The sequence below is a fragment of the Pseudomonas sediminis genome, from assembly GCF_039555755.1.
Taxonomy (GTDB): Bacteria; Pseudomonadota; Gammaproteobacteria; order Pseudomonadales; family Pseudomonadaceae; genus Aquipseudomonas; species Aquipseudomonas mendocina_D.
Window position 1 is genome coordinate 4,301,238 of sequence record NZ_CP154631.1, and the last position, 114,329, is coordinate 4,415,566.

Annotated in this window: 94 protein-coding genes, 4 tRNA genes, 3 rRNA genes and 5 pseudogenes (1 of these 106 only partly in view); 40 read left to right on the top strand and 66 right to left on the bottom strand. The window is 61.6% G+C overall.

What is annotated here, in order from left to right:
* Positions 1 to 80 precede the first annotated feature (80 nt).
* A complete protein-coding gene (locus tag AAEQ75_RS20280; RefSeq protein ID WP_013715799.1) occupies positions 81 to 359 on the top strand; it encodes a peptidylprolyl isomerase in 279 nt (92 codons plus the stop codon).
* 77 nt (positions 360 to 436) lie between these two features.
* Here AAEQ75_RS20280 and AAEQ75_RS20285 read toward each other — a convergent pair whose 3' ends face one another.
* Positions 437 to 1,366, bottom strand: a complete 930-nt coding sequence (locus tag AAEQ75_RS20285; RefSeq protein WP_343350264.1) for a LysR family transcriptional regulator — start codon at positions 1,364 to 1,366, stop codon at positions 437 to 439.
* A gap of 139 nt (positions 1,367 to 1,505) precedes the next feature.
* On the opposite strand from AAEQ75_RS20285, the gene AAEQ75_RS20290 reads away from it, so the two are divergent.
* Positions 1,506 to 1,901: a RidA family protein gene (locus AAEQ75_RS20290; RefSeq protein ID WP_343350265.1), complete on the top strand. Its 396-nt coding sequence runs from the start codon at positions 1,506 to 1,508 to the stop codon at positions 1,899 to 1,901.
* A 42-nt stretch (positions 1,902 to 1,943) separates the two neighbouring features.
* Here AAEQ75_RS20290 and nfsB read toward each other — a convergent pair whose 3' ends face one another.
* Positions 1,944 to 2,594, bottom strand: a complete 651-nt coding sequence (gene nfsB, locus AAEQ75_RS20295; RefSeq protein ID WP_343350266.1) for an oxygen-insensitive NAD(P)H nitroreductase — start codon at positions 2,592 to 2,594, stop codon at positions 1,944 to 1,946.
* 385 nt (positions 2,595 to 2,979) lie between these two features.
* A complete protein-coding gene (pdxY, locus tag AAEQ75_RS20300; RefSeq protein ID WP_343350268.1) occupies positions 2,980 to 3,858 on the bottom strand; it encodes a pyridoxal kinase PdxY in 879 nt (292 codons plus the stop codon).
* Positions 3,859 to 4,040: 182 nt separating this feature from the next.
* Here pdxY and AAEQ75_RS20305 point away from each other — a divergent pair, with 182 nt between their 5' ends.
* Together AAEQ75_RS20305 and AAEQ75_RS20310 are read left to right on the top strand one after the other, a co-directional pair.
* Positions 4,041 to 4,796 (top strand): hypothetical protein, encoded by a 756-nt coding sequence (locus AAEQ75_RS20305; protein WP_343350269.1) that lies wholly within the window; start codon positions 4,041 to 4,043, stop codon positions 4,794 to 4,796.
* Positions 4,797 to 4,989: 193 nt separating this feature from the next.
* Positions 4,990 to 5,502, top strand: a complete 513-nt coding sequence (locus tag AAEQ75_RS20310) for a hypothetical protein (protein WP_343350270.1) — start codon at positions 4,990 to 4,992, stop codon at positions 5,500 to 5,502.
* Between the two features lie 73 nt (positions 5,503 to 5,575).
* Here the strand turns inward: AAEQ75_RS20310 and AAEQ75_RS20315 are convergent, their stop codons facing one another.
* From AAEQ75_RS20315 to AAEQ75_RS20340, 6 genes and pseudogenes are all read right to left on the bottom strand, one after another.
* Entirely contained in the window at positions 5,576 to 6,997 is a 1,422-nt protein-coding gene (locus AAEQ75_RS20315; protein WP_343352446.1) for an IS1182 family transposase, read from the bottom strand.
* A gap of 112 nt (positions 6,998 to 7,109) precedes the next feature.
* The gene (locus AAEQ75_RS20320) at positions 7,110 to 8,126 is read right to left on the bottom strand and encodes an ABC transporter substrate-binding protein (protein ID WP_343350271.1); all 1,017 of its coding nucleotides are present in this window, start codon (positions 8,124 to 8,126) and stop codon (positions 7,110 to 7,112) included.
* 97 nt (positions 8,127 to 8,223) lie between these two features.
* A complete protein-coding gene (locus AAEQ75_RS20325) occupies positions 8,224 to 9,090 on the bottom strand; it encodes an ABC transporter permease (protein ID WP_343350272.1) in 867 nt (288 codons plus the stop codon).
* Between the two features lie 12 nt (positions 9,091 to 9,102).
* A pseudogene (locus tag AAEQ75_RS20330) lies at positions 9,103 to 9,979 on the bottom strand (ABC transporter ATP-binding protein).
* 5 nt (positions 9,980 to 9,984) lie between these two features.
* Positions 9,985 to 11,028 carry an ABC transporter substrate-binding protein gene (locus tag AAEQ75_RS20335; protein ID WP_280065187.1) on the bottom strand — a complete coding sequence of 348 codons (1,044 nt, stop codon included), beginning with the start codon at positions 11,026 to 11,028 and terminating at the stop codon, positions 9,985 to 9,987.
* A gap of 53 nt (positions 11,029 to 11,081) precedes the next feature.
* Complete coding sequence (locus tag AAEQ75_RS20340) at positions 11,082 to 11,972, bottom strand: TauD/TfdA dioxygenase family protein (protein ID WP_343350274.1); 891 nt, start codon at positions 11,970 to 11,972, stop codon at positions 11,082 to 11,084.
* 409 nt (positions 11,973 to 12,381) lie between these two features.
* Between AAEQ75_RS20340 and AAEQ75_RS20345 the strand changes: the two genes are divergently transcribed.
* Positions 12,382 to 13,812: an IS1182 family transposase gene (locus tag AAEQ75_RS20345; protein WP_058147395.1), complete on the top strand. Its 1,431-nt coding sequence runs from the start codon at positions 12,382 to 12,384 to the stop codon at positions 13,810 to 13,812.
* 194 nt (positions 13,813 to 14,006) lie between these two features.
* Here the strand turns inward: AAEQ75_RS20345 and AAEQ75_RS20350 are convergent, their stop codons facing one another.
* The 3 genes from AAEQ75_RS20350 to AAEQ75_RS20360 form a co-directional block, all read right to left on the bottom strand.
* Positions 14,007 to 14,768: a hypothetical protein gene (locus tag AAEQ75_RS20350; protein WP_343350276.1), complete on the bottom strand. Its 762-nt coding sequence runs from the start codon at positions 14,766 to 14,768 to the stop codon at positions 14,007 to 14,009.
* 147 nt (positions 14,769 to 14,915) lie between these two features.
* Positions 14,916 to 16,073: a GGDEF domain-containing protein gene (locus AAEQ75_RS20355; protein WP_280065191.1), complete on the bottom strand. Its 1,158-nt coding sequence runs from the start codon at positions 16,071 to 16,073 to the stop codon at positions 14,916 to 14,918.
* 313 nt (positions 16,074 to 16,386) lie between these two features.
* Complete coding sequence (locus AAEQ75_RS20360) at positions 16,387 to 17,169, bottom strand: MetQ/NlpA family ABC transporter substrate-binding protein (RefSeq protein ID WP_343350277.1); 783 nt, start codon at positions 17,167 to 17,169, stop codon at positions 16,387 to 16,389.
* 223 nt (positions 17,170 to 17,392) lie between these two features.
* On the opposite strand from AAEQ75_RS20360, the gene AAEQ75_RS22075 reads away from it, so the two are divergent.
* The 7 genes from AAEQ75_RS22075 to AAEQ75_RS20395 all read left to right on the top strand — a co-directional run bounded on the left by AAEQ75_RS22075 (position 17,393) and on the right by AAEQ75_RS20395 (position 24,624).
* Positions 17,393 to 17,671: a hypothetical protein gene (locus tag AAEQ75_RS22075; RefSeq protein WP_430523430.1), complete on the top strand. Its 279-nt coding sequence runs from the start codon at positions 17,393 to 17,395 to the stop codon at positions 17,669 to 17,671.
* A 137-nt stretch (positions 17,672 to 17,808) separates the two neighbouring features.
* On the top strand, positions 17,809 to 18,750 hold the full coding sequence (tauA, locus tag AAEQ75_RS20370) for a taurine ABC transporter substrate-binding protein (RefSeq protein WP_343350278.1): 942 nt from the start codon (positions 17,809 to 17,811) through the stop codon (positions 18,748 to 18,750).
* Positions 18,751 to 18,809: 59 nt separating this feature from the next.
* The gene (tauA, locus tag AAEQ75_RS20375) at positions 18,810 to 19,781 is read left to right on the top strand and encodes a taurine ABC transporter substrate-binding protein (RefSeq protein ID WP_343350279.1); all 972 of its coding nucleotides are present in this window, start codon (positions 18,810 to 18,812) and stop codon (positions 19,779 to 19,781) included.
* Positions 19,782 to 19,811: 30 nt separating this feature from the next.
* On the top strand, positions 19,812 to 20,594 hold the full coding sequence (tauB, locus tag AAEQ75_RS20380) for a taurine ABC transporter ATP-binding subunit (protein WP_343350280.1): 783 nt from the start codon (positions 19,812 to 19,814) through the stop codon (positions 20,592 to 20,594).
* Positions 20,591 to 21,424, top strand: a complete 834-nt coding sequence (gene tauC / locus AAEQ75_RS20385; RefSeq protein WP_343350281.1) for a taurine ABC transporter permease TauC — start codon at positions 20,591 to 20,593, stop codon at positions 21,422 to 21,424. Before tauB ends, tauC begins: the two co-directional genes overlap by 4 nt.
* A 14-nt stretch (positions 21,425 to 21,438) precedes the next feature.
* Positions 21,439 to 22,272, top strand: coding sequence for a taurine dioxygenase (gene tauD, locus AAEQ75_RS20390; RefSeq protein WP_343350282.1), 834 nt, complete (start codon positions 21,439 to 21,441; stop codon positions 22,270 to 22,272).
* A 765-nt stretch (positions 22,273 to 23,037) separates the two neighbouring features.
* Complete coding sequence (locus AAEQ75_RS20395; protein WP_343350283.1) at positions 23,038 to 24,624, top strand: ABC-F family ATPase; 1,587 nt, start codon at positions 23,038 to 23,040, stop codon at positions 24,622 to 24,624.
* A gap of 60 nt (positions 24,625 to 24,684) precedes the next feature.
* On the opposite strand, the pseudogene AAEQ75_RS20400 reads toward AAEQ75_RS20395, so the two are convergent.
* A pseudogene (locus AAEQ75_RS20400) lies at positions 24,685 to 25,288 on the bottom strand (FMN-dependent NADH-azoreductase).
* Between the two features lie 119 nt (positions 25,289 to 25,407).
* Between AAEQ75_RS20400 and AAEQ75_RS20405 the strand changes: the two are divergent.
* Positions 25,408 to 26,310: a LysR substrate-binding domain-containing protein gene (locus tag AAEQ75_RS20405; RefSeq protein WP_343350284.1), complete on the top strand. Its 903-nt coding sequence runs from the start codon at positions 25,408 to 25,410 to the stop codon at positions 26,308 to 26,310.
* Between the two features lies 1 nt (position 26,311).
* On the opposite strand, the gene AAEQ75_RS20410 is transcribed toward AAEQ75_RS20405, so the two are convergent.
* Both AAEQ75_RS20410 and AAEQ75_RS20415 read right to left on the bottom strand, forming a co-directional pair.
* Complete coding sequence (locus tag AAEQ75_RS20410) at positions 26,312 to 27,994, bottom strand: methyl-accepting chemotaxis protein (RefSeq protein ID WP_343350285.1); 1,683 nt, start codon at positions 27,992 to 27,994, stop codon at positions 26,312 to 26,314.
* A 115-nt stretch (positions 27,995 to 28,109) separates the two neighbouring features.
* Positions 28,110 to 29,429, bottom strand: a complete 1,320-nt coding sequence (locus tag AAEQ75_RS20415; protein WP_143503961.1) for a Na+/H+ antiporter family protein — start codon at positions 29,427 to 29,429, stop codon at positions 28,110 to 28,112.
* A gap of 404 nt (positions 29,430 to 29,833) precedes the next feature.
* On the opposite strand from AAEQ75_RS20415, the pseudogene AAEQ75_RS22080 reads away from it, so the two are divergent.
* From AAEQ75_RS22080 to AAEQ75_RS20425, 3 genes and pseudogenes are all read left to right on the top strand, one after another.
* A pseudogene (locus AAEQ75_RS22080) lies at positions 29,834 to 30,853 on the top strand (chemotaxis protein); the annotation flags it as partial.
* A gap of 393 nt (positions 30,854 to 31,246) precedes the next feature.
* Positions 31,247 to 31,759: pseudogene (locus AAEQ75_RS22085) on the top strand (methyl-accepting chemotaxis protein); the annotation flags it as partial.
* A gap of 145 nt (positions 31,760 to 31,904) precedes the next feature.
* Positions 31,905 to 32,501, top strand: coding sequence for an NADPH-dependent FMN reductase (locus AAEQ75_RS20425; RefSeq protein WP_143503964.1), 597 nt, complete (start codon positions 31,905 to 31,907; stop codon positions 32,499 to 32,501).
* 98 nt (positions 32,502 to 32,599) lie between these two features.
* On the opposite strand, the gene AAEQ75_RS20430 is transcribed toward AAEQ75_RS20425, so the two are convergent.
* Genes AAEQ75_RS20430 through AAEQ75_RS20445 form a run of 4 tightly spaced genes read right to left on the bottom strand, consistent with a single transcriptional unit; the run spans position 32,600 to position 35,203 of the window.
* Entirely contained in the window at positions 32,600 to 33,916 is a 1,317-nt protein-coding gene (locus AAEQ75_RS20430; protein WP_179576750.1) for an ATP-binding protein, read from the bottom strand.
* The gene (locus tag AAEQ75_RS20435; protein WP_143497008.1) at positions 33,913 to 34,581 is read right to left on the bottom strand and encodes a response regulator transcription factor; all 669 of its coding nucleotides are present in this window, start codon (positions 34,579 to 34,581) and stop codon (positions 33,913 to 33,915) included. The genes AAEQ75_RS20430 and AAEQ75_RS20435 overlap by 4 nt, the downstream gene beginning before the upstream one ends.
* Complete coding sequence (locus AAEQ75_RS20440; RefSeq protein ID WP_179576752.1) at positions 34,581 to 34,895, bottom strand: PepSY domain-containing protein; 315 nt, start codon at positions 34,893 to 34,895, stop codon at positions 34,581 to 34,583. Before AAEQ75_RS20440 ends, AAEQ75_RS20435 begins: the two co-directional genes overlap by 1 nt.
* Positions 34,895 to 35,203: a PepSY domain-containing protein gene (locus AAEQ75_RS20445; protein ID WP_179576753.1), complete on the bottom strand. Its 309-nt coding sequence runs from the start codon at positions 35,201 to 35,203 to the stop codon at positions 34,895 to 34,897. The genes AAEQ75_RS20440 and AAEQ75_RS20445 overlap by 1 nt, the downstream gene beginning before the upstream one ends.
* A 146-nt stretch (positions 35,204 to 35,349) precedes the next feature.
* Here AAEQ75_RS20445 and AAEQ75_RS20450 point away from each other — a divergent pair, with 146 nt between their 5' ends.
* The gene (locus AAEQ75_RS20450) at positions 35,350 to 36,429 is read left to right on the top strand and encodes a patatin-like phospholipase family protein (RefSeq protein ID WP_179576754.1); all 1,080 of its coding nucleotides are present in this window, start codon (positions 35,350 to 35,352) and stop codon (positions 36,427 to 36,429) included.
* A gap of 126 nt (positions 36,430 to 36,555) precedes the next feature.
* Positions 36,556 to 36,912, top strand: coding sequence for a 6-carboxytetrahydropterin synthase QueD (gene queD, locus AAEQ75_RS20455; RefSeq protein WP_003461315.1), 357 nt, complete (start codon positions 36,556 to 36,558; stop codon positions 36,910 to 36,912).
* A 198-nt stretch (positions 36,913 to 37,110) separates the two neighbouring features.
* Here the strand turns inward: queD and rrf are convergent.
* The 9 genes from rrf to AAEQ75_RS20500 all read right to left on the bottom strand — a co-directional run bounded on the left by rrf (position 37,111) and on the right by AAEQ75_RS20500 (position 52,451).
* Positions 37,111 to 37,226 (bottom strand): 5S ribosomal RNA (rrf, locus tag AAEQ75_RS20460).
* A 139-nt stretch (positions 37,227 to 37,365) separates the two neighbouring features.
* Positions 37,366 to 40,258: ribosomal RNA gene (locus AAEQ75_RS20465) — 23S ribosomal RNA — on the bottom strand.
* 261 nt (positions 40,259 to 40,519) lie between these two features.
* Positions 40,520 to 40,595, bottom strand: a tRNA-Ala gene (locus AAEQ75_RS20470).
* Positions 40,596 to 40,617: 22 nt separating this feature from the next.
* Positions 40,618 to 40,694: transfer RNA gene (locus tag AAEQ75_RS20475), tRNA-Ile, on the bottom strand.
* A gap of 85 nt (positions 40,695 to 40,779) precedes the next feature.
* A 16S ribosomal RNA gene (locus AAEQ75_RS20480) occupies positions 40,780 to 42,316 on the bottom strand.
* The 16S, 23S and 5S rRNA genes sit together here with 2 tRNA genes alongside, the layout of an rRNA operon.
* A 585-nt stretch (positions 42,317 to 42,901) precedes the next feature.
* Positions 42,902 to 44,932 (bottom strand): exodeoxyribonuclease V subunit alpha, encoded by a 2,031-nt coding sequence (recD, locus tag AAEQ75_RS20485; protein ID WP_343350290.1) that lies wholly within the window; start codon positions 44,930 to 44,932, stop codon positions 42,902 to 42,904.
* Positions 44,929 to 48,558, bottom strand: a complete 3,630-nt coding sequence (recB, locus tag AAEQ75_RS20490; RefSeq protein ID WP_343350292.1) for an exodeoxyribonuclease V subunit beta — start codon at positions 48,556 to 48,558, stop codon at positions 44,929 to 44,931. Before recB ends, recD begins: the two co-directional genes overlap by 4 nt.
* Positions 48,555 to 51,968, bottom strand: coding sequence for an exodeoxyribonuclease V subunit gamma (gene recC / locus AAEQ75_RS20495; protein WP_343350293.1), 3,414 nt, complete (start codon positions 51,966 to 51,968; stop codon positions 48,555 to 48,557). The genes recB and recC overlap by 4 nt, the downstream gene beginning before the upstream one ends.
* 159 nt (positions 51,969 to 52,127) lie before the next feature.
* Positions 52,128 to 52,451: a ComEA family DNA-binding protein gene (locus AAEQ75_RS20500; protein WP_343350294.1), complete on the bottom strand. Its 324-nt coding sequence runs from the start codon at positions 52,449 to 52,451 to the stop codon at positions 52,128 to 52,130.
* A 367-nt stretch (positions 52,452 to 52,818) separates the two neighbouring features.
* On the opposite strand from AAEQ75_RS20500, the gene AAEQ75_RS20505 reads away from it, so the two are divergent.
* From AAEQ75_RS20505 to istB, 4 genes and pseudogenes are all read left to right on the top strand, one after another.
* The gene (locus AAEQ75_RS20505; protein ID WP_343350295.1) at positions 52,819 to 53,334 is read left to right on the top strand and encodes an SRPBCC domain-containing protein; all 516 of its coding nucleotides are present in this window, start codon (positions 52,819 to 52,821) and stop codon (positions 53,332 to 53,334) included.
* A pseudogene (locus AAEQ75_RS20510) lies at positions 53,331 to 53,603 on the top strand (alcohol dehydrogenase catalytic domain-containing protein); the annotation flags it as partial. The gene AAEQ75_RS20505 and the pseudogene AAEQ75_RS20510, both read left to right, overlap by 4 nt.
* Before the next feature lie 117 nt (positions 53,604 to 53,720).
* The gene (gene istA, locus AAEQ75_RS20515) at positions 53,721 to 55,220 is read left to right on the top strand and encodes an IS21-like element ISPst3 family transposase (protein WP_153605164.1); all 1,500 of its coding nucleotides are present in this window, start codon (positions 53,721 to 53,723) and stop codon (positions 55,218 to 55,220) included.
* Positions 55,213 to 55,989 carry an IS21-like element ISPst3 family helper ATPase IstB gene (gene istB, locus AAEQ75_RS20520; protein WP_198757821.1) on the top strand — a complete coding sequence of 259 codons (777 nt, stop codon included), beginning with the start codon at positions 55,213 to 55,215 and terminating at the stop codon, positions 55,987 to 55,989. Before istA ends, istB begins: the two co-directional genes overlap by 8 nt.
* 209 nt (positions 55,990 to 56,198) lie before the next feature.
* On the opposite strand, the gene AAEQ75_RS20525 is transcribed toward istB, so the two are convergent.
* Positions 56,199 to 56,771 carry an OB-fold protein gene (locus AAEQ75_RS20525; protein WP_343350296.1) on the bottom strand — a complete coding sequence of 191 codons (573 nt, stop codon included), beginning with the start codon at positions 56,769 to 56,771 and terminating at the stop codon, positions 56,199 to 56,201.
* 137 nt (positions 56,772 to 56,908) lie between these two features.
* On the opposite strand from AAEQ75_RS20525, the gene AAEQ75_RS20530 reads away from it, so the two are divergent.
* Together AAEQ75_RS20530 and AAEQ75_RS20535 are read left to right on the top strand one after the other, a co-directional pair.
* On the top strand, positions 56,909 to 57,784 hold the full coding sequence (locus AAEQ75_RS20530) for a helix-turn-helix transcriptional regulator (protein WP_343350297.1): 876 nt from the start codon (positions 56,909 to 56,911) through the stop codon (positions 57,782 to 57,784).
* A gap of 14 nt (positions 57,785 to 57,798) precedes the next feature.
* On the top strand, positions 57,799 to 58,380 hold the full coding sequence (locus AAEQ75_RS20535; RefSeq protein ID WP_343350298.1) for a plasmid pRiA4b ORF-3 family protein: 582 nt from the start codon (positions 57,799 to 57,801) through the stop codon (positions 58,378 to 58,380).
* A gap of 365 nt (positions 58,381 to 58,745) precedes the next feature.
* On the opposite strand, the gene AAEQ75_RS20540 is transcribed toward AAEQ75_RS20535, so the two are convergent.
* The 12 genes from AAEQ75_RS20540 to AAEQ75_RS20595 form a co-directional block, all read right to left on the bottom strand.
* The gene (locus tag AAEQ75_RS20540) at positions 58,746 to 59,702 is read right to left on the bottom strand and encodes an inovirus-type Gp2 protein (RefSeq protein ID WP_074859101.1); all 957 of its coding nucleotides are present in this window, start codon (positions 59,700 to 59,702) and stop codon (positions 58,746 to 58,748) included.
* Between the two features lie 359 nt (positions 59,703 to 60,061).
* Positions 60,062 to 60,277, bottom strand: a complete 216-nt coding sequence (locus tag AAEQ75_RS20545; protein WP_024915821.1) for an AlpA family transcriptional regulator — start codon at positions 60,275 to 60,277, stop codon at positions 60,062 to 60,064.
* 228 nt (positions 60,278 to 60,505) lie between these two features.
* Positions 60,506 to 60,582 (bottom strand) — tRNA-Pro (locus AAEQ75_RS20550).
* A gap of 75 nt (positions 60,583 to 60,657) precedes the next feature.
* Entirely contained in the window at positions 60,658 to 61,014 is a 357-nt protein-coding gene (locus tag AAEQ75_RS20555; RefSeq protein WP_343350299.1) for a MerR family transcriptional regulator, read from the bottom strand.
* Complete coding sequence (ihfA, locus tag AAEQ75_RS20560; protein WP_003243414.1) at positions 60,995 to 61,297, bottom strand: integration host factor subunit alpha; 303 nt, start codon at positions 61,295 to 61,297, stop codon at positions 60,995 to 60,997. The genes AAEQ75_RS20555 and ihfA overlap by 20 nt, the downstream gene beginning before the upstream one ends.
* 3 nt (positions 61,298 to 61,300) lie before the next feature.
* Positions 61,301 to 63,679: a phenylalanine--tRNA ligase subunit beta gene (gene pheT, locus AAEQ75_RS20565; RefSeq protein WP_343350300.1), complete on the bottom strand. Its 2,379-nt coding sequence runs from the start codon at positions 63,677 to 63,679 to the stop codon at positions 61,301 to 61,303.
* A gap of 44 nt (positions 63,680 to 63,723) precedes the next feature.
* Entirely contained in the window at positions 63,724 to 64,740 is a 1,017-nt protein-coding gene (gene pheS, locus AAEQ75_RS20570; RefSeq protein ID WP_343350301.1) for a phenylalanine--tRNA ligase subunit alpha, read from the bottom strand.
* A 96-nt stretch (positions 64,741 to 64,836) separates the two neighbouring features.
* A complete protein-coding gene (gene rplT, locus AAEQ75_RS20575; protein WP_003461224.1) occupies positions 64,837 to 65,193 on the bottom strand; it encodes a 50S ribosomal protein L20 in 357 nt (118 codons plus the stop codon).
* Positions 65,194 to 65,223: 30 nt separating this feature from the next.
* Complete coding sequence (gene rpmI / locus AAEQ75_RS20580) at positions 65,224 to 65,418, bottom strand: 50S ribosomal protein L35 (protein ID WP_003461222.1); 195 nt, start codon at positions 65,416 to 65,418, stop codon at positions 65,224 to 65,226.
* Between the two features lie 60 nt (positions 65,419 to 65,478).
* Complete coding sequence (gene infC / locus AAEQ75_RS20585; protein WP_177345355.1) at positions 65,479 to 66,030, bottom strand: translation initiation factor IF-3; 552 nt, start codon at positions 66,028 to 66,030, stop codon at positions 65,479 to 65,481.
* Positions 66,030 to 67,952, bottom strand: coding sequence for a threonine--tRNA ligase (gene thrS / locus AAEQ75_RS20590; protein WP_343350302.1), 1,923 nt, complete (start codon positions 67,950 to 67,952; stop codon positions 66,030 to 66,032). Before thrS ends, infC begins: the two co-directional genes overlap by 1 nt.
* Before the next feature lie 264 nt (positions 67,953 to 68,216).
* Positions 68,217 to 68,293 (bottom strand) — tRNA-Val (locus AAEQ75_RS20595).
* A 183-nt stretch (positions 68,294 to 68,476) separates the two neighbouring features.
* On the opposite strand from AAEQ75_RS20595, the gene AAEQ75_RS20600 reads away from it, so the two are divergent.
* Together AAEQ75_RS20600 and AAEQ75_RS20605 are read left to right on the top strand one after the other, a co-directional pair.
* Positions 68,477 to 69,760, top strand: coding sequence for an NAD(P)/FAD-dependent oxidoreductase (locus tag AAEQ75_RS20600; protein WP_343350303.1), 1,284 nt, complete (start codon positions 68,477 to 68,479; stop codon positions 69,758 to 69,760).
* 108 nt (positions 69,761 to 69,868) lie between these two features.
* Positions 69,869 to 71,293: an IS1182 family transposase gene (locus AAEQ75_RS20605; protein WP_343350304.1), complete on the top strand. Its 1,425-nt coding sequence runs from the start codon at positions 69,869 to 69,871 to the stop codon at positions 71,291 to 71,293.
* A 127-nt stretch (positions 71,294 to 71,420) separates the two neighbouring features.
* Here AAEQ75_RS20605 and AAEQ75_RS20610 read toward each other — a convergent pair whose 3' ends face one another.
* The 12 genes from AAEQ75_RS20610 to AAEQ75_RS20665 all read right to left on the bottom strand — a co-directional run bounded on the left by AAEQ75_RS20610 (position 71,421) and on the right by AAEQ75_RS20665 (position 85,024).
* Positions 71,421 to 72,374 (bottom strand): PA2778 family cysteine peptidase, encoded by a 954-nt coding sequence (locus AAEQ75_RS20610; RefSeq protein WP_430523431.1) that lies wholly within the window; start codon positions 72,372 to 72,374, stop codon positions 71,421 to 71,423.
* Complete coding sequence (locus AAEQ75_RS20615) at positions 72,359 to 72,766, bottom strand: PA2779 family protein (RefSeq protein WP_143507104.1); 408 nt, start codon at positions 72,764 to 72,766, stop codon at positions 72,359 to 72,361. Before AAEQ75_RS20615 ends, AAEQ75_RS20610 begins: the two co-directional genes overlap by 16 nt.
* Before the next feature lie 80 nt (positions 72,767 to 72,846).
* Positions 72,847 to 74,571 (bottom strand): hybrid sensor histidine kinase/response regulator, encoded by a 1,725-nt coding sequence (locus tag AAEQ75_RS20620; protein WP_343350306.1) that lies wholly within the window; start codon positions 74,569 to 74,571, stop codon positions 72,847 to 72,849.
* Positions 74,555 to 75,718: an alcohol dehydrogenase-like regulatory protein ErcA gene (gene ercA, locus AAEQ75_RS20625; RefSeq protein WP_343350307.1), complete on the bottom strand. Its 1,164-nt coding sequence runs from the start codon at positions 75,716 to 75,718 to the stop codon at positions 74,555 to 74,557. The genes AAEQ75_RS20620 and ercA overlap by 17 nt, the downstream gene beginning before the upstream one ends.
* 77 nt (positions 75,719 to 75,795) lie before the next feature.
* Positions 75,796 to 77,703: a S9 family peptidase gene (locus AAEQ75_RS20630; RefSeq protein ID WP_343350308.1), complete on the bottom strand. Its 1,908-nt coding sequence runs from the start codon at positions 77,701 to 77,703 to the stop codon at positions 75,796 to 75,798.
* Entirely contained in the window at positions 77,691 to 78,845 is a 1,155-nt protein-coding gene (gene pqqE / locus AAEQ75_RS20635) for a pyrroloquinoline quinone biosynthesis protein PqqE (protein ID WP_343350310.1), read from the bottom strand. Before pqqE ends, AAEQ75_RS20630 begins: the two co-directional genes overlap by 13 nt.
* Complete coding sequence (gene pqqD / locus AAEQ75_RS20640; RefSeq protein ID WP_179576787.1) at positions 78,817 to 79,098, bottom strand: pyrroloquinoline quinone biosynthesis peptide chaperone PqqD; 282 nt, start codon at positions 79,096 to 79,098, stop codon at positions 78,817 to 78,819. Before pqqD ends, pqqE begins: the two co-directional genes overlap by 29 nt.
* Positions 79,099 to 79,198: 100 nt before the next feature.
* A complete protein-coding gene (gene pqqC, locus AAEQ75_RS20645; protein ID WP_343350311.1) occupies positions 79,199 to 79,951 on the bottom strand; it encodes a pyrroloquinoline-quinone synthase PqqC in 753 nt (250 codons plus the stop codon).
* Positions 79,952 to 80,038: 87 nt separating this feature from the next.
* Positions 80,039 to 80,953 carry a pyrroloquinoline quinone biosynthesis protein PqqB gene (gene pqqB, locus AAEQ75_RS20650; RefSeq protein ID WP_343350312.1) on the bottom strand — a complete coding sequence of 305 codons (915 nt, stop codon included), beginning with the start codon at positions 80,951 to 80,953 and terminating at the stop codon, positions 80,039 to 80,041.
* A 47-nt stretch (positions 80,954 to 81,000) separates the two neighbouring features.
* Entirely contained in the window at positions 81,001 to 81,072 is a 72-nt protein-coding gene (gene pqqA / locus AAEQ75_RS20655) for a pyrroloquinoline quinone precursor peptide PqqA (protein ID WP_003243383.1), read from the bottom strand.
* Positions 81,073 to 81,399: 327 nt separating this feature from the next.
* Positions 81,400 to 82,920 (bottom strand): acetaldehyde dehydrogenase ExaC, encoded by a 1,521-nt coding sequence (gene exaC, locus AAEQ75_RS20660; RefSeq protein ID WP_343350313.1) that lies wholly within the window; start codon positions 82,918 to 82,920, stop codon positions 81,400 to 81,402.
* A gap of 328 nt (positions 82,921 to 83,248) precedes the next feature.
* The gene (locus AAEQ75_RS20665) at positions 83,249 to 85,024 is read right to left on the bottom strand and encodes a methanol/ethanol family PQQ-dependent dehydrogenase (protein WP_343350314.1); all 1,776 of its coding nucleotides are present in this window, start codon (positions 85,022 to 85,024) and stop codon (positions 83,249 to 83,251) included.
* A 248-nt stretch (positions 85,025 to 85,272) separates the two neighbouring features.
* Between AAEQ75_RS20665 and AAEQ75_RS20670 the strand changes: the two genes are divergently transcribed.
* Positions 85,273 to 86,505: an ABC transporter substrate-binding protein gene (locus AAEQ75_RS20670; protein ID WP_343350316.1), complete on the top strand. Its 1,233-nt coding sequence runs from the start codon at positions 85,273 to 85,275 to the stop codon at positions 86,503 to 86,505.
* A 99-nt stretch (positions 86,506 to 86,604) separates the two neighbouring features.
* Complete coding sequence (locus AAEQ75_RS20675; protein ID WP_279921193.1) at positions 86,605 to 86,991, top strand: hypothetical protein; 387 nt, start codon at positions 86,605 to 86,607, stop codon at positions 86,989 to 86,991.
* A 157-nt stretch (positions 86,992 to 87,148) separates the two neighbouring features.
* Here the strand turns inward: AAEQ75_RS20675 and AAEQ75_RS20680 are convergent, their stop codons facing one another.
* From AAEQ75_RS20680 to pedF, 4 genes are all read right to left on the bottom strand, one after another.
* Positions 87,149 to 88,078, bottom strand: coding sequence for a quinoprotein relay system zinc metallohydrolase 1 (locus AAEQ75_RS20680; protein WP_343350318.1), 930 nt, complete (start codon positions 88,076 to 88,078; stop codon positions 87,149 to 87,151).
* Between the two features lie 119 nt (positions 88,079 to 88,197).
* Positions 88,198 to 88,947 carry a quinoprotein dehydrogenase-associated SoxYZ-like carrier gene (locus AAEQ75_RS20685; protein WP_256837236.1) on the bottom strand — a complete coding sequence of 250 codons (750 nt, stop codon included), beginning with the start codon at positions 88,945 to 88,947 and terminating at the stop codon, positions 88,198 to 88,200.
* A gap of 21 nt (positions 88,948 to 88,968) precedes the next feature.
* Positions 88,969 to 89,841 (bottom strand): substrate-binding periplasmic protein, encoded by an 873-nt coding sequence (locus AAEQ75_RS20690; RefSeq protein WP_256837242.1) that lies wholly within the window; start codon positions 89,839 to 89,841, stop codon positions 88,969 to 88,971.
* A 148-nt stretch (positions 89,842 to 89,989) separates the two neighbouring features.
* A complete protein-coding gene (gene pedF, locus AAEQ75_RS20695; RefSeq protein ID WP_143507084.1) occupies positions 89,990 to 90,409 on the bottom strand; it encodes a cytochrome c-550 PedF in 420 nt (139 codons plus the stop codon).
* Between the two features lie 329 nt (positions 90,410 to 90,738).
* Here pedF and exaA point away from each other — a divergent pair, with 329 nt between their 5' ends.
* Complete coding sequence (gene exaA / locus AAEQ75_RS20700) at positions 90,739 to 92,601, top strand: quinoprotein ethanol dehydrogenase (RefSeq protein ID WP_430523432.1); 1,863 nt, start codon at positions 90,739 to 90,741, stop codon at positions 92,599 to 92,601.
* 99 nt (positions 92,602 to 92,700) lie between these two features.
* Entirely contained in the window at positions 92,701 to 93,360 is a 660-nt protein-coding gene (locus AAEQ75_RS20705; RefSeq protein WP_343350319.1) for a pentapeptide repeat-containing protein, read from the top strand.
* Positions 93,361 to 93,626: 266 nt separating this feature from the next.
* On the opposite strand, the gene AAEQ75_RS20710 is transcribed toward AAEQ75_RS20705, so the two are convergent.
* From AAEQ75_RS20710 to AAEQ75_RS20720, 3 genes are read right to left on the bottom strand one after another with little or no spacing between them, the layout of a single operon-like run.
* The gene (locus AAEQ75_RS20710) at positions 93,627 to 94,277 is read right to left on the bottom strand and encodes a response regulator transcription factor (protein WP_084341927.1); all 651 of its coding nucleotides are present in this window, start codon (positions 94,275 to 94,277) and stop codon (positions 93,627 to 93,629) included.
* Positions 94,274 to 95,539 carry a HAMP domain-containing sensor histidine kinase gene (locus AAEQ75_RS20715; protein ID WP_343350320.1) on the bottom strand — a complete coding sequence of 422 codons (1,266 nt, stop codon included), beginning with the start codon at positions 95,537 to 95,539 and terminating at the stop codon, positions 94,274 to 94,276. The genes AAEQ75_RS20710 and AAEQ75_RS20715 overlap by 4 nt, the downstream gene beginning before the upstream one ends.
* A 13-nt stretch (positions 95,540 to 95,552) precedes the next feature.
* Entirely contained in the window at positions 95,553 to 95,990 is a 438-nt protein-coding gene (locus AAEQ75_RS20720; protein WP_099523017.1) for a copper-binding protein, read from the bottom strand.
* A gap of 249 nt (positions 95,991 to 96,239) precedes the next feature.
* Between AAEQ75_RS20720 and AAEQ75_RS20725 the strand changes: the two genes are divergently transcribed.
* The 8 genes from AAEQ75_RS20725 (at position 96,240) to AAEQ75_RS20760 (ending at position 103,342) form a co-directional block, all read left to right on the top strand.
* Positions 96,240 to 97,199 carry a tetratricopeptide repeat protein gene (locus tag AAEQ75_RS20725; protein ID WP_343350321.1) on the top strand — a complete coding sequence of 320 codons (960 nt, stop codon included), beginning with the start codon at positions 96,240 to 96,242 and terminating at the stop codon, positions 97,197 to 97,199.
* A gap of 121 nt (positions 97,200 to 97,320) precedes the next feature.
* Entirely contained in the window at positions 97,321 to 98,499 is a 1,179-nt protein-coding gene (locus AAEQ75_RS20730; protein ID WP_343350322.1) for an ABC transporter substrate-binding protein, read from the top strand.
* A gap of 201 nt (positions 98,500 to 98,700) precedes the next feature.
* Positions 98,701 to 99,666, top strand: a complete 966-nt coding sequence (locus AAEQ75_RS20735) for a YVTN family beta-propeller repeat protein (RefSeq protein WP_343350323.1) — start codon at positions 98,701 to 98,703, stop codon at positions 99,664 to 99,666.
* Positions 99,663 to 100,478: an ABC transporter ATP-binding protein gene (locus AAEQ75_RS20740; protein WP_343350324.1), complete on the top strand. Its 816-nt coding sequence runs from the start codon at positions 99,663 to 99,665 to the stop codon at positions 100,476 to 100,478. The genes AAEQ75_RS20735 and AAEQ75_RS20740 overlap by 4 nt, the downstream gene beginning before the upstream one ends.
* Positions 100,475 to 101,266, top strand: a complete 792-nt coding sequence (locus AAEQ75_RS20745; RefSeq protein ID WP_343350325.1) for an ABC transporter permease — start codon at positions 100,475 to 100,477, stop codon at positions 101,264 to 101,266. Before AAEQ75_RS20740 ends, AAEQ75_RS20745 begins: the two co-directional genes overlap by 4 nt.
* 237 nt (positions 101,267 to 101,503) lie before the next feature.
* Positions 101,504 to 102,079 (top strand): PQQ-dependent catabolism-associated CXXCW motif protein, encoded by a 576-nt coding sequence (locus AAEQ75_RS20750; protein WP_343350326.1) that lies wholly within the window; start codon positions 101,504 to 101,506, stop codon positions 102,077 to 102,079.
* A gap of 23 nt (positions 102,080 to 102,102) precedes the next feature.
* Positions 102,103 to 102,768, top strand: a complete 666-nt coding sequence (locus tag AAEQ75_RS20755) for a response regulator transcription factor (RefSeq protein ID WP_115291335.1) — start codon at positions 102,103 to 102,105, stop codon at positions 102,766 to 102,768.
* Positions 102,769 to 102,922: 154 nt separating this feature from the next.
* Positions 102,923 to 103,342 carry a GNAT family acetyltransferase gene (locus AAEQ75_RS20760; RefSeq protein WP_143507065.1) on the top strand — a complete coding sequence of 140 codons (420 nt, stop codon included), beginning with the start codon at positions 102,923 to 102,925 and terminating at the stop codon, positions 103,340 to 103,342.
* Positions 103,343 to 103,471: 129 nt separating this feature from the next.
* Here the strand turns inward: AAEQ75_RS20760 and nahK are convergent, their stop codons facing one another.
* The 5 genes from nahK to pqqF form a co-directional block, all read right to left on the bottom strand.
* Positions 103,472 to 106,114 carry a hybrid sensor histidine kinase/response regulator NahK/ErcS' gene (nahK, locus tag AAEQ75_RS20765; protein ID WP_343350327.1) on the bottom strand — a complete coding sequence of 881 codons (2,643 nt, stop codon included), beginning with the start codon at positions 106,112 to 106,114 and terminating at the stop codon, positions 103,472 to 103,474.
* Positions 106,044 to 107,207 (bottom strand): nitric oxide-sensing protein NosP, encoded by a 1,164-nt coding sequence (nosP, locus tag AAEQ75_RS20770; RefSeq protein WP_343350328.1) that lies wholly within the window; start codon positions 107,205 to 107,207, stop codon positions 106,044 to 106,046. The genes nahK and nosP overlap by 71 nt, the downstream gene beginning before the upstream one ends.
* A gap of 247 nt (positions 107,208 to 107,454) precedes the next feature.
* Positions 107,455 to 107,847: a hypothetical protein gene (locus AAEQ75_RS20775; RefSeq protein WP_143507059.1), complete on the bottom strand. Its 393-nt coding sequence runs from the start codon at positions 107,845 to 107,847 to the stop codon at positions 107,455 to 107,457.
* A gap of 72 nt (positions 107,848 to 107,919) precedes the next feature.
* Positions 107,920 to 109,104 (bottom strand): porin, encoded by a 1,185-nt coding sequence (locus AAEQ75_RS20780; protein WP_343350329.1) that lies wholly within the window; start codon positions 109,102 to 109,104, stop codon positions 107,920 to 107,922.
* Positions 109,105 to 109,529: 425 nt separating this feature from the next.
* Entirely contained in the window at positions 109,530 to 111,911 is a 2,382-nt protein-coding gene (gene pqqF / locus AAEQ75_RS20785) for a pyrroloquinoline quinone biosynthesis protein PqqF (protein WP_343350330.1), read from the bottom strand.
* Positions 111,912 to 112,095: 184 nt separating this feature from the next.
* Between pqqF and dusA the strand changes: the two genes are divergently transcribed.
* Positions 112,096 to 113,088, top strand: coding sequence for a tRNA dihydrouridine(20/20a) synthase DusA (dusA, locus tag AAEQ75_RS20790; protein ID WP_343350331.1), 993 nt, complete (start codon positions 112,096 to 112,098; stop codon positions 113,086 to 113,088).
* Here the strand turns inward: dusA and AAEQ75_RS20795 are convergent.
* Complete coding sequence (locus tag AAEQ75_RS20795; RefSeq protein ID WP_099523037.1) at positions 113,082 to 113,384, bottom strand: transcriptional repressor; 303 nt, start codon at positions 113,382 to 113,384, stop codon at positions 113,082 to 113,084. The two genes, dusA and AAEQ75_RS20795, sit on opposite strands and share 7 nt — an antisense overlap.
* Positions 113,385 to 113,579: 195 nt before the next feature.
* On the opposite strand from AAEQ75_RS20795, the gene tal reads away from it, so the two are divergent.
* On the top strand, positions 113,580 to 114,329 hold the 5' portion of the coding sequence (gene tal, locus AAEQ75_RS20800) for a transaldolase (RefSeq protein ID WP_343350332.1). 177 nt of this gene lie beyond the right edge of the window; only the first 750 of its 927 coding nucleotides appear in the window; the start codon lies at positions 113,580 to 113,582; the stop codon falls past the right edge of the window.

Sequence of the window (114,329 nt, forward strand, 5' to 3'; positions counted from 1 at the left end):
AACCCATAAAATTGACGCCATTCTGCTGGCGCAATGAATACTGGCACAATAGCGCCCTGACAGATTTGAGGAACCCATCAATGGCAAAGGCAATGGCCCGCCACATCCTGGTCAAGACCGAAGCGGAAGCCGCCGCGCTGAAAAAGCGCATCGCTGCCGGCGAGGCCTTCGATGTGCTGGCGCGCAAGCATTCCACCTGCCCTTCCGGCAAGAAAGGCGGCGATCTTGGTGAAGTGCGTCCCGGGCAGATGGTGCGGGCGGTCGATCAGGTGATCTTCAAGAAGCCGCTGCGTGAAGTGCACGGCCCGGTGAAGACCCAGTTCGGCTACCACCTGATCCAGGTGTTCTATCGCGACTGAGGTTCGCTCAGGCGCTCGACGCGCCGACGGTGCGCCGTTGCCCTGTGCAAAGGCGGCATGAGCACTACCGCCGCGCCTTATAGCCTGTGCGGGTAGCCTGGCACAGGCGCGTGCTCGGCCATCAGCGCCACCACCCAATCGATGAACACCCGCAGCTTGGCGCTGACATGTCGGTTCGGCGGGAAGGCCAGATACATTGGCATCGGCTTCATCTGCCAGTCCTCGAACAGGCGCACCAGCTCGCCGCTGGCCAGGTGTGGTTTGGCCATATAGTGCGGTAGCCAGAGCATCCCCAAACCTGCCAGCCCCGCGGCCAGGTAGGCATTACCATCGTCTACGATCAACAGCGGACGGCCCTGGGCTTCGATTAGCTCCTCGTCGCGCCACATGGCATAGGGCAAAGCCTTGCCAGTGCGAGACCAGAGAAAGCCCACCGTATGATGACCAGCCGCCTCCAGCTCGCGCGGATGTGTCGGCGTGCCGGCGCGTTGCAAGTAGCCCGGCGTGGCATAGATACCGAGCTGCAGATCGCCGACATGCCGCGCGATCAGCGACTGATCGGTGATCTCGCCACCGCGCACCACGCAGTCGACGTTCTCGCCGATGATGTCGATAATTCGGTCGCTCACACCCAGAGTCAGCTGGATTTCCGGATAACGCGCATAGAACGCCGGCAAGGCCGGAATCAGCAGCATGCGCGCGAAGGGGCTGGGCACGTCCACGCGCAGGCGACCGCGCGGCACCATCGAAGCACTGGACAAGCTGGTTTCGGCGTCGTCGACATCGGCCAGCAGACGCACCACACGCTCGTAGTAGGCCGCTCCGTCAGCGGTGACGTTGACCTTGCGCGTGGTGCGGTTGAGCAGGCGTACGCGCAGCCGCGCCTCCAGTTGCTGCACGAGTTGGGTCACGCTGGCCTTGCTCATGTGTAGGGTGGCTGCTGCCTTGGTGAAACTGCCGGTTTCCACCACCCGGGCGAAGGCCTGCATCGCATCGAAACGATCCATCACACGTATCTCTCAGCCATTGATTGTTTGGATTTTACAAACAGTCATGATCAGAGTTGCACGTTTAAACAGCGCGGCGTCACTCCTAAAGTGCGGCTATCGATAACAGCGGGCCGCACTGGCCCCAATGGAGTCAACCATGAGTAGCAAACGTGATGTGGTTTTCCCGGCCGACCGCCATGACCTGTACGAACTTCATCGCTATTCGCCAGCGATTCGTTCCAACGGTTTTCTGTTCTTATCCGGCCAGGTCGGCAGCCGCAAGGACGGCTCGCCCGAGCCTGATCTGAAGGAACAGGTGCGCCTGGCCTTCGCCAACCTCAATGCGATCCTCGCGGAGGCTGGCAGCAGCTTCGAAGACGTGGTCGACACCACTATTCTCATGGTCAACCCGCACGCCGAATTCGAAACCATCTGGGAAGTGGCAGCCGATTACTGGGGCGAAGCACCCTACCCGACAGTGACCGCTATCGGTGTCACCTGGCTGTCCGGCTTCGACTTCGAGATCAAGGTGATCGCCAAGCTGCCGAAATGAGCGGAGGTTGCGCCCCTGCAGACGAGGGGCGCGGCATGAGGTTCAGAGGTGAGTAAAGACGCGCTCGGCTGGCAGACGCGACTTCGGCAGCGCGGCATTGAAATCGCTGTCGCTGTGATACCCCAGCGCCACTGCGACCATACTGCTCAGCCCCTGAGCGGCCAGCCCCAGCTCCTCATCCAGCGCCTCGCGGTCGATGCCCTCCATCGGCGTGGCATCCACACCTTTGGCAGCAGCGCCCAGGAGCAAGGTGCCGAGCGCCAGATAAGCCTGTTTCTCCGCCCAGTGCGGGATATCGCCCAGGCCGCGGTGCAGTTCGACGTAGCTGCTGCGGGTGTTGTGCTGAGTAGTGCGCGCCGCGTCATCGCGGAAGCGGCCATCATCAGCTTCCTGCAGCAGCACATCAGCCAGATAGGCATCGTCGAGGTCGCGGCGGGCGCAAATCAGGATCACATGCGAGGCGTTGAGGATCTTCGGCTGGTTGTAGGCGAAGCCGCCCTGAGCGCCCTTGGCCAGGCGCGCCTTGCCTTCGGCAGTGCTCGCCACAACGAAATGCCAGGGCTGCGAATTGACCGAAGACGGCGACAGACGCAACAACTCCAGCAGCTCGTCGACAATCGCCTGATCCAACTGGCGGCTCGCATCGTAAGCCTTGGTGGTGTAACGCTGACGCGCGAAGGAAACGGGGCTCATGAACACACTCCTGACTCAATGGATGACGCAAAATGGACGCCAGTCTGCAGCATGCGTGCGCATGAAAAAAGCAGGCAAAGCCGCTATGAGTTTCAAATAAGAAATGAAAAGCTGGTAGGTGCCGGCGTTCGACCTGCCGGAAGGCAGCTCCCTGCTGACTTCGCCCTCGCTTTGCTACCGCCAGGCCTTCTGTGCTGGGCCAAGCCAGTGAACTGGCCACCCCAAGCATCGCCCTAGCCCCCAACGTCAGGACACCGAACGTTACGCATAGGCGCTTGAGCAAGCGGGCTCCTTACTATCCGGTGACTGGCTGGCCGGGCTTAAGCGTTGAAGCTAATAGTTCCAACCATACTTCAATCCCTGCCTCGCCTATATTTGAGGACTGTTAGCCCATGAAAAGCTGGCTGGCTCCAAAGCGCTTACCCGGCGCCACGATCTGCTCCTGAGCGGTCACCAGCGGCAGATCGCGCGCGCCTTCGGCGGTCTGCTCGACCAGCGCGTAGAGCGTTGCCGTGGCCAGTTCCAGTGCCTGCGGCAGCGCCTGTCCGGCCAACAGCCGGCCCAGCAGCGTGGCCGAGAACACATCGCCCATACCGTTGGGCAATGGATGCAACGCCAGGCGTGGGGTGGTCACCAGCCAGGCACCCTCTCCGTTCACCGCCAGCGTACCCAGCTCGCTGTCAGGAATATCCGGCGTGGCCAGGCTAGTGACGATCACCACATCCGGGCCACGACCACGCAACTGCCGGGCGACCTTCACCGCCTCCTGTAGATTGGCCGGTTTAGAGCCGGTGAGCAGCTCGAACTCAAACTGGTTAGGCGTGATGATGTTGGCAAAAGGAATCGCCTGGTCGCGAAGAAAATCGGGAATCGCCGGATTGACGAACACGCCGCGCCCGACGTCGCCCATCACCGGATCGCACAGGTAGCGAACCGCCGGGTTGTGTTGGCGGATCTCGCCCACCGCCTCGAGAATCACCCGCCCGGTATCGGCATCACCGAGATAACCAGAAAGCACCGCCGACAACCGCGGCAGCACACCGCGCTCACGCAGCCCGAGCAGCACCTCGCGTACATGCTCGGCGCCGAACACTTGGCCACGAAACTGGCCGTAGCCGGTGTGATTAGAGAACTGCACGGTGTGGATCGGCAGCACCTCGAAGCCCAGCCGCTGCAGCGGGAAAACCGCAGCAGCATTGCCGACATGGCCCCAGGCAACGTGCGACTGAATGGACAGAACGAGGGACGGTAGCTTAGCGCTCATGAAGGTCTCGGGTGGTTGGGTACGGCGAAACGGAGATTATTCGTCAAGCCACGCGGCCCTGTCACGCCTGGGCCGCCACGACACAACCCGCTACCGTACTTGCTCGCAATACTGGCATATAGCCGTACGACCCGCGTTATCATGCCCGCGCCAGCGTTCGGCATGAGCACAAGGAGCAGCAGATGAGCGATTCGCGCCAGGCGGCGTTTGCCCGGGAATGCGACCTGATCATGAAAGGCGGCATCACCAGTGGCATCGTCTACCCGCTGGCCATCACCGAAATCGCCAAGGCGTTTCGCCTGCGCAGCATCGGCGGCACCAGCGCTGGTGCCATCGCCGCGGCTGCAGCGGCCGCTGCCGAACTGGGCCGCCAGCGCTATCAGCAAGGTGAGTTGAGCAGCGACCCAGCCGGCTTCGCGACAATCGAACGACTGCCCCAACACCTCTGCGTGCCCGCCGCCAATGGCCATGGCACCAAGCTGCTGGCGCTGTTCAAGCCGGCCCCGGCAGTACGCCCCCTGTTCGATACCTTCATCGCCATTCTGGAGGCCAAGGGAAAAGGCCCCTGGGCGCGGTTGTTCGCGCCATTGAAAGTCATGCTCCTGCGCCACAAGCTCGCCGCCCTGGTCGGCGCGATGCTGGCAGGCGGGCCGCTGTGGTGGAGCGCCATCAATAGCGCCAGCGCCCTGGTCTGGCTCTGGGTGCTGCTGTTTGCCGCACTGGGTGGCGTCGCGGCCGTGCTCGGACGCATGGCTATGGTGGCATTGCGCGAATTCCCGGCGAGCGGTTTCGGCCTGTGCAGCAGCATGCCAACGGCCGATGACGACGCCCCGGATGAAGCCCTGACCACCTGGCTGGCCCAGTACTTCGACCAGCTCAGCGGCCAACACGACTACTGCGCCGGCCAGGTCGACGCTATCAAATGCGAGCGCCCCTGACCTTCGGCGATCTGCGCCGCCATGGCATCGACCTGCAGGTGATGACCACCTGCCTGCCCTGCGCGGCTTCCTCGCCCTGCTCAGCAACGTTGCCAAGGACTGGAACCACGAAACCCTGTCGCTGATGCCCGGCTTTCGCGACCGTATCGGCCTGATCCAGCTGACCCGCTAAGAAGGCGGCCTCAACCTGACCATGCCCACCGAGCGCATCGAACGGCTGACCCGTTACGGACGTGAAGCCGGCCAGCAGTTCGTCCTGCGCTTCGGCGACCCGCAGCACTGGCAGCCCGGCGCCCAGGCATCGCCGATGAACTGGGAGAACCACCAGATCATCCGCCTGCGCCTGCAACTGGCCAGCGTCGCTGAACAACTACAGAGCTTGGAAAGAGCCTGCCGCGAACTGCACGGCACCGAGCAGGACTACCAGCGCTTCTTCAGCGCCGATGCCAGGCGCTACAGCTACCCTTTCAAAGGCCTGCATGACCTGGAGCAAGACCCGGATACCGGCCTGTATCGCACCCAGGCCGGCCTGGCGCAGGCCATGTTAGGCAAACTGCGGGAGATCGCCCAGATGATCGAACAGCACCCGGACAGTCACCCGGCGATCGACGCCCCAAACCCACGCCTGAACTCAAGCTGCGGCCGCGTCTGTAGGGCGCCAGCAAACGACAAGCCTCCCAAATCAGAGCGTGTGAAAACGCACTGACGCCAGAAAAATCCAACGCCCCGACTGGTTCGGGGCGTTGGTGTTTTTGATGCTTGGAAATGGAAAGCGGGATTTACCCCAACAGCTCGATCAACCGACGGGCACCCATCACATTGATGGCACGCTTCAGGTTGTAGGCGTTGACCGCCAGGGCCATTTCCGTCCGAGCGCCCTGCAGTTGTCGGAGCAGGAAGCGACCATTACCCAAAATCCATTGCTTCAGGTTGCCGAAGGGATGTTCGACGATGGAGCGGCGCCTGACCATCATCTCTGGATGCACCTGCATCCGCTGATGCATGCGCTCGAATGCGGCCTCATGGACATGCCGAGTCACGTGTCGGCGCTTGGCCTTGGTGCAGCGTGATTTCAATGGACAAGCCGTGCAGTCGCCGCGTAGAGCATAAATGCGCTGTAGGCCGTTTACCTGCTTGAGCGGTAACCATTGGCCTGCAGGGCATTGGTACTGGTCGTTTTCTACGTCGTAGCTGAAGGCGCTGCGATCGAATAGCGGCGTGTCGTCGCCCTTGTTATTTATGCCCCGATTCTCCGGCACATAGGCCGTAATCCCAGCATCATCACACGCTTGAAACTGCTCACCATTGGAGTAGCCCGCATCGGCTGTAACCGTCAGCTCTTCCTGCGCCAGGATCGCCTGGGCAGCCTTGGCCATAGGTTCCAGTTGTTGGTTATCGCTGCCGTCCTGAGTGACAGCATGATGCACGATCAGCCCATGCTCGCCATCCACCGCGCTTTGCACGTTATAAGCCACGCGAGCCCCCTGGTGGGTACGCATCATGCGGGCCTCGCTCTCACCCACTACGAACTGCTCCAGCCCCTGTACCTCCATCAACGCCTGGGCTGTCAGGTTATCGGCATGTCGGCTCTCCAGCTGCTGCAGCGCAGCCTTGACCGCACTGCGATCAACCACTTCAGCGGCCTCACTGCGGTCAGCCTCGTCCAGTTCGGCCAGATAACGGGCGATCTGCGCCTCCAGCTTGCCTTGTTGACGCTTGAGCTTCGTCAGGCTCAGATGCTTGCGTTGCGACGCTACCGCCTGAAACTTGCTGCCATCGATGGCCACGAGTTGCCCGCTGATCAGTCCCACCTGGCGACAGAACTGGACGAAGGTGCGGCAGGTCGCCTGAAAAGCAGCGCTGTTGTCCTTGCGAAAATCAGCAATGGTCTTGAAATCCGGTGCCAATCGGCCCAGCAGCCACATCACCTCGACATTGCGTTGGCACTCGGCTTCCAGGCGCCGGGAGGAGCGGATGCGCTGGAAGTAACCGTACAGATAAAGCTTGAGTAGATCCGCTGGATCATAGCCAGGACGTCCAGTCTTGAGTGGTTCGGCCTTGCTGAAACCCAGAGCCTGCAAATCCAGGCGGGCGACATAGGCCTCGATCACCCGTACCAGGTGATCCTCCGGCACCAGCTCCTCCAATGTGGGAGGAAACAGGCTGCTTTGCTGACGACCTTCGCCCTGGATGTAGCCCATAAACGACAATGCCCCCATCGAATGATGGAGGCATTGTCTTCAGCTTGCTCTCCGACTGCTAGGTTTTCACACAGTCTGAAATGGGAGCCTTGTTTGCACACGACTGGGGTGATCAGCTACCCGGATGGGCATAGGCCTCTTCGAAGAAATAATCCTTCCAGGACGCCGCCTTGTTCTTCAGCACACCCAGCTCATGCAGCTTCTCGGCATAGATGAACGTGCGCTGCGGCGAGATGGTGAAGTCGTTTTCCAGGTCCTCGATGATCTTCTTCACGAAGTCCAGCGGCAGCTTGGAGTTCTCCACGCGAATGTACGTCTCGGCGGCTGCGGCCTTGTCTGCCTTGATGATCTGCTCGGCTTCCACCAGCGCGTCATAGAAGGCCTTGTAGGTCTTGGGGTTCTCGTCGTGGAATTTCTCGGTGGCGTAAAGCACGTTGAACGTGGCCTGGCCGCCGAGGATGTCGTAGCTGCTGATCAGCTTGTGCACCTTGGGGTTCTCCAGCGCCTGGTACTGGAACGGCGGGCTGGAGAAATGCGCGGTGATTTCCGAGCCGCCCTTGATCAGCGCCGCACTGGCGTCCGGATGCGGCAGGCTGACGGAGATATTGTCGAAGCGCTGGAAGTCATCCTTGCCATAGCGCTTGGCGGCCTCGAGCTGCAGGGTGCGCGACTGGAAACCGACACCGGCTGCCGGCACGGCAAGACGATCCTTCTCGGACAGATCGTCCAGCGACTTGACGTCTTCACGGTTGCTCAACACATAGCCCGGTAATGAGCCCAGCGCCGCCACCGCTTTTACGTTCTGCCGCCCATGGCTGCGATCCCATACTGTGAGCATCGGCGGCACACCCGCCGAGACCACGTCGATGGCGCCGGCCAGCAGCGCCTCGTTCATCGCGGTGGCGCCGGAAATGGTGCGCCATTCGACTTCGATCTTGTCCAGGCCCTGGGCCTTGGCATGCTTCTCGATCAGTTGCTGGTCTTTGACCACGTGCAACACCAGGTAACCGATGCCGAACTGCTGAGCGATGCTGATCGTGCCTTCGGCCTGCGCAGCCAGCGGAGTTGCCAATGCACCGAGCAGGCCCAAGGCGGCGGCCAGACGGCCGAATTTGACGGTGTTGGTCATGGTGTAGTTCTCGTTATGTGATCAGTGAGTTGGTCTTGTAGGGTGGGCCGGGCGGCGATCCGCTTCAGCCCACCAACTGGGTACGCCGCTGGTGGGCTCAACGCTGCATCCCCCAGCGCTTGACCGTCACCCGCTCGACCGTGGCGAACACCAGGTTCTCCACCAGCAGGCCGATCAGAATCACCGCCGCCAGGCCGGCGAAGACCTTGTCGGTGTACAGCTCGTTGCGGTTCTGGAAGATGTACCAACCCAGACCGCCCTTGCCGCTGGAGGCGCCGAACACCAGCTCGGCGGCGATCAAGGTGCGCCAGGCGAAGGCCCAGCCGATCTTCAGGCCCGAGAGGATCGACGGCAGCGCCGCCGGAATCAGGATGAACAGTACGAAGCGCAGGCCTCTCAGGCCATAGTTGCGCCCGGCCATGCGCTGGGTCTCAGAGACGCCGAGAAAACCGGCGTAGGTATTCAGCGCCAGCGCCCAGAGCACCGAATGCACCAGCACGAAAATCAGGCTGTTCTCGCCCAGGCCGAACCACAGCAGCGACAGCGGCAGCAGCGCGATGGCCGGCAGCGGGTTGAACATTGAGGTCAGCGTCGACAGCAGGTCGCGCCCCAGTTGGGTGGACACCGCCAGGGTGGTGAGCAGGAAGGCCAGGCCGATACCGAGCAGGTAACCCTTGACCAGCACCGACAGCGAGATCGCTACCTTCTCCAGCAACTCGCCACTGCCGATGCCTTCGAAGAAGGCCTTGGCCGTCTGCACGAAGCTGGGCAACAGCAGGTCGTTGCCTTGATAACGTGCCGCCGGCTCCCAGATCAGCGCCAACACCAGCAGGATCAGCGTCTTGCGCAGCCAGCCCTGTTGCCACAGACGCTGCAGCAACGGCAGTTCACGTTCCAGCTTGAGATCCGGCAGAGGCTGCAGAGCAATTTCGTAATCGTCTCGGCGTACGGGGGAAAGACTCATGGTGCACGCTCCTCAGTAGGCAATGCGGATGTCATGGAAGCCCAGCTCGGCAGCGGCGCCGTGCGCCCTCCTCGCTGCCCTCCTCGAACAACAGGTGATGGATGCGTTGCGCTGTCTGCTGGAACGCTGTACCACCCAGGCTGTGCAGGTCGAACTGGTGGCTGCCCACCTCCGCACGCACCCGCCCCGGATGTGGCGACAGCAGCAGAATGCGGTTGCCGACGATCAGCGCCTCCTCGATCGAATGGGTGACGAACAGCAAGGTGAAGCGCACCTCCTCCCACAGTTGCAGCAACTCCTCCTGCATCTTGCGGCGGGTCAGGGCGTCGAGCGCAGCGAAGGGCTCGTCCATCAGCAGGATCTTCGGCTGCATGGCCAGCGCACGGGCAATCGCCACGCGCGCCTTCATGCCGCCGGACAGGGTGTGCGGGTAGGCATCGGCGAAGGCAGCCAGGCCGACCTTCTCCAGATAGTGCAGCGCCCGTTCTTCGGCCTCGCGACGGCCCAGGGTGCGCGACGCCAACAGCGGAAACATGACGTTCTGCTTCACCGTCTTCCACGCTGGCAACTGGTCGAACTCCTGAAACACCACGATGCGGTCAGGGCCAGGCTCGCGCACCTCGGCGCCATCAAGGCGGATGCTACCGCCAATCGGCTCGATGAAACCGGCGACGGCCTTGAGCAGCGTGGACTTACCGCAGCCCGAAGGGCCAAGCAGCACGAAACGATCGGCGCGATCCACCTCGAAGCTGACTTCGTGGGTGGCGCGCACCACGCGCTGCGGAGTGCGGTATTCGAGGCTGACCTTGTCTACCTGCAAAACGGTGTCGAAGGCCGCGGCGGTTGACTGTGGGTTGCTGGCCGTGTGGCCTTGCAAGGGGGCATTCATGGGCTTCAGCTTCCTTGGCCGATGGCTGCGTCTTCGAAGAAGTAGTCCTGCCAGGAGGCGGGCTTGTTCTTGATCGCGCCGACGCGCTGAAGGAACTCGGCCAGCGGGTAGGTGTTGGTCGGTGTCACGCTGAACTGGAATTGCTCGTTATCGATGATCTTCAGTAGATCCTCACGGCTGATCTTGGCGCCGGTCACACGGATATAGGTGTCGGCGGCCGCGCCCTTGTCGTTCTGGGCAAAGTCGGCAGCCTCGGCCAGTGCAGCGACGAAGGCCTTGTAGGTCTTGGGGGTGTCGTTGCGGAATTTCTCGGTGGCATAGAGCACGGTCGGCGAGTTCGGACCGAGCAGCTTGTAGGTGTCGAGCACCACATGCACATTGGGGTTCTCCAGCGCCTGGTTCTGGAACGGCGGATTGGAGAAGTGCCCGGTCAGCTCGGTGCCGCCGGACAGCAGCGAAGCAGTGGCATCCGGGTGCGGCAGGGCCACGGTGTACTTGTCGAGGCGGTCGAACTCCTTGTCGCCCCACTGTTTGGCGGCGGCGTACTGGAGGAAGCGCGACTGCACCGAGACGCCCACCGCCGGAACGGAGATGCGATCCTTCTCGGTGAAATCGGCGATGGTCTTGACCTTGGGATTGTTGCTCAGCAGGTAGTACGGGAAGTTGCCCAGCGAAGCCACGCCCTTGACGTTCTGCTTGCCATGGGTGCGATCCCAGACGGTGAGCAACGGGCCAATGCCGGCCCCGGCAATGTCGATGGCGCCGGACAGCAGCGCATCGTTGATCGCCGCGCCGCCAGAGAGTTGTTGCCAGTCGACCTTGATGTCCAGGCCATCGGCCTTGCCGTGCTTCTCGATCAACTGCTGGTCACGCACCACGTTGAGCAACAGATAGACGATGCCGAACTGCTCGGCGATGCGGATCTGCCCCTCGGCCTGCGCGGCCTGAGGCGCCGCCAGCGAGCCTGCCAGCAGGCTCAGTGACAGACCGATACCACCGGCCAGCCGGCCAAAACGTGGAATGAAAGGAAAGCGTTTGCCTAGAGACATGGCGTGACTCCATTCGGATGCAAGCGAAAAGGAAATTAGGGTGTTGCGGTCAATCAGAACGGCACGTCGCCCTGGATCGTCGTGCGGTGCATGCGCCGGCGCAGGTGGCTGGGGCAGCCCGTGGCCAGGTGGACCAGCGCGCGGTTGTCCCAGAACACCATGTCGTGTGGCTGCCACTGGTGGCGATAGATGAACTCGGGTTTGGCGCTGTGCGCGTAGAGCTCAGCGAGGATCTGCCGGCTCTCGTCCTCGGGAACGTCGAGGATATGGGTGGTGAAGTTCTCGTTGACGAACAGGCCCTTGCGCCCGGTTTCCGGGTGAGTGCGCACCACCGGGTGAACCACCGACTTGACCTCGGCCAGTTGCGCCTCGGTCAGGGTCGGGCGACGGATGCCGGCGAATACTTCATCAGCATAGCGGGCCGTGTAGGAATGCGCAGCGCGCTTACCTTCGATGGCCTGGCGCAATTCGGCTGGCAGGGTTTCATAAGCCAGTTGCTGGCTGGCGAACAGCGTATCGCCGCCCTCCTCCGGCAGCTCCTGAGCCAACAGCATGGAGCCCAGGCTGGGGAATTCCTTGTAGGACAGATCCGAATGCCAGAACTTGCCGGCATCGCCCAGACCGATCGGCTGACCGTTCTCGATGATGTTGGAGATGATGAAAATCTCCGGGTGATCAGCCAGCAGAAACTGCTTGAGCACGTGGACCTGCAGCGGGCCGAAACGGCGGCTGAAGGCGATCTGCTGCTCGGGCGTGATGCGCTGGTCACGGAGCACCAGCAAGGTGTGATCGAGGTGAGCGCGATGGACACGAGCGAAGTCTGCATCGCTGAGCGGTCGGGTCAGATCCAGACCGATGATCTCGGCGCCAACGGGCGCATCGAAGGGGCGGACTTCGAATGACTGTGCCGACGCCGCGGTGGTGGTATGGGCTACTGCCGACATAGAAAACTCCATGCAAAGGCGCCAATCGGCGCATCACTTTGACCGGCCGAGGGTTCGGCCATGTGTTCAGTGCGGCGCGCCGATTGGTCGGCAGGTACGCATGGAGCAGAACTTTATAGGTATAAGAAAATTATTTTAAATACCGAATAAGCATATTCATATGACCCGCCAGCGAGGCGCGCCATCAGATGCCACACTCGTCGTCGCTATCAGATGCTTCGCATGTCAGGCAGTAGCTTGCGTTAGGCAAAGCGGGTCGGGTCTAGACCGGAGAATCAGTCGCGAATACCCGGTCTTGAGTAGCAGGTAGCCGTCGCTAAGAGGGGGCCGCTATCGGCCCAGGCTGTGTAAAAACGTTGGCATCGACCTTGCTGTGATTTGATGGATTCAAATCAGCTGGAGGATGCCAATGAAGCGTTTTATCCAGGGAGAGCATCGAGGCCAAAGCGCACTGCTTCCCGAGAGCCTGGATGACTATGTGGCGGATACCAACCCGGTACGGGTGGTCGATGTTTTCGTCGATGAACTCGACCTTGGCCAGCTGGGCTTCGATGGTGTCGTCCCGGCTGAAACAGGTCGCCCCGCCTACCATCCTGCCGACCTACTGAAGATCTACATCTACGGCTATCTCAATCGTATTCAGTCCAGTCGCCGTCTCGAGCGCGAGGCTCAGCGCAACGTCGAGTTGATGTGGCTGACAGGGCGTTTGATGCCGGACTTCAAGACCATCGCCAACTTCCGAAAGGACAACGGCAAGGCAATCCGCGGCGTCTGCCGGCAGTTCGTGGTGCTGTGTCAGCAGCTTGGCCTGTTTTCGGAAGCGCTGGTGGCCATCGACGGCAGCAAGTTCAAGGCGGTCAACAATCGCGACCGCAACTTCACCAGCGCCAAGCTTAAGCGGCGAATGGAGGAGATCGAGTCCAGCATCAACCGCTACCTGACTGCACTCGATACCGCAGATCGTCAGGAACCTACCGTGGCGCAGATCAAAGCCGAACGCCTCCACGACAAAATCGCGACCTTGAAAACTAAGCTGCAAGAGCTCAAAGAAATCGAGGTTCAGCTCAACGAAACACCGGATAAACAGATATCCCTGACCGATCCCGATGCCCGCTCAATGAAGACTCGGGGCAGCGGAATGGTCGGCTACAACGTGCAGGCGGCGGTCGATGCGAAGCACCACCTAATCGTGACGCACGAGGTCACGAACGACGGAGTTGATCGAGACCAACTGAGTTTCATGGCCAAGCAGGCACGAGAGGCCATGGGCGTCGAGAGGCTCTCGGCGGTCGCAGACAGAGGTTATTTCAAAGGCGAAGAAATCCTGGCGTGCCATGAAGCTGGAATCACCGTTTTCGTGCCCAAGACGCTGACCTCGGGAGCGACAGCGGCTGGCCGCTTCGGCAAAGGTGATTTCATCTATGACGCAGCCAAGAACGAGTACCGATGCCCGGCTGGGGAAAACCTAATCTGGCGGTATTCAAGCGTCGAGAAAGGACTGAAGCTGCACCGCTACTGGAGTTCGCACTGCCAGGGTTGTGCGTTGAAAGAGCACTGTACGCCGAGCCCACAGCGCCGGGTGAGCCGCTGGGAGCATGAGGCCGTGCTCGAGGCGATGCAGAGTCGCCTGGATCAAGCGCCCGAAATGATGCGGATCCGTCGCCAAACGGTCGAGCACCCGTTTGGCACGCTGAAATCCTGGATGGGTGCCACCCATTTCCTCACCAGAACGCTCGACCGGGTGAGCACCGAGATGAGCCTGCATGTGCTCGCCTACAATCTCAAACGTGTGTTGAGCTTGATGGGTAGCGATGCCTTGATGGCGGCGATGAAGGCCTGAGGCTTGTTTTACGACTCTTGCTGCCCTCCAGCAAGCGCGCCGAAGTCGAAAGTGCCACAACAACCAGAATCATCGATTGCGCTTGATTGGGCCTCAGACGGCCTTCTGGACACTGAGAAAATCCCCCGACAGTTGATTGCAATCACTTGCTGCGTTTTTACACGCTCTGGGCCAGAAGCGGCCATAACTCGTGCTCAAGACCGAGGACAAACCATGAGACTATTGTCGGCCAAGGAGCTGGTTTGGTCTTGCTTTAGCTCGCAATACTGGATCAGCTCGGCGAGGTAGCCAATCGCTTGATCCACAGGATCATGTTTCACTTCACGCAGGCTTGTCGCGATCTCTTGGCGATTGCTTTCGAATAGTTCCTTTACAAACTCTGGCATGACATTAGACTCGATGATTGCCTCCTCAAGCTCAGCCATGTTGAAGAGTGCTCCTCTGAGCTGCTCAACGCTCTCCAGACCGGTCAATGTCTCGCGCAATAGCTGACAAAGGTCCTCCGCAAACTCTAAAGAAAGAGTGCGGATGTCTTTAGTAGGTGCAGGGATCTCGATGACTTGCCCTCGATCATCTAGGCGCACCATTTTTGCTGGGACAAAGTAGCGCCCATCGACCCAGGCGCTAACAACGGGATTGCCGTCATGGGTCGCTGCATTACGCGCATCGCGCATGAAAGCACCATGGCGCAGTTGTACAATTTTCGACCATGGCAGCTGTTCGCCGGTCACTGTCTTGACGGCGTCTTTCAGTGTTTGAACGACATTCGCAAATGCTGAAAAGCCATAGACTACCGCCTGATTATTCTCTCTAGGGACGGTTTGTCCGCTGGCGAACAGCGCAAGTGATTGGTCACAGGCGGCCACGATGGCTTCCAAGTGATACTGAAGCTCCCGCACCTTACTGCCGAAATGATTTGCCACCCATCGCCGGTGACGCTCAGAAATCTCTTGCATTTTCTTACGCCCGAAGCTGCCCCAATTCTAGAAATTAAACCGTACCTAATCGTTACAGTCACACGAGCGTCTGTATTTGGCCGGCTTCCGCCTGCCGTGACCGGCAGTAAGCGACCCAAAGCAGCCGTTATAGCCCGCAAATCTGCACTAACCCGCCCACTCCACCCGGTTCCGCCCTTGCGTCTTCCCTCGATAAAGGGCGGCATCCGCCTGCTGCAGAAACTCATCGAACGCCTGCGCGCTGGTGAATTCATGCGAAACGCCAAGAGTCGCCGTGCAGCGAATCGCTTCCCTCAGGCCAGCGCCAGCCACTTGGCTGTGTTCGATCGCTGCCCGCGTGCGCTCAGCCAACTGCAGGGCGCCGGCGTTATCGGTATCCAGGGCGATGATCACGAATTCCTCGCCGCCCAAGCGGCAGACCAGGTCGCCCTGGCGTGCAGTGGCCTTGAGGACTTCGGCAACACGCGTCAGGACGAGGTCGCCGACGTTGTGGCCGTGGGTGTCGTTGATGCTTTTGAAGTGGTCGAGATCCACGATCAGCAAATACGCCGGGCTAGCCGTGCGCGAGCGGAAGTGGGCGTCCAAGGCGTCCATCAGCCCGCGCCGGTTCAGCAGCTGGGTCAGGGGGTCGTGCGCAGCCAGGTTGCGCAGTTCATCGGTAAGCCGGCTCAACACCAGCCACACGGCGCTGGGCGGCAGCACCGTCGCCAGGAACGACATATAGAGATAGAAAACCTTCTGGAAGCCGCTGCCCATATCGAGTGCCGCCAGGCCACCCTTGAGGATCATCGCGAACTTCATGGCGTTGAGGATGCAGATGCCGCCTATCAGCACGGCGAACACCAGCATCTCGACGCGCAGATCCCGGGCGAAGGTTCGCCGGCCGTAGAGCACCGCAACGGTCATGGCCAGAAACAACGAGGCACAGGCCGCAGCCAGCATGGCGTGACGGGCTTCGGTTCCCAGTAGCCATTGCACCAGTAGTTGCAACAGCGTGTAGCCGGCCATCAGGGTGAGCAACGGGCGCAGCACCGGCGTCGGCCGCTCGAAAAAGCGCATGGCGCCCAGCACATAGACGACAGGAGCACTGAGCGTCAGCGTGTGATTGATGACGCTCACCAGCCCCTCATCCGGTGGGCCGCCGAACAACTGCAGGATGTAGGCAAGGCCCAGCAACAGGTTGCCCAACGCGAAGACTTCCATGCCCATTTTCTTGCCATTCAGCCGGGTGCTGATCAGCAGGAACATCACGGAAAAACACAGCAGGTACACGCAGAGCATGCCGAGGATGACGGTAGTGACCATGGTTCGCGCAAGTTGAGGGATGGCAACGGGAGCCTAGCACTGCGTGGCGCACAACGGCGCCCTCGCCTCTCAGCATTGCAGAGGCTGTTTGCATGGCATTTCAAACCTGCGAATCGTAGGCATATGGCGCTGGGAAGGCAATTTGCCATTCATGCCTGTAGAGACAGCCTCGCGGCGCTGGCCTACCGTGCGAAAAAAGAACGCCGAGTCGGCTAAGCCGGCTCGGCGTAAACGCAAACCCGTTTGCACAGGTTTACTACCGTGTTCAACGGTGGGCAGCTAGAACACAAAAAGAGCCGCCTTACAGTTTCAATCAGAAAGCCGGCAGTACCGCGCCTTCATAACGTTTTTCGATGAAAGCTTTCACTTGCGGGCTGGTCAGCGCGGCGGAGAGTTTCTTGATCGCCTCGCTGTCCTGGTTGTCCGGGCGGGCCACCAGGTAGTTGACGTAGGGCGAGTCGCTGCCTTCGATCACCAGCGCGTCGCGCTTGGGATTGAGCTTGGCCTCCAGCGCGTAGTTGGTATTGATCAGCGCCAGGTCGACCTGATTCAGCACACGCGGCACGGTGGCTGCTTCCAGCTCACGGAACTTGAAGTTGCGTGGGTTATCGGCGATGTCGCGCGGCAGCGCCTGGGCGCTGTTCGGATCCTTGAGGGTCAACAGGCCAGCCTTTTGCAGCAGGAGCAGCGCACGGCCGCTGGTGCTGACTTCGTTGGGGATGGCAATGGTGGCGCCGTTCGGCAGCTCATCGAGGGATTTGTACTTGGTCGAATAAGCGCCGAAGGGTTCGACGTGTACGCCCTGCACGATCACCAGTTCGGTACCGCGCTGCGCATTGAAGGTGTCCAGGTACGGCTTGGTCTGGAAGTAGTTGGCATCCAGGTTCTTCTGGCTCACCTGCAGGTTGGGCTGAACGTAGTCGGTGAAGACCTTGATATCCAGATCCACGCCTTGCTTGGCCAGCTCGGGCTTGATCAGTTCGAGAATTTCGGCGTGCGGCACCGGGGTGGCGGCAACGCTCAGTTTTTCGCCAGCATGGGCCAGGGAGCCAGTCAGGGCAGCGGCCAGGGCGGTCAACAGCAGGGTCTTCTTCATAGTTCCTTGTTCTCGGTCTGTGGCACCGGCTGGATCAGCAGTCCGGCGCGTTTGGCTGGTACCCGTGGATGTGGCGGGCTGGGCGCGACAGTACGGAAAATTATTTATTCCATAAAATAATTATTAATTATTTTCTTATGCTCAAAATAAACAGTCGCCCCTGTTTGTGAGCACCGCCACCATCCACCTAGAGTGGATAGCCTTCAATCCGCTGGATGTTCCCATGCTCACTGCCGCCCTCGCCCGCTTCCCCCGCCTGCAGCTGATTTCTCAGGCCACTGCTCTGCAGCGTATGCCACACCTGTCGCAACACCTGGGCCGCGATATCTGGATCAAACGCGACGGCCTCACCCCGTTTGAGCCAGACGCAAATGGGTATCGAACTCCCGAATGTACGCTTGATTACACTCGCCCGATCCATCAATCGATGGATGTGAAAGGCGATACCCAACATGACTGCCGCCCTCCTGGAGCAAACCACAAAAACATAAAAATATTCTAAAAAAGTATTTATCTATTCCATTTGGCATAGATAGTCTTGCTCCACCGGACCGCCGGACACCCTGACAACACCTGAACAACGTCCTGCGGCTCGGCATCCTCGTCAGAAGGGCCAGCTCGCCTTCGAGGAGCACCACCATGCCCCCCTTTTCCTTCGTGCGCCGCGTACTGGCCGCACTGACCCTGTCGAGCGCGACCCTGGTCGCCCAGGCCGCCGACTTCACCGTTGCCTACCAGACCACCGTCGATCCAGCCAAGGTTGCCCAGGCTGACGGCGTTTATGAAAAAGAAGCCAAGGCCAAGATCGATTGGCGCAAATTCGACGGCGGCGCTGAAGTGATCACCGCCGTTGCCTCGGGCGATGTACAGATCGGCTACGTCGGCTCCAGCCCGCTGGCAGCAGCCGCCACTCGACAACTGCCGGTACAGACCTTCCTTATCGCCGCGCAGATCGGCGCCGCCGAGGCACTGGTCGTACGCAACGGCAGCGGCATCGACAAACCGGCCGACCTGATCGGCAAGAAGGTCGCCGTGCCGTTCGTTTCAACCGGCCACTACAGCCTGCTGGCCGCGCTCAAGCACTGGAACATCGACCCGAGCAAGGTGCAGATCCTCAACCTGGCGCCACCGGCGATCACCTGGGATCCGGCCCTCGGTGTGGCCAAGGAAACCGGCAAGGTGCTGATCACCTCCGGCGAACTCAGCGAGCTGGGCGCACCGACCTTCGATGCCTGGATCGTGCACAAGGACTTCGCTGAGAAGCATCCGGAGATCGTGCGGGCCTTCGCCAAGGTCACCCTCGATGCCTACGCCACCTACCGCAAGGATCCGCAAGCCTGGCTGGCTAACCCGGACAACATCGCCAAGGTGGTGAAGCTCTCCGGTGCCAAGGCCGAGGACATCCCGCTGCTGTTGCAGGGCAACGTCTTCCCGCTGGCCGCCGACCAGGTGACTGCCCTCGGCGCGCCGACCACCCAGGCCGTCAGCGCCACCGCAGGCTTCCTCAAGGAGCAAGGCAAGGTGGACAAGGTGCTGCCTGACTACGCGCCCTACGTTAGCAATCAGTACATCACTAACTAAGCCACGTTTTTCCGGGCGGCCAGGCCGCCCGGTCTCCTTTCATGCCCGGAGTCCATTCCATGCCCCGTATCCATCGCCTGTTCGCAGCCGTTGCCGCCGCTGCGTTCGCCTCGTTCAGCCAGGCTGCCGACCTGACCATCGCCTACCAGACCGGTATCGATCCGACCAAGGTCGCTCAGGCCGACGGTGCCTATGAGCAGGCCATTGGCCAGAAGATCGACTGGCGCCGCTTCAACAGCGGCGCCGAAGTGGTCACCGCCATCGCCTCTGGCGACGTGCAGATCGGCAACCTCGGCTCCAGCCCACTGGCAGCCGCTGCCAGCCGTAACTTGCCCATCGTCACCTTCGTCGTCGCCGCGCAGATCAATGCCGCCGAGGCGCTGGTCGTACGCAATGGCAGCGGCATCGAGAAACCCGCCGACCTCGCTGGCAAAACTCTCGCCACGCCGTTCGTGTCCACCTCGCACTACAGCCTGCTCGGTGCCCTCAAGCACTGGCAGATAGATCCGGCCAAGGTGCGCATCGTCAACCTCAACCCGGCCGAGATCAACGCCGCCTGGCAACGCGGCAACATCGACGGCGCCTTCGTCTGGTCGCCGGCACTGGGCGAGATCAAGAAAACCGGCAAGGTACTCACCGACGCCGCCGAAGTCGGCACCTGGGGCGCACCGACCTTCGAGGTCTGGGTCGCGCGCAAGGACTTCGCCGAAAAACACCCCGAAGTGCTGGAGCAGTTCGCCAAGGTCACCCTTGACAGCTTCGCCCGCTATGCGGCGGAGAAAGACCAGTGGACAGCCGACTCCGAACCGGTGCGCAAGATCGCCGCGCTGACCGGCTCTAACCCCGAGGACGTACCCGAGCTGCTGGCCGGCTCCGCCTTCCCGGATCGTCAGCAACAACTGGCCCTGCTCGGCGAACGCACCGCTGGCGACATCGCCGCCACCGCCGCCTTCCTCAAGGAACAGGGTAAGGCCGACCGCGTGCTGCCGGACTACTCGCCCTACGTCAGCAGCCAGTACATCAAACCCTGAACCCGCGCCTGCCTTGAAGAGAACCTGAACATGGCCCTACTCGAACTGGAGCACATCAGCGCACAGTACCCGGGCGCCGCCAACGCGGTATTGAGCGACCTGTCCTTCAACCTCGGCCCCGAGCAACTGCTGGTCGCCCTCGGCCCCTCCGGCAGCGGTAAGACCACCCTGCTCAACCTCATCGCCGGCTTCGTCTCTCCCTGCGCCGGGCGCATCAGCCTGGATGGCAAGCCCGTCGCCGGCCCCAGCGCCGAGCGTGGCGTGGTGTTTCAGGACGACGCCCTGCTGCCCTGGCAGAACGTGCTGGAGAACGTCGCCTTCGGCCTGCAACTGGCCGGCGTGGGCCGTGCCGAGCGCGAAGACAAGGCGCGCGAACTGCTCGCCCTGGTCGACCTGGCCGACTTCGAGCAGCGCCACATCTGGGAACTCTCTGGCGGGCAGAAACAACGCGTGGGCCTGGCCCGCGCACTCACTGCCGACCCGCGCGTGCTGCTGATGGACGAACCCTTCGGCGCCCTCGACGCCTTCACCCGCGAGCAGATGCAGGAGCTGCTGCTGCAGGTCTGGCAGCGCACGCACAAACCGGTATTCCTGATCACCCACGACATTGAGGAAGCCGTATTCCTCGCCACCGATCTGGTGCTGCTGGCGCCCAACCCCGGACGCATCGTCGAGCACCTGCGGCTGGACTTCGGCCGCCGCTACGCCGCAGGCGAAAGCGCCCGCGCGATCAAGTCCGACCGCGCCTTCATCGACACCCGCGAGCACGTGCTCGCCCAGGTCTTTGCCCAACGCCAGGGGAACCGCGCATGAGCAGCTACGAATATGTCTACGCCAAGACACCCGAAGAACAGCGCACGGTGAAACAGCGTCGTGAACTGAGCCTGCTGACCATCAGCAGCCTGAGCATCGCCAGCCTGCTCTGGTTGTGGTGGGCGGTAACCAGCGCCGGGCTGATCGAGCCCCTGTTCCTGCCCAGCCCGCAAGCCGTGCTCGCCCGCGGCTGTCAACTGCTCGGCGAGGGCTATATGAACGCCAGCCTGTGGCAGCATCTGGGCGCCAGCCTCGGGCGCATCGGCCTCGGCCTGCTGGCCGCGGTGCTCACCGCGGTGCCGTTGGGCATCGCCATCGGCCGCCATCGCATCGTGCGCGGCATCTTCGACCCGCTGATCGAGTTCTACCGGCCGATCCCACCGCTGGCCTACCTGCCGCTGATCGTCATCTGGTGCGGCATTGGCGAGCTGTCCAAGGTGCTGCTGATCTACTTGGCCATCTTCGCCCCGGTGGCCATCGCCACCGCCACCGGCGTGCGCAACGTCGACCCGACCAAACTGCGCGCCGCGCAATCGCTCGGCGCCACGCAGGCGCAGCTGATCCGCCACGTGATTCTGCCCAGCGCCCTGCCGGACATCCTCACCGGCATCCGCATCGGCCTTGGCGTGGGCTGGTCGACCCTGGTCGCCGCCGAGCTGATCGCCGCCACCGAAGGCCTGGGTTTCATGGTGCAGTCGGCGGCGCAGTTCCTGGTCACCGACGTGGTGATCCTCGGCATCCTCGTCATCGCCCTGATCGCCTTCGCCCTCGAACTGGGCCTGCGCGCCCTGCAACGCAAACTGGTGCCCTGGCACGGCCAGGCGCATTGAGAGAGACACCCGACATGACCCTGCACATCACCCCGCTCAGCCCGGCACTCGGCGCCCAGGTCAGCGGTATCGACCTGCGCCAGCCACTCACTGCCAGCCTGCGCCAGCAAGTGGAAGACGCCCTGCTGCAATACCAGGTGCTGTTCTTCCGCGAGCAGCCCATCGAGCCACAACAACAGGCTGCTCTCGCCGCACAGTTCGGTGACCTGCACATCCACCCGCTCTACCCCAACGTGCCCGAGCAACCTGAAATCCTCGTGCTCGACACCACCGTGACCGACGTGCGCGACAACGCCATCTGGCACACCGACGTCAGCTTTCTGGAGACTCCGGCCCTCGGCGCGGTACTCGCCGCCAAGCACCTGCCGCCCTACGGCGGCGATACCCTGTGGGCCAGCAGCAGCGCCGCCTATGACGCCCTGTCGCAGCCGCTGAAGCAATTGCTCGACGGCCTCACCGCCACCCACGACTTCACCCGCTCCTTCCCGCTGGAGCGCTTCGGCAATACGCCCGAAGCCCTGGCGCATTACCACGAAGTGCAACGCACCCACCCGCCCGTGGTGCACCCGGTAATCCGCACCCACCCGGTTACCGGGCGCAAGGGACTGTTCGTCAACGACGGTTTCACCAACCGCATCAACGAACTGGAAGCGGCCGAAAGCTGCGCCCTGCTGCGCTTTCTCTTCGCCCACGCCACCCGCCCGGAGTTCACCATCCGCTGGCGCTGGCAGGAAAACGACGTGGCCTTCTGGGACAACCGCATCACCCAGCACTACGCCGTCGACGACTACCGCCCACAACGGCGGGTGATACATCGGGCAACGGTATTGGGGGACAGACCGAGGTGAGGGGCGCAGTGTTGATCAACAAGCCACTAACAGCACGCGTAGAGATCGAGACCCGCTTTGTTACGAAAGTAGCTGCCTATCGCTAGAGATCGGCTGCATGCGCAGCAAATACATATGTCCCGTTTTCCATCGCCTTCACGCGCGGAGCACCTTCGAGCGACGCGAAGCTGATGCACTCCGTCTCAAGCATCTTATCCATCAGGCGCTGCTCGCCCAGTCGAAGCAGGGCCGGCGTGCTGCGAGAATGGCAAGGTATACGCTTCTTCGTGCAGTGCGACCCTATTGAGAGTGCTAACGGCCGCCCGGTACCTGATCGGAACTGCAGTGTGAAGGCAAACGATCAGCATCTAATGAGTGCCACTTTCATCTTCAAAGACTAACCACTGTCGATCCATGGCTAGCGGGTTGTCGCACAGGCGCCAGCCGCCCCGTGGTGCGCGCTGCGCCCCCTACCCCTGCGCCGTATGCTTATGCAGCGTTTCGCCTGGCGAAACGCTGCAGTGAATCTCCGCGATGGCTGAAGTTACATGTGCCAAGTGATACCATTGCGCGCTTCGACGCCCCCCGTCCAACGACGGCAACCGGCGCCACGATGCCCGACACTCCCCCCATGCCTCACCAGCCTTATCGGCTCGTCTGCCGGCAGGGACGTAGCGTTCACTCATATGCGCAGGTTCGTCTTCCTCGGTTCGGGCCGAGCTGAAAGGCTCGAAAGCGGTATCACCCGTTAAACAGCGCACCTCAAGTTATTGATAGGTAAGTCCTTTGATTTCCACCGCTAACATCACCATGCAGTTCGGCGCCAAGCCGCTGTTCGAGAACGTTTCCGTCAAGTTCAACAACGGCAACCGCTACGGCCTGATCGGCGCCAACGGCTGCGGCAAGTCGACCTTCATGAAAATTCTTGGCGGCGACCTCGAGCCTTCCGGCGGCCAGGTGATGCTCGAGCCGAACGTGCGCCTGGGCAAGCTGCGCCAGGATCAGTTCGCCTACGAAGAATTCAACGTGATCGACACCGTGATCATGGGTCACGAGGAGCTGTGGAAGGTCAAGGCCGAGCGCGACCGCATCTACTCGCTGCCAGAAATGAGCGAAGAAGACGGCATGAAGGTCGGCGAGCTCGAAGGCGAGTTCGCCGAGATGGACGGCTACACCGCTGAATCGCGCGCGGGCGAGCTGCTGCTCGGCCTGGGCATCCCGCTCGAGCAGCATTTCGGCCCGATGAGCGAAGTCGCACCCGGCTGGAAGCTGCGCGTGCTGCTGGCCCAGGCCCTGTTCTCCGATCCGGACGTGCTGCTGCTCGACGAACCGACCAACCACCTGGACATCAACACCATCCGCTGGCTGGAAACGATCCTCACGGCGCGTAACAGCACCATGATCATCATTTCCCACGACCGTCACTTCCTCAACTCGGTCTGCACCCACATGGCCGACCTGGATTACGGCGAGCTGCGCCTGTTCCCGGGCAACTACGACGAGTACATGACTGCCGCGACCCAGTCGCGCGAGCAGCTGCTGGCCGACAACGCCAAGAAGAAGGCGCAGATCTCCGAGCTGCAGAGCTTCGTCAGCCGCTTCTCGGCCAACGCCTCCAAGGCCAAGCAGGCGACCAGCCGCGCCAAGCAGATCGACAAGATCCAGCTGGCCGAGGTCAAGCCGTCGAGCCGCGTCAGCCCGTTCATTCGCTTCGAGCAGACCAAGAAACTGCACCGCCAGGCCGTGACCATCGAGAAGGTGTCCAAGGCCTTCGACGACAAGGTGCTGTTCAAGAACTTCAGCTTCACCGTCGAAGCCGGCGAGCGCGTGGCGATCATCGGCCCCAACGGTATCGGCAAGACCACCCTGCTGCGCACCCTGGTCGGCGAAATGGAGCCGGATACCGGTTCGGTGAAGTGGACCGAGAGCGCCGAGGTTGGCTACTACGCCCAGGATCACGCCCACGATTTCGAAGATGACGTGACCCTGTTCGACTGGATGGGCCAGTGGACCACCGGTGAACAGGTGATCCGCGGCACCCTCGGGCGCATGCTGTTCTCCAACGACGAGATCCTCAAGTCGGTGAAGGTGATCTCCGGTGGTGAGCAGGGCCGCATGCTGTTCGGCAAGCTGATCCTGCAAAAGCCCAACGTGCTGGTGATGGACGAACCGACCAACCACCTGGACATGGAATCGATCGAGGCGCTCAACCTGGCGCTGGAGAACTACCCGGGCACGCTGATCTTCGTCAGCCATGACCGCGAGTTCGTTGGCTCCCTGGCCACGCGCATCATCGAACTGTCGGATAATGGCGTGACCGACTTTTCCGGCACCTACGACGATTACCTGCGCAGCCAGGGCATCATCGTCTGAGCACACGCTACAGAAACAACAAAGCCCGCTTTTGCGGGCTTTGTTGTTTCAGCGCTCTGCTCAGGCAGTCGCGAACAGCTCGGAGATACGCTGCGCAGCACCTTTCATGGCTTCGGCGCGCGGCTCTTCACCGTAGGCCAGGCCTTCGGCGCGAACGATCTCGATGTCGTCGATGCCGAGGAAAGTCAGCACGCGTACCAGGTAGTCCTCATGCGCCTGGCCAGACGGCTGGCCGGCATGAATACCACCGGCGCTAGAGGCGATCACCACGGTCTTGCCACCTGCCAGTCCTACCGGGCCATTCTCGGTGTACTTGAAGCTCTTGCCGGCGATGGCGATACGGTCGATCCAGGCCTTCAGCTGGCTGGGAACGCTGAAGTTGTACATCGGCGCACCGATGACGATGGCATCGGCAGCCAGGAACTCTTCCAGGGTGCGCCAGTTCGGCCTCGTGTTTCTGCGCGGCGTCACGCAGCTCGGCCGGAGTGCCGGCGGCTACCAGGCTGGCAGCGGAGAAGTGGCTGATCGCATCACTGGCCAGGTCGCGATAGGTCACCTGAACATCTGCAGTGACAGCGCTCCAGGCCTCGACCACAGAACGGCTGAGCTGACGGGAAGCGGAAGCATCGCCGAGGATGCTGGAATCGAGGTGCAGTAGTTTCATAGGTGCTCTCCAGAGTGCTATGCGACGTGGTGACGCGATTGTACAGAGGCTACCGATGTAACCAATAGCCGATAAGACGGCAAAAATGCGATAGTTCGTCCCACTGATAGGACGATGACATGCATGACCTCAATGATCTGTTCTACTTCGCCAAGGTAGTGGAAGCCGGTGGTTTCGCCGCGGCCGGGCGAGCCCTGGGCATTCCCAAATCGCGCCTGTCGCGGCGCATCGCCGAGCTGGAGCTGCGCCTGGGCGCGCGCTTGCTGCAACGCTCGACACGCAAGCTGGCGCTGACCGATATCGGCGAACGCTACCTGCGCCATTGCCAGGCGATGTTGCTGGAAGCGGAACAGGCCGAGGAAACCGTCACCAACCTGACCAGCGAGCCGCGTGGCCGGGTACGCTTCTCCACGCCCCCGGGCTTGGCCCTGCTACCCGATCTGATCAATGATTTTCTGAAGCGCTATCCCGGGGTGCAGCTGGAGGTCGTGCAAACCAGCCGCCGTATCGATCTGCTCAATGAGGCGGTGGACGTCGCCCTGCGCGTACGCAGTGTCGATGATGAAGAACCGGGCCTGATCACTCGCCGCCTCATCCCCGCCCATGCCTGTGTGGTGGCATGCCCGAATCTGGTCGCCGGGCTGCGCCTGGAGCAGCCGGAAGACCTGCAGCAGTTGCCAGCGCTAGGCGCTATTGGAGCCGACCGGCGCATTCATCTGCGCTTTCATCACAACACGACGCAGGAGGCTCGTGAGATCGCCCTGGAAGCACGCCTGGCCGTCGACGACTTTCCCATACGCAAATCGGCAGCATTGGCCGGAGTGGGCATCACCTTTTTGCCCACCATTTACTGCCACGAGGAATTGGCCGATGGCAGCCTGGTTTCATTGCTACCGCACTGGACGGTGCCTCAGGGCTATGTCCAGCTGGCCTACACCCACAGGCGCGGGATGTCGCCGGCTGTCCGCGCCTGGATAGAGTTGCTTAGCGATGCATTCAGTCGCTGGAGCTACCCGCTCTGACTCAGATACGGAACTGACGCACCAGCGCGCCGAGACGATCGCCCAGGCCGGCCAGGCTTCGCGCCGTCTGCGCACCACGTTCGGTTTCATCGGCGACGCTGTCCACGGCAACGGCTATCTGATGCACGCTGCGATTGATCTCCTCGGCTACTGCCGTCTGCTCCTCGGCGGCGCTGGCAATCTGCGCGTTCATCGCATTGATGGTGGCGATCAGCTGGGCGATGGCATCGAGCGATTCGCCGGCCTTGTTGGCCTGCTCGCTGGTCAGCTCGCCAGCGTCACTGGAGCGACGCATCGAGGTCACCGACTGCTGCGTACCCTGCTGCAGACGGTCGATCATGCCCTGGATTTCCTGGGTGCTCTGCTGCGTGCGGCTGGCCAGCGCACGCACTTCATCGGCGACCACGGCAAAACCGCGCCCTGCCTCACCGGCACGCGCCGCCTCAATGGCCGCGTTGAGCGCCAGCAAGTTGGTTTGTTCGGCGATGGAGCGGATCACGTCGAGCACGCTGACGATGGACTGCACGTCCTGCTGCAGGCTATCGAGCGAGACGCCGCTGCTGCGAATATCTTCCACCAGCGAGTGAATACGCTGGATGCTGCCATCGACCACGTTTTTGGCTGCCTGCCCTTCGCGATCGGTCTGCTGCGCGGCTTCGGCGGCATTCTGCGCGCTCTTGGCGACTTCGTGAGCGGCGGCGGACATTTCATTGATCGCCGTGGCCACCTGGTCGGTCTCGTGACGCTGCTGACCCATGGCCTGTTCGGAGCGCTGCGCCTGCTCAGAAACCTGGCCCACCAGCTCGGTGAGCTGCCCGGTCATCTCGACGATCTGCCGCACCAGGCCATGCACCTTCTCGACGAAACGGTTGAACGAGCCCGCCAGTTGGCCAAGCTCGTCATCACTGGTGACGGGTAGACGACGCGTCAGATCGCCCTCACCCGCTGCGATGTCGTCGAGGTTGGCCTTGATTTGCTGCAGAGGACGCAGGAAGGCATTGCCCAGCCAGACGCCAATCACCCCGAATACCAGCAGCAGGATCGCTGCCACGACCACGATGCTGGTGATGATGGTGTCGATACGTTGATCGATATCCTCCTGCACCTCACTGATGCCCGCCTCGATGCCATCGAGATTGAGCGCGGTGCCAAGGGCCATGTCCCATTTGGGTAGGTAGTAGCTGTAGGCGAGCTTGGGCACCATTACCGATTCGTTACCCGGCAGCGGCGAGGAGTAGTTGACGAAGTAGGTGTTGTTCTTCGCCACGTTGACCAACTCACGGTTGATGTACACACCGTTCGGGTCGCGCCGGTCGGCCAGGCTCTTGCCGACATCCACCGGGCTGTCGCCACGGAACAGGCGCACCACGTTGGAGTCGTGGCCGAAGAAGTAGCCGTCGGCGCCGTACTTGATCTTCGAGAGGATGGCGATGGCCTGTTCGCGACTGGCCATATCGCCTTGCGCGGCGCCATCGTAGAGCCCCTTCACCGAGCCCAGTGCGATCTGGATGTAGTGCTCGAGCTCGCTGCGTTTCTCCTGCAGCAGACGCTCGCGGGTCTCGGCCACTTCGTCAGCAGCCAGATTCTGCAACACCCTCGCCGTCGTACCGCTGAGCACCAGCGCGAAGATGATGACGGGAACCAGCGCAAGCAGGATTACCTTGGCTTTCAATGTCAGGCGCATTCTTATTGTCCTTGTGTGCGAAACCAAAAACGGGGCTACCGATGTATCGGCAACCCCGTGGAAGAATTAAGCGACCCAAGGCGCCGAGAACTTAATCCGGCGTCTGTTCACGCCTTTACAGCAGCATAGCGGCAGCCCAACCGAACGCCAGCAGCGGCAGGTTGTAGTGCAGGAAGGTGGGCACCACGCTATCCCAGATATGATTGTGCTGGCCATCGGCGTTCAACCCCGAAGTTGGCCCCAGCGTCGAGTCCGAAGCGGGTGAACCGGCGTCGCCCAGGGCACCGGCAGTGCCGACGATGCAGACGATAGCCAGCGGGCTGAAACCCAGTTGCACGCCCAACGGCACGAAGATCGCTGCGATGATCGGAATGGTCGAGAAGGACGAGCCGATACCCATGGTCACCAGCAACCCGACCAGCAGCATCAGCAACGCGCCAACGGCCTTGTTGTGGCCGATCAAGGCTGCCGAACTGTCGACCAGCGTCTTGACCTCACCAGTGGTCTTCATCACCTCGGCAAAACCGGCAGCGGCGATCATGATGAAGCCGATCATGGCCATCATCTTCATGCCTTCGGTGAACAGACCGTCCGCTTCCTTCCAGCGCACCACGCCGGACACCGAGAAAATCACGAAGCCTACCAGCGCGCCGATGATCATCGAGTCCAACCACAGCTGCACGACGAACGCCGCGGCGATGGCCAGCCCCGCCACCAGCAGGCTCAACGGGTTGTACTGCACGTCCACACGCTCGGCCTGCGCGACCTTTTCCAGATCATAGGTGCGCTTGCCGCGATAGCTGAACAGCACCGCCACGAGCAGACCGAAGAGCATGCCCAGCGCCGGAATCGCCATGGCCTGGGTGATGCTGATACCCGTGACGTCGACACCTGACTTGGCCACGTTGGCCAGCAGGATCTCGTTGAGGAAGATGCCGCCAAAACCGACCGGCAAGAACATGTACGGCGTGATCAAGCCGAACGTCAGCACGCAGGCGATCAAGCGGCGGTCGAGCTGCAACTTGCTCAGCACATAGAGCAGCGGCGGTACCAGCAGAGGAATGAAGGCGATGTGGATCGGCAGCAGGTTCTGTGAAGAGATCGCCACAGCCAGCAGCAGCCCGATCAGCAGCCACTTCAGCGCACCACCTGCGCCTTCCTGCTGCTTACCGACCAGCGCCAGCGCCTTGTCCGCCAGGGCATGAGCCAGGCCCGACTTGGCGATGGCCACGGCGAAAGCGCCTAGCAGCGCGTAAGACAAGGCAACCGTCGCCCCGCCACCAAGGCCCTGGTTGAACGCCTTCAGCGTGCCCTCGACGCCCAGCCCACCCAGCAGGCCACCGGCCAGCGCACCAATGATCAGCGCCACGACCACGTGTACGCGACAGAGGCTAAGGACCAGCATGATGCCGACCGCAGCGATTACAGCGTTCATAAAGCTCTCCACCTGCTCAGCGCAAAAAGCCGCGTACTCTGCCGTAAGCAGGCTATATCTGTCAAAACGCGTATCCGTTCATTATTAAAATCGAAACGTGCATAATTTCGATCAAACGCCGTGTCGATCAAGAATACGAGCCGCACACCGATAACCCTGTTAGTCCATGCAGAAAGGAACACACCATGCTGTTCAGCCGTCTTTCGATCCAATGGAAGATCACCCTGCTCGCCGGCCTGTGCCTGCTTGCGATCGTCACCCTGCTGGTAGGCGCGTCGCAGTATCAGTCCAGCCGCAGCGCCAGCCTGGTGCGCGAGGCCAGCTCCGGCATGCTGGAGGAAAGCGCCAAGCTGCGCCTGAAAACTCGTGGCGAGCTACAGGCAATCCGTATCCAACGCTACTTCATGGACGCCTACCAGTACGGCAAAGGATTTTCCCGGCAGATCCTGTTTCTGCGTGAGCAGGCTGAGAAGCGCTTCCTCGATGCCTTCGACCTGCGCGAAGACCTGACCCGCCAGGTGCGCAGCAGCCTGGAAGCCAACCCGGCCCTGCTCGGCCTGTACCTGGTGTTCGAACCCAACGCTCTGGACGGCAAGGACGAGCTATTCGCTGACCAGCCCGACCTGGGCAGCAATGACGCAGGGCGCTTCGCGCTGTACTGGGCACAGCCCACGGTCGGCAAGCTGGAAGCCGAGGCGATGACCGAAGAATTACTCGGCGACACCACGCCTGGTGACAACGGCGTGGCCTACAACGCCTGGTACACCTGCCCGCGCGAGACACGTCAGCCCTGCGTACTGGAGCCTTATTACGACGAGGTCGGCGGGCAGAAGACGCTGATGACCAGCATCGCCTTCCCGCTAGAACTCGACGGCAAGATCATCGGCGTGATGGGCGTCGATATCAGCCTGGCCAGCCTGCAGCAGATCAGCCAGGAGGCCAATCGTGAGCTGTACGACGGCCAGGGCCATATCAGTATCTTCAGCCCCAGCGCCTTGCTGGCGGGCCACAGCCGCGACGGCAGCCTGTTGAGCCAGCCGGTCGAACGTGCCTTTCCCGAAAACGCTAGCGAACTGCGCGGCCTTATCCAGAGCGGTAGCGATGCCGAATTGCGCCACGGTGACATGCTCCGTGAACTCAGCCCGTTCAAACCCATCCCCGAGGCCAAACCCTGGTCGGTGCTGCTCGAAGTGCCTCAGCAAGTCTTGCTCGAACGCGCCATCAAGCTTGGCGCACAGCTCGATGCCAACCGCGCCAGTGACAGCCTGATGGCGCTGCTGATAGGGCTGGTCGCGGTAATCGCCGGCCTGTTGCTGATGTGGTTGACCGCACGCGGCGTGACGCGGCCGATTCTCGGGGTGGCGGCCATGCTCAAGGACATCGCCAGCGGTGAAGGCGACCTGACCCGCCGTCTGCAATACGCCCGGCAGGATGAACTAGGCGAGCTGGCCAGCTGGTTCAACCGCTTCCTAGACAAACTGCAGCCGATCATCGCCGACGTGAAGAATAGTGTGATCGACGCCCGTAGCACGGCCGATCAGTCGGCGGCCATCGCCAGCCAGACCAGCACCGGCATGCAGCAGCAGTACCGCGAGGTCGACCAGGTGGCGACCGCCTTCCAGGAAATGAGCGCTACCGCTCAGGATGTCGCGCACAACGCCGCGCAGGCCGCAGAAGCCGCGCGCAATGCCGACCAGGCCAGCCGCGAAGGCCTGCAGGTGATCGACCGCACCACCAGCACCATCGATCTTTTGGCCAATGAAATGAACGTGGCCATGCAGGAAGTCGAAGGCCTGGCCAGCAGCAGCGAGCAGATCGGCTCGGTGCTGGAAGTGATCCGCTCGATTGCAGAGCAGACCAACCTGCTCGCCCTCAACGCGGCCATCGAGGCCGCGCGTGCCGGTGAGGCCGGTCGCGGCTTTGCCGTGGTCGCCGACGAGGTGCGCAACCTGGCCAAACGCACCCAGGATTCGGTCGAGGAAATTCGCCAGGTGATCGAAGGTCTGCAGAGCGGCACGCGCGAGGTGGTCAGCACCATGCACAGCAGCCATCGCCAGGCACATGGCAGCGTCGAGCAGGTGCAGCAGGCCGTGGCCGCGCTGCAGCGCATCAGCCAGGCGGTCAGCACCATTACCGACATGAACCTGCAGATCGCCAGCGCGGCGGAGGAACAGAGCTCGGTAGCCGAGGAGATCAACCGCAACGTCGCCTCGATCCGCGACGTCACCGAGGCCATCACCGCGCAGGCCGATAAGTCGGCGCAGGTGAGCCAGAACCTCAACCGCCTGGCCAATCATCAGCAGAGCCTGATGGACCAGTTCCGCGTGTGACGTCAGGTAGGGTGCGCCACGCGCACCGAAAACCCAAGCAAGCCAGATATGAGAATGACGCCAAATCATCCTCGATCTGGCGGCGCTTCCCTTGCGGCGCAGGCAGGCAATCGCCTAGCCTGCGTTCTTTTTTGGGGGAAGCAAAATGCTCAATATCGCCTTGGTCGCCGGTTCCAGCCGCAACAACAGCCAATCGGGAAAGGTCGCTCGCGTACTGCGTCAGCGCCTGATCGAGATGGGTCAAACCACCCAGGACACCAGCAGCATCATCGACCTGGGCCTGGCCCCGCTACCGCTGTGGCCCGCTGAAGATGCCGGCCCCTGGGGCATGTTCCAACAGCAACTGGCTGCCGCCGACGCGGTGGTGATCATTGCGCCGGAGTGGAATGGCATGGCCTGCCCGGCGATCAAGAACTTCTTCATCTACGCCAGCAAGGCCGAACTGGCGCACAAGCCGGGCCTGCTGGTGGGGGTGTCCTCCGGCATCGGTGGTGCCTATCCGATCGGCGAACTGCGCGCCTCCAGTTACAAGAACTGCCGTCTGTGCTATCTGCCGGAGCACTTGATCGTGCGTCAGGTCGAGAAGGTGTTGAACGGTCCACAGCCGGTGGACGAGGCCGATGAACGAATCCGCTCCCGCATCGATTACGCGCTCGACGTGCTGGTGCGTTACGCCCACGCCCTGCAGCCGGTACGCGCCGCCATCAGCTTCGACAACCCGGCCTTTGCCAACGGGATGTAAGGGATTCGTGGATTAGCGGCGCTGAACACAGCGCTCGCAAACGCCAGCGAACTTATCGCGCCGCGTAATCCACCAGCGATGGCTCGCCTAACCTTGGCTCAACGCCGCGGCAAGCTGACCATCACTTGCAGTCCACCCAGTAGGCTGTCCTGCAGTTCGATACGGCCATGCCAGGCCTCGATGATATCGCGCACGATACCGAGGCCCAGGCCGTGCCCCGCCACCTGTTCATCCAGGCGAGTACCGCGCCCCAGCACGGCTTCACGGCGCTCGGCATCGATGCCGGGACCGTCATCATCGACATATAAGCGATAGCCCTCGGCGCTCTCCTCCACCGTCAACTGCACGCGCTGATCGGCCCATTTGCAGGCGTTGTCCAGCAGGTTACCGAGCAACTCCAGCAAGTCTTCACGGTCACGCGGTAGCACCAGCCCCGGCGGCGCCTGCCACTCCAGACTCAGGCCACGGTCATGAATCATCGACAAGGTGTCGAACAGCCCTGGCAACTCCTGCGCGCAATCGAAGCGTGCCCCCGGCAACACGTCACCAGCAAGGCGCGCACGCCCCAGCTCGCGGCTGAGGCGTTGCTCGATCTGCTCCAATTGCTCGCGCATGCTCGCGCGCAACGCCGGATGCGCGGCCAACTCCTCGCGACCGGCCAGGCTGATCAACACAGCCAGCGGCGTTTTCAGCGCATGGCCCAGGTTGCCCAGGGCATTGCGCGAGCGCTTGAGGGTATCTTCCGTATGCGCCAGCAGGTGGTTGATCTGTGCCACCAGCGACTCCAGCTCCTCGGGTACCTCGGCATCCAGGTCGGTACGCCGGCCCTGCTGCAGCTGAGCGATCTGCCGACGCACTTGCTCAAGCGGGCGTAATGCGCGGTGCACGGTGTAGCGCTGGGCGATCAGGATCAGCAGCAGCGCCGCACCACCCAGGCCGAGTCCGACCCACTGCATGCGACGAAAGCTCTGCAGTATTGGCTGGTAGTCCTGCGCCACGCTGATCGACAGATTCTCGCCGTAGCGGCGGTAGTCGGCGCGGTAGATCAGCAGTAGTTGGCCTTGCGGGCCATCGCCCAGCTCGGCCTGCATGCCCGTGCCGTCGGGCTTGAGCAGTTCACGATCCCACAGCGAGCGCGAACGCCAGCTACGATCATCGGCAAAGTCGATGCGAAAGTAATGCCCGGAGAACTGCCGCTGGAACGAGGGATCGAGACGTCGCTCATCCAGTTGCAGGCCAGATGGCCCACGCACCAGCGCCGTCAGTAGCCCCTGCGCCTCGTCGCGCAGGTCTTCCTCCAGATAGGCGCGCAGACCACGATCGAAGACCCAGAGGCTGGCCTGCGCCAGAACCAGTCCGGCCAGCAACAGCGTCGCGGCCAGGCCAATGCCGAGCCGGCGCTGAATGGACCTCAACCCTGCTCTCCGGTAAAGCGGTAGCCCTGTCCACGGCGGGTCTCGATCACGTTGCGTCCAAGCTTGCCGCGCAAGCGGTTGACGTGCACTTCGATGACGTTGGAATCACGCTCTGTCTCGCCGTCATACAGGTGGTCGGCGAGGTGACTCTTGGACAGGATCTGCCCTGGGTGCAGCATGAAGTAACGCAGCAGGCGGAATTCGGCAGCGGTCAGGTCGATGGCCTCACCGCCCGAGGTCACGCACTGGCGGCTCTCGTCCAGTTGCAGGCCGGCAGCCTCCAGTTGCGGCTGGTTGGCCAGGCCATGAGCGCGGCGCAACAACGCCTGAATACGCAAGGCCAATTCTTCGGGATGGAAGGGTTTGGTCAGGTAGTCATCGGCGCCGGCCTTCAGCCCCTCGATGCGCTCGGCCCAGGAGCCACGCGCGGTGAGCACCAGCACCGGTGTGGCCAGGCCACCGGCACGCCATTCCTGCAGCACCTCCAGGCCCGGCTTGCCCGGCAGACCGAGATCAAGAATGATCAGGTCATAAGGCTCGCTGGCGCCCTGATAGGCCGCATCGCGACCATCGGCCAGCCAGTCCACCGCATAGCCCTGGCGAGCCAGGCTGGCGCTCAGTTCATCGGCCAGGGGTACATGGTCTTCCACCAGCAACAGGCGCATCAGTCGTCTTCCTCATCCTTCAGAATATTGCCGTTGCGGGCATCCAGTTCGAGCTCACGTACCACGCCCGAGGTGGTCAGTATCTCGACCTCATACACCAGCACACCGTCCTCCTCTTCCAGCTCCGCCTCAAGTAGCGTGGAGCCGGGGTAGGCATTGCCGATCTGCTGCATCAATTGCTCGAAAGGCATGATGACACCCTCGCGGCGCAGGCGCAGCGCTTCATCCTGATCGAGATCGCGCGCAATACCCGGCACGCTGGCAAAGCCGCTTGCCAGAACCAGCAACAGCACGGTGGTACGACGAAACTTCATCAATCGTCCTGGTGGTTCTTGAGAATTTCCCCGGTGCTGGCATCCAGCTCCAGGTCCCACTGCACGCCCTGGGCGTCGCGCAGCTCGATCTGATAGATATAGCGGCCGTATTCGTCTTCCAGCTCAGTTTCTTCGATGCTCCCACCCGGGTGCTGAGCGAGTGCAGCCTCATTGAGCTGTTCGAAAGACTTGATGGTTCCGGCATCACGCAGACGCAGCGCCTCGTCCGGACCGAGATCACGCGCCTGGGCAATGGTAGCGGCGCTGACGAGGGTGGCAAGTGGTGCAAGGCTGAGCAATCGTTTCATGGGGGTTCTCCAGCAGTGAATCAGTGACTGCCACTGTAGGCCCAGGCTCTTAATTCAAGCTGAATTCACTTGCGTCATTCACCGTGTGAAGTGGCTTGGCCTGCCCATTCAGGGCTCTATAATCGCCTGTTCGAAAGGAGGCATCGATGAGCGCGATCCATATCAAATCCCCTGCCCTGACCATCAAGGCTGGTACCAGAGCCCTGGCGCGCATTCGCCAGAATGGCCTGAGCCCGGCAGACGTCGGCATCGTGCCTGGCGCAGCAGGCGGCCCCAAGGGCATCGGTATTCAGGGGCTGGATCTCGCACTGTTTGGGGACTGGCTGCCTCGTGCGCCCCGCGAGCGCGCCCTGATCGGTGCCTCCATCGGTTCCTGGCGCTTCGCCAGCGCCTGCCTGCCGGACGCCGCAGCAGGTATTCGACGACTCGGCGAGCTCTACACCTCTCAGCGCTTCGCCAAGGGCGTGAGCATGGCCGAGGTGTCCGGCAGCTGCAGGCAGATGCTCAATGAGCTACTCGCCGATCAGGACGCCGCCATCATCGCCAACCCACACTATCGTCTGCACATCGTCGTGGTGAAGAGCCATGGTCTGCTGCAACACGATCATCGCGGCAAGCTCAGCCTCGGCCTGTCCTCGGTGATCGGTAACAATTTTCTGGCGCGCCAACGCCTTGGCCGTCATTTCGACCGGGTGATTCTGCATGACGCGCGGCAGGTCCCTCCGCTCGCGCAGTTGAGCGACTTCCGCTCGCACTTCCATGCACTGACACCGGAAAACCTACGCCACGCGCTACTCGCGTCGGGCTCGATTCCCATGGTAATGGAGGCGATTCGCGAGATTCCTGGCCTGGAGCCAGGCGCCTATCGCGACGGCGGCCTGCTCGATTACCACCTCGACCTGCCCTACAACGGCGAAGACATCGTGCTCTATCCGCACTTCACCGACCGGGTGATACCGGGCTGGTTCGACAAGAGCATGCCCTGGCGCCGTGGCGACCGCACCCGCCTGCAGGACGTACTGCTGCTGGCACCATCCCGCGACTACCTGGCACGCCTGCCGCACGGCAAGCTACCGGATCGTACCGACTTCAAGCGCTACCTGGGCAACGATGAAGGGCGTGAACGCTACTGGCGTCAGGCGATGGCCGAGAGTGCGCGGCTCGGCGACGAATTCCTCGAACTGGTCGAAAACGGACGCCTGGTAGAACGCCTGCAACCCCTTTGAGTCACCGGGGTTATGAGCGGTCGTTCAAACCATAGGGTCGATGTGATGACGCGGCAATCGGGCCAGACCTGATAAACTGCGCGGCTAAACGCCAATCAGGCTGAATCATTTACGCGAGCGCTGTCAGTGGAATTGTTCAAAGAGTTCATCTTCGAGGCGGCCCACCGTCTGCCACACGTGCCGGAAGGCCACAAATGCGGCCGCCTGCATGGCCACTCCTTCCGAGTTGCCATCTACATCGAAGGTGAAGTCGATCCCTATACTGGCTGGATTCGAGACTTCTCCGAGATCAAGGCGATCTTCAAACCGATCTACGAACAGCTCGACCACAACTACCTGAACGACATCCCCGGCCTGGAAAACCCAACCAGCGAAGTGCTGGCCAAGTGGATCTGGCAACAGGTCAAGCCCTTGCTGCCGGAGCTGTCGCGCGTACGTATCCACGAAACCTGCACCAGCGGCTGCGAATACCGCGGCGATTGACCCCTCAGAAACAGCAAAGGCCACCTTCATAGGTGGCCTTTTGCTTGATGCCGATAACGCACTACCCCACAGGGTGCGCCATGCGCCCCGCGATAACCGCGCCTTGGCCGGTACCCCAACGTGATGGCCTAAGCGTGCTTTCCGCGCTGCAAAGAAGAAACCCCAGACCGCTTTCGCGATCTGGGGTTTCGTATAGGAGCTTGACGATGACCTACTCTCACATGGTGAAGCACCACACTACCATCGGCGATGCGTCGTTTCACTACTGAGTTCGGGATGGGATCAGGTGGTTCCAACGCTCTATGGTCGTCAAGCAATTCGGTTGGGATGTCGTCGCGAGACGCTATCCCTTGGATACGTGATAGATGATTTGTAGTTCTTGCAAATTTTCGGCTTTCTGTCGACTTCACCATCGACACCCTCTGCTTTGAGGGCAGATTGTTTGGGTGTTATATGGTCAAGCCTCACGGGCAATTAGTATTGGTTAGCTCAACGCCTCACAGCGCTTACACACCCAACCTATCAACGTCGTAGTCTTCGACGGCCCTTTAGGGAGCTCAAGGCTCCAGTGAGATCTCATCTTGAGGCAAGTTTCCCGCTTAGATGCTTTCAGCGGTTATCTTTTCCGAACATAGCTACCCGGCAATGCCACTGGCGTGACAACCGGAACACCAGAGGTTCGTCCAACCCGGTCCTCTCGTACTAAGGTCAGCCCCTCTCAAATCTCAAACGTCCACGGCAGATAGGGACCGAACTGTCTCACGACGTTCTAAACCCAGCTCGCGTACCACTTTAAATGGCGAACAGCCATACCCTTGGGACCGGCTTCAGCCCCAGGATGTGATGAGCCGACATCGAGGTGCCAAACACCGCCGTCGATATGAACTCTTGGGCGGTATCAGCCTGTTATCCCCGGAGTACCTTTTATCCGTTGAGCGATGGCCCTTCCATACAGAACCACCGGATCACTAAGACCTACTTTCGTACCTGCTCGACGTGTCTGTCTCGCAGTCAAGCGCGCTTTTGCCTTTATACTCTACGACCGATTTCCGACCGGTCTGAGCGCACCTTCGTACTCCTCCGTTACTCTTTGGGAGGAGACCGCCCCAGTCAAACTACCCACCATACACTGTCCTCGATCCGGATAACGGACCAGAGTTAGAACCTCAAGGTTGCCAGGGTGGTATTTCAAGGATGGCTCCATGAGAACTGGCGTCCCCACTTCAAAGCCTCCCACCTATCCTACACAAGCAAGCTCAAAGTCCAGTGCAAAGCTATAGTAAAGGTTCACGGGGTCTTTCCGTCTAGCCGCGGATACACTGCATCTTCACAGCGATTTCAATTTCACTGAGTCTCGGGTGGAGACAGCGCCGCCATCGTTACGCCATTCGTGCAGGTCGGAACTTACCCGACAAGGAATTTCGCTACCTTAGGACCGTTATAGTTACGGCCGCCGTTTACCGGGGCTTCGATCAAGAGCTTCGCTTGCGCTAACCCCATCAATTAACCTTCCGGCACCGGGCAGGCGTCACACCCTATACGTCCACTTTCGTGTTTGCAGAGTGCTGTGTTTTTAATAAACAGTCGCAGCGGCCTGGTATCTTCGACCGGCATGGGCTTACGTAGTAAATACTTCACCCTCACCGGCGCACCTTCTCCCGAAGTTACGGTGCCATTTTGCCTAGTTCCTTCACCCGAGTTCTCTCAAGCGCCTTGGTATTCTCTACCTAACCACCTGTGTCGGTTTGGGGTACGGTTCCTAGTTACCTGAAGCTTAGAAGCTTTTCCTGGAAGCATGGCATCAACCACTTCGCATTCTAAAAGAACGCTCGTCATCAGTTCTCGGCCTTAAGATCCCGGATTTACCTAAGATCTCAGCCTACCACCTTAAACACGGACAACCAACGCCGTGCTGGCCTAGCCTTCTCCGTCCCTCCATCGCAGTAACTAGAAGTACGGGAATATTAACCCGTTTCCCATCGACTACGCATTTCTGCCTCGCCTTAGGGGCCGACTAACCCTGCGTCGATTAACGTTGCGCAGGAAACCTTGGTCTTTCGGCGTGCGAGTTTTTCACTCGCATTGTCGTTACTCATGTCAGCATTCGCACTTCTGATACCTCCAGCAAGCTTCTCAACTCACCTTCACAGGCTTACAGAACGCTCCTCTACCGCTCATCCAAAGGATGAACCCGTAGCTTCGGTGTATGGTTTGAGCCCCGTTACATCTTCCGCGCAGGCCGACTCGACTAGTGAGCTATTACGCTTTCTTTAAAGGATGGCTGCTTCTAAGCCAACCTCCTAGCTGTCTAAGCCTTCCCACATCGTTTCCCACTTAACCATAACTTTGGGACCTTAGCTGACGGTCTGGGTTGTTTCCCTTTTCACGACGGACGTTAGCACCCGCCGTGTGTCTCCCGTGCTGACACTTGCTGGTATTCGGAGTTTGCATCGGTTTGGTAAGTCGGGATGACCCCCTAGCCGAAACAGTGCTCTACCCCCAGCAGTGATACACGAGGCGCTACCTAAATAGCTTTCGAGGAGAACCAGCTATCTCCGAGCTTGATTAGCCTTTCACTCCGATCCACAGGTCATCCGCTAACTTTTCAACGGTAGTCGGTTCGGTCCTCCAGTCAGTGTTACCTAACCTTCAACCTGCCCATGGATAGATCGCCCGGTTTCGGGTCTATACCCAGCGACTAAAGCGCCCTATTAAGACTCGCTTTCGCTACGCCTCCCCTATTCGGTTAAGCTCGCCACTGAATATAAGTCGCTGACCCATTATACAAAAGGTACGCAGTCACCCAACAAAGTAGGCTCCCACTGCTTGTACGCATACGGTTTCAGGTTCTATTTCACTCCCCTCTCCGGGGTTCTTTTCGCCTTTCCCTCACGGTACTGGTTCACTATCGGTCAGTCAGTAGTATTTAGCCTTGGAGGATGGTCCCCCCATGTTCAGACAAGGTTTCTCGTGCCCCGTCCTACTCGATTTCATTGATAAGAGCGTTTCGTGTACGGGGCTATCACCCACTACGGCGGCACTTTCCAGAGCCTTCCACTACACTCAAATCAACTTAAGGGCTAGTCCCCGTTCGCTCGCCACTACTTAGGGAATCTCGGTTGATTTCTTTTCCTCAGGGTACTTAGATGTTTCAGTTCCCCTGGTTCGCCTCTTGCACCTATGGATTCAGTACAAGATACCCGGCTTATGCCGGGTGGGTTCCCCCATTCAGAGATCTCTGGATCACAGTCTGTTTGCCGACTCCCCAAAGCTTTTCGCAGGCTACCACGTCTTTCATCGCCTCTGACTGCCAAGGCATCCACCGTATGCGCTTCTTCACTTGACCATATAACCCCAAGCAATCTGGTTACTGTCTCAATCGTGAAGACGACATTCGCCGAAAATTTGCGTCTTGAGAACTACAAATTTTACCTTGACCAGATCAATTGCCAGTGAAAGCAATTAATCAGTCACTTCTATCACATATCCAAATTTTTAAAGAACGATATTCGTACCGGTCAAAAGACCAGAAATCAGCACTCGCCAGGTCTACCCTGAAGCGCTCATTTCTGAACTCTTTCTCTTCTCACCGTAACCGCGTAGAGAGTGGTGGAGCCAAGCGGGATCGAACCGCTGACCTCCTGCGTGCAAGGCAGGCGCTCTCCCAGCTGAGCTATGGCCCCGTATTCTTCTGCACCAAGCAATTGGTAGGTCTGGGCAGATTTGAACTGCCGACCTCACCCTTATCAGGGGTGCGCTCTAACCAACTGAGCTACAGACCTATAACAGGGTCGCGTTACAGCATCGTCTTCGACTATGAATCAAGCAATTCGTGTGGGAACTTATGAAGAAGCTGATGTCTTCGATTAAGGAGGTGATCCAGCCGCAGGTTCCCCTACGGCTACCTTGTTACGACTTCACCCCAGTCATGAATCACTCCGTGGTAACCGTCCCCCCGAAGGTTAGACTAGCTACTTCTGGAGCAACCCACTCCCATGGTGTGACGGGCGGTGTGTACAAGGCCCGGGAACGTATTCACCGTGACATTCTGATTCACGATTACTAGCGATTCCGACTTCACGCAGTCGAGTTGCAGACTGCGATCCGGACTACGATCGGTTTTATGGGATTAGCTCCACCTCGCGGCTTGGCAACCCTTTGTACCGACCATTGTAGCACGTGTGTAGCCCTGGCCGTAAGGGCCATGATGACTTGACGTCATCCCCACCTTCCTCCGGTTTGTCACCGGCAGTCTCCTTAGAGTGCCCACCATAACGTGCTGGTAACTAAGGACAAGGGTTGCGCTCGTTACGGGACTTAACCCAACATCTCACGACACGAGCTGACGACAGCCATGCAGCACCTGTGTCTGAGTTCCCGAAGGCACCAATCCATCTCTGGAAAGTTCTCAGCATGTCAAGGCCAGGTAAGGTTCTTCGCGTTGCTTCGAATTAAACCACATGCTCCACCGCTTGTGCGGGCCCCCGTCAATTCATTTGAGTTTTAACCTTGCGGCCGTACTCCCCAGGCGGTCAACTTAATGCGTTAGCTGCGCCACTAAGTTCTCAAGGAACCCAACGGCTAGTTGACATCGTTTACGGCGTGGACTACCAGGGTATCTAATCCTGTTTGCTCCCCACGCTTTCGCACCTCAGTGTCAGTATCAGTCCAGGTGGTCGCCTTCGCCACTGGTGTTCCTTCCTATATCTACGCATTTCACCGCTACACAGGAAATTCCACCACCCTCTACCGTACTCTAGCTCGCCAGTTTTGGATGCAGTTCCCAGGTTGAGCCCGGGGCTTTCACATCCAACTTAACGAACCACCTACGCGCGCTTTACGCCCAGTAATTCCGATTAACGCTTGCACCCTTCGTATTACCGCGGCTGCTGGCACGAAGTTAGCCGGTGCTTATTCTGTCGGTAACGTCAAAACAGCAAGGTATTAACTTACTGCCCTTCCTCCCAACTTAAAGTGCTTTACAATCCGAAGACCTTCTTCACACACGCGGCATGGCTGGATCAGGCTTTCGCCCATTGTCCAATATTCCCCACTGCTGCCTCCCGTAGGAGTCTGGACCGTGTCTCAGTTCCAGTGTGACTGATCATCCTCTCAGACCAGTTACGGATCGTCGCCTTGGTGAGCCATTACCTCACCAACTAGCTAATCCGACCTAGGCTCATCTGATAGCGCAAGGCCCGAAGGTCCCCTGCTTTCTCCCGTAGGACGTATGCGGTATTAGCGCCCGTTTCCGGACGTTATCCCCCACTACCAGGCAGATTCCTAGGCATTACTCACCCGTCCGCCGCTAAATCAAGGAGCAAGCTCCTCTCATCCGCTCGACTTGCATGTGTTAGGCCTGCCGCCAGCGTTCAATCTGAGCCATGATCAAACTCTTCAGTTCAATACTGCTTGGGTTTTGAGAAAACCCTAAACTTGGCTCAGCAATCGCAAAACTTTCAAATTAATGAAAGGTAACTCTCGAATTAACGAGTGTTGCTTTGTGATGCTGATAATCAGTTGACTATCAGTCTTACCTCACAAGCACCCACACGAATTGCTTGATTCAGTTGTTAAAGAACAGTTGGTTAAGCCTTTCATCTCAACCGAGGCGCGCATTCTACAGCAGCCTCTCTATCTGTCAAGCTGTTTTTCGAATTTGTTTCCGGAGAAACTTCTTTCTACTCAACCACTTGCGCCTTCGATCTGAACTTCTTCTCTCCAGCGGGAGGCGCATTCTACAGCGTTCAAAACCGCTGTCAACACCTCTTTTCTACCGCCTTCGATCCATTCGACCGAACCACCAACAGAGCCTTACCACCACCCTGTCGACCGGCGCGTATTCTACACGCCAGATCCAGCTTTGCAAGCCCTTCATTTAACTTAACTTATTGATTAACAAGAAGTTTTTGAAGCGCTTCATCGCTGAAGTGGCGCGCATTCTACATCCAGCAGAATGCGCGTCAAGCTTTAATTGCAGTTTTGTTACTTACAGCGCGTCGAGCGCCTCACGCAGACCGCTACGCCGTTCCACACGTCGCTGTACCGCCTGCTCGAAGATGCCTGCGCGAGTTTCAATCAGGCTGAACCAGTGGCGAGCCCGCGTGATACCGGTATACACCAGCTCCTTGGTCAGCACTGGATTGAGGCTATCGGGCAGGATCAGCGCACAATGGGCGAACTCCGAGCCCTGCGACTTGTGCACCGTCATAGCGAACACCGTCTCCACCGCACTCAGACGACTAGGCAGGATATGGCGCAAGGCGCCGCTGCCATCATTGCGTGGGAATACCACTCGTAATACCTGGCGCATGGGTGCGCCCGGAACCTCTGGTGGCTCGGGCAAGCGCAGCGCGATGCCGATATCGCCATTCATCAATCCCAGGCTGTAGTCGTTGCGCGTTACCAGCACAGGCCGACCTTCATACCAGCCATGAGCCTGCTCAAGGAGTCCACGCCGGACCAACGCTTCAGCGATACGCTCGTTGAGCGCCTCTACACCCCAAGCGCCCTTGCGAACGGCGCACAGCAACTGGAACTGATCGAACGCCGCCAGAACCCCGCCCGCCCAATCATCCCAGGCTTGCTCACTCGATTTTGGCACCGGACGCTGCGTCTGCATCACTTGTAGGTAATCCGCATACCCCTGCGGACGCGACTCACCGTCGCCCTGCCCGCCTATGAGCAGACGTTCCAATCCGCGATCCTGCTCACCCGACAGCCGCAGCACATGCAGGTCATCCGCACCGGCGGCCAGAGTCGCACGAGCCGTCTGCGCATCGCCCTGGTTCACCGCACGCGCCAGACGCCCGATACCCGAGCCACTGCCGAAGCGGCGCGAGTGGCGCAGCATGACGATATGCTGCGCTAGCGCCTTGTCACCGGGCACCAATGCCGGATCTTCAAGCCGCTCGCCCGTCTGGCTTTCCAGCCAGGCGCGCGTCGCTTCGCTGTAGCCGCCGCTTTCCGCCTCTCGACACAAGTCGCCCAGCACCGCGCCAGCCTCTACCGACGCCAGTTGGTCCTTGTCGCCCAGCAGAATCAAACGCGCATGCGCTGGCAGCGCGTCCAGCAGGCTGGCCATCATCTCAAGGTCGATCATCGACGCCTCGTCTACCACCAGCACATCCAGCGGCAGAGGATTGGCGGCATCGTGACGAAAATGACGACTGCCAGGACGACTGCCGAGCAAGCGATGCAATGTCGTCACCAAGGTTGGAATCTGCTCACGCACTCGCTCGTCCAGCGCCAGGGATTGCACTTGCGCACCGATGGATTCGGTCAGGCGCGCGGCAGCCTTGCCGGTGGGCGCTGCCAGACTCAGGCGTAGCGGCTCGCCAGTGGCCATGGCCGCCTCCTGCAACAAAGCCAGCAGGCGTACCACCGTGGTGGTCTTGCCGGTGCCTGGTCCTCCGGTGATCAGCGTGAAACGGCCATGAGCGGCCATGGCGCAAGCGAGCTTCTGCCAATCGGTCAGACGCTGCCCATCCACCACCAGCGTTTCAGGAAAGAGTGAAGCCAGGCGCATCGCCAAGTCACTCGGGGCTGCAGCATTAGCCTGCAGACGCCGGGCGATATTGCCTGCCACCTGGCGCTCGTAGTTCCAGTAGCGGCGCATATATAAGCAGGTGCCACTGAGCACCAACGGCGCTCCCTCGGACTCTAGCAGCGCACTGCCGGAACAGGCCGCCAACCAGGATTCCAGACTGAGTCCGGCCAGCACCTGAGACGGCAGAATCGTTGCCTCTTCCGCCTCATCCCCCTCCGGCGGCAGGGACAGGGTGAAGTCCGGGTTGGCCAAGGTCGCCGCCAGATCAAGACAGACATGCCCCTGACCTAATTGGTGACTGGCCAGTGCGGCGCCGAGCAGCAACAGGGGCGACGCGTCCGGATCCAGCTCGGCGAACAGCTGCGCCAGCGCACGATCCAGTTCACGTAGCCAGCCGCGCTCGCTCCATATAGAAAGTAAGGCAAAGAGATCAGCGCGATCGCGCAGCGCCGGCGCAAAGGTCGTACTCATGCTGCGCCCTCCTCGGCTTCGCCCATGAACAGCTCGTCCAATCGCTCGATCAGCTCGCGCGGCGGCCGTGCCAGATAAGCGCCCTGCTGCGGCGCACGCAAGAATAGGTAGAGCGCGCCCCCTACATGCTGGTCGTAGTCGTAATCCGGCAGGCGCAGACGCAATTGCCGGTGCAGCGCCAACACATAGAGCACGTATTGCAGGTCATAGCGGTGGCTGGCGATGGTCACCTCCATCGCTTCACGGGTGTAGGCGCTATCGTCGCTGCCGAGCCAGTTGGACTTGTAATCCGCCACGTAGTAACGCCCCTGATGTTCGAATACCAGATCGATGAAACCCTTGAACATGCCATTGAGGGTGTCGGCACGCAGCGGCTGCCTGGCCATGCCCGGCAATTCGTACTGCTGCACCCACTGATCCAGCAGCCTGACATCGACAGCACGTGCTTCGAACCAGAACTCCAGCTCGGGCTGATATTGCGTCAGTTGCGCCAGCACCACGGCATCCGTGCCAGTCAGCGGCAGCGGTTGAGTCAGAAACGCCAGCAACCAGTCCAGCAGCGGGTCGATCCAGCTTTCCAGGCCGCGACGCTGGCAGCGCCTGGCCAGTGCCTCGCGCAACCTCGAAGGTTCCTGCGCCAGCGCGGCGAAGCCTTCCTGCGCCGCCATTTCCAGCAGACCATGGAGGAAGGTGCCGGGATTGGGCCCGCGCGGGAAGCGATGCAGCCCCTGAGCCGATGCAGGTAGCGGCGCCAGAGCCAGCAACGGGTTCTCGTCGTCGATGGCGTTCTGCATCGCCGGACTGTCGGGCGCGGCGTCTTCATGGCGGCTGACCTGGCTGGGCGCGTCTTCGTCCAGACGCAGCGCACTGTAGGAAGCGATCCACCAATGCTCGGCGGCGCGTCGTACTGGCGTACGCCAATGCGGCTCGAACTGCTCATCTTCGATCATGCGATAGCGCTGCTCGCTGACGGGCGGTACCGGCGCCACGGTGCTTTCCAGACCAACAGCAAAGGGTGCGAGCCAATCAGCGAGTGCGGCACTTGCCACCAGGGGCTCGCCACAACCGAGCAGGTAGCCCAAGGCCGACTCATGCAGACGCGACTTTTTGCCGTTACCGATCTTCAGGTCTGCTACGCCCAACCAGCAGGCATGACGGGCACGGGTCAGCGCCACATAAAGCAGGCGTAGGTCTTCACCCAGGCGCTCACGCTCGGCGCGCGCCAAACTGTCCTCATCGGCCTTGAGCACCAAGCGTCGGCGTTCGCCGTCATGGATCTGCAGCGGCTTCTTGTCATCCACCGGGCGGAAGGCGCAGATGAATGGCAGGAAAACCAAGGGATACTCCAGACCCTTGGATTTGTGGATGGTCACCACGCGCACCAGCGCCTCATCGCTCTCCAGGCGCAACACCTGCTCATCGACCGCCTGGCCTTCGCCTGCCAGCGGCTCACTCAAGTGACGAATCAGCGCCAGCTCGCCATCGAGTTCAGTGGCGGCCTGCTGCAGCAGTTCAGCCAGATGCAACAGATTAGTCAGTACTCGCTCGCCATCGTCACGCCCCATCAGCTGTTGCGGCAGCTCGAAGTCTTGCAGCAGCTGGCGCAGCATCGGTAGCACACCCTGGCGCTGCCAGCGCTGGCGATAGTCGCGGAACTGCATGACGCGGCGCTCCCAGGTGCGCTCGTCGAGGTTGAGCTGCTCCAGCTCGGTCAACGCCAGCCCCAGCGTCGCACTGGCCAGCGCTGCGCGCAGCGGGCGATCCTGATCTGGCTCGGCACAGGCGCGCAACCACAGCAGCAGGTCGCGTGCTTCCTGGGCGGCGAACACCGAATCCTTGTCAGAGAGGTAGACGCTGCGCACGCCACGAGCCGACAGTTCGCCGCGAATGGCCTGTGCCTCGTTGAAGTCGCGCACCAGCACCGCGATGTCGCTGGGCCGCAGGGTACTGAGCGCACCCTCCTTGCTAAAGCCGGCCTGCCCGCGCTGGCCCAGATCCAGCAGACGCACGATCTCACTGGCTGCACCCGCCGCCATGACATCCAGATAGGCGCCTTTGGCAACCGGCTCGTCGCTCTCCAATTGCCACACCGTCAGGGCTGGTTGCGCCTGGCCGTCGACACTCCATACTTCGCGTCGACCTTGCGCGCCCACCTCGATAAAAGGCAGATCATCGCGCAGCAGAAACGCACCCTCACCGCCCTCGCGCTGCTCAGCCCGCAGGAAAACGCCATTAACGGCATCGACCATGGACTGGCTGGAGCGGAAGTTCTTTTCCAGGTTGTAATGCCGACCGAACGTGGCCCGGCGCGCGCGCAGGTAGGTGTGAATGTCGGCGCCACGGAAGGAATAGACGGCCTGCTTGGGGTCACCGATCATGAACAGGCCGCAGTCGGCGCGATTGGCTTCGACCTCGTAGAGCGTATCGAAGATGCGGTACTGCAGCGGGTCGGTGTCCTGGAATTCATCGATCATCGCCACCGGGAACTGACGGCGGATAACCTCGGCCAGGCGCGGGCCATTGCCGCCTTGCAGGGCAGCGTCCAGGCGCACGAGCATGTCGTCGAAGCCCATCTCCGCACGCTGGCGTTTCTCCCAGTCGAAGCGCTGGCGAACCCAAGCCGCCGCGTGGCGCAAAGCCGCGTCAGCGGGATCAGGCAGCGCATCAAGTTGCGCCTTGAGTAGTGCCATGGCATCCAGCGCGGGATGATCAGGCGCCTCGCCCTTCCAGGCTTCGGCCAGGCCGTCGGGGGTCAGCCGAGTGAAGCCTGTACCCAGGTCGAGACGCGGCTCTTCGCCGCCAGCCCACTCGCGCAACTTGGCCAGCCAGGGGTTGTAGAAGCGCGCCTGGATTTTCTTGCCGTCCACTTGCCTGGCCGCCACCGCTGCATCCAGCAACAGCTGCAGCTCCTCGGCCCAGGTCAGCCAAGGCGACTTGAGCTCGACCAGCGCCTGATCACGCTGCTGCAGCGCGTGATCGAGCAACTCGCCCAACGACTGCGTCGTCCCCTCACTCTCCTCACCCAGTAAGGGACGCAGCCTGGCGCCAAGACCGTCGGGAGTCCCCCAGACGCTTGCCACCCACTCCAGCGCGGCGCCCTGCAACGGATAGCAGTGCTGCCTCCAATAGTCGCGCACCACCTCGGCCAACAGTTCGCTGTGGTCGGTCTCCAGGGTCTGACTGAACAGGCTGCCGCTGTCGAAGGCATGCTCACGCAGCATGCGCTGACACCAGCCGTGAATGGTGGACACGGCGGCCTCGTCCATCCACTGCGCTGCCAACTCCAGGCGGCGGGCGCACTCGTCCCACTGCGTCTGGGCAAAATCACCGCTTAGCTCACGCAGCAGGTCATCGCCCTGGGCATCACCGCGGAATACGGTCGCGGCCTCGACTAGACGCGCACGAATCCGGTCGCGCAGTTCGCGCGTGGCCGCATCAGTAAAAGTCACCACCAGAATCTGCGGCGGTAGCAACGCCTCGCGGAACGCGGCGTCGCCTCCATGCCCGAGAATCAGCCGCAGGTAGAGCGCGGAAATGGTGAAGGTCTTGCCCGTACCGGCGCTGGCCTCGATCAAGCGGCTGCCGTGCAGGGGAAACGTCAGGGCCAGTGGGCGCTGTTGGCTCATGCTGCGTCCTCCTCGAGCGCCTGGGGATGACTGTCGAGTAGCGACTGGTAGAGTTGTTCGCTCCATGCCGGAAACTGACCATCGGCGGTAAGGGCGGCGTAATTCGGGAACTGCCTGGCCAGACTGGCGCTGCCCTGGACTTCACCTGTGAGGTTGTAGCTGCCCTCGTAGACACCACGGGCCTTGTCCTCGTTATTGTCCTGCAACCAGGCCAACGAGGTTTTCAGGGCGACCGGCAGAGGTGCCTGCATGCCGGCGCCCCAGGCTTGCAGCCAAGTGCTCAGTACAAGGGCTGCGTGCTCCACAGGTAGTGGCTCGAACGCCAAGCTGCGATCCTCCCCGACGAGCAAGGTGATCAGCGGCACACCGCAGGCCGACGCGATGACATGCAGCGCATAGGGTCGCAGCAGACGATGCCACTTCCAGCTCTTGTCCTTGTGCAGCGCGCCTGGCACCAGTTCCAGCCGTGCGAGGCTGCCATTGGCCTTCTGCCGCAGCCCGGCGAGCCAGCCGTCGAGCTGAACACCGGCTGCGGCGAAGGTCAGGCGCTGCGGGGATTCCAGCAGGGTCGACCAGCACAGGCAGAGCCCCTGATAACGCCGCAACTGCGCCGGCAGAGGCTCCAGCAAGGCGTTGCGATACTGTTCGCCGAAACCAGCCAGCGGCAGGACACCACTGCGCTGCAGACGGTCGGCTGCTGCCCTCAGCGCATCGTCGTGGTCCCCGTCGCCCGCTAGCGCCGCCTTGAGCAAGGTTTCCTGCAACTGGTAGCGCTGCAGACCGTCGAGGGCGAATGGCTCGCTGTCGAGCTGCGCCTGCTCTTGTTCATCGAGAAACACCTTCAGGCGGCGGGTGAAAAAACACTTCACAGGGTCACGCAGGAACGACTGCAACAGCTCAGGCGTGAGCTGATGTCCCTCTTCCCAGGCCAATAACGGCGCAGCGCTCTCGCCCGCCGAGGCCTGGTCATACAGGGCCGCCCACTCGTGAGCATAGCTGAACAGTTGCGCCTCGCCGTTGAAGTAACGGCGACTGAAAGGCTGCAAGGGATGCTCGGTGGTCAGGCCATGCAGAACGTCGCCGCCATCGGCCAGCGTCCAGGCACTGCCAAGGTGGTCGCGCAACTGGCCGACCAACACGGACGGCGGGCGCTCGCTGTTGTCGCGAATGCTGCGCCCTACCCAGCTGATATAGAGACGATCACGTGCTGCCAGCAGTGCTTCGAGCAGCAGATAGCGATCATCCTCGCGGCGTGAGCGGTCACCGGGGCGGTAATCACCGGCCATCAGATCGAAATCCAGCGGCGCCTGACTGCGCGGATAGTCGCCATCGTTCATGCCCAGCAGGCAGACCTGACGAAAAGGGATCGCGCGCATCGGCATCAGCGTGCAGAAATTCACCGCACCGGCTAGAAAGCGCTGACTCAGCCGCCCCTGATCGAGCCCGCCGAGCCAGGCTTCGCGCACCACTGGCAGAGTCAGCGCTTCGTCCAGCGTCGCAGCCTCGCACAGCTCCAGCCAGGCCTCCAGCGCATCGAGCAACTGAGTCGTGAGCACGTCTTCGCGGTCGTTTTGTGGCAGGAAGAAATCGTCGAGCACGCTGCGTAAGCGTTCGCCCCACTGCCCCGGTGTGGCCGGCTCACGCATTTGCTGCAGGTGCCGGTCGAGGGTTTCCAGCAGGCGCGTTACCGGGCCGATCAACGCAGCATCGAGCCCGCCGATCTCGTCGTAAGGTTCGATACCGGCAAAAGCATCGGCCTTGCCCACTGCGTAACCCAGCAGCATGCGCCGCAGGCCAAAGCGCCAGGTGTTCTGCTCCAGGTTCTCACCCAGGCCCAGCGATTGCCGCTGGCTCGCATCCAGCCCCCAACGCACACCGACACCCTCCAGCCAGCGGCGCAGCGTGGGTAGCTGATCCTCGGCGATGGCGAAGCGCTGACGCAACGCGGCAACATCCAGCAGATCAAGAATCTCGCTTACGCTGAAGCGGCTTTCCGGCAGACGCAGCAAATGCTCCAGCGCGATGATCATTGGCTCCTTACCGCGCAGCCCCTGGTCGGCCAAGGTGAAGGGGATGAAACGCGGGTCGTCGCTGGCGAACTGGCCGAACACGGCCTGAATATGCGGTGCGTAGGCATTGACGTCCGGCACCATGACGATCACGTCGCGCGGCCGTAGCGTGGCGTCCTCGCTGAAGCTGGCCAGCAGTTGATCGTGCAACACCTCCACCTCGCGCTGAGCGCTGTGGGCGATATGAAAACGCAGCGAATGATCACGCGCGGGGTCGACCGGCGGCCAGGTGCTGCGGGTTTCCGCCAGCGGACGCAGGTCGAGGATATCGTTCTGTAGTTGGCCAAGCAGGCTGTTCTCGTTGGCCGGACTGAACAGGTCGATGCGCTCGAACTGCTCGCGGTAACGCTGCGGCTCGTCGTACTGATCCAGCAGATTGATATAGTCACGCCCCTGCTTGCCCCAGGCTGCGAGCAACGGCTGCCCGTGCTGGTGCATATCCTCCTGCTCGAAAAGGCCGATCTGGGCGCTTGGTCTGCCCTTGCGCTGCTGGCGGCGGTATTCGTGGCGCAGCAGATCCTTGTCTTCGACGATATCGCCCCAGTGGTGCTGACAAGGGTTGTGCATGTAGAGCATGACCTGGCTGAAACGCGCCATGGCCGCCAGCGCTTCCAGCACCTGGGCCGGCAATGAGGAAATACCGAAAACGGTGATGCGCCGGGGCAGTCCAGGGGGCGCTGCATCCAGCTCACCCATGCGCGCGACGAAACGCGGATGCACGCCAGCGCGACTTTCAGCCAGGTGCTGCTCGCCGACATCCACCAGCAAGGCACGCCACAGTGCGGGTTGCCAACGGGAATCGCCCTCCAGCATCCTTTCGCCACCGCGCGAGGTACGCAAACGATCATGCCCGGCGGCCCAGTCCGCCAGCCAGTCGGCGCGATAGACCTGATATTGGTCGAACAGATCGGCCAGGCGCTCGGCCAGTTGGTGGCGCTTACGCAGGTCCTGATCATCAGCGAGGAAGCGGCGCAACGGAGCGAACGCCTCCTCGGCCAACAGGCCCGGCAACAGCCGCATCAGACGCCAGGTCAGCGGCGCCTTGTCCAAAGGCGATTGCTGCGGGATCGCGTCCTTGCCCAGCACGTTACGGTACGCCTGCCAGAGAAAGCGCGCCGGCAGGTCAACGTCCAGCGCCGCCGCGATGCCACAGCCGTCACGCTCGGCCAACGCCAGCTTGAGCCACTGGGCGATGCCGTTGCTCTGCACCAGCAGCACCTCATTCTCCAGCGGCCGCAATGGATAGCGCCGCATCCACTGCACCGCCAGCGCACGCAGCTCTTCGAGGTGGTTACCGTGGATGACGATAAGGCCGGGGGACAACTCCGGGCTGGCGGGCATCGACTGACTCCTGTCGAAAATCGAAGCGCAAGTTTGCCAGCATTTGGCGACAAGGTGCGTCATCAACGCCTATGTCACAAACGACCTGAAGCATTTGAGGCCGACCAAATAACTAAAAGGCCGGTCAACGACCGGCCTTGGTAACGACAGCAGCAGGCGTCAATCAACCCTGAGCTTGTCGCGATTCTTATCCAGAGTCGCCTCACCGATACCTTTGACTTCAAGCAACTCGTCAACCGAAGCGAAGTTACCGTGAGCCTCACGATAAGCCACGATTGCCTGCGCCTTGGTTGCTCCGATACCCGCCAACTCGCGCTGGAGAGTGTCGGCATCAGCAGTATTCAGATTGACGGTAACTGCCTGGGCAACCTGCGCAGAGGCCGTAGCGGCTGGTTCAGTCTTCGAAGTTTCTACTGCCGAAGCAGCAAGGGAGAGGGAGGTGAGAACGGCGAATAGCACGGAGGAAAGGTAGGCTTTCATCATCTTAACGTTCCTTGTAAGTGAGTAAGACGAGCGCTTTAGGCTCGTTCTTGAACCTAGACGCTATCTCCTCACTGTCAAATTGGAATGGGCGAGATCCGTCACCACTCGGTTGACGAGCTGGGCAAACTAATTGATGAAACCAACAGGATTTCGGTTACCAACCCGCGCGGGCCGGCCCTGACAGTCAGGTATTGCAACTGCGCCGCACTACCTTTCAATCGCTGCTTTAGTGGCTAATACAAGCATGAATAATACCAACCATAATAATTGACGATTTTTCTTATATCTCATGACTGGCGATCATGGTCGCCAACGCCGTAGATGCCTGTGAAGGCCAGACGGCTCCAAAGTGACTAGGAGAACCACCATGAGCGATATCGTTTGGCCGAAAGGCTATGTTCCGGGCTTTACCGAAAACTTCTGCTCTAATGAAGTCATCGTAAGCGGCCTCAGCGTCGCCGACATCTGGCCTCTTCTGAACGTACCGGCCATGTGGCCGACCTATTACGCCAACTCTTCCGACATCCGCTTCTATGACAACAAGGGGCCGGAGCTGGAACAAGGCGTGCGCTTCTTCTTCAAGACCTTCGGTTTCCCCGTCGAAGCCCAAGTGGTCGAGCATGTCGCACCAGTGCTCGGCCAACCTGCACGAGTGGCCTGGCATGGCTGGGCTGGCGAAGAGGGTACCGACGAGCGTCTGGACGTTCACCACGCCTGGCTGATCGAAGATCTGTCCGGCAACCGCGTGCGCATCCTCACCCAGGAAACGCAGAAAGGTAAGCCGGCCGAAGCCCTGGCCAATGACCCCAGCAACCCGATGATCAACGGTCACCAGGCGTGGCTCAACGGCATGGTTGCCGCTGCCCGTAAGGCCCGCGTATGAAAGCGGCGATCCTGAAAGCTCCCGCCGGTTTGCAGCAGATCAATATCGTCGAGATGGCCGACCCCGGTCAGCCGGGGCCGGGCGAGATTCGAGTGCGTATACATGCCAGCTCGCTGAACTTCCACGATCTGCTGGTCGCCAATGGCGGCATCCCGACCGCTGACCGGCGCGTGCTGATGTCCGACGGTGCTGGCGTGGTCGAGGCCGTGGGTGCGGGGGTCGATGAGTTCCGCCCGGGCGATCATGTGGTCTCGTGCTTCTTCCCACAGTGTGTTGCCGCTGACCGAAAACTGACCCAGTAGAGGCTGTTCTGCCGACTGAAAACTGACCCAGGTGTTCAACTGCTTCTGCTCAATTTTTGAGCAGGAGAACACAGGGTGATCAGTATGGAAATGATGGGCAAAATTCGGCGGATGTATTTCCGCGACAAGCTGTCGCTGCATGAGATAGCCAAGCGCACCGGGCTGGCGCGCAACACGATTCGCAAGTGGGTCAGAGCACCTGAGGCCAAGCAGCCGGTGTACCAACGCCGCGCGATCTTTAACAAACTCAGCCCTTTTCACGCCACGCTAGAGCAGGCGCTAAAAGCCGATTCGCTGCGCCCCAAGCAACAGCGGCGCAGTGCCAAGGCGCTGTTGGCGCAAATCAAAGCCGATGGTTATGACGGTGGCTACAGCCAGCTCACCGCGTTTATCCGTGCCTGGCGAGGGGGACAGGGCAAGGCGTCGCAGGCCTTTGTGCCGCTGACCTTTGCTCTTGGCGAGGCGTTTCAGTTTGACTGGAGCGAGGAAGGCTTGCTGGTCGGCGGCATTTACCGGCGTATGCAGGTGGCACATCTGAAGCTGTGTGCCAGCCGTGCGTTCTGGCTTGTGGCGTATCCGAGCCAGGGCCATGAGATGTTATTTGACGCCCATACACGCTCGTTCGGCGCCTTGGGCGGCGTGCCGCGCCGGGGCATCTACGACAACATGAAGACCGCCGTCGACAAGGTCAATAAGGGCAAAGGCCGGGCGGTGAATGCACGCTTTGCGGTGATGTGCGCGCATTACCTGTTCGATCCGGACTTCTGCAACGTCGCCGCTGGTTGGGAAAAGGGCATCGTTGAAAAGAACGTGCAAGACAGCCGCAGGCGTATCTGGCTAGACGCCCAGGACTGTCAGTTTCACTCCTTCGAGGAACTCAATGCCTGGCTGGGCCAGCGCTGCCGCGCGCTTTGGAACGAGCTGACGCACCCTCAATACAGCGGGCTGAGTGTGGCCGAAGTGCTTGAGTTGGAGCGCGCTGAACTGATGCCTGTGCCAGCGCCATTCGACGGTTACGTCGAGCGGCCTGCGCGGGTCTCCAGCACCTGCCTGGTCAGCGTCGGGCGCAACCGCTACTCGGTGCCGTGTGAGTACGCGGGTAAGTGGGTCAGCAGCCGTTTGTATCCGACGCGAATCGAGGTGGTGGCTGACGACGCGCTGATCGCCAGCCATGTCCGCTTGCTGGATCGCGACCAGGTCAGCTATGACTGGCAGCACTACCTCCCGCTGATCGAACGCAAGCCCGGTGCGCTGCGCAACGGCGCGCCCTTTGCTGATCTGCCGGCGCCGCTGCGTCAACTTAAGCACGGTCTGGGGCGTCATGCCGGCGGTGACCGGATCATGGCGCAAGTTCTGGCTGCCGTACCGGTCGCCGGGCTCGATGCGGTGTTGGTGGCTGTTGAGCTGGTACTGGAAAGCGGCAGCCTGAGCGCCGAACACATCCTCAATGTCGTGGCGCGCCTGGCCGCGACCGAACCACCACCCAGCGTCGAAACCCACTTGTCGCTCAAGGAAGCCCCCGTCGCTAACACGGCGCGCTACGACCGCCTGCGTGGCCAGGCCGAGGAGGTCGGTCATGCGTGATTTGATGGCGGAACTCAAGGAGCTGCGCCTGCACGGCATGGCCACGGCCTGGGCGGAGTTAACTGCACAGGGTGAGTCGAACACAGCCTCGTCCAAGTGGCTGCTCGAACACCTGCTGGAACAAGAGCACACAGATCGCGCCATGCGCTCGGTGAGCCACCAGATGAACATGGCCAAGCTGCCGATGCACCGCGATCTGGCCAGCTTCGATTTCAACGCCTCTAGCGCCGACGCACGCCTGATCAGCGAGCTGGCCAGCCTGGCCTTTACCGACACCGCGCAGAACGTGGTGCTGATCGGTGGGCCAGGCACCGGTAAAACCCACCTAGCCACCGCGCTGGCCGTGTCCGGCATCACCCGGCATGGCAAGCGCGTGCGCTTCTACTCCACGGTCGATCTGGTCAATCTGCTGGAGCGCGAAAAACACGACGGCAAAGCCGGGCGGATCGCCCAGGCACTGCTGCGCATGGATCTGGTCATCCTCGACGAACTGGGTTATCTGCCGTTCAGCCAGGCTGGCGGTGCGTTGCTGTTTCACCTGCTGTCCAAGCTGTACGAACACACCAGCGTGGTGATCACCACCAACCTGAGCTTCGCCGAATGGTCGAGCGTGTTCGGCGACGCCAAGATGACCACCGCCCTGCTGGATCGGCTGACCCACCACTGCCACATCGTCGAAACCGGTAACGAGTCCTATCGCCTGCAACACAGTAGCTTGGCGGCCCAGGCCAAGATCAAATCACGGGAGCGAAAGCGTAAGGGCGGCTAGGAACCGGAGGACGATGAGTCGTTCTGATTTCATGGTGACGACGGCCTGCTGCATGGCTGCATGTGGCAGGTCTTCAACAGCTGAACTGGGACAGCGAGGGAGTGGGTTCAAAAGCAGCTGCGCTGGTAGACTTATCCACAGTTGCTGGTAACAAAATCAGCAATCCGCCCTGGGTCAAATTTCAATCGGCAGGGTGGGTCAATTTTCCATCAGCGCCAACAGGCATGGGCGTCATCGAGCTGGAATTGCGGCTCCATGAACTGGTTTACCCCGCCACGCAGGGTGACGTAAGGATTACCGAATAAATCGGTATTGATCGACTCCACCACGCCAGTGACCTTGAAGCGCTTACCTTTGAACTGCTGATCGGCTGCGACCGTATTGCGGTCATACGCCTGAGCCAGTTGCTGAGCGCTTACTTCAAACACGGGCACAACCGGGGCTGCCACCTCTGCAGGCTGACTCTGGCTAGTCGTGGGCGCAGCAGCCTTGCCGGACGGACGCTCCCCTGAAGCCATCGCAACCAGCATCAGCGCCAGCCATGCAAAACCGACTATCCGGCTGGTAGTGCTATGCCCCTGGCGCAGCAGAAACCAGACAAAAATGACCGGGAAGAGAAAAATCCCGACGCCCAGCCAGAAGCCAACACTGCGGCTAACGGCTTGGGCGGGCGGTATCTGAACGGCGGCAGTCTGCTTGGCGATAGGCGCGCCACAGTGTGGGCATGCAGCCGCTTGGTCGCTGGCCATACGGTCGCACTCGATACAGTTGATCAATGCCATTTCACTACTCCTTGATTGCACTTCTCGGGTTAGCCAGAACTGCCGGCTTGCTTGTGCCAATCAAGATATGTAGCGTGACTAGACGTATCTAGAGTGTTTGCCCGTACAGGTAAAGTTTTCGAGCAGATGGAGAAGCCATGAAACGCAAGCAAGCAATCGAATCCGTGCGCTGGGATCTGGCGTTGCGCTATCGGCTGATAGAGACCGTGACCTGGTGGGAGGGTCGCCTAACTACAGGCCACCTGATGCAGAGCTTCGGCATCAGCCGCCAGCAGGCATCGAAGGACATCAACACCTACATCAATGAGCACGCGCCGAAGAACCTGGAATACGACAAGCATTTGAAGGGGTATGTACCGAGCCGCCACTTCAAACCACTGTTCATTGACGACAGCGCCAGCGCCTACCTGCATCTGCTTAATCAAAACTACGAGCGGGCGCCTCATATCGACGGGCTCGCCTTGGCCTATGCGCACACCGAAGTGCTGGGCGTACCAGATCGCTCAGTACGCCCGGAGGTATTGCGCCCTCTGCTCAAAGCCTGTCGAGAAGGGCTGCGACTGGAGTGCGAGTATGTGTCTTTCAGTACCCCGGACGTTGAGACCAGGTTGATCGCCCCGCATACCCTGATCTACACAGGCATGCGTTGGCATGTACGCGCTTACTGCGAGAAGAACGGGGATTACCGGGACTTTGTGCTCAGCCGTTTCCGCGGTGAGCCTGGGCTTATGGATGACCAGTCGGAGCACAGCAGAGACTTAGATAGCGGGTGGAATACCGAGCTTGCGGTGGTTATCGAGCCAGACGTGCGCCTGAAGCCCGAGCAGCGCGCCATTATCGAGGCAGACTATGGCATGCAGAACGGTCAGCTACTGATCGAGACCCGTGGCGCGCTGGTGCAATACGTGTTGCAGCGCTACCAGATCGACCCGACCAAGGTGCATGCCAAGGCGGAAGCTCAGCAGATTGTCGTAGCCAACCTCGATGAATTGAAGCCCTGGCTTTATCACTGAAAGATGGAGCCCGTATGGCCGCCCACCCCCTGCTCTACACCCTACATATCCAGCTAGAGCCGTTGCAGCTCGATCCGCCGATCTGGCGGCGCATCAGGGTGAGCGGCGACTGCACCCTACGCAAACTGCACCACTTCATTCAGGCGGCCTTTGGCTGGCACAGCTGCCATTTGCATGAGTTCAGTAATGGCTTGAACACCTATATGCCGCTGGATGCCGAGCTGATGTACCAGTACGACGACGTGCTGGATGACCGAAAAACTAAACTGCGTCGTGTCTTCAAGGAGGCAGACCGGCTGCGCTATCTCTACGACTTTGGCGATAGCTGGCAGCATGTGATCGCCGTGGAGACTATCGAGCCCTGCGACTTCACGGGCACCTGGTGCGAGGTGCTGGATGGCGCCCGCGCCTGCCCTCCTGAGGATGTAGGCGGTGTGCCGGGTTATCTGGATTTTCTGGCACTGATCCAGCAACCGGCCAGCGAGGAAGGCCGAAACGCACTGGAATGGGCCGGTGGCTGTTTCGACCCCGAAGGATTTGATCGCCGAGCGGCCAACGCGGCTGTGCAGCGGATCTGCAACAACCTGTGGGGCTGAGTCAGCAGCGCCCCCAGCAACCCCAGCAGATGCAGTCTGACAGGCTGTTCACGATGAGCAACCTGACTAGCAGGATCGATACCGCCGCGATATCGAAGTCCGGACGCTCACTGGACTGCACCGCCATAGGCCAGCCTGGCCAGTCCGAGCAAGATCGCTACAAGACAGACAAGGGCCAGGACATCATGAGGCGAGATCAGCAAAGTGAACATGGCAAACCTCCGGGTAGGTGATCGCTCGACCATAGCGAGGCGTTCCTGCCATGGCGACCTGTCCACTTTTGGCATGTAACCAAAGTGGACAGATCTTCCGTTCAAACGATGGATGCGGTATTGAGACACACCATCCTCGCCCATGATGTTCGACTATCGGAGCATTCCCGTCCTTAGGCATCGAGCTCCCTCGGGCCTCAAGCGCAGATGCTGAGCATCCTTGACGAGATACTTCACCACCTTGTGTACATGGCGCCGAATCCCTCGATCATTCCTCTTGATGCGACCGATACCACACTCGTCTCCATGCTGCTCCTTGTCATGGTTACAGCTATGCGAATAGCCCTGGCCACGGGTGATGTCTTCCCACAACTCGCCTAGCTGGATGGTCTTGTAGACATCGCCACGCACCTCGTTGCCATTGAAGAAGTAAGCAGCATGGATGTGGTAGCCCCTGCCCTCGTGGTGATCACCTTGCTCGACCGAGTAAATGTGGCCGATGAGATGCTCGAAGATCGGGTTCCGTCTGTGCTCGTAGATCAGATCATCCAGGTCATCGAATACGTGCTCGGCACGTAGCCTAGCCTGCGCCGCAGCACGGTAATGGAAGTCGACCCTGACGATGGTGATACGCGAATAGAGCTCACATAAGGCATCGGCGTAGTCGCAGACTTGGATCTCCTGCTTCCTGGCCTGATAGCGGTGGTCATCTGTCTTGCGGCGATACCACCGTTCACGAGTCAGTTGACGGATCCGGGCGACCAAGACGTTCATGCTGCGATGATGATCCAGGTAGGCAGTGCCCCCTTCATTCAGGCAGACCGGGCCATTAGGGTGACGCTCCAGCCCGATGTCCTGACATGCAGCCCTGAACGCTTGCAGGTGCTCGCTGTAGTCGTAGGGCACACGATCATCGAACAGGTCGACCATCTGCTTGATGTGCGTCAAGTACCGGGAGAGCCTGGTCTCTTCGACACGCTCGTAACCCGTACGAGTCTGCTTGATTCGGTATGCCGGTGAGTCAGAGTCTTCGATGACCTGGACAAGTCGCTCGATCTGGAGAGCAATGTCAGATTGGGGGAGGTGGGTGTAGGTCTTGCGATTGTTCATGGTGGTATCCCTCGTTGTTTAAGGCATACCAGAAGGTGGTCTAGTGATTTTTTACGATGGACTATCCCTGACTGGGCAGTGGGTAGGTACTGTGCAGCAATGCCATGGTATAAACTATTGAAATATAGATAATGATAGTCGGTAGCTATTAGCTATATCACTAGAGAGCAGCTCACCCCCAAGAAGACCACCCCGACGAAACCAAGCAATGGCGAGCAATATTGCCAAGCCTGCCAGGGGATTTGCCAGATCACATTTTGGGAGAGTTAGCTGAGAATGCAGACCTCTCCACGCGGCATAAGCGCCATGACCAGCCGTAGCCAGCCATTGCGCAGATGGTCCGTTCTAGCTGGCGACACTCAGAGGCCGGTGGGACGCGAAGCAGTTCCCTCAGTCAGGTCGCGCTCCTGAATCCTGGCCAGGATCCAGTCGTGCACCTCGCTTTCAATCCAACCGACGCTACGCCCAACCAGAGGGACAGGTTTGGGAAACTCCCCCAAACTGATGAGCTTGTAGATTGTAGATCTCGCCAAACCGGTGGAGCTAACCACACCCCTCAAACGAATAATTCTCAAAACACTACCCCTCTGTCATATGCCACACAGGCACGAAACAGAGGACTTTCACAACACGAAAGCATCTCGGCAATGGAATCCACCAGTTCGAACACGCACAAATGATCTAACGGTGACCCAACGGTGACCCAACGGTGACCAAAATACCGGAAATCAGCCCAAGACAGAAAAACGACGAGCATAAAAAAATCCAAGCACCCGTAAGTGCTTGGATTTTCTAGGGTTTTTTGGTCGGGACGGAGTGATTCGAACACTCGACCCCTTGCACCCCATGCAAGTGCGCTACCGGGCTGCGCTACGCCCCGACAATGCTTCCGGATGACCGAAAGCGGAAGGAACTATACATTAAGCTTTTGAAATAAGGCAACTTTTTCTTAGCCCTACTTCTTCAGCACGTGTAAAACATCCTCGAGCTCGACGATCATCTGCTTGATCATCTGACGATACTGGGTGGTGTCGTCTTTGGCTTCGTCACCGGAAAGGCGCTGGCGTGCGCCACCGATGGTGAAGCCTTGATCGTACAGGAGTGCACGAATCTGCCGAATCATCAGCACATCCTGACGCTGGTAATAGCGACGGTTACCCCGCCGCTTCACCGGATTCAGCTGTGGGAATTCCTGCTCCCAGTAACGTAGAACGTGGGGCTTGACCGCGCAGAGTTCACTGACCTCACCAATGGTGAAGTAGCGTTTGCCGGGAATTGCCGGTAGTTCGTCGTTATGACTTGGTTCCAGCATATGCCTCGACCCTGGCTTTCAATTTTTGCCCTGGACGAAAAGTGACCACACGGCGAGCCGTGATTGGAATCTCTTCCCCTGTTTTCGGGTTACGGCCGGGTCGCTGGCGCTTGTCGCGCAAGTCGAAGTTGCCGAACCCGGACAGCTTGACCTGTTCGTTCAGCTCAAGAGCCTGGCGGATCTCTTCAAAAAACAGCTCCACCAGTTCCTTGGCTTCCCGTTTGTTCAGGCCGAGCTCTTCATACAGACGTTCCGCCATCTCAGCTTTCGTCAGAGCCCCCATACGCTACTTCCTTAACGTGGCGTTGAACCTTTGTTCGAGGCAGGTGAGGATATTTTGCGTAGTAGTACTCACCTCATCGTCATTAAGAGTGCGCGATGGATGTTGCCAGGTCAAGCCGACAGCAAGGCTTTTTCTAAGCGGATCAATACCTTTACCGTGATAGACGTCAAATAGCTTGAGGTCTGTCAGCCATTCTCCCGCCGTTTCACGGATTGCGCCCAGCACAGCCTCGGCCGGCTGCTCGCGGTCGACCAACAGCGCCAGGTCACGACGCACTTCAGGGAAGCGCGACAACTCGCTGAATGCTGGCATGCGACCAGCAGCCACTTCGGCCAACACCAGCTCGAAGAGGAACACCGGCTGATCCAGGCCCAATGTCTTGGCCAGCTCAGGATGCAGAGCACCGATGAAGCCCACCAGGCGCCCTTCCCGCTCGATGCGAGCAGTCTGGCCCGGATGCAGAGCAGGATGCTCACCCGGCACGAAGCTGAAGGCATCGGCCGCACCGGCATAACCCAACAGCGCCTCGACATCGGCCTTCAGGTCATAGAAGTCGACGCTATCACGGCTGTTGGCCCAGCCTTCGGGCAGACGGCTGCCGGTGATCACGCCAGCGAGCATGGCTTCTTGCTGCAGACCTTCCAGCTGACCGACAAAACGCAGGCCGCTCTCGAACAGACGCACGCGCGACTGCTGGCGATTGAGATTGTGCTGCAGCACCTTGACCAGCCCCGGCCACAGCGAGGAGCGCATGGCGGCCATATCGGCAGAAATCGGGTTAGCCAACTGCAGCGGCTCTACGCCTGGGGTGAACTGCTCGAACAGCTTCGGGTCGATGAAGCTGTAGGTGATCGCTTCCTGATAACCACGGGCGACCAGCAGACGACGCAGCGCCGGCAGCTCAGCACGCGCTTCGGCTTTGGCCTGCGGCGCCAGGCGAGCTTGCGGGTAACGCACCGGCAGACGGTTGTAACCATAGAGACGGCCCAGCTCTTCGATCAGATCCACTTCCAGGCTGATGTCGAAGCGATGACTCGGCACGCTGACCAGCCACTGGCCGGCACCCTGAGCGCTGACGACCAGCCCCAGTGCAGTGAGCAGACGCTCGACCTCGACACCGTCCATATCCATGCCCAGCATCTGGCTGATACGCTCGGCACGCAGAGTGATCGGCGCCACGCTAGGCAGGTCCGCCTCGCTACTCGCTTCGATGATCGGGCCTGCTTCGCCGCCAACGATTTCCAGCAGCAGCGCAGTAGCACGCTCCATTGCCTTACGTGCCAGCTGCGAGTCGACACCGCGCTCGAAGCGGTGCGAGGCGTCGGTATGCAAGCCGTAGGAACGAGCCTTCCCAGCGACAGCGATATTGTCGAAGAAGGCGCTTTCCAGGAACAGATCGCGGGTATTGTCGCTCACACCGCTGTGCTCACCGCCCATCACGCCGGCGATGGCCAGCGCGCGGCCATGATCAGCGATGACCAGAGTATCGGCACGCAGGCTGACTTCCTGGCCGTCGAGCAACACCAGCTTCTCGCCCTCTTCAGCCATCCGCACGCGAATGCCGCCATTGATTTCGGCGAGGTCGAAGGCATGCATCGGCTGGCCCAGCTCGAGCATCACGTAGTTGGTGATGTCCACCGCCGCATCGATGCTGCGAATATCGGAACGACGCAGGCGCTCGACCATCCACAGCGGGGTCGGACGGGACAGGTCAACGTTGCGTACAACGCGACCGAGGTAACGCGGGCAGGCCTTGGGCGCGAGCACCTCAACAGGGCGCACTTCGTCATGCGCAGGCGCAACGGTGTCGATAGCGACTGGCGAAACGGAAGCGCTGTACATGGCGCCGACTTCCCGAGCCAGGCCGGCGAGCGACAGGCAGTCACCACGGTTAGGGGTCAGGCCGATCTCGATGCTGGCGTCGTCCAGTTGCAGGTAGGAGCGAATGTCACTACCTAACGGCGCATCAGCCGCCAGCTCCATCAGGCCGCTGTTGTCGTCACTGATCTGCAGTTCGGAAGCCGAGCACAGCATGCCTTGCGACTCCACGCCGCGCAGTTTGGCCTTCTTGATCTTGAAGTCGCCCGGCAGTTCGGCACCGATCATGGCGAACGGAATCTTGATGCCGGTACGGGCATTGGGCGCGCCGCAGACGACCTGGAAGGTCTCGGCACCATTGCTCACCTGGCATACGCGCAGCTTGTCGGCGTCCGGGTGTTGTTCGGCGCTGAGGATCTCACCGACCACGATACCACTGAAGGCCCCGGCCACCGGTTGTACCGCGTCGACTTCGAGGCCGACCATGGACAGGCGTGCGACCAGATCCTCGCGGGATACGTCGGGATTCACCCAACTGCGCAGCCATTGTTCACTGAATTTCATGTTGTCTGTTCTCCTTAAACGAATTCGATCACGAGGGGCGGCTGCTAGCGAAATTGCGCCAGGAACCGCAGATCGTTATCGAAGAACAGGCGCAAGTCATTGACGCCATAGCGCAGCATGGCCAGGCGCTCGACACCCATGCCGAAGGCGAAGCCGGAGTATTTCTCCGGGTCGATGCCGCTCATGCGCAGCACGTTCGGGTGGACCATGCCGCAACCCATCACTTCCAGCCAGCCGGTCTGCTTGCACACGCGGCAACCTTTGCCGGAGCACATCACGCACTGCATGTCGACTTCGGCCGACGGCTCGGTGAAGGGAAAAAAGGAAGGACGGAAACGCACACCCAGTGGTTTTTCGAAGAACACGCGGAGGAATTCCTCGATGGTGCCCTTGAGGTCAGCGAAGCTGATGTCCTCGTCGACCAGCAGGCCTTCGACCTGATGGAACATCGGCGAGTGGGTGATATCGGAGTCGCAGCGATACACACGACCAGGGCAAACGATACGGATCGGCGGCTGCTGCGATTCCATGGTGCGTACCTGCACCGGCGAGGTGTGGGTACGCAGCAGCATGTTCGCGTTGAAATAGAAGGTGTCGTGCATCGCCCGCGCCGGGTGGTGGCCAGGGATGTTGAGCGCCTCGAAGTTGTGGTAGTCGTCTTCGACTTCCGGACCCTCGGCCACGCTGTAGCCGATATGGGTGAAGAACTGCTCGACACGCTCGAGCGTGCGAGTGACCGGGTGCAGACCACCGGATGCCTGGCCACGACCAGGCAGGGTCACGTCAATCCGCTCGGACGCCAGCTTCTCGGCGAGCAAGGCCTGCTCAAGCACGGATTTGCGGGCATTCAGGGCGTCTTGCACTTGATTCTTGGCAGTATTGATCAGGGCGCCAGCCTGTGGGCGCTCTTCGGCAGACAGCTTGCCCAGAGTCTGCATCAGGGCGGTCAGTTCGCCTTTCTTGCCAAGGTACTGAACCCGGAGCTGTTCCAGGGCATTGACATCTTCACTTCGTTGCACGGCCTCAAGCACTTGCGAGACCAATGCATCCAGATTTTCCATTTACAGACTCCAGATACGAAATAGGGGAAGAGCTGTTAAGGCTCTTCCCCTATCTTTGACGTTGCCACCGGGCGAACCCGGTGATTGTCGGGGGACTTAAGCCAGAACGGCCTTAGCTTTCTCGACAATCGCAGCAAACGCCGCTTTTTCGTTCACTGCCAGATCAGCCAGAACCTTACGGTCGATTTCGATCGACGCTTTCTTCAGGCCAGCGATCAGACGGCTGTAGGACAGACCGTTGACGCGAGCACCAGCGTTGATACGAGCGATCCACAGTGCGCGGAACTGACGTTTTTTCTGACGACGGTCACGATAGGCATATTGACCAGCCTTGATGACAGCCTGCTTGGCAACACGGAACACGCGCGAACGAGCGCCGTAGTAGCCTTTAGCCAGTTTCAGAATCTTTTTGTGACGAGCACGAGCGATAACGCCACGCTTAACACGAGCCATGAGTAATTACCTCTAAGTATCTTGACCGAATTAACGAACGCGCAGCATGCGCTCGACTTTAGCTTTGTCCGACGGACCGATCAGCGAACTGCCACGCAGCTGGCGCTTACGTTTCGTGGACATCTTGGTCAGGATGTGGCTCTTGAAAGCGTGCTTGTGCTTGAAGCCTGTAGCAGTCTTCAGGAAGCGCTTTGCAGCACCGCTCTTGGTTTTCATTTTTGGCATGTTTTGTACTCCGCATTCATTAACTACTGATAACCATCAGGCCTGCCAGTGCCCGGTAGATTATTTACGCTTCTTGGGTGCGATAACCATCATCAGCTGGCGTCCTTCCAGCTTAGGATGCTGTTCTACGGTGCCAAGCTCGATCAGGTCTTGTTCGACCCGCTTGAGCAGCTCCATACCCAGCTCCTGGTGAGCCATCTCACGACCGCGGAATCTCAGAGATACCTTGGCCTTGTCCCCATCTTCAAGGAAACGTACCAGGTTGCGTAGTTTTACCTGGTAATCCCCTTCTTCCGTCCCTGGACGAAACTTGATTTCTTTGATCTGCTGCTGGTGCTGATTCTTCTTGGCGATAGCAGCCTGCTTCTTCTTCTCGAACAGGTGCTTGCCGTAGTCCATGATGCGGCAAACGGGTGGCACTGCATCAGCTGAGATCTCTACCAGATCCAGCTTGGCTTCTTCAGCCACGCGCAATGCCTCATCGATCGAAACAATACCGACCTGCTCGCCGTCAGCGCCAATCAGGCGCACTTCACGAGCGGTGATGTTTTCGTTGATCGGCGCCTTAGGGGCGGCCCGCTTGTCCTGTCTCATTTCACGCTTAATAGTTATTACTCCAAATCTTGGCGACCACGCCGGGAAACCGCTTGCTGCAACTGTGCGGCGAACTGCTCGATGGGCAGAGAGCCCAGATCGACGCCTTCACGGGTACGGACAGCAACGGATCGAGTCTCGACCTCCCGATCTCCAATAACCAAGAGATAGGGAACCTTGAGCAAGGTATGCTCGCGGATTTTAAAGCCGATCTTTTCGTTTCTCAAGTCAACCTCGGCACGAAAACCGCTTTGATTGAGAGTTTTCTCGACTTCACGGGCAAAATCCGCCTGTTTGTCGGTGATATTCATGATCACCGCCTGGGTCGGAGCGAGCCAAGCCGGGAAGGAACCGGCGTAGTGCTCGATCAGCATACCGATGAAGCGCTCGAACGAACCGAGGATCGCACGGTGCAACATGACCGGACGCTTACGGTTGTTGTCTTCGGCGATGTAGCTGGCATCCAGACGCTCAGGCAGGTTCGGATCGTACTGCAGCGTACCGCACTGCCAGTTACGACCCAGACAGTCACGCAGGGTGAACTCGATCTTCGGACCGTAGAAGGCACCCTCGCCCGGCTGATATTCCCAGGCCAGGCCGGATTCGTTCAGTGCTTCGGCCAGCGCACCCTCGGCACGGTCCCACAACTCATCAGAGCCCACGCGCTTGGCAGGACGGGTCGAGAGCTTCATGGCGATATCGGTGAAGCCGAAGTCCGAGTATACCTGCAGGGTCAGCTTGATGAAGTCGGCCGCTTCCTTTTTCACCTGATCTTCGGTGCAGAAGATATGCGCATCGTCCTGCACGAAGCCGCGCACACGCATGATGCCGTGCAGCGCGCCGGACGGCTCGTTGCGGTGGCAAGCACCGAACTCGGCCAGGCGCAGCGGCAGGTCGCGGTAGGACTTCAGGCCCTGGTTGAAGATCTGCACGTGGCACGGGCAGTTCATCGGCTTCACCGCGTAGTCGCGGTTTTCCGAAGCCGTGGTGAACATGTTTTCGGCGTAGTTGGACCAGTGCCCGGAACGCTCCCACAGGATGCGATCGACCACCTGCGGCGTGCGCACCTCCACATAGCCGTTCTCACGCTGCACCTGGCGCATGTACTGCTCCAGCGCCTGGTAGACAGTCCAGCCATTGGGGTGCCAGAACACCATGCCCGGCGCTTCTTCCTGCAGGTGGAACAGATCCAGCTGCTTGCCGATGCGACGGTGATCGCGTTTTTCAGCCTCTTCGATGCGCTGGATATAAGCAGCCAGCTGCTTCTTGTCCGCCCAGGCAGTGCCGTAAACACGCTGCAGTTGTTCGTTCTTCGAGTCACCGCGCCAGTAGGCGCCGGAAATGCGAGTCAGCTTGAACGCCTTAAGGAAGCGCGTGTTCGGCACGTGCGGGCCGCGGCACATGTCGACGTACTCTTCATGGAAGTACAGACCCATGGCCGTTTCGTCCGGCATGTCGTCGATCAGACGCAGCTTGTATTCCTCACCACGAGCCTTGAACAGCTCGATGACCTCGGCGCGCGGGGTCATCTTCTTGATGACGTCGTAGTCCTTCTCGATCAACTCGGCCATGCGTTTTTCGATGGCTGCCATGTCTTCCGGCGTGAAAGGACGATCGATGGCGATGTCGTAATAGAAGCCTTCGTCAATGACTGGCCCGATCACCATCTTGGCGTTCGGATATAGCTGCTTGACTGCATGCCCAACCAGGTGAGCACAGGAGTGACGGATGATCTCCAGCCCCTCTTCGTCCTTCGGCGTGATGATCTGCAAGGTGGCATCGGTATCGATCACGTCACAGGCATCGACCTGCTTGCCGTTTACCTTGCCAGCCAGGGTGGCCTTGGCCAGACCCGCACCAATGGATTGAGCGACCTCCAGCACGGATACCGGATGATCGAACGAACGTTGACTGCCGTCGGGAAGAGTAATGATGGGCATGGCGCCTCCTCTCCTAGTGGTGACCCCTACCAAAGGTCACGTGGGTTGGGATGAGCCAGGAAGCGATTCGGCGGTATACCCGCCTAACAATGGCAGGAGCCCAAGGGCCAACCAGACCGAACCAAGTCACTGGAAGTAAAGAGTGCGGATGCTTTCAGAAAGCCTGAGCTCTGACAAGCAGCAGCCTGCAACAAACACGCAAAGCCTGCTCGAAAAATTCGAGCAATAAAAAAGGGGTCGCTTAGCGACCCCTTTTTATCGATTTGGTAGGCACAATTGGACTCGAACCAACGACCCCCACCATGTCAAGGTGGTGCTCTAACCAACTGAGCTATGTGCCTTCGATGGGTGCGCATTCTACGCAGATCTTTTTGGCCGTCAACAGATTTTTTCGCTAACTCACTGAAATAGGCCAATTTTTTATCGAAATCGGATCGTTGAATATTTTGCACGGGCACTAGCCGGCTATTTTCAACTCAGGTAGCATCGAATCATTCGTAAAAAATAAAGAACAGAGGTTCAAGATGGCGCACACGGCATATCCACAATCCTATTACGCCGCTTCAGCCAACCCCGTCCCGCAACGCCCTACCCTGCAAGGCGAGGTGGACACCGATGTGTGCATCATCGGCGCGGGTTACACCGGCCTGTCCACTGCACTGTTTCTGCTGGAGAACGGTTTCAAGGTGAGCATCGTCGAGGCGGCCAAGGTTGGCTTTGGCGCTTCCGGCCGCAACGGCGGACAGATCGTCAACAGCTACAGCCGCGACATCGACGTGATCGAACGCACGGTCGGCCCCAAGCAGGCGCAACTGCTCGGGCAGATGGCGTTCGAGGGCGGCCGCATCATTCGTGAACGCATCGCCAAGTACGACATCCAGTGCGACCTCAAGGATGGCGGCGTATTCGCCGCGCTGACCAGCAAGCAGATGGGCCACCTGGAATCGCAGAAGAAGCTGTGGGAGCGCTACGGCCATACCCAGCTGGAGCTGATGGACGCCAAGCGTATTCGCGAAGTGGTTGCTACCGAGAACTATGTCGGCGGCATGCTGGACATGAGCGGCGGGCATATCCATCCACTGAACCTAGCCCTGGGTGAAGCCGCTGCAGTGGAATCGCTGGGCGGGGTGATCTATGAACAGTCCCCGGCCACGCGCATCGAGCGCGGCGCCAACCCGGTGATGCACACTCCGAAAGGCCGTATCAAAGCCAAATTCGTCGTGGTCGCCGGTAACGCCTACCTCGGCAATCTGGTGCCGGAGCTGGCGTCCAAATCGATGCCGTGCGGCACTCAGGTGATCACTACCGAGCCACTGTCCGATGAAGTCGCTGCCAGCCTGCTGCCGCAGGACTACTGCGTGGAAGACTGCAACTACCTGCTCGACTACTACCGCCTCACCGGCGACAAGCGCCTGATCTACGGCGGTGGCGTGGTGTATGGCGCACGCGATCCAGCCAACATCGAAGCGATCATCCGCCCGAAGATGCTCAAGACCTTCCCGCAACTGAAGGACGTGAAGATCGACTTCGCCTGGACCGGCAACTTTCTGCTGACGCTGTCGCGCCTGCCGCAGGTCGGTCGTATCGGCGACAACATCTACTACTCCCAGGGTTGCAGCGGCCACGGCGTGACCTACACCCATCTGGCGGGCAAGGTGCTGGCCGAAGCCCTGCGCGGCCAGGCCGAGCGCTTCGATGCCTTCGCCGGATTGCCGCACTACCCCTTCCCTGGCGGACGGATGTTCCAGGTCCCCTTCAGCGCCCTCGGCGCCTGGTACTACACGCTGCGTGACAAGCTCGGCGTGTAATCCTGCCCATCAACGAAAACGGCGCCCTCGCAGACTGTGTGAAAACCTAGCAGTCTGAGAGCAAGCTGAAGACAATGCCTCTATCGGTCGATAGGGGCATTGTCGTTTATGGGCTATATCCAAGGTGAAGATCGGCAACAAAGCAGCCTGTTTCCGCCGACATTGGAAGAGCTGGTTCCTGAGGATCATCTAGTTCGAGTCATCGAGGCCTATGTGGCTCGTCTGGATCTGAAGGTACTGGGGTTCAGCAAGGCTGAGCCGCTCAAGACTGGGCGCCCTGGCTACGATCCAGCTGATTTGCTCAAGCTATACCTATATGGCTACTTCCAGCGCATTCGCTCCTCTCGTCGATTGGAGGCGGAGTGCCAGCGCAATATCGAGGTGATGTGGTTGCTGGGTCGTCTGGCGCCGGACTTCAAGACCATCGCGGATTTTCGCAAAGATAACAGCATGGCCTTTCAGGCGACTTGCAAGGCTTTCGTCCAGTTCTGTCGCCAGGCGAGCTTGATCAGTGGGGAGCTGGTGGCCATCGATGGCAGCAAGTTCCAAGCGGTAGCTTCGCTGCGCAAGCACCTGAGCGTGGAGAAGCTCAAGCGTCAACAAGCGAAGCTGGAAAAACACATTGCCCAGTACCTGGCCCAGCTTGATGAGGGTGATGCACAAGACGCGCAAGAGACGATTGACCGGGCAGCGGTGAAACAGGCGCTACGCCAGCTACAGGATCGCCATGCCGATAACTTGACCGTAAAAGCGCTGATGGAGGCGCAGGGCCTGGAACAGTTCGTCGAAGGCGAAGCGGATGCCAAGAAGATGCGCTGCTCAGGCAAGAGCCCTTGCGTGGCCTACAACGTGCAGAGCGCTGTCGATGCCGAGCATGGCCTGATCGTGCATCACGAAGTGACCAGTGACTGCACCGACAACCAGCAGTTGGAGCCGATGGCCAAAGCGACTCATGCGGTTCTGCAGCAGCCTGAGCTGACCGTCACGGCTGATGCAGGTTATTCCAACGGGGCGCAGTTTCAAGCCTGCGAAGAAGCGGGCATTACGGCTTTCGTCCCCGTGAATCGCGCGCCCAACAACCAGGGCGGCGGCACACTGTTTGCGCGTCAGGACTTCACTTACGATCCTGCGACCGACAGCTTCCAATGTCCTGCGGGCAAGACCCTGTCGCTCAAACAGCTCAATCGTGGCACTCGCCTTTACGCAGCCCGTGCCAAGGACTGCGGGAACTGCCCATTAAAAGCCAAGTGCACACAGGCCCAACGGCGTCATATCAGCCGCCATCCCAACGAAGAGGCGTTCGCGCGGATGGAGAAACGACTCGAAACTCATCCTGAGATGATGGGACGGCGACGAGCAATCGTCGAGCACCCTTTTGGCAATCTCAAACAATGGATTCTGGGCAACGGTCGTTTTCTAGTGCGCCATTTCAGCGGGGTGAGAGCTGAGATGGCGATGGCCGTGCAAGCCTACAACCTCAAACGTGCTATTTCGGTACTCGGGGCACGCCGCATGATCGAGCTGCTGACCTGAGCGCTGCACTTTGCATCATTGCACCAGTAAAAACACAAACGCCCCGAATCAATCGAGGCGTTTGTATTGAACCGGTTCAGTTCAGAACGTTTTCACACAGTCTGCTCGGGCGCCGTTTTCTTTTGCATCACGGACAGGCCGGCAAGGCCTGACACTGCCCTCCAGAACCACTGGCTTTCGGCGATGCGGCGAAGCGCCCATCCTCCGGCGCCAGACGCTGTGCGCAGGCCTGGGCCTGCTGCGCCTCAGCAGCACAGCCCTGCTCACCCAATACTTGCGACAGGTTGAACCAACCCGCAGCAAAAGCAGGCTCGCGCTTGAGACTCTCACGCAACGCCTGCTCGGCGCCCTTGCGATCGCCATCGGCGTAGCGGCTGTTACTCAGGGCGAACCAGGGCAATGACTGCTCCGGCCAGGCCTCGGCGGCGCGGCGATAGGCGCGCCGAGCCGGCTGAGCATTGCCGGTTTGTTCGAGGTCATTGGCAGCCTTCATCCAGACATGCATGTCGGCCTGTGCCGGCAAGCGCTCCGGTGGCAAGGTCACTACCGCCCAGCGACCACCGCGTGCCCAGGTTCTGTCGAAGCTGTTGAAGCTGTCTTCGAGCCTGCGCGTGGTGGCCGAGCGCAAAATCAGCGTGCGCTCGCGGCGGTCGTAACCCACCACCACCGCGAAGTGCCATTGCGGATACCAGTCGAATGCCAGGTTCTGCAGCACCAGCACCGGGTTGCCGGCGGCCACCTCGGCGAGCACCGCCTCCAGGCGTGGCTGCAGCGGATACACCAGCATTTCGTGATTGCGTGCGGCGGCGACCATCTCCACCTGCAGGCTGCCTTCACGGCTGGGGATGTAGACCTTGTCCTTGAGCGCACCAGGCGTGGTCAGCACGCCACGCTGATTGAGCATGGTGGCCAAGGCGGCCGGGCCGCACTGATAGGCGTCCTGGGGGAAGAAGGGAACGTCGGTTAGTTCCACCCGCTCAGGCAAACGCTCGCCCACCGGTGATAACACCGGGGAGCGAGCGCAGGCTGTGAGTAGAACGATCGATGCGATACAGCAGAGGCGAATCAGCGATTTATGCATTTGACGAAATTGAAGATGTTGGTGGCGCACAGCATATCAGTGATGATGAAGATCACCAGAAACAACACGATGATGCCGACCACACCCGCACCGGCTGGTGCCTGATCCAACTGCTGGTTGAACTGCGCCAGTTCGGCCGGGGTCAGGCTGGCGATACGCGATTCGACCTGATCACGGTCGACGCCCATCGATACCAGTTTCTCCTTCACCTGCTCGTCATCGAGCATGGCCATCAACTGCTCCTGATCCACCTTGTGCTGCTGCTCGGCGATCACCTCGTGAGTGCCGACCATCGCTGCATTCGCGGCAGGAATCTGCACCACCAGCAGCAGGTGAAACAGCGCGGTAATAGCTGCCAGACGGCGCATAACGGGGTTCATGGAAGTTGTCATTGTGGTTATCTCCTGAAGGACGAGGTAGCCAATAGACAGCATCCAAATCGCTCAGGTTCACTCCACCAGTCTGCGCGCGTTCACGTTTCCATCAAAAGCTGGCTGAGCACCGCACGCAGCTTGCCCGGCTTGACCGGTTTGTTCAGCAAAGGCGCACCCAGCGCCTGCAATTCGCGACGACAGTCATCGCTGCGATCGGCGCTGATGATCAGCGCCGGAATCGGCCTGGAAAACTCATCACGTAGCTGCTGAATCACCTGACAACCGAGCACGCCGTGATCGAGGTGAAAATCCGCCAGAATCACCTCTGGCGCCCTGCCCTGCAGACGCTGCAGGGCCTCGTTCAGATCGACCGCCGTGACCACCTCGCAGCCCCACTGCCCGAGCAGCGCCTGCATGCTGTGCAGGATGTCGACTTCGTTATCGATCACCAGCAGGCGCCTCCCCGGCAGGGGGTTGCCGAGGACCGCCTGCGTCGTAGATTGTGCCTGGCGACGCGGAGTCTCCTGCGCCAGCGGCACGCGGATGCTGAAGACCGAACCACGCCCCGGTTGCGAGCGCACCTGCACCGGGTAGCCCAGCATGCGCGCGATGCGCTCGACGATGGCCAGCCCCAGACCGACGCCCTTACGCTCGGCCGCACGCCCAACCTCGAGCTGGCTGAACTCGAGAAAGATCTTGTCCAGCTGATCGGCCGCGATGCCGCGCCCGCTATCCCACACCTGCAACTCGACGAAAGCGCCACGCCGACGTGCGCCAAGCAGCACATCGCCGCGTTCGGTATAACGGCAGGCATTGCTGAGGAAGTTGCGCAGGATGCGCGTCAGCAAGCGGAAATCAGTATGCACCGCATAATTGGCAATTCTCGCGCGCAGGCGCAAACCACTGGCCGACGCCACGCTGTCGAACTCGGACGCCAGCGGAGCGAGCAACTCTTCAAGGCGATAGACATCGAGATCCGGCTTGATCGCCGCCTGATCCAGCTTGGAAATATCCAGCAGATCCGCCAGCAGATCCTCGGCACCTTCCAGGGCCAGGTGGCTGCGCTCCACCAGGTTGCGTTCGGCGCTTGGCAGCTCACGCTCGCGCAGCGTGGAGATCAACAAGCGCGCCGCATTGAGCGGCTGCAACAAGTCGTGGCTGGCCGCGGCCAGGTACTTGTCCTTGCTATGGTTGGCCGCTTCGGCCGCGTCACGCGCATCGCGCAGGGCCAGCTCGATGCGCTCGCGCTCCTCGATCTGCCGCTGCAGATTGCGGTTGGATTCGAGCAACTCGAAGGTGCGCGCCGCGACGCGGCGCTCCAGTTCGTCATTGAGTTGTTGCAGGCGCTGCTGCGCCTGCTTGCGCTCGGTGATATCGGCGACGAAGCCTTCGAAGATGCCCTCGCCTTCAGGCTTGAGCAGCAGGTTCATCAGCACGTCGATGGTGCTGCCATCGCGCCTGCGCAGGCGCGTCTCGTAGCCAAGCAGAGCCTGGCCCTGGCTCAGCCCCTGGCGAATCACTTCCAGCTCGTCGAAGCCGCCGACGAACAGGTGCCGAGCCAGATCGCTCGGCGACCACAGCACCTGCTGCGGATCGTCATAACCGAGCATGCGCGCCATCGCCGGATTGGCCGCCAGTACCCCGTCCTGCAGGCTGGCCTGGATGATCCCGTGTACGGCGTGTTCGAACAGCCATTTATAGCGGTTGCGCTCGACTTCCAGCTCTTCCAGGCGCGCCAGCAGCTCGGGGTAATGACTCTTGCGCGCCGACTGGCTGCCGAGCCCCAGCAGCCCGGCAAGCGCTTCGTCAGAGCGCCTCGCCATACACCACCTCGACATCACGCTGGGTCGATTCACGCGGGTTGGTGAGGATGCACGGGTCGTCCATCGCATGGCTGGACAAGAACGGAATGTCAGACGTACCGACGCCGTGCAGGCTGAGCGTCTCACGAAAGCCCATGGCGTGCTTGAAGGCAATCAGGTGCTCGACCAGGCGCTGGCGAATCTGCGCATGGTTGAGCCCACGGCAGTCGATGCCGAGGGTTTCGGCGATGACCTTGAAACGCTCCGGCGCCGCACTGTAATTGAACGCCACCACGTGCTCGACCAGCACTGCATTGCACAGACCGTGCGGCAAGTCGAGGTAGCCACCGAGACTGTGACTCATGGCGTGCACCGCGCCAAGGATCGCGTTGGAGAACGCCAGACCAGCCTGCATACTGCCAAGCATGATCTTCTCGCGCAGGGCGATATCGCCCGGGTTGGCGATCATCTGCACCAGGTTGCCGTTGATCAGGCGCATGGCTTCCAGCGCGTGCGGGTCGGTCAGCGGGCCGTGGCCGGTGGAAACGAACGCCTCGATGGCATGCACCATGGCGTCGATGCCAGTACAGGCCGAGAGGAACGGATCCATGCTCAGGGTGGTTTCCGGATCGATCAGCGACACGTCCGGCACCACTGCCTTGCTGACAATGGAAAACTTCATCCGCTCCTGCTGGTTGGAGATGATCACGAACTGCGACACGTCGGCCGAGGTGCCGGCGGTGGTCGGGATCAGGATCAGCGGAGGGCTGGGCACACGAATGGTGTCCACGCCTTCGAATTCGAGAATGCTGCGGCCATGGGCAACCACGATGCCGATGCCCTTGGCGCAGTCCATCGGGCTGCCGCCACCGACCGCGACGATGACGTTGCAGCCCTCGCTGCGATACAGCTCGGCGCCCTCCATCACCTCCTCCACGCGCGGATTGGGCGACACCTTGGTGTACAGGCAGTAGGCGATGCCCTGGGCCTGCAGGCTGGCCTCGACATCGCCGGCCCAGCCAGCGGCGACCACGCCGGGATCGGAGACGATCAGCACCTTGCGTGCGCCGAAGGTCTTGGCGTAGTTGCCGACGTTATGCCGGGAGCCGGCGCCAAAGATGATCTCGGGGGAAACGAACTTTCGCAGCTGATTCAATTCGTGGCTCATGCAACGGCCTGAAATTTCTTGTTATGGAGTGGCGACCAGCCTACTGCATTGCCCGGTTTATGCAATGCGACCTGCGATCAGCTCAGCCGCTGATAAAAGGTATGCTCAGCGCGCAGAGCCTCGGCCAGGTTGGTGGCCTGACGGAAACCGTGGCGTTCTTCTGCGAACAGGTGATATTCAACCGGTAACCCGCGCTGACGCAGTGCCTCGACCATGGCCTCGGTCTGGCTCGGCACCACCACCGCATCCAATGCGCCCTGGAAGAAAATCACTGGTGCCTTGATCCGTTCGGCCTGCAACAAGGGTGTGCGATCCCGGTAGCGCTCGGCATCCTGCTCGGGGTCGCCGATCAGCCAGTCGAGATAATCCGCCTCGAACTTGTGGGTCACCCGGCGCAGCGCCAGCGGGTCGCTGACGCCGTAGAGACTGGCGCCGCCGCGTAACTGCGGTAACTCGGCCAGAGCACGCAACGCGCTGAAGCCGCCAGCGCTGCCACCGCGCACGAACACACGTTGCGCATCAATGCGGCCATCACCAGCCAGTGCGTCGATGGCGGCGCGAATATCCTCGACTTCCAAGTCGCCCCACTCGTCAGCCAGACGCAAGCGGTAGTCGCGACCGTAGCCGCTGCTGCCACGGTAGTTGAGGTCGAGCACGGCGAAGCCGCGTAGCGTCCAGAAGGCAATACGCGGATCGAACACCGGGTAGCAGGCCGAGGTTGGCCCGCCGTGCAGGAAGATCACAAGCGGCGGGCGCTCCCCGGTTGATGCAGGCGAGTAGAAAAAACCATGGCTGCGTTCGCCCTCACCGACCCCACAGCTGAATGGCTGGGGTCGTGATAGCTGTGCTTCGGACAGCGGCTGCTCACCGCCAGCCAGCATCTGCAATGCGCCATCGCTGCGGCGAATGGCAAGCACCGCTGGCAGACGATCAGGAGCGGCAGCGATGCAGTAGAAATGTTCGTTGTCGGCAGCCAGGCTACGGAAACGCGTAAACCCTTCGGCCAACAGCCGCTCTGCCTTTGGGTAGGGTGTCGCGGGGCCGCCCAGGCTGTGCGCACCGACTGTTTTGCCTTCGAGAGCGCTGGTGCGCATGGCGCACCCTACCAGCGCGCCGACACCCAGCTCAAAACGGGTCAGCAGAAACTCATCGTTTTCCAGCGGCAGATAGGTTCGACCGCCCAGTTGCCAGGGCGCCGGCGCGTGATCATAAGGCGCGGCGTGCAGTGTTGTGTCGCCATCGACGCACCAGGGTTGCCACCATCCTGCCTTGTCGCTCAACACCCACAACCGGCCCCGGGCATCGAACCGCGGCTGCTGCAGGGCCTGATCGCTGCCCTGCCCGGCCAGCACCCGAGTGCGCTCGCCGGACTCACGCTGGCACAGGCGCGTGGCGATCCAGGGCTGATGTGGTCGATCCCATTCGATCCAGGCAATACGCTGGCCAGTTGGGTCAGCCACCGGCGCCGCATAGAAATCGGCACCCTCGACCAGTACCTCACGCTTACCGTTCAGACCGATGCGCACCAGGCGATGCACCACCGCGCCGCCTTCATGACTTTCCTCCACAGCCAGTAATGCCTGCCAGGCCGGCACTAAGGACAGGTCGCCATAACGGCAGTGGGAGTGACTGGTGATCAGGTAGGGTGCGCCGTGCGCACCGCCGTCCAAGCCGATATCGATGCGATAGACCTGCTGATCACGCTCATTGACGAACGCCACGCCCTGCTCCGTGGCGCAGCAGGCGCCACCGCCGTACTCGTAGACGCGGCTGCGCACGGAAAACCCTGCTGGCGTGAGCTCACGCATGACACCATCGCGATAGAAGAACAGCCCGCAACGCGCCAGAGCAGGATCGAACGCCACCCACAACACGCCACCGTGGGCAGCGTGCAGTTCGGCGAAGTCGGCGCTGGCGGCTGCAGCCTGCTCGGCACTCCAGATTGCGTCAGGATCGGTGCGCACGGCGCACCCTACGCTTTGCATATGATTCGTGAGGCCTTCTCGTTACGGTACTGCAGTTCACCCAGCCCAAGCGGCGCCTCATCGGCCTGCTGACGTGCAGCGAGAATCACGCCATGGTGCGCCGACTTGCTGCACACCGGGTCGGCGTTACTGGCATCGCCGGTGAGCATGAAGGCCTGGCAGCGACAACCGCCGAAATCCTTGTCCTTCTCGTCGCACGAACGACACGGCTCGGGCATCCAGTCGTCACCGCGAAAGCGGTTGAAACCGAAGGAATGCCGCCAGATATGTTCGAGACTGTGCTCGCGCACGTTGGGAAACTGCACCGGCAACTGCCGCGCGCTGTGGCAAGGCAGCGCCGTGCCGTCCGGGGTGATATCGAGGAACAGATTGCCCCAACCGTTCATACAGGCCTTGGGGCGCTCCTCGTAGTAATCCGGGGTGACGAAGATCAGCTTGCACGGATGGTTCTCGGCCGCCAGTTTGTCGCGCCACTGATTGGTGATGCGCTCAGCGCGCTCCAGTTGCGCGCGGGTCGGCAACAGGCCAGCGCGATTGAGCTCGGCCCAGCCGTAGAACTGGCAGGTGGCGAGCTCGACGAAATCCGCCTCCAGCTCCAGGCACAGCTCGATGATGCGTTCGATATTGTCGATGTTGTGCCGGTGGGTGACGAAGTTGAGCACCATCGGGTAGCCATGTGCCTTGACCGCACGCGCCATGGCCAGCTTCTGCGCAAAGGCCTTTTTCGAGCCGGCCAGCAGGTTGTTCACCTCCTCGTCGGCGGCCTGGAAGCTGATCTGGATATGATCGAGCCCGGCGTCGGCGAACTCGGCGATACGTGCTTCGGTCAGGCCGATGCCGGAGGTGATCAGGTTGGTGTAATAGCCCAGAGCGCGCGCCGCAGCGATCAGCTCGGCCAGGTCCTGGCGTACCAGCGGCTCGCCACCGGAGAAGCCCAGCTGCGCCGCCCCCAGTTCACGCGCCTGACGGAATACCTCGATCCATTCGGCGGTCGACAGCTCAGCGCCCTGCTGGGCGAAATCCAGCGGGTTGGAGCAGTACGGACACTGCAGCGGGCAGCGGTAGGTCAGCTCCGCCAGCAGCCACAGCGGTGGCCCTGGTTCATGACCTGCCTTAGCGAAGCTCGATCCAGAACTGAGCATGGGCCACCTCCATGAAGGCAAGAATGTCTTCGTCGATACCGGGCACATCGGGGAAGCGCTGGTGCAGGTTGTCGATGATCTCGGCCACCGAGCGCTTACCGTCGACCTGCTGGAGAATTTCGCTGGCGCTGTCGTTGAGCTTGATCATGCCCTCCGGATAGAGCAGCACGTGGCAGCCTTGCGCCGGTTCGAACTGCAGACGAAAGCCGCGGCGGATGGCGGGTACGCTGGGTGGGAGGATGACAGCAGTCATTGTTCGAGCTCCTGACTGGTGCGCACAGCGAACCCTACAAAGGGCACGTCGAACGGAAATGCGGCCGTAGGGTGTGCCGTGCGCACCGCTTGCTCGATACTCATAGGGCTATACCCCGATGCCAAGCGCGCTCGTTGGTCACCGTGTGATACGGCGGACGCTGCAGTTCGTAGGCCATGCTCATGGCGTCGAGCATGCTCCACAGCACATCGAGCTTGAATTGCAGGATCTGCAGCATGCGCTCCTGCGCCTCACGGGTGCGGTAGTGCTCGAGGGTGATGCGCAGGCCGTGTTCAACGTCGCGGCGCGCCTGGCTCAGACGATTGCGGAAGTAGTCGTAGCCGGTGGCGTCGATCCACGGGTAGTGCTGCGGCCAGGCATCCAGGCGCGACTGGTGGATCTGTGGGGCGAATAGCTCGGTCAGCGAACTGCTGGCCGCTTCCTGCCAGTTGGCGCGACGAGCGAAGTTGACGTAGGCATCGACGGCGAAGCGCACGCCAGGCAGCACCAGCTCCTGCGACAGCACCTGATCACGGTCGAGACCGACGGACTCGGCCAGGCGCAGCCAGGCCTCGATACCGCCCTCTTCTCCGGGCGCACCGTCATGGTCGAGGATGCGCTGAATCCACTCGCGCCGGGTCTCGCGATCCGGGCAGTTGGCGAGGATCGCCGCATCCTTCAGCGGGATATTGACCTGGTAGTAGAAACGATTGGCCACCCAGCCCTGGATCTGCTCGCGAGTGGCGCGCCCTTCGTACATGGCGCGGTGGAACGGGTGATGGATGTGATACAGCGCGCCCTTGGCGCGCAGCGCCTGCTCGAATTCGGCAGGTGTCATGGCAGGTTGGCTCATCAGTATCTCCGATACGCGTTGCCGTAGGGTGCGCCGTGCACACCAGCATTCTTCAAGGTATGCACGGCCTGAGCGACCCCGCACACCCTACAAAACGATGCTCATGCCATCGAACGCGACCTCGATGCCGTGGGCGTCCAGTTCGGTGCGCTCGGGCGAGTCCAGGTCGAGAATCGGGTTGGTGTTGTTGATATGGATAAGGATCTTGCGCACGGACGGCAGGCCGTCGAGCACCTCGATCATGCCGCCAGGGCCGCTCTGGCACAGGTGGCCCATCTCGCTGCCGAGCTTGTCGCCCACCTCACACACACGCATTTCGTCGTCACGCCACAGCGTGCCATCGACCAGCAGGCAGTCCGCGCGGCGCATCCAGCCCAGCAGGTGCTCGTCAACCTGGCCCAGGCCCGGCGCATAGAACAGGCTGCGGCCGCTGCGACGGTCCTCGATGAACAGGCCGATGTTGTCCCCCGGGTGCGGATTGCCGCGATGCGGCGAATACGGCGGCGCGCTGCTGCGCAGGGCGATGGCGGTGATGCTCAGCGCCGGACAGGCGGGAATACTGAAGGGTTTTGCATCCAGCTCGATCAACTGGTGCTGCAGGCCACCGTTCCAGTGGCTGAGCATATTGAAGAGCGGAAAGCCGGTGGTCAGGTCCTGATGCACCATCTCGGTACACCAGACCTGATGCGGGCAGCCTTCGCGCAAGGTCAGCAGACCGGTGCAATGGTCGATCTGGCTATCGAGCAGGACGATGCCGGCGATGGCGGTGTCACGCAGCTTGCGCGCTGGTTGCAGCGCCGGGAAGGCCTCGATCTGCGCACGGATGTCCGGCGAGGCATTGCACAGGATCCACTGCTCACCGTCATCGGAAATGGCGATGGACGATTGCGTGCGCGGCTGCGCCCGCAGGGTACCGGCACGCACGCCGCGGCAGTTGCGGCAGTTGCAGTTCCACTGGGGAAAGCCGCCACCGGCGGCGGAGCCAAGAATCTGGATATGCATGGAAGTCACCAGCGGGGATGCCCCGGACGAACCGGGGCCAGGAGCGATCAGCGGTTGGCGAAATACATGGTCACTTCGAAGCCAATGCGCAGATCGGTGTAGGCGGGTTTAGTCCACATGGTGCGGTCCTCTTTTTATGAAGCCGGGGCATTCCGGCAACCCCATTAAGCCCCCGCCAGGCAAGAGGCCAAATGGTACTTTGGGATGAATCGGCACTGGCATTGGTAGGTGACGCTATCAGTAGGCGTGCCTCGCGCCTGGAAGGTTCCAGTCATAGCCCGAGCTGAAACATGCGCCAATAAAAAACGCGGCCGAAGCCGCGTCGCGATAAGGATCTGCTGCCGTTCAGGCCCATGGCTGCCTGCAGATCCACCCGGGTAGGGTTGTTCGCCTGGCAAGAGGCGGCGCACCGGAGCTAGCGTGCCGCCGTTGGGATGCATCACAACTCAGAAGAAACCCAGAGGATTGATGTCATAGCTCACCAGCAGGTTCTTGGTCTGCTGGTAGTGGTCGAGCATCATCTTGTGGTTTTCACGGCCGACACCGGACTTCTTGTAGCCACCGAAGGCGGCGTGCGCCGGGTACAGGTGGTAGCAGTTGGTCCACACACGGCCGGCCTTGATCCCACGACCCATGCGGTACGCGGTGTTGATGTCGCGGCTCCACACACCGGCGCCCAGACCGAACTCGGTGTCGTTGGCAATCGCCAGGGCTTCGGCTTCGTCCTTAAAGGTGGTCACGCCGATCACCGGGCCGAAGATCTCTTCCTGGAACACGCGCATCTTGTTGTGACCCTTGAGCAGGGTCGGCTGGATGTAATAGCCGCTGGCCAGGTCGCCTTCGAGCCGCTCGGCAGCGCCACCGGTAAGCACCTGCGCACCTTCCTGCTGGGCGATCTCGAGGTAGCTGAGGATCTTGTCGAACTGCTGCTGCGAGGCCTGGGCGCCGACCATGGTCTCGGTGTCCAGCGGGTTGCCGCGCTTGATCTGTTTGACCTTCTTCAGCACCTCGGCCATGAAGGCGTCGTAGATCGACTCCTGCACCAGCGCACGCGACGGGCAGGTGCACACCTCGCCCTGATTGAAGAAGCCCAGCACCAGACCTTCGGCAGCCTTCTCGATGAAGGCCGGCTCGGCGTTCATGATGTCGGCGAAGAAAATGTTCGGCGATTTGCCGCCCAGCTCGACGGTGGACGGGATGATGTTCTCGGCGGCGCACTTGAGGATGTGCGAGCCAACCGGGGTGGAGCCGGTGAAGGCAATCTTGGCGATGCGTTTGCTGGTGGCCAGCGCCTCTCCGGCCTCGCGGCCGAAGCCCTGAACGATGTTGAGCACGCCCGGCGGCAGCAGGTCGCCGACCAGCTCGATCAGCACGGTGATGGAGAACGGCGTCTGCTCGGCCGGTTTGAGCACGATGGCGTTGCCGGCAGCCAGAGCCGGCGCCAGCTTCCAGGCGGCCATCAGCAGCGGGAAGTTCCACGGGATGATCTGTCCGACCACGCCCAGTGGCTCGTGGAAGTGATAGGCCACGGTGCCGTCGTTGATCTCGGCGGTGCTACCCTCCTGGGCGCGGATGCAGCCGGCGAAGTAGCGGAAGTGGTCGGCAGCCAGCGGCACGTCGGCATTCAGCGTCTCGCGCACCGGCTTGCCGTTATCCCAGGTTTCGGCCACGGCGAGCAGTTCGAGGTTGGCTTCGATGCGGTCGGCGATTTTCAGCAGGATGTGCGAACGCTCCTGCACGCTGGTGCGGCCCCAAGCATCGGCGGCGGCATGTGCGGCATCCAGCGCCTTGTCGATATCGGCGGCGTTGGAGCGAGGAAATTCGCCGATCACCGAGCCATCGACCGGGCTGGTGTTGCTGAAGTACTGGCCGCTGAGCGGGGCGACAAACTCACCGCCGATGTAGTTGCCGTAGCGTGGTTTGAGGGTGACGACGGCGCCTGCGGTACCCGGTTTCGCGTAAATCATGATGCTGACCTCTCTTGTTGTCGGAGCCCGCTGCCAATCGGGGAAGCGAGTCATGGTTCGATCTTAGGAAGCCGCTGAAAACCTCGGTATGCGCCCATGGCACAGATCGCCTAGTCATTTGGTAGTAGAGCGGCGAGCGGCCTGGGCCGGGCTTTTGGCAGCGAGGTACGGGCCATGAAAGCTAAAGGCTAGACCCGTTCGCCTGGTCTTGCGTTCCCCGGTACGAAAATTCGCCCGTGGCATTTAGAAGCAGCCAGTAGCGCGCCGACAGAGCCCGGAAACGACGATGGCCGGACAGTGTCCGGCCATCGCCTGATGCATCAGCCAATCAGTGCTTGGCCACCAGCTCCTTCGGCAGCTTGAAGGTCCACAGCATGCCGCCCTGGTTCAGGTGCTTGACGCGCTTGGCCACTTCGCCGCCCCACAGCGGTACCGCACCACCCCAGCCGGACAAGACGGAGACGTACTGCTCGCCGTCCATTTCCCAGGTCACGGGCGAGCCGATCACGCCCGAGCCGGTCTGGAATTCCCAGACTTTCTCGCCGGTCTTGGCATTGAACGCCTGCAGGTAGCCTTCCGGGTTACCGGTGAACACCAGATTGCCCTTGGTGGTCAGCACACCGCCCCACAGCGGCGCGTAATTCTTGTGGCGCCAGACTTCCTTGCCGGTCTTCGGATCGATGGCACGCAGCACGCCGATGTAGTCCTCGTTCAGCGGCTTGATGGTAAAGCCGGCCCCCAGGTAGGCGGCGCCCTTCTTGTAGGCGATGTCTTCGTTCCAGATGTCCATGCCCCACTCGTTGGACGGTACGTAGAACAGACCGGTGTCCTGGCTGTAGGCCATGGGCATCCAGTTCTTCGCGCCGAGGAAGGCCGGTGCGGAGAACACGCTCGTGCCCTTCTCCTTCGCACTCGGCGAGCCAGGGCGGTTGCTGTCGTCGTAGATCGGCCGGCCATTCTTGTCCAGACCCTTGGCCCAGGTGATCTTGTCGACGAAGGGGAAGCCGCGGATGAACTTGCCGTTGGTGCGGTCGAGCACGTAGAAGAAGCCGTTACGGTCGGCGGTGGCCGCCGCCTTGATGGTCTTGCCGCCTTCCTGGTAATCGAAGGAGATCAGCTCGTTGACGCCGTCGAAGTCCCAGCCATCGTGCGGCGTGGTCTGGAAGTGCCACTTGATACTGCCGTCGTCCGGGTTGAGCGCCAGGCGCGAGGAGGAGTAGAGGTTGTCGCCAGGACGCAGGTGCGAGTTCCACGGCGCCGGGTTGCCGGTGCCGAAGAACAGCAGGTTGGTGTCGGCGTCGTAGTAGCCGCCCAGCCAGGGCGCGGCGCCGCCGGTCTTCCACAGGTCGCCCGGCCAGGTCTTTCCGGCCTCGCCGCCGCTGATGCCGTTCTCGACGGCCTTGCCGTCCTTGTAGACGTAGCCCATGTGACCTTCGACGGTCGGGCGACTCCAGAGCAGCTCACCGTTCTTCGGATCGTAGGCTTCGATCTTGCCGACCACGCCGAACTCACCACCGGAGACGCCAGTGATCAGCTTGCCGTTGACCACCAGCGGCGCCGCGGTGATGGAGTAACCCGCCTTGTGATCGGCGACGTTCTTGCGCCATACCACCTTGCCGGTGTCCTTGTTCAGCGCCACCAGCTTGGCGTCGAGGGTGCCGAAGATCACCAGGTCGTCATACAGGGCGACGCCCCGGTTGATCACGTCGCAGCAGGGACGGATATCGTCCGGCAGGCGCGCTTCGTACTGCCACAGCTCACGCCCGGTGCGCGCATCGACGGCGAACACCCGCGAGTAGGAAGCGGTGACGTACATCACTCCGTCCTTGATCAGCGGCTGCGCCTGCTGACCACGCTGCTTCTCGCCACCGAAGGACATGGTCCAAACCGGGCGCAGTTCCTTGACGTTCTGCTCGTTGAGTATGCTCAGCGGGCTGTAGCGCTGACCCTGCAGGCCGAGACCGTTGGTGACGATCTGGTCGGTGGTGGTGGCGTCCTTGAGAATCTCGGCGTCGGTGACCGCCAGCGCGGCGGCGGACGGCAACAGCATGGCGGCACAGAGTGCGGTGAGGAGGAAGGGCTGGCGAAGACCGGCGTGTTTCATTGCGGCTACCTCTGCGGGTTCATTGTTATTGCCGGGAAATTTTCCCGGTCTGCCGCAAATTCTTGGCTCGCACAGGCCACCCAACAATTGCACCCCCAGCCGATTTTCCTCGTTCCTTGGTAGCAATACCTGCCGTACCCGCCCCTGGACAGATCGCCGCAAGTAGCAACCAGGCGCCACCAAAAGCCCATGGTGCAGGAATGACGCGGCCCGTAGAAAGGCACCTCCCAACCATAAGGAGAATGCCCATGGGACGCGTACTGCTCGCACTGCTACTGGCCGCGTTGCTTGGCCAGGCGCAGGCCGAAAGCCTGAAGATTGGCCTCAACTATCCGCGAACCGGCAACTACAAGGATGAAGGCCTGGAACTGCGCCGCGGCGCCCTGCTCGCCGTCGAGGCGATCAACCGGCAAGGGGGCCTGCTCGGCCAGCCGCTGGAGCTGCTCAGCGAGAACACCGACTCCGATGCGGCCCAGGCCACACGCAACGTCGACCACTTCGCCAGCCAGGGTGCACGCATGGTCTTTGGCGGCGCCACCAGCGAAGAGGCCATCGCCGCTGGGCAACGGGCCCGCGAGTTGGGTCTGCTGTATTTCGCCACCCTCGGTTACGCCAACGAAGTTACCGGCCAAGCCGGCCAGCGCTACCTGTTTCGCGAATCCGGCAGCGCCTGGATGAGTGCGCGGGTGCTCGGCGAGTACCTGTCCTGGCATCTGCCGCGCCAGCGTTATCACTACATCGTCATCGACGATGCCTGGGGCCGCAGCATCGAGCAGACCCTGCGCCTGGCCACCGGCAGCGCCGACCGTGCCCGTCATGGCCGCAGCGCCCTGCCCCCCGGCCCGTTGCGCCGCGAGCAATACCGCGCCGCCATGGACAAGGCTGCGGCGAGCAGTGCCGACGTGCTGGTACTGGCACTACTCGGCGACAACCTGCAACGCAGCATGCGCATGGTTCACAACATGGGCCTGAAGCAGCGCATGCAGATCATCGTGCCGAACCTGACCAAGAGCCTGGTCCAGCAGGTTGGCCCGCAGGTGATGGAAGACGTGATCGGCACCGAAACCTGGACCTGGGACACCCCGAAACTGGAAAACAGCGAGGCCGGCCAACGCTTCGTCGAACGCTATCTGCACGAGCATCAGGAGTATCCGGGCGGAACCGCGGCCTCTGCCTACACCGTCGTCCAGCAATGGGCCGATGCAGTCAGGCGTAGCGCCAGCACCGACGCCGAAACCCTGATCGCCGCACTCGAAGGCCACCGCTACCAATTGCTCAAGGACGAGCAGCAATGGCGGGACTTCGACCATCAGAATCTGCAGAGCATCTACGCCGTGCGCGTGCGCAAGCGTGACCAGATCATGCGTGACACCCTCAAGCAACATTACTTCGAGATCATCCACCGCATGAGCGGCGAACAGGCCGCGCCCAGCCATGACGAATGGATCCAGGAGCGCGGCGAAGTGCTCAGCCTGCAGTGAGCTCCGTCACCAAGCAGGCTTTACAGGCTCCACGATGATTGCGGCGGCCCCGGCTTTGCCCGACACTTGGCCGCCCGCACATTCTGATCGGAGACGCCCGTGCCCCACCCTCGCCAGGAAATTCTCAACCATCCCGATGCACTGGACTGCACGGTCTATCGCCCGGACGAGCAGGACCCGGATGCCGAAGAGCAGGATCTGGGCGACGGCAAGGTGCTGATCACCGGTGCCTTCGAGCCGCCGCAGGATTGGGATGCGCACCAGCGCGAGGACTACTACGGCGAAGAAGACCCCACCCACTTCGTCAGCGCCCATATCGAATGCCTGGCCAAACCGGCGACTCGGGACTTCTTCATGCCCGAGAGCGGTGACTATGTAGCCGTGCAGTCCAACCTGGGCGAAGTGGTGATGTATTACGTCTACGACCACGAAGAGACCGAGCACGGCCGTCATTACGTGCTGATTCGCGACGATGAAGAGCTCTAGGTTGGGTGGATTCAGGAGCGAAGCGAACAATCCACCAATCTTCGGAGCCTCACAGATCCAACGGCGTACTGCTTCGCGAGTACGCCCTACTCGAATACCCAGCCGTTATGAGATTGGTTGCAGGGTGCGCCGCGCGCACCGATGACACCCCACGCTTCTAATCCTGACGATCCACCCGCCCCATGGCGTTGCGCTCATAGCGCGGGTAGAGGTGGCTAACACTGCGGATCAGCTCATAGCGCGACAGGTTGACCTGGGCGAAGCGCTCGGGGATCGGCGTACGAATCAGTTCGTTCATCTCCGCGCCCTGCTCTGCCCCCTGACGCAGCAAGCCATCGAGCCAGCCCAGGTAATCACGCATCTGCACGAACGGCGCCGCATCAGTGGTCACCGGGCCATGGCCGGGCACGATCTGCTTCCAGGGCATTGCTTCGAGCCGATCCAGATCGGCCAGCCACACATCCAGCCCGGGGCTGTTCGGTGTGGTCAGCGCACGCTGGTAGAACAGGATATCGCCGGCGAACAGCACGCCCGTGCGCTCATCCAGAATCGCCAGGTCGGCGCCGGTATGCCCCTGTAGCGCCAGCAGTTGCAGGCGCCTGCCGCCAATTTCCAGCGTGCCTTCCTGTACCTCCTCGGTGGGCAACACCACTTCGGTGCCGCGCATCCAGTCGCCGACCAGGCGGTACATGTTCTCCGCCATGGCGTCGCCCTGTTCGGCCAGCAACCGGGTGGTCTCGGGCAATGCCGCGATGGGCACCCCGGCGAAAGCCAGGTTGCCCAGCACATGATCTGGGTGATGGTGAGTCAGCAACACGCGCAGCACCGGTTTGCCGGTGGTTTGCTCGATGCTCTGGCGCAGCGCCTCGCCGTAGCGACGCGACGGACCGGTGTCGATCACCACCACGCCGTCTGCGGTTTCGATAAAGCCGACGTTGACGATATTGCCGCCGTTTTCCGCCGCGAAATTATCGGTACTGCCCTCCAGCAGCCAGACGCCCTCGGCGATCTGCCGGGGTTGCAGGTGGTAATCGAGTGCTTGGGCAAGCCCGGTACCGAGAGCCAGCAAAAACAGTATCCAGCGCATGCTTTTCTCCTCGAAATCCGCTTGAGCCGCGAGCTTCGCCCCGAGGCGGGGCTCCTACACACAGGGCGAGCGCCGCTGCCTACTGTGGGAGCCGCGCCCCGCGGCGAATAGAACCGCCGTCAGAACGCGGCCTGGAATTCGTTGCCGTTGTTGTCGCGCAGCCAGACTTCGGCCTGCCGGTCGTCGCGCAGGTCGAAGGTCAGCGTCGGGTTCTCGCTGACTGCAGGGAACAACTCGATACGCCCCAACACCTGGCCATCGGCATCGCGCAACTCGGCCTGCTCGATGTAGAACTCGGGGATGCCGCCGACCAGGCCGTTGTCCATCGGGTGCGACACCTGCAGGCGCAGGCGGCTGTCCTCGCCACGCACGAAGCGCTTGCCCAGTACCTGGCCCAGACGCTCCTCCCAGCCGGCCTCGGCGCGCACCACGCTGGGCGCGGTACAGCCGCCGCCTGCCGCCTCGACCCGGGCCGAGCCGATATGCCAGACGCCATCGTCGGTCAGCACCGCCGCGCGAATCGGCGTGGCCTGCTCGACCCGAATGCGAATGGCCAGGCTCGGCTCCAGATGCTCGCCGGGGGCGAAATCGAGAATACGCGGGATAGGGTTGAGCTCGGCCCAGGCCAGAATGCGCTTGACCTTGCCGCGGTAGGCGCTGGCGTCGATCTGGATCGGCACCTGGCGCGCATCTTCGGCGAATGGCGGCACCTCGAGACGAACCTTGTCGTCGAAGACGAAGGCCTCACCGTTGAGCAGGCGCTGGTGATAGTAGTCCCACATCACCGAGGTGACCGGATCGGGCGCGGCGGCCCTTGCTTCCCAGGCCCAGGCAAACAGGGCCAGCAATATCAGGCTACGCCAATCCATCGCCCACCTCCGGCTCGACTCTTATTGGTATTGTTCTGGCTTCTCGTAGCGCAGCCCGTAGCGCGCGTACAGGCGCTCGAGTGAGCCGTCGAGGATCATGTTTTCCAGCTGTTCTTCCAGGGCATAGGCCAATTGCCGATTGGTTTCGTGCACCGCCATGCCGATTTCCCAGATCTGCCGGCCCATGTCCGGGTAGGCGTTCTCGGCCAGCGCCAGTTGTGGGTCATCGGCCTCGTGCACCAGCCAGTCCACCTCACCCCGCAGCGCCATCACCGCATCCACTTCACCACCCTGCATGGCCGCAAAGGCCAGCTTCGGCGTTGGGTAATGGCGGGTTTCCTGGCTGAGCATGCCGCCCTGCACCGAACTCAGGTAGAACGAGGGCACACTCTCGACTTCGACGCCGACCGGGTGCTGGCGCAACGCGACGATGCTCGGCACTTCGGGCAGACGACGGCGATCGAACGCCAGTTGCCAGCGCTCACGCTGATAGGGGCCGAACATCACCACGAGTTCGTTGACCAGCTCGCCCAGCTCGTTGCGCATCTGCGCGTAGTCGCGGTCGTATGGCACACGCAACATCACATCGGCCAGTTGGCCCTGCGCTGTCACCCGGCCACGCCAGATGTAGTCACGCAGGTCGTCGTCAAGCTTTTCGCCAGGCGGCGCCCACATCACTTCCAGCTTGAGCCCAAGCCCCTCAGCCAGCGCCTTGGCCAGCTCGTAGTCGACACCACGTGGCTGACCGTCCTGCTCGTAACTGTAGGGCGGGAAGTTCTGGTACAGAGCCACGCGCAGGGTGCCCGACTCGGTGATACGGTCGAAGTCGCGCACCTGCGCCTGGGCAATGCCCAGACCTAGCAGCAGGCCAAACAGGAGGATCAGCCGGCGCATGACGCGAGCGCTTATGAAGAAATCGTCGCGAGCGATGGCAGGTCGCGCTTCGCTGGAGCGCAGCAAGCGGAATGTATTGAAATACATGAGCATTGCGAGCACCGCCGAAACGCGAGATGCCGAGCACAGCAGATTTATCATCAAGCGCTTACTCCTCGACGTGCACGCTCTCCAGGTAGCTACGCACTGCCCACAATGCTTCCTGGCTAAGGAAGTCGGCCATCTTCGGCATGTACACGCGCCCATCGCGCACCGCGCCATTGATTACCCGCTCCTTGAACCACTCGTCACCACTGGCGCCCAGCTCCAGCAGGCGCAGGTCGGGGGCGATACCGCCGGATTTGGCTTCCAGGCCGTGGCAGGCAGCGCAGTTCTGGTTGTAGGCCGAGGAGCCAATCTCGATGGCGCGCGGATTGTCGCGATAGGGGTTCTCGTCCAGCCATTCCTCACCCAGCGGTTCCAGGCCATCAGTGTTCACTGCCTGCGGGACCACATCGCCGTGCGCCCAAAGGTTGGTCGATGCGGCGAGCAACAGCAGCGCCAGGGTGGATTGGATCTTCTTGTTCATGGCCAGGACCTCATCTAATGCACGCAAGACAGCCCATACAGAGCTCGTGGCGACCATCTTAGAAAGGCCGTGCAACGCGCCGAATGCTGCTTTGGTGGTCGCGTTCTAGTCCCTTGGTAGTAGGGCTTGTGAGGGGGTGTTGGCGATGCCTTGGCAGCAAGGCCAAGTCATGGGCCGACCGGGAAATCCTCCCGGCAAAGGCGGGAGTTTTTCCGTAGGCGCGAAGGTGGCCGGGTACCACCATCGGCTTGCCTCTGCTGGACATCCCCGGAACCCAGTTTTCGCGGTGTCACTGCAGCGACCTACCACCTCCAATGGGAAGCACAACGATGACAACAAGAAACCTACCCAGCACCCCGCGCCCTCTGGCGCTTGCCCTGATGTTGGCCGGCGGCCTGGCGCTGAGCCAGGGCGCGTTTGCCAAGCCGGTCACCTGGGAAGACATCGCCAACGACCACACCACCACCAGCAACGTGCTGCAGTACGGCATGGGCACCAACGCCCAGCGCTGGAGCCCGCTGGCTCAGGTGAACGCCGAAAACGTGTTCAAGCTGACCCCGGCCTGGAGCTATTCCTTCGGTGACGAGAAGCAGCGCGGCCAGGAATCCCAGGCCATCATCCACGACGGCGTGGTCTACGTGACCGGCTCCTACTCGCGCGTCTTTGCCCTCGACGCCAAGACCGGCAAGCGCCTGTGGACCTACAGCCACCGCCTGCCCGACGACATCCGCCCGTGCTGCGACGTGGTCAACCGCGGCGCCGCCATCTATGGCGACAAGATCTACTTCGGCACCCTCGACGCCCGCGTCGTGGCGCTGAACAAGGACACCGGCAAGGTGGTCTGGAACAAGAAATTCGGCGATCACTCCGCCGGCTACACCATGACCGGCGCGCCGACCATCGTCAAAGACGGCAAGAGCGGCAAGGTGCTTCTGATCCACGGCAGCTCCGGTGACGAGTTCGGCGTGGTCGGCAAGCTGTTCGCCCGCGACCCGGATACCGGTGAAGAAGTCTGGATGCGCCCCTTCGTCGAAGGACATATGGGCCGCCTGAACGGCAAGGACAGCACCCCAACGGGCGACGTCAAAGCGCCGAGCTGGCCGGATGATCCCAACCACCCGACCGGCAAGAAGGAAGCCTGGAGCCAGGGCGGCGGTGCGCCGTGGCAGAGCGCCAGTTTCGATGCCGAAACCAACACCATCATCATCGGCGCCGGCAACCCGGCCCCGTGGAACGGCTGGGCACGCACCAGCGACGGCGGCAACCCCAAGGATTACGACAGCCTGTACACCTCCGGTCAGGTTGGCGTCGATCCCACCACCGGCGAAGTGAAGTGGTTCTACCAGCACACCCCGAACGATGCCTGGGACTTCTCCGGCAACAACGAGCTGGTGCTGTTCGACTACAAGGACAAGGACGGCAAGGTCACCAAGGCCACCGCCCACGCTGACCGCAACGGCTTCTTCTACGTGGTCGATCGCGCCAACGGCAAGCTGAAGAACGCCTTCCCCTTCGTCGACAAGATCACCTGGGCCAGCCATATCGATCTGGAAACCGGTCGCCCGGTCGAGAACGAAGGCCAGCGCCCGCCGAAGCCCAAGCCCGGTGAAAGCAAAGGTGAAGTGGTCGAAGTATCCCCGCCGTTCCTCGGTGGCAAGAACTGGAACCCGATGGCCTACAGCCAGGACACTGGTCTGTTCTACGTCCCGGCCAACCACTGGAAAGAGGATTACTGGGCTGAAGAGGCGCACTACAAGAAGGGCTCCGCCTACCTGGGCATGGGCTTCCGTATCAAGCGCCTGTTCGACGACCACGTCGGCATCCTGCGCGCGATGAACCCCACCACCGGCAAGGTCGCCTGGGAGCACAAGGAGCGCCTGCCGCTGTGGGCCGGCGTACTCGCCACCAAGGGCAACCTGGTGTTCACCGGTACCGGCGACGGCTACTTCAAGGCCTTCGACGCCAAGAACGGCAAGGAGCTGTGGAAGTTCCAGGTCGGCACCGGGATCATCTCCCCGCCCGTCACCTGGGAGCAGGATGGTGAGCAGTACATCGGCGTGACCGCCGGTTACGGCGGCGCCGTGCCGCTGTGGGGCGGCGACATGGCCGACCTGACCAAACCGGTCGCCCAGGGCGGTTCCTTCTGGGTCTTCAAGCTGCCGAGCTGGGACAAGGCCAGCGCCCAACGCTAAAGGCTGAACGCATGGCGCACCTGGTGCGCCATGCACGCTACCTGTGGGAGGGGCTTTAGCCGCGACTGCCTCACCCATCATCCCATTCGAGGACTCGCCATGAACTACCTGCCCCTGCTTATCCCGGTCCTGCTACTGGTAATCGGCAGCCACGCCATCGGCGCCGAAACCCAGAACGATGGAGTACCGCAGATCAACGGCTGCCGCATCGAACCCGACAGCAAATGCCCCAACGCCAACCTGCGTGGCGCTGACCTGCGCAACCTCGACATGCGCCGCATGGACCTGTCCGGTGCCGACCTTTCCGGCGCCGACCTGCGCCACGTCAACCTCGACCTGGCCAACCTGGAGAAAGCCAAGCTACGCGGCGCAAACCTGACCCGCGCCAGCCTGCAACAAAGCAACCTTCGCCTGGCCGATCTGTCTGGCGCCAGCCTGGTGGCCATCAGTGGCTGGGCCCTGTTCGCCCAGGCTGCGCAATTCGAAGGCGCCGACATGCGCGCCGCCAACCTGGAATTCGCCCGCCTCTCCGGCGCCAAGCTGCACAACGTCCAGCTGCAGGCGGCCAACCTGGAAATGACCTGGCTGAGCAAGGCCGACCTCAAGGGTGCACATCTGGAAGATGCCAACCTGCAGGAAGTGAAACTCAGCGGCTCCAACCTGGAGAACGCCAACCTCACCGGCGCGCGCACCCGCTTCGGCAACTTCCAGGACGCCACCATGCCCGGCTGCGTGCAATGCCCCAAGGGCTGGGACTGAGCCTAATCCCGCAAGGCCCTGATTCGTAGGGTGGGCCGGGCGGCGCTCCGCTTCAGCCCACCAACAGGCAGTGCAGCTAACGCCAATCCGCGTTCTGGCGGGTTGCACCCGCCCTACCTTGTTCAACGTCCCCCTGTGGAGCGGCTGGGCGGCATTCCGTTTCAGCCGCGATACTCAAGAGCGCTTCGCGGCTAAAGCCGCTCCTACGGTCTGCGGCCGAACGCTGATTTGCGTAGGAGCGGCTTCAGCCGCGAACCCACACTGAATCAGGCACTCTCCAACCCCACCCGCACCACCCCACTATCAATCGCCAAATGCACCAACTCCGCCTGCGAGCTGATCTGCAGTTTGTTCTTTACCAGGGTCTGATAATTGGACAGGGTCTTGGCGCTGATGCACAGCTTCTCGGCAATCTGCCTCGGTGGCAGGCCGCGGGCGAGCATGACGAAGATTTCGAACTCGCGCTGGGTCAGTTCGCGCAGGCGTGGGTCGAGGCCATCGCTGCTAGCGGGATTACAGGCCAGCTGGGTGGCCAGTTGCTGTTCGATATAGGCGTGGCCGGCGGCGGTGCGTTTGACCGCCTCCACCAGCACTTCCGGTGAGGAGTTCTTGGTCAGGTAGCCGATGGCGCCGGCGTCCAGCGCCTGGCGCACCAGGGGTAGTTCGTCGTGCATGCTGAAGAACAGCACGCGCAGTTGTGGCAGGCGCTGGCGCAGGCGGCGGGTGGTTTCCAGGCCGCTGATGCCGGGCAGGCCGATATCCATGATCACCAGATTGGGAATCTCTTCCTGTACCCGCTGCAACGCCTGCTCACCATCGCAGGCCTCGCGCAGTTGCACCTCGGGCAACAGGGCGCGCAGCAGGCTGGCGTAGCCCTGGCGTACCACGGCGTGATCGTCCACCAGTAGAACCTTCATCGCGTAGCCTCCAGAGGAATATTCAGACATAACGCCCAGCCGGCTTGCGGGCGGCTGTGCAGGCGCAGCTCGCCGCCGAGGCTGCGGCTGCGTTCGCGCATCGAGCGCAGGCCGATACCGGGGCGTAGCGGCAGCGCGGTGCCCTGGCCGTTGTCGCGCACCAACAGGCGCAAGCCCTGGCCACGGCGTTGCAGGCGAATACGTACTTCGCTGGCATCGGCATGGCGGGCGACATTGGTCAGCGCCTCCTGTACCAGCCGATAGAGATGGGCCTTGCTCGCCAGCGGCAGGCTTGGCAGTTGTTCGCTCAGTTGCAGGCGGCAGCGAATGCCTTGCGCCTGCTGCCAGTCGGCGGCCAGTTGCTGCAGCGCCGGGCCGAGTTCCAGACGCTCCAGCACCACCGGGTAGAGGTCGCGGATCAGGCTGCGAAAGCCCTGCTGCAGGCGCTCGCAGTTGTCGTCGAGCAGGCGCGCGGTGTCCTGCACCTGCTGCGGCCGGTCAGCAATCACCTTGAGCAGGCAGGCCTGGGCGCGAATGCCGCTGAGGTATTGACCGAGGTCGTCGTGCAAGGTCTGGCCGAGGCGCGTGCGCTCGCGCTCCTGCAATTCCAGCAGTGCCTGGGTCAGCTCGGCGTTGTCCGCCTGCACCTGTTGCAGGGTGATGGCCATCTCGTTGAAGTGCGCCGCCAGGTGCTTGGCCTCGGCCAGCCCGTGGTCGTGCAAACGGGTATCGAAGTGACCGGCGCCGACTTCGCGCAGGCCGGCAAGCAGCTCGTCCAGCACGCGCCTGGCACGGCGCACGGCAAAGCGGATGGTGAGCAGGCTGAGGACCAGGGCGAAGGCGCTGAGCAGTAGCAGTTGCAACAGCGAGTCCTGGATTTCCTCGATCTCGTCATAGGGGTCGAGAGCGATACGCAACTCGCGGCCATCCTCCAGCGGCCAGGCATCGGCCACCAGTGAAGCCGAGCCCAGCAAGCGTTCGGCGATCCAGTGTTCAATGACGCTTTCGGTCTGCTGCTCGGGCTCTTCACCCGGACGCAGCCAGCTCACACGGATATGTCGCAGGTTCTCGGTCAGCTCCGGGCGCAGGCTGCCGGGGTTGCTGCGCGCCACTTCACCGAGGTATTCCACCACCGCTTCGGCGGCCTGTAGCTCGCGCTGCACATCGTGGCTGGCCTGGCGCAACAGCAGCGCCAGCCCGGCCAGGGTAACCAGCCCGAACAGCAAACTGACGCCGAGGTTGATGCGGCCCAGAGCAGTCATCTACTTGGCCGCGCTATTTGACGACGAAGTAACCGAGCATGCCCTTGCCTTCCAGGCCTTTGGCGTAGAAGCGGTATTTGCCCGGTTTGACCGGCAGGAAGAAGATCTCCGCCTCGCCAGCCTCTTCGAACTCCAGTTCAGTGAGGGTGACCGCCTTGATCTCCACACCACCCGCCTCGACCTTGCGCAGGTAGATGGAAGTGGCGAATTCCGGCGCCTGGAAGGCGTATTCCTTCTGTCCGCTGGCGATGATCTTGAGCTGGTAGGCCTGGCCGGTTTCCAGCTGGTATTCGGTCTGCGACATGAAGTAGTCGCTGTCGTCGTTACCCAGCACCAGGTCAGGCAATGCCACCGGGCGGCGGGTCATATCACCGGCGGCGTGCAATTGATCGACACCGAGCAGGCTGATGATCAGCAACAGCGGCAGTAGCAGAGCCTTGAAAATACGCATGGCGTTCACCTGTTCTTGTTATAGGACGTTGCCTGCCATGCTAGGAAGTAACGCCTTGCGCCGGGTTACTACCTTGGTACTGACGCGCTGGTACTTTGGGCATATTTCCCGGCAGCTGCGGGCTGACTGCCCAGCACGACAGCCCTACCCGCCACCATTGGCGCATCCATTCGCCACCATCGAGTTAGATACCCCACGCACTGGGCTTGCTAGCCTCCATTGCCCACGTCTAACCACTGGAGGATCACCATGCGTCAACTTGCCGGCCTGTTGCTGGGCGCTCTGTTGAGTACGCCGCTGAGCGCCAGCGACGACGAACAGACGCGCATTGCTCGCGAGATGATCCAAGTACTGGACGCTTACGCGGTGTACAAAATGGGCGACTTCGACGAAGCCTTCGAGCGCTATCGCCGGCTCGCCGAAGCCGGCAACCGCCAGGGCATGCTCAACCTGGGCAACATGCACGCCGCAGGTCTCGGTACCAGGACCGATCTGGGGCAAGCGTTGAGCTGGTACCAACGCGCAGCTGATGCGGGCGACGCTATCGGCATGTATGAAGTGGCCCGCGCCCACGACATCGGGCTCGGTACGCCAGCTAACCCCGACGAGGCGCTACGCTGGTATCAGCGTGCCGCCGAGCAGGACAACGCCGACGCCCAGTGGGCGCTGGGCGAGCGCCTCTACCAGCAGGGTCAGCACGCCAATGGCCTGAGCTGGATTCGCGCTGCGGCCAGGCAAGGCGAACATGCGCAGGCCCAGCAGTTTCTTGCCGCGCTGGACGGTGATGGCGTTGCCGCCATCCAACCTAATAACGAACAACGCCAAGCGGTACTGGCCGCACTCAGCATGATCGACCAGGCGGCGCAGCGCCGTGACATCGACGCGCTGGTGGCGTTGATCCGCGATGACGCCCAAATACAGGTGCGCCTCCCGCAGTCACGTAGCTGGCAAGCATTGAGCAAGGCGCAGCTGCGTACACTGTGGCAACAAACATTCGCCCAGACAGATCGCTATCACTACCAACGTAACGAACCAGAACTGCTGAGTACTGATGATGGGATCCTGGCCTTCTCGCTGATTCGCGAAACGCTGGCACGCGGCGAACGTACGCAGCAGCTGGAAATCCACGAGAGCGCCCGACTGCAGCTCCTTGAGGGCAGGGCAAGCATCTACGGTCTGCGCCTGGATATCCGCCAGCGGGGCGAGTGAGCACGACACACCGCCACCCTGAAGAGCTACTACCTTCGTACGTGTCCGGCGCTACCTTGGGCATATTTCCCGAGCCGTAAGCGCTTCCTATGCTGGCGACACCCTTTGCAGGAGTCGTCCCATGCACCGGATCAGTTGCCGCTCGTTGTTCTACCTCGCTGCCATATTCAGCTTGGTGGTCGAAGCCAGCGCGAACGAGCTGCAGGTGCGCATCGGCTACCTGGCTCATCAACCACCACGCGGGCCATTGCTGTCCAACGTCATCCCCGAACCGCTGGACGCCGGCCGCCGCGGCGCGGAGCTGGCGATCATCGATAGCAACAGCACCGGGCGCTTCCTCAAGCAGAAGTTCGAACTGCAAAGCGCCGAGAGCGAGGATGCAACCGAGCTGCTCGCCGCCGCCGAACAACAGCATCAGACCGGCATTCGCCTGTTCGTAGTCAATGCCCCAGCCGATACCCTGCGCCAGCTCAGCGAGCGCCTGCCGGACAGCCTGCTGCTCAACGCCGGCAGCGCCGACGACGGCCTGCGCCGCGAGCAATGCCTGGGCAACGTGCTGCACACCCTGCCCAGCCGCGCCATGCTGGCCGACGCCCTGGCGCAGTTCCTCGCCGTGCGCAAATGGACACGCTGGCTGCTGGTCACCGGCAGCACCGAGGACGACATTGCCTACGCCGACGCGCTCAAGCGCGCGGCCAAACGCTTCGGCCACAAGATCGTCGCCGAAAAGCCTTGGAGCTTCGACAATGACCAACGCCGCAGCGCCCAGGCGGAAATGCCGTTGTTCACCCAGGCCAGCGAGTACGACGTGGTGCTGGTGGCCGACGAGCGCGGCGACTTCGGCGAATACCTGCCCTACAACACCTGGTACCCGCGCCCGGTGGCCGGCACCCAGGGCCTGACCCCGACTGCCTGGCACAAAACGGTGGAAACCTTCGGCGCCGCGCAGTTGCAGAAACGCTTCGAGGAGCTGGCCGGACGCTGGATGAACGACCGCGACTTCGCCGCTTGGATGGCCGTGCGCAGCTTGGCCACGGCCATCACCAAGCAGCGCACCGCCGAGCCGCAGGGCATTCGTCATCTGCTGCTGAACGAACAACTGCCGCTGGACGGCTTCAAGGGCCGCAAGTTGAGCTTCCGTCCGTGGAATGGCGAACTGCGCCAACCGATTCCGCTGGTACACCCGCGAGCCCTGGTCAGCACCTCGCCGCAGGATGGTTTTCTCCACCCCAGCAACGAGATGGACAGCCTCGGCTATGACCGGCCCGAGGTGAGCTGCGATCTGGCGGGTACGCCTTAGCAGCACAGCATTCAGCACGATTGCCCTGTGGAAGGTGATGACCGCAGGCAAAGAAACTCTGTCCCCTCGCCCCCCCGGGGAGATGGCTAGGGAGAGGGGGATTTTCAGCCCTCTCCCCCAACCCCTCTCCCATAAATGGGAGAGGGGAGCACGCGCACCGGCCAACGCCGTCGCACCGACAACAACAAGAGGATCAACCCCATGCACCTGACCCGTCTCTCCTGCGCCGTCGCCTTCGGCCTGGCCTGCCACTCGGCCTTCGCCGCCACTGCCTACGTGTCCAACGAGAAGGATGACAGCATCAGCGTCATCGACCTCGACAGCCTGGAAGTCACCGCCACCCTCGATGTCGGCATGCGCCCGCGCGGGCTGCTGCTGTCTTCCGACAATAAACTTCTGTACATCTGCGCCAGCGACTCGGACCGCGTGCAGGTGATGGACCTGGCCACGCGCAAGATCATCAAGGAGCTGCCCTCCGGCGCCGACCCCGAGCAGTTCGCCCTGCATCCCAACGATCGCTGGCTGTATATCTCCAACGAGGACGATGCTCTGGTCACGGTGGTCGATACCCAGAGCGACGAAGTGCTGGCGCAGATCGAAGTCGGCGTGGAGCCCGAAGGCATGGCGGTGAGTCCCGACGGCAAGTGGGCGGTCAACACCAGCGAAACCACCAACATGCTGCATTGGATCGATACCAGCACCAATCAACTGGTGGACAACACCCTGGTCGACCAGCGCCCGCGTCACGTCGAATTCGACAAGGACGGCAAGCGCCTGTGGGCCTCAGCCGAGATCGGCGGCACGGTGACGGTGCTGGACGTCGACTCGCGCCAGGTGCTCAAGGTGCTCAACTTCGCCATCAAGGGCGTGCACCCGGACAAGGTGCAGCCGGTCGGAGTCAAGCTGACCGACGACGGCAAGTACGCCTTCGTCGCCCTCGGCCCGGCCAACCATGTGGCCGTGGTGGATGCCAAGACCTTCGAGATTCTCGACTACCTGCTGGTGGGCCGGCGCGTCTGGCACCTGGCGTTCACCCCGGATCAGAAGCGCCTGCTGACCACCAATGGCGTCAGTGGCGATGTATCGGTGATCGACATCGATTCACTCAAGGTGACCAAGTCGATCAAGGTCGGCCGCTATCCCTGGGGCGTGGTGGTGACGCCATGAACGCCTTGGAGGTGAGCGGCGTCGGTTTCGCCTATGGGGCCCGCCAGGCCCTGAATGATCTGGCCTTCGAGCTGGCGCCAGGCCGCTTCGGTGCCCTGCTCGGCCCCAACGGCGCCGGCAAGTCCACGCTGATCGCCCTGCTCACCCGCCTGTACGACCTGCAGCAGGGCGATATCCGCATCTTCGGCCACAGCCTGCGCAATGAGCCGCGCCAGGCGTTACGCCAGCTCGGCGTGGTGTTCCAGCAAAGCACGCTAGATCTCGACCTGTCGGTGCAACAGAACCTCGCCTACCACGCCGCGCTGCACGGCATGCCGCGCCGCGAGGCACAGGCGCGTATCGACGAGGAGCTCCTGCGCCAGGATCTCGCTGAGCGCCGTCACGACAAGGTGCGCACGCTCAACGGCGGCCACCGCCGCCGCGTGGAGATTGCCCGCGCCCTACTCCATCAACCGCGTCTACTGTTGCTCGACGAAGCCAGCGCCGGGCTCGACCCGGCCAGCCGCCTGGCGCTGGGCCGACATGTGCGCAACCTGTGCCGCGAGCAGGGTCTGTGCGTGCTGTGGACGACCCACCTGCTGGACGAGATCGAATCCAGCGATGATCTGCTGATCCTGCATCGAGGCGAGCGCGTGGCCTGGGGCAAGGCCAGCCAGTTCGGCGATGACCTGGCCATCAGCTTCGCCCGCCTGACCGGCGACGAGGCGCTTGGCCGCGGCCATGTGCGCGAGGCGATTCGGCCGAACCTGGATACCCAGGCCCGTAGGAGCGGCTTCAGCCGCGAACACCCCGCCGAGGAGCCGCACCCATGACCGCCTACTGGGAATGCCTGCGCGGCATCGTGCTGCGCGAATGGCTGCGCTTCGTCCTGCAGCGCTCGCGCTTTCTCAGCGCCCTGGTGCGCCCGCTGCTGTGGCTACTGGTGTTCGCCGCCGGTTTTCGCGCCGCGCTGGGCATCGCCATCATCGAGCCGTACGACACCTACATCACCTACGACACCTACATCGTGCCGGGCCTGGCCTGCATGATCCTGCTGTTCAACGGCATGCAGGGCTCGCTGTCGATGGTCTACGACCGTGAGATGGGCAGCATGCGCGTGCTGCTCACCAGCCCGCTGCCGCGCGCCTTTTTGCTGGTGGCCAAGCTGCTGGCCACGGCGCTGATCTCGCTGTTGCAGGTCTATGCCTTTCTCGTCATCGCCTGGGTGTACGGCGTGCAACCGCCAGCCTGGGGCCTGCTCACCGCACTGCCAGCGCTGCTGCTGGTGGCGCTGCTGCTCAGTGCGCTGGGGCTGCTGCTGTCCAACGGCATCCGGCAACTGGAGAACTTCGCCGGGGTAATGAATTTCGTCATCTTCCCCATGTTTTTCCTCTCGTCTGCGCTGTATCCGCTGTGGAAGATGCGCGAGTCCAGCGAGTGGCTGTACTGGCTGTGCGCGTTCAACCCCTTCACCCATGCCGTGGAGCTGGTGCGCAATGCGCTGTACCTGCGCCTGCATATCGAGGCGCTGCTGATCTGCGCCGGCCTGACGGTATTACTGACGCTGCTCGCCGTAGCCAGCTTCAACCCGCAACATGCCGCGCTGCGCAAGGCGGGTTAATGCCGCAGGGCGGCTTCGTTCGTAGGGCGGGCTCAGGAGCGAAGCGAACAGCCCGCCGGTATTCGTAGACTCGCAAATCTGATGGCGTACTGCTTCGCGAGTACGCCCTACTAGCTACGGTGCCCTACTAGCTGATCGCTCTACTACTTTGGCACTAGTTTTCCTCTCCAACGTAGAATTCCCAAGCCTGCGACCATGGCCTGTAATACCGCCACAACAATAAGTAGAGACCTCGCCATGAAGTACCGTCTGCCCGTGCAAGCAGGCCTGATGCTCGCCTCGGCGTTACTGGCCTGCCTTGCGCATGCCGAAGATCTGTTCGACGCCGAGGGCTATCGCAGCAGCCAGTACCGCAGCCCCACGCCATCCAGTCTGGACGGCGTGCAGATCGTTGATACGCCCGCCCTGCAGAAGCTCCTTGCCGAGCGCCCCGACACCCGCCTGATCGACGTCTACCGCCGCCCTTTCGTGCAGGACCGCTTCGTCGAGGACGCCCCCCACGCCAACCTGCCCGGCAGTCTGTGGCTGGCCAACGCCGGCGACGGCAACCTGGCCCCGCAATGGCAGCGCTACTTCACCCACTACCTACACCAGCAGAGCCGTGGCGACGTGCGCCAGCCCTTCGTATTCTACTGCCGCTCCGACTGCTGGCTGAGCTGGAACGCCGCGCGCCGCGCCCATGCCATGGGCTATCGCCAGCTCTACTGGTACCGTGACGGCATCGATGCCTGGGAACAGGCCGGCCTGCCGCTGGTGCCCGCGCAACCGGCCGAACTGCCTGCTGCTTTCCTCACGCCCACTGCCAACCCATAATCACGACAACGAGGTGCAAGGCCATGTACAAGATTCTGATTGCCGACGACCATCCGCTGTTTCGTGAAGCCATCCATAACGTCATCGCCGACGGGTTTCCCGGCAGCGAGATCATGGAAACCGCCGACCTGGACAGCGCCCTGGAGCTGACCCAGAGCCACGACGATCTGGATCTGATCCTGCTCGACCTGAACATGCCCGGCATGCATGGTCTGGGCGGGCTGATGAACCTGCGCAACGAGGCGCCAACCATCCCGGTGGTGATCGTTTCGGCCGAGCAGGACAAACAGATCGTGCTGCAAGCCATCACCTATGGTGCGGTGGGTTTCATCACCAAGTCTTCGCCACGCGCACAGATGACCGACGCCATCGCGCAGATTCTCGACGGCAACGTTTATCTACCGCCGGACATCATCCGTTCGCAGAAAAGCGGCAGTTCACGGCAGCACCACGACAACCACAGCATCGCCCCGGAGCTGCTGCAGGCGCTGACGCGCAAGCAACTGTTGGTGCTCGAACGCATGACCAAGGGCGAGTCGAACAAGCAGATCGCCTACAGCCTGGATATCGCCGAAACCACGGTCAAAGCCCACGTCTCGGCCATTCTGCGCAAGCTCAACGTACATAACCGCGTGCAGGCGATCCTTTCGGCCGGCGATATCGATTTCGCCTCCTATCTGCGCCGCTAGCGTCCGACAGGTTAGCTGTCGTTCCCGCGCAGGCGGGAAGCCAGAACTCAAGAAGCACCTGGGCTCCCGCCTTCGCGGGAGTGACGAACGAGGTTGTCCTGACTCCCGTCATCAGGCCGTGCTAAAACGGCGGTCTCACCGATTGGAGTCCAACATGCACATCCGCCCCTTCCGGCTCGCTGACGAAGCCGCTGTCATCGATCTCTGGCAACGTTGCGACCTGACCCGCCCGTGGAACGACCCGCGCAAGGACATCCAGCGCAAGCTGCAGGTTCAGCCCGAGCTGTTTGTGGTGGGTGAGATCGACGGCAAGCTAGTGGCATCGGCCATGGCCGGCTACGAGGGGCATCGCGGCTGGGTCAACTACCTGGCGGTGTGCCCCGAGCAACGCCAGCAAGGCCTGGCCCGTCAGTTGATGACGTATATCGAAGAACAATTGCTCGCTCTGGGCTGCCCCAAGCTCAGCCTGCAGGTGCGCGACACCAACGCAGCGGCATTGGCCTTCTACGAGCGGCTTGGCTACAAGATCGATGCCTCGGTCAGCCTGGGCAAGCGACTGATCGCGGATGATTAACCCGCACGCCCGTATCGGGTGGATCACGCTCTACCGATCCACCGCTGCGGTGGATGTAAAAAGCGACATCCACAGCTCCTGCGCTCTGCTCGCTCAGTTAAACCTGGGGTGCTCCGTACGCACCGGGTTTCAAGCCCCTGCCCCACGCTCCATCAAATGACTCATCGCCGCCTTCAGCTTCATCGGCCTTACCGGTTTGTGCAGCAGGCTGTGGCCCAGCTCGCGCATCTGCTGCTTGAGCTCGTTGCTGTAGTTGGCGGTGATCATCAGCGCCGGTAGCGGTGTACTACGCCGGGCGTTGATCTGCGCCACCGCGTCGACGCCATTGCGCTCGTCGTCGAGGTGATAGTCGGCGATCAGCAGGTCGGCCTCGGCATGGTAGTTGTCCACCTGGCACGCCAGGTCTTCTTCACTCAGCGCAGTCACTACCCGGCAGCCCCAGCCTTCGAGCAGGGTGCGCATGCCGGCGCAGATCGCCGCATCGTTATCCAGCACCCAGACCCGCGCGCCGCTGAGGCGTTCGAGCAGCAGATCCGGGCTGTCCTGCACGGCACGCACGCGCGGCGCTCGGCGGGTCAGCGGCACCTCGACGGCGAACATCGAGCCCCTGCCCTGCTGCGATGCTACGCGGATGCGATGACCGAGCATGCCCGCAATCTTCTCGACGATCGCCAGGCCCAGACCCAGGCCGCGATCCTGCTTGCGCTGCACGTTATCGCCGCGTTTGAACTCCTGGAAAATTTCCACCAGCTTGTCCTGGGCGATACCGATGCCGGTGTCCCAGACTTCGATGGACAGGCTGTTGCCGCGCCGCCGGCAGCCCAGCAGGATGCGCCCGCTGGCGGTGTAGCGAATGGCGTTGCTGAGGAAGTTGCGCAGAATCCGCGCCAGCAATTGCACGTCGCTGCGCACCAGCACCGAGCTGGGCAGGTAGTCCAGGCGCAAGCCCTCGCTACAGGCGATCTGGTGATACTCGGCGGCCAGGTTCTCCAGCAGCTCGCTGACGGCGAATGGCGCGATATCGGGCTTGATCACCCCGGCATCGAGCTTGGAAATGTCCACCAGCGTGCCGAGCAGGCTCTCGACGTCCTCCAGCGAGTTGCTGACGTTGCGCACCAGCGGCGCACAGCCTGACAGGTCGCGTTTCTCCAACAAGGCACTGGTGAACAGCCGCGCGGCATTGAGCGGCTGAAGCAGGTCATGGCTGACCGCGGCGAGGAACTTGGTCTTGGAAAGGTTGGCCTGCTCGGCCTCGCCCTTGGCCTCACGCAGGCGCGCTTCCATCTGCGTGCGCTCGTCGATCTCGCGACGCAGCTGGTCGTTCACCGTGGTCAGCTCGGCGGTGCGCTCGCGTACGCGCTGTTCCAGGTGTTGATAAGCCTGGTGCAATGCCTCGGCAGTGCGGCGACGCTCGGTGATGTCGCGGATCAGCACGAAGATGCCGACCACTTCGCCGCTGGCCTGACGGTTGGGCACATAGGAACGCAGCATGTAGCGCTCCTGGCCGTTGTGGTTGGTTTCGGCGAACTCGAAGCTCACGCTCTCGCCGGACAGCGCCAATTCGACGTAGGGCTCCAGGCGCTGGCAATGCTCCTCGCTGTGTACTTCGCGCAGGCTCTGGCCAAGCATGGCGCCGCGCGGCCAGCAGTACCATTCCTCGTAGACCTTGTTGGTGAATTCGTAGACCAGATCAGCCGACAGGTAGGCGATCAGCGCCGGCACGTGGTCGGTGATCAGGCGGATCCAGCGCTCGCTGTCGCTCAGTGCCTGGGCCTGGCGATGGCGCTCGGTGATATCGGTGAAGGTATTGACGAAGCCGCCGGTGGGCAACGGATGAGTACGCACTTCCAGCATGCGCCCGTCGAACAGGCGCACCTCCACCTGGCGCAGCGGTTTGCCGGCGGCATCGCGGCTGTCCGGGGTCAGCGGCTCAAGTTCGCTTTCCGCCATCACTTCGGCGAACGGCCGATGGGCGTTGATCGGCGCCAGCCCGCAGAGTTCGAGGAAACGGTGATTCCACAACTCCAGCGCACCCTCGGCATTGACCATGGCCATGCCCTGCGACAGGTTGTCGACCGCGCGCTGCAGCAGGCGCGACTTCTGCGCCAGGGCCTGCTCGCGGCGCAGCGCCTCGCTCTGCTTCACCTCGGTGATGTCGGTGTAAAGGATCACCAGCCCGCCCTCCCGGGTCGGCCGCTCACTGACCTGCACCCAGCGCCCGTCCTGCAGGCGGAACAGGCTCGGCTCGCCTTCCTTGCCCAGCTGCGCTTCCACCACCAGGCCGGTGCTGCGGCTCAGCCGGCGAATTTCTTCCAACCGCGTACCGGTGCCGATGCGCGCGCGGCTGCGCGCCCACAGCGCCTTGAAGCGGCTGTTGTACAGCACGATGCGCTGGCGATCATCGAATAGCACGAAGGCATCGGAGATACTCTCGATGGCGTCGATCAAATGCTGGTGCGCGGTCTCGGCACGCAAGCGCGCATCGCTGAGCAACTGGTTGCTGGATTTCAGCTCGGCCATCGCCTGGTTTAGCGCGTCGGTGCGCTCGCGCACCTGCTCGGACAGCACCACCGAATGCTGGAAGGCCGCGTAGGCGTCATCGCCACGGGAATGGATCGACTCGACCCGCTCGATCAACGCGGCGTTGATTCGCCTGAGCTTGGCGTTCTCCTGCTCCAGCGCCGCACAGCGTGCCTGCAGCTCAGCGCTCGGCACGCCCAACAGGTCGGCCAATGGCGACGCCGGTGAAGGTCTGGTTGATGTGCATGCCATTGAACTGCTCTCCGTAGGTGTTGAAGCCGATCACCCGCTGCTGGCGCAGCAGCGTGGCGACCGACTCGACGCCGCCATCGTTCTCGATCTCCAGGCGGCGCAGGAAGCAGTCGCAGCCGATGGTCAGCAGCAGCGGACCGAGGCGCTGCTCCAGCCCGGCGAACAGTTGCTGCAGGTTGGGCAGCAAGGGGCCGGGGTGCATGGCGGTAAGGACGATGCCGTTCTCCACCGCGCAGTAGAAGGTCAGGCTGAGGTCGTCGTGCACCTGCTGGATCGAGCGCACGTAGTAGTGATCGCTGATGCGCACCGCCAGCGGATAGGCGGCGAACGCCCGCAGATCCAACGCCTCGACCGGCACCCCGATCAGCTCGGCATATTCCTGTGCGGCCGGTGCGGCATTGAGTTCGTACACCCGGCGCGTGGCGCTGTCGGCGCGTGTCACCACCAGTTTTTCCGCACTGGGCTGGATGTGATGGGTGCTGAACACCTCGAACTCCAGCCAGGTGTTGAACAGCACCACCACCGCCGCGCCGCTATGAAAGCGGCCGCCGTGATAGACGTGGGTGTGGGTCAGGTGGTTGTCGTCGCCGGCCGAGCCGCCGAAGTGCGGGATGCTGCCCAGCGCCGCACTGAGCGCGCCGAGCACCAGTTCTTCGCGGCTGGAAAGACCGTCGAGCAGGGTCAGGGCGAAGCTGTGCCCCTTGATCGAGGCCAGCTCGTTGCTGCGGCAACTCTTGACCAGGCCATCGACCAGTTGCTGCGCGTCGAGTAGATTGAAACGCTCCATCTCGTCGATCAGCACGCTGGCGATGGAGAAACAGCGCAGGTCGAAGCCCAGCGCCACCACACAACCACGGCCGTAGCCCTGCGGGGTGATCTCGCCGGCGCTGGTACAGCCGACCAGGCTGACGCCGCCGAAATGCGCCTCCAGCGCCTGGCCGAGGCCGTCGAGATCGTACTCGGCCGAGCAGAAGAACAGCACGAAACCGAGATAGGGGTGGATCAGCTGGCGTGCCAGTTCCTGGGCGGCCAACTCCACATCCTTCGTGCTGGAGACGGCGCTGAGCACCCCCTCCGACTGTTCCAAGGCCATATCACGCCCCAATTCACGTGCTGATCATGGGGAAATTCTACGAAGCCGGCGCTGCCCGCCCCATGCTACTTGAGTACTGGGTAGTCGATCCGTAGGGCGTACTCGCGAAGCAGTACGCGACGCACGCCGCCACCCTGGTCACGCCATGCATGGGCAATTCAATATGTAGGGCGGGTGCAACCCGCCAGTGGGGCAACGGCGGGTTGCACCCGCTCTACAAACTGCTGCGCCGTGCGCACCAGTGTTCTTACAGGGCCGGCCAGAACATCAGGTTCAGCACGAACATCCCGGCGTAAAAGCCTATCTCCAGGGTTTCCGTCCACGGCTGGATGCGCTTGATCGCGCCATGCACATGCACCAGCACCATCAGCAGGGCCACCGCGGCCAGCACCTCGAAGGTGGTGTGCAGCGCTTCACCGGTCAGCGCGGCGCGCAGCATCAGCGCCTCGACGATCAGGATGAAGGCACCCAGACAGCGCCCGAAGTACACCGCCAGGTCCACATCCTGCGGAATGCGCCAACGCATCAGGCGCGCCCAGGTCAGCGGTACGAGAAAGATGGGTAGCGCGAAGACCAGCGTAGTGCTGATCGCCAGTACCAGCAGATAGGTTTGAGCCGATTCGCTCCAGAGTCCGATCATTGAATTCTTCCTTTCGATCCATAAAAAGAACGGGAGGCCCTTGGGCCTCCCGTCGTCCGCAAGCCGTATGGCTTACCAGCTGAGTACCGCACCTACGGCGAAGGTGTCGGTGTCCTCGTTCAGACCGCTGCCGGCGGCGGCATCGATCTGGTACTGGTTGTACTCGGCGACCAGCTTGAGGTTGTCGTTGATGGTGCGGAAATAGGCGATACCGCGGGTCTCGTAGTCCGCCGCCACGCCCAGGCCGTTGCCGTCGTCCTCGGTCTTGCCATAGGACAGCGCCACGCGGTTCTTGCCCCAGGTGTAGGAGCCCTGCAGCAGGTAGCCGTCGCTGTCGATGTCACGCAGGGTCGGCTCGCCCAGGTTGTTGGTGAAGAACGGGTTGATGCCCTTGGCCTGGAAGCCCGAACCAGTCAGCGACAGGCCGCCGAACTTGGCCTGCACACCATAGCCGAGGCCCTTGGAGGTGACCTTGTCGACGGTGTCGTCGGTGTTCTCGGAGGTCTGGTAGGCACCGTTGACCCAGGTGTAGATGGTCGAACCGCCCAGATCGAACTGGTAGCTGACTTCCGATTCGAAACGCGGATTTTCCTGGTAGGCCTTGCCGGTCGGGCTGTCGTCGTTGGTGTCGACCGGGTCCATGATGCCCACTGCGACACGCAGGCCTTCAGCCAGGTTGTTGTTGCGGTAGGTGATCTGCGAGGTCGGGAACGGATACGGGTAGCCGGTGCCGATGTTGCCGAAGGACACGCCATTGCCGTCTACCAGACCGAGGGTGTCGGACACATTGCCGTACCCGGCCAGCAGCTCATCCAGGAAGATGTTGGAGCGCGAGAACAGACCGAAGTCCTTGCCCACCAGCACTTCGCCCCACTCCGGGCTGGAAACGGTGCCGTAGAACTGACGGACGTCGATGGCGGTATCGGTGCCATTGGTTTCGCTGTCGTTGATGGTGACCCAGAAGGACGAGCGGCCGGTCAGCTTCAGATCATCGATCTGCTTGCCGAAGTTGAAGCCGATCCAGTTGGGCAGAAAGCCCATCTTCACCCGCGATTGACGGCGGTCGAACTGCTCGCCATCACGGTCCACGTCGCTGTTGACGTAGAAGGCGTTGATATAACCGTCGGTGGAGAAAGTGGTGTCGTCCTTGTCGTAAAGAACGATCTCGGCGGCGGCCTGCTGAGCGGTCGCCAGGGCGACGGCAGCAGCCAGAGTTAGGGGCAGAAATCGAGTGATGGCGATCTTGTTGTTGTTCATAACGCTCTCCGCTTGAGTGGCGACCACCGGGGCAGTCGTGTCGGAGGCGATTATCGAAAGCGGGTCCGGCGGGCCATACGCTGCCTTGGCAGCGATTCGCTGCTGCTTTGGCCGGGCGCTACCGGCGTGCTCCCGCCGGCTCGCGACCGACCTGCTACCGGTAGCAGGAGAAAGGTCGTAGTACCGGGCCAGCCCTAGGGCGTAGAAATGCGCCAGCAACGAGCGGCGCAGCTGCACAAGGCTTTGCCCCGGGTCGGGGCTCCTACACAAGCACCAGACACTGCCTCACCCTGTAGGAGCCGCGCCCCGCGGCGAATCGAAAGAACGCCACAAAGCCGGAGCCTTGCACCGGACCGGGGCTCCTGCAGAAAAAGGCGTTGGAAATTTGATCGCAGTCGCGCAAAGAGCGATGAAGAGAACGCAGCCTAGGCCGGCGACGGTGCTCCGCTGGCCAACACGCGCCAGTCGCGGGCGCTTAGCAACTTCTCATGTGCTCGCAGCAGATCGCTAGAGGTCAGGTCGACCAACGCCTGCTGCACCCGTTGCAGGTGCACCTCGGGCAAGCCTGCCAGATGCAACTGCCATAGCTGCTCGGCACGTGCGAGGTTGGCCTCGGCCGGGCTCAGTGTCGGTAGCAAGGCAGCGCGGTAACGCGACACGGCCTCATCATCCAGCGCAGCGAGCGACTGACGCTGCTCGCCCAGAAAGGCGCGGATATTCTCGAAGATGCCAGCCGCCTCGCAGACGGGTGACTGCAAGGCAAACAGCAACCCCCGGCAACCCTCGACCTGGCGAAAACCGGCAAACAGCGCGTAACCCAGTTGCAACTCACCACGCAGGCGCTGGTAGAAACGCCCCTGCAACACCTGCCCAAGCAGACGCCATGCGGCCTCGGTGCAGGCATCACCGGCAGGCAAGGGACAAAACAGCAGCAACGCGGCATCGGTACTTGGCTGCGCGACCTGGTGCCAGTCGACGCCAGTCTCGATACACGGTGCAGGAGATAGATCCGCCAGCGGCTCGACAGCCACGCATAACGCGTTCAAGTGCGCCTGCTCGCACACCCCAAGCCCAACACTCAGCCCTTCCAGCCGCGAGACCTTGGGTAGTTCGCACAGGTGCGGCAAACGCTGCAGCAGCGCCCGCAACAACATGCCCTGGGAAGCGGGCTCGACTGGTTCATCCAGCGTGGCCAACAGCAGCGGTAGCAGCAAAGCACTGAAGGTCGGCAATAGTGGTGCCGGCCCGCGCAATGAAAGGCTCCAGCCAGCAACTTGTACGCTCAGCTGGCAGGCAATGCCAAGCCGCTCACCGCGCCAGCGCAGATCGGCGCTGCGCGCCAGCAATCCCGCTTCGATGGCCGCAGCGTCGCCCGCCGCCGCACAAGGGCCACGCCAGTAAAGCGCAGCCGGCCCACCCTCGACCTGCCCCGAATGATGTCGCAACGCGGCCAACGGCAAAACGGCCGATGCCACGGCAGCGCCGGCCAGCAACGGATCATTGCCAGGCAGCCGCCAGGGATGGTTCGAAATTGGGGTTGGCGATGGCACCGGCAAGGCCTGCAATGGCAAATCCAATCCAATTGCCGGCCACAAGGGTCGCGCCTGCTCGCCACACTGCAATTCGATCAGCCCATCACCGCGAGCCAGGAGAGCCAGCACGGCATTCAGGTCGTGCAGGGTCTGGCTATCGTCCTGAGCAGACGACTGCAGCTCCCTGGCCGCCGCCAACGGGCTGAGCCCAAGCAACCTGAGCGCTGCTGCCTGCTGCTGGTGCTGCAGTCGCAATGACCAATCTGTATCGCCCTGCAACTGCGCGGCCCAACTCTGCACGGCGGCGCGCACTGCGGCGCCCTGCTCCGCGCTGGCGCCAGGAAAGTCCAGACGCAGCAGGCATTGCCCACCGTGCTGATACAGCACCCGCGCCTGCAACTGCCGGCACAATTGCATCGCGCGCAGACCGTCGAGCAAGCCGCCGGGCGTAGGGTCCTGCACAGCATCCAGCAACAGATCCAACGATGCGTTCAGGTCGCGGGTGTCGAGCTGCACGGCAAGACCCAGGTACACACCAGAGCGACTGTGTTGCAGATGCAGGCACGGCGCTCGCAGCGGCAGCAGGTCCGGCGGCGGAGCGGAACAGGCGTCGCCCTCGCCTGCCGGCAACGCTCCAAGCAGCGCCTCGGCGATATCCAGCAACTGCTCGGCCGGTTGTGGCCCGACCAGGGTCAGGCTCATATGCCGAGCCTGGTAGTGACGTTGGTGATGATCACGCAGCGCCCGATGAAATTCCGCAGATTCCACAGCCAGCGTGCTGCGATCACCGGCCAGGAACGCGCCGCAGCGATGCCCAGCGGCTAGCGCCTGGCCCAGCGCATGATCGATGCGACTGTCGGCATCCTGGCTGCGTGCTTGGTATTCGGCGTGCAGCACCTCGCGCTCACGCAGCTGCGCGTCGATCGCCAGCAAAGGCTGGCCAAGCATATCCAGCAGACGTGTCAGCGCTGGCTGCAGCAACTCGGCCGGCACCTCACAGACGAAATCGGTGTAACGCGCCTGGGTAGAGGCATTGACCAGCCCGCCATGGCGCTGGACGAAGGCCATCAAACCCTGATCGACCGGGTAATCGCGACTACCGAGAAACAGCAGATGTTCGAGAAAGTGCGCCAGGCCCGGATAGGCCGCTGGCTCGTCATGACCGCCGGCGGCCACACGCAGGCACACCCCAACCTGCTGCGCCCAAAGCTGCTGCTGCGCTCGCAGCTCGGCGCCATTGGCCAGTCGCCGGGTAACGGGAGCTTGATCAGACATCGATGGTTCTCTGGGCAGCTTGCCGCCAAGCGTGCCCCTTGCACCACGGTCCGGCAATGCTGCTTTGGGCCTAGACAAGCCGACACATTGGTACAAAAGCCCTCCTATGGCCGGCAACAAAAGCCCGTCCCGCGCGGGCTTGCTGTTAGAATAAGCAGCCTTTTTCAGCCCGTCACAGCGTCCCATGTCCCAGGATTCCAACCGCCTCGCCCTGTCTCGCCGCTTTTCCGTCGCCCCGATGATGGATTGGACTGACCGTCACTGCCGGTTCTTTCTCCGTCAGCTGTCGCGTCATGCCCTGCTCTACACCGAGATGGTCACCACCGGCGCGCTGATCCATGGCGACCGCGAGCGTTTCCTGCGTTACAGCGAGTGCGAACATCCGATTGCCCTGCAGTTGGGCGGCAGCAACCCGCAGGATCTGGCGACCTGCGCGAAGATGGCCGAAGAACATGGCTATGACGAAGTGAACCTGAACGTCGGCTGCCCCAGCGACCGGGTGCAGAACAACATGATCGGCGCCTGCCTGATGGGCCACCCGGCGCTGGTCGCCGACTGCGTGAAGGCCATGCAGGACGCCGTGAGCATCCCGGTGACGGTCAAGCACCGCATCGGCATAAATGGCCGTGACAGCTACGCCGAGCTGTGCGATTTCGTCGGCCAGGTGCGCGATGCCGGCTGCCGCAGCTTCACTGTGCATGCGCGCATTGCCATCCTCGAAGGACTGTCGCCGAAGGAAAACCGTGAGATTCCGCCGCTGTGCTACGACATCGCCGCGCAGCTCAAGCAGGACTTCCCAGATCTGGAGATCATCCTCAACGGCGGCATCAAGACCCTCGAGGAATGCGAGCAGCACCTGAAGACCTTCGATGGCGTGATGCTCGGCCGCGAGGCCTATCACAACCCCTATCTGCTGGCGCAGGTGGACAGCCGCCTGTTCGGCGCCGCAGACACGGGTATTTCCCGCATGGACGCTCTGCTCGCACTCAAACCCTACGTCGAGCAGCACCTACGCGAGGGCGGCACCCTGCATCACGTCAGCCGTCACGTACTGGGCCTGGCCCAGGGCTTCCCCGGTGCCCGACGTTTCCGCCAGCTGCTGTCGGTGGACATTCACAAGGTGCAAGACCCGCTGGCGCTGCTCGATCAGGCAGCCGAATTGCTACGCGGTCATTGATCCGGCGCGCTCAGGCGATAGCGGCTACGCCCCGTCGTCTGCACCAAGCCATTCTCCTCCATACGCCGCAGCACCTGGCGCACGCTGACCAGCGACAGCGGTTCGCCGGCCTCACTCAATTGCTGGTGGAGTGCGCGCGCGGATATTCCCTGCTCGTCATTGGCGCTGCACAACGCCTCCACCACCTTGAGCCGGGGCATGCTGAAGCGCAGCCCGGCAGCCTGCAACCACTCACGACACTGACGCGTGTCCAGGCCTGCGGAAACTGAACGAGAAAGCTGGGTTTGGGTCGACATGCTCGGGCTCCTTGGCAGCTCGTCTACAGTCGGACTCCACCGACTTCGGCACGTTCTTACGTACCGTCATAGATAAAGACGAACGAGCCGGTAAAAAGCGCAGCCCGAAAAGCTAAATTTTGTCAGTGACCCGACCGTTGAGCGCCCGCTGCGCCTCGGGTAAGGTCATGCCATCTGCAACGACAAGGCCTCGTCATGACCTCCAAGCTGGAACAACTCAAGCAGTTCACTACCGTAGTCGCCGACACCGGTGACCTCGATGCCATCGCCCGCCTGCAACCGGTGGATGCCACCACCAACCCCTCGCTGCTGCTCAAGGCGGCTGCCCTGCCTCGTTATGCCGACCTGCTGAATCAGGCCATGAGTGCTGGCAAGGGTGACCTGGGGCTGGCCTGCGATCATTTCGCGGTCGCCGTCGGCCAGGAGATCCTCAAGGTCATCCCGGGGCGAATTTCCACCGAAGTCGATGCGCGCCTGTCGTTCGACACCGACGCGACCCTGCGCCGCGCCCAGCGTCTGATCGGCCTTTACGAAAAAGCGGGCATTGGCCGCGAGCGCGTACTGATCAAGATCGCTTCGACCTGGGAGGGCATCCGCGCCGCCGAGCAGTTGGAAAAAGCCGGCGTGCAGACCAACCTGACGCTGCTGTTCGCCTTTGCCCAAGCGCAGGCCTGCGCCGATGCCGGCATATTCCTGATCTCACCGTTCGTGGGGCGCATCTACGATTGGTACAAGAAAGCCGAGGGCCGTGATTTCGTTGGCAGCGAAGATCCAGGCGTGCAATCGGTCACGCGCATCTACGACTACTACAAGGCCAATGCCTACGACACCGTGGTGATGGGTGCGAGCTTCCGCAACATCGGCCAGATCGAAGCGCTGGCGGGCTGTGACCGCCTTACCATCAGCCCCGAGCTGCTGCAGAAGCTGGCAGAAGACGACGGCCAG

Excerpts from the sequence above, each read along its gene's own strand:
- AAEQ75_RS20305 (WP_343350269.1), top strand. The coding sequence starts at position 4,041 with ATGAGCGATTCGCGCCAGGCGGCGTTTGCCCGGGAATGCGACCTGATC.
- AAEQ75_RS20780 (WP_343350329.1), bottom strand. The coding sequence starts at position 109,104 with ATGAACAACAACAAGATCGCCATCACTCGATTTCTGCCCCTAACTCTG.
- AAEQ75_RS20530 (WP_343350297.1), top strand. The coding sequence starts at position 56,909 with ATGAAACGCAAGCAAGCAATCGAATCCGTGCGCTGGGATCTGGCGTTG.
- exaC (WP_343350313.1), bottom strand. The coding sequence starts at position 82,920 with ATGATTTACGCGAAACCGGGTACCGCAGGCGCCGTCGTCACCCTCAAA.
- AAEQ75_RS20355 (WP_280065191.1), bottom strand. The coding sequence starts at position 16,073 with ATGGTCACTACCGTCATCCTCGGCATGCTCTGCGTGTACCTGCTGTGT.
- AAEQ75_RS20310 (WP_343350270.1), top strand. The coding sequence starts at position 4,990 with ATGCCCACCGAGCGCATCGAACGGCTGACCCGTTACGGACGTGAAGCC.
- pqqF (WP_343350330.1), bottom strand. The coding sequence starts at position 111,911 with ATGTCTGATCAAGCTCCCGTTACCCGGCGACTGGCCAATGGCGCCGAG.
- tauA (WP_343350279.1), top strand. The coding sequence starts at position 18,810 with ATGCCCCGTATCCATCGCCTGTTCGCAGCCGTTGCCGCCGCTGCGTTC.
- rpmI (WP_003461222.1), bottom strand. The coding sequence starts at position 65,418 with ATGCCAAAAATGAAAACCAAGAGCGGTGCTGCAAAGCGCTTCCTGAAG.
- AAEQ75_RS20630 (WP_343350308.1), bottom strand. The coding sequence starts at position 77,703 with ATGCAAAGCGTAGGGTGCGCCGTGCGCACCGATCCTGACGCAATCTGG.
- AAEQ75_RS20730 (WP_343350322.1), top strand. The coding sequence starts at position 97,321 with ATGCACCGGATCAGTTGCCGCTCGTTGTTCTACCTCGCTGCCATATTC.
- ihfA (WP_003243414.1), bottom strand. The coding sequence starts at position 61,297 with ATGGGGGCTCTGACGAAAGCTGAGATGGCGGAACGTCTGTATGAAGAG.
- AAEQ75_RS20725 (WP_343350321.1), top strand. The coding sequence starts at position 96,240 with ATGCGTCAACTTGCCGGCCTGTTGCTGGGCGCTCTGTTGAGTACGCCG.
- pqqB (WP_343350312.1), bottom strand. The coding sequence starts at position 80,953 with ATGCATATCCAGATTCTTGGCTCCGCCGCCGGTGGCGGCTTTCCCCAG.
- AAEQ75_RS20290 (WP_343350265.1), top strand. The coding sequence starts at position 1,506 with ATGAGTAGCAAACGTGATGTGGTTTTCCCGGCCGACCGCCATGACCTG.
- AAEQ75_RS20525 (WP_343350296.1), bottom strand. The coding sequence starts at position 56,771 with ATGGCATTGATCAACTGTATCGAGTGCGACCGTATGGCCAGCGACCAA.
- tauC (WP_343350281.1), top strand. The coding sequence starts at position 20,591 with ATGAGCAGCTACGAATATGTCTACGCCAAGACACCCGAAGAACAGCGC.
- recD (WP_343350290.1), bottom strand. The coding sequence starts at position 44,932 with ATGAGTACGACCTTTGCGCCGGCGCTGCGCGATCGCGCTGATCTCTTT.
- exaA (WP_430523432.1), top strand. The coding sequence starts at position 90,739 with ATGACAACAAGAAACCTACCCAGCACCCCGCGCCCTCTGGCGCTTGCC.
- AAEQ75_RS20740 (WP_343350324.1), top strand. The coding sequence starts at position 99,663 with ATGAACGCCTTGGAGGTGAGCGGCGTCGGTTTCGCCTATGGGGCCCGC.
- pheS (WP_343350301.1), bottom strand. The coding sequence starts at position 64,740 with ATGGAAAATCTGGATGCATTGGTCTCGCAAGTGCTTGAGGCCGTGCAA.
- AAEQ75_RS20415 (WP_143503961.1), bottom strand. The coding sequence starts at position 29,429 with ATGAACGCTGTAATCGCTGCGGTCGGCATCATGCTGGTCCTTAGCCTC.
- tauD (WP_343350282.1), top strand. The coding sequence starts at position 21,439 with ATGACCCTGCACATCACCCCGCTCAGCCCGGCACTCGGCGCCCAGGTC.
- thrS (WP_343350302.1), bottom strand. The coding sequence starts at position 67,952 with ATGCCCATCATTACTCTTCCCGACGGCAGTCAACGTTCGTTCGATCAT.
- AAEQ75_RS20665 (WP_343350314.1), bottom strand. The coding sequence starts at position 85,024 with ATGAAACACGCCGGTCTTCGCCAGCCCTTCCTCCTCACCGCACTCTGT.
- AAEQ75_RS20320 (WP_343350271.1), bottom strand. The coding sequence starts at position 8,126 with ATGACCAACACCGTCAAATTCGGCCGTCTGGCCGCCGCCTTGGGCCTG.
- AAEQ75_RS20775 (WP_143507059.1), bottom strand. The coding sequence starts at position 107,847 with ATGATCGGACTCTGGAGCGAATCGGCTCAAACCTATCTGCTGGTACTG.
- dusA (WP_343350331.1), top strand. The coding sequence starts at position 112,096 with ATGTCCCAGGATTCCAACCGCCTCGCCCTGTCTCGCCGCTTTTCCGTC.
- pdxY (WP_343350268.1), bottom strand. The coding sequence starts at position 3,858 with ATGAGCGCTAAGCTACCGTCCCTCGTTCTGTCCATTCAGTCGCACGTT.
- AAEQ75_RS20615 (WP_143507104.1), bottom strand. The coding sequence starts at position 72,766 with ATGACAACTTCCATGAACCCCGTTATGCGCCGTCTGGCAGCTATTACC.
- pedF (WP_143507084.1), bottom strand. The coding sequence starts at position 90,409 with ATGAACAAGAAGATCCAATCCACCCTGGCGCTGCTGTTGCTCGCCGCA.
- ercA (WP_343350307.1), bottom strand. The coding sequence starts at position 75,718 with ATGAGCCACGAATTGAATCAGCTGCGAAAGTTCGTTTCCCCCGAGATC.
- AAEQ75_RS20535 (WP_343350298.1), top strand. The coding sequence starts at position 57,799 with ATGGCCGCCCACCCCCTGCTCTACACCCTACATATCCAGCTAGAGCCG.
- AAEQ75_RS20440 (WP_179576752.1), bottom strand. The coding sequence starts at position 34,895 with ATGAAGTTTCGTCGTACCACCGTGCTGTTGCTGGTTCTGGCAAGCGGC.
- AAEQ75_RS20755 (WP_115291335.1), top strand. The coding sequence starts at position 102,103 with ATGTACAAGATTCTGATTGCCGACGACCATCCGCTGTTTCGTGAAGCC.
- AAEQ75_RS20705 (WP_343350319.1), top strand. The coding sequence starts at position 92,701 with ATGAACTACCTGCCCCTGCTTATCCCGGTCCTGCTACTGGTAATCGGC.
- AAEQ75_RS20345 (WP_058147395.1), top strand. The coding sequence starts at position 12,382 with ATGAAGCGTTTTATCCAGGGAGAGCATCGAGGCCAAAGCGCACTGCTT.
- AAEQ75_RS20540 (WP_074859101.1), bottom strand. The coding sequence starts at position 59,702 with ATGAACAATCGCAAGACCTACACCCACCTCCCCCAATCTGACATTGCT.
- AAEQ75_RS20745 (WP_343350325.1), top strand. The coding sequence starts at position 100,475 with ATGACCGCCTACTGGGAATGCCTGCGCGGCATCGTGCTGCGCGAATGG.
- recC (WP_343350293.1), bottom strand. The coding sequence starts at position 51,968 with ATGCCCGCCAGCCCGGAGTTGTCCCCCGGCCTTATCGTCATCCACGGT.
- AAEQ75_RS20360 (WP_343350277.1), bottom strand. The coding sequence starts at position 17,169 with ATGAAGAAGACCCTGCTGTTGACCGCCCTGGCCGCTGCCCTGACTGGC.
- AAEQ75_RS20315 (WP_343352446.1), bottom strand. The coding sequence starts at position 6,997 with ATGGGCTACATCCAGGGCGAAGGTCGTCAGCAAAGCAGCCTGTTTCCT.
- AAEQ75_RS20280 (WP_013715799.1), top strand. The coding sequence starts at position 81 with ATGGCAAAGGCAATGGCCCGCCACATCCTGGTCAAGACCGAAGCGGAA.
- AAEQ75_RS20690 (WP_256837242.1), bottom strand. The coding sequence starts at position 89,841 with ATGCGCCGGCTGATCCTCCTGTTTGGCCTGCTGCTAGGTCTGGGCATT.
- rplT (WP_003461224.1), bottom strand. The coding sequence starts at position 65,193 with ATGGCTCGTGTTAAGCGTGGCGTTATCGCTCGTGCTCGTCACAAAAAG.
- AAEQ75_RS22075 (WP_430523430.1), top strand. The coding sequence starts at position 17,393 with ATGCTCACTGCCGCCCTCGCCCGCTTCCCCCGCCTGCAGCTGATTTCT.
- AAEQ75_RS20685 (WP_256837236.1), bottom strand. The coding sequence starts at position 88,947 with ATGGATTGGCGTAGCCTGATATTGCTGGCCCTGTTTGCCTGGGCCTGG.
- AAEQ75_RS20670 (WP_343350316.1), top strand. The coding sequence starts at position 85,273 with ATGGGACGCGTACTGCTCGCACTGCTACTGGCCGCGTTGCTTGGCCAG.
- tauB (WP_343350280.1), top strand. The coding sequence starts at position 19,812 with ATGGCCCTACTCGAACTGGAGCACATCAGCGCACAGTACCCGGGCGCC.
- pqqD (WP_179576787.1), bottom strand. The coding sequence starts at position 79,098 with ATGACTGCTGTCATCCTCCCACCCAGCGTACCCGCCATCCGCCGCGGC.
- AAEQ75_RS20720 (WP_099523017.1), bottom strand. The coding sequence starts at position 95,990 with ATGCGTATTTTCAAGGCTCTGCTACTGCCGCTGTTGCTGATCATCAGC.
- istA (WP_153605164.1), top strand. The coding sequence starts at position 53,721 with ATGGAAATGATGGGCAAAATTCGGCGGATGTATTTCCGCGACAAGCTG.
- AAEQ75_RS20500 (WP_343350294.1), bottom strand. The coding sequence starts at position 52,451 with ATGATGAAAGCCTACCTTTCCTCCGTGCTATTCGCCGTTCTCACCTCC.
- AAEQ75_RS20410 (WP_343350285.1), bottom strand. The coding sequence starts at position 27,994 with ATGCGCCTGACATTGAAAGCCAAGGTAATCCTGCTTGCGCTGGTTCCC.
- AAEQ75_RS20350 (WP_343350276.1), bottom strand. The coding sequence starts at position 14,768 with ATGCAAGAGATTTCTGAGCGTCACCGGCGATGGGTGGCAAATCATTTC.
- pqqC (WP_343350311.1), bottom strand. The coding sequence starts at position 79,951 with ATGAGCCAACCTGCCATGACACCTGCCGAATTCGAGCAGGCGCTGCGC.
- istB (WP_198757821.1), top strand. The coding sequence starts at position 55,213 with ATGCGTGATTTGATGGCGGAACTCAAGGAGCTGCGCCTGCACGGCATG.
- tauA (WP_343350278.1), top strand. The coding sequence starts at position 17,809 with ATGCCCCCCTTTTCCTTCGTGCGCCGCGTACTGGCCGCACTGACCCTG.
- AAEQ75_RS20285 (WP_343350264.1), bottom strand. The coding sequence starts at position 1,366 with ATGGATCGTTTCGATGCGATGCAGGCCTTCGCCCGGGTGGTGGAAACC.
- AAEQ75_RS20710 (WP_084341927.1), bottom strand. The coding sequence starts at position 94,277 with ATGAAGGTTCTACTGGTGGACGATCACGCCGTGGTACGCCAGGGCTAC.
- AAEQ75_RS20735 (WP_343350323.1), top strand. The coding sequence starts at position 98,701 with ATGCACCTGACCCGTCTCTCCTGCGCCGTCGCCTTCGGCCTGGCCTGC.
- AAEQ75_RS20750 (WP_343350326.1), top strand. The coding sequence starts at position 101,504 with ATGAAGTACCGTCTGCCCGTGCAAGCAGGCCTGATGCTCGCCTCGGCG.
- AAEQ75_RS20405 (WP_343350284.1), top strand. The coding sequence starts at position 25,408 with ATGCATGACCTCAATGATCTGTTCTACTTCGCCAAGGTAGTGGAAGCC.
- AAEQ75_RS20425 (WP_143503964.1), top strand. The coding sequence starts at position 31,905 with ATGCTCAATATCGCCTTGGTCGCCGGTTCCAGCCGCAACAACAGCCAA.
- AAEQ75_RS20680 (WP_343350318.1), bottom strand. The coding sequence starts at position 88,078 with ATGCGCTGGATACTGTTTTTGCTGGCTCTCGGTACCGGGCTTGCCCAA.
- AAEQ75_RS20600 (WP_343350303.1), top strand. The coding sequence starts at position 68,477 with ATGGCGCACACGGCATATCCACAATCCTATTACGCCGCTTCAGCCAAC.
- AAEQ75_RS20760 (WP_143507065.1), top strand. The coding sequence starts at position 102,923 with ATGCACATCCGCCCCTTCCGGCTCGCTGACGAAGCCGCTGTCATCGAT.
- nfsB (WP_343350266.1), bottom strand. The coding sequence starts at position 2,594 with ATGAGCCCCGTTTCCTTCGCGCGTCAGCGTTACACCACCAAGGCTTAC.
- AAEQ75_RS20340 (WP_343350274.1), bottom strand. The coding sequence starts at position 11,972 with ATGTCGGCAGTAGCCCATACCACCACCGCGGCGTCGGCACAGTCATTC.
- AAEQ75_RS20505 (WP_343350295.1), top strand. The coding sequence starts at position 52,819 with ATGAGCGATATCGTTTGGCCGAAAGGCTATGTTCCGGGCTTTACCGAA.
- AAEQ75_RS20325 (WP_343350272.1), bottom strand. The coding sequence starts at position 9,090 with ATGAGTCTTTCCCCCGTACGCCGAGACGATTACGAAATTGCTCTGCAG.
- AAEQ75_RS20620 (WP_343350306.1), bottom strand. The coding sequence starts at position 74,571 with ATGGCGAGGCGCTCTGACGAAGCGCTTGCCGGGCTGCTGGGGCTCGGC.
- AAEQ75_RS20445 (WP_179576753.1), bottom strand. The coding sequence starts at position 35,203 with ATGAAACGATTGCTCAGCCTTGCACCACTTGCCACCCTCGTCAGCGCC.
- AAEQ75_RS20610 (WP_430523431.1), bottom strand. The coding sequence starts at position 72,374 with ATGCATAAATCGCTGATTCGCCTCTGCTGTATCGCATCGATCGTTCTA.
- recB (WP_343350292.1), bottom strand. The coding sequence starts at position 48,558 with ATGAGCCAACAGCGCCCACTGGCCCTGACGTTTCCCCTGCACGGCAGC.
- pqqE (WP_343350310.1), bottom strand. The coding sequence starts at position 78,845 with ATGCTCAGTTCTGGATCGAGCTTCGCTAAGGCAGGTCATGAACCAGGG.
- AAEQ75_RS20795 (WP_099523037.1), bottom strand. The coding sequence starts at position 113,384 with ATGTCGACCCAAACCCAGCTTTCTCGTTCAGTTTCCGCAGGCCTGGAC.
- AAEQ75_RS20450 (WP_179576754.1), top strand. The coding sequence starts at position 35,350 with ATGAGCGCGATCCATATCAAATCCCCTGCCCTGACCATCAAGGCTGGT.
- nosP (WP_343350328.1), bottom strand. The coding sequence starts at position 107,207 with ATGGCCTTGGAACAGTCGGAGGGGGTGCTCAGCGCCGTCTCCAGCACG.
- nahK (WP_343350327.1), bottom strand. The coding sequence starts at position 106,114 with ATGGCATGCACATCAACCAGACCTTCACCGGCGTCGCCATTGGCCGAC.
- AAEQ75_RS20555 (WP_343350299.1), bottom strand. The coding sequence starts at position 61,014 with ATGCTGGAACCAAGTCATAACGACGAACTACCGGCAATTCCCGGCAAA.
- AAEQ75_RS20715 (WP_343350320.1), bottom strand. The coding sequence starts at position 95,539 with ATGACTGCTCTGGGCCGCATCAACCTCGGCGTCAGTTTGCTGTTCGGG.
- AAEQ75_RS20335 (WP_280065187.1), bottom strand. The coding sequence starts at position 11,028 with ATGTCTCTAGGCAAACGCTTTCCTTTCATTCCACGTTTTGGCCGGCTG.
- pheT (WP_343350300.1), bottom strand. The coding sequence starts at position 63,679 with ATGAAATTCAGTGAACAATGGCTGCGCAGTTGGGTGAATCCCGACGTA.
- AAEQ75_RS20435 (WP_143497008.1), bottom strand. The coding sequence starts at position 34,581 with ATGCGCCTGTTGCTGGTGGAAGACCATGTACCCCTGGCCGATGAACTG.
- AAEQ75_RS20605 (WP_343350304.1), top strand. The coding sequence starts at position 69,869 with ATGGGCTATATCCAAGGTGAAGATCGGCAACAAAGCAGCCTGTTTCCG.